At 63.2% G+C, this 110596-nt stretch carries 114 protein-coding genes (2 of these 114 running past the window's edge); 46 read left to right on the forward strand and 68 right to left on the reverse strand.

The genetic code is table 11. The features are described from left to right. From CSQ92_RS20390 to CSQ92_RS20405, 4 genes are all read right to left on the reverse strand, one after another. A protein-coding gene (locus tag CSQ92_RS20390; protein WP_034781958.1) for a UxaA family hydrolase crosses the window boundary here: on the reverse strand, positions 1 to 272 show its 5' portion. The gene continues 64 nt to the left of window position 1, outside the view; the window shows 272 of its 336 coding nt (coding positions 1-272); the start codon lies at positions 270 to 272; its stop codon lies off the left edge, out of view. A 25-nt stretch (positions 273 to 297) separates the two neighbouring features. Beyond that, complete coding sequence (locus CSQ92_RS20395; RefSeq protein ID WP_070257543.1) at positions 298 to 1215, reverse strand: GntR family transcriptional regulator; 918 nt, start codon at positions 1213 to 1215, stop codon at positions 298 to 300. A gap of 114 nt (positions 1216 to 1329) precedes the next feature. Further along, entirely contained in the window at positions 1330 to 2466 is a 1137-nt protein-coding gene (locus tag CSQ92_RS20400) for a D-mannonate oxidoreductase (protein WP_099395216.1), read from the reverse strand. 1 nt (position 2467) lies between these two features. Then, positions 2468 to 3478: a zinc-binding alcohol dehydrogenase family protein gene (locus CSQ92_RS20405; protein WP_099395391.1), complete on the reverse strand. Its 1011-nt coding sequence runs from the start codon at positions 3476 to 3478 to the stop codon at positions 2468 to 2470. 339 nt (positions 3479 to 3817) lie between these two features. On the opposite strand from CSQ92_RS20405, the gene CSQ92_RS20410 reads away from it, so the two are divergent. After that, entirely contained in the window at positions 3818 to 4852 is a 1035-nt protein-coding gene (locus CSQ92_RS20410) for a MerR family transcriptional regulator (protein WP_099395217.1), read from the forward strand. Between the two features lie 67 nt (positions 4853 to 4919). Then, positions 4920 to 5999 (forward strand): hypothetical protein, encoded by a 1080-nt coding sequence (locus CSQ92_RS20415; RefSeq protein WP_099395218.1) that lies wholly within the window; start codon positions 4920 to 4922, stop codon positions 5997 to 5999. On the opposite strand, the gene CSQ92_RS20420 is transcribed toward CSQ92_RS20415, so the two are convergent. From CSQ92_RS20420 to CSQ92_RS20435, 4 genes are all read right to left on the reverse strand, one after another. Then, complete coding sequence (locus tag CSQ92_RS20420; RefSeq protein WP_099395219.1) at positions 5996 to 6685, reverse strand: M24 family metallopeptidase; 690 nt, start codon at positions 6683 to 6685, stop codon at positions 5996 to 5998. The genes CSQ92_RS20415 and CSQ92_RS20420 overlap by 4 nt on opposite strands. Positions 6686 to 6818: 133 nt before the next feature. Then, positions 6819 to 7796, reverse strand: coding sequence for a GlxA family transcriptional regulator (locus tag CSQ92_RS20425; RefSeq protein WP_099395220.1), 978 nt, complete (start codon positions 7794 to 7796; stop codon positions 6819 to 6821). Between the two features lie 3 nt (positions 7797 to 7799). Next, entirely contained in the window at positions 7800 to 9023 is a 1224-nt protein-coding gene (locus tag CSQ92_RS20430) for a D-amino acid dehydrogenase (protein WP_099395221.1), read from the reverse strand. Next, the gene (locus CSQ92_RS20435) at positions 9020 to 9472 is read right to left on the reverse strand and encodes a winged helix-turn-helix transcriptional regulator (protein WP_099395392.1); all 453 of its coding nucleotides are present in this window, start codon (positions 9470 to 9472) and stop codon (positions 9020 to 9022) included. Before CSQ92_RS20435 ends, CSQ92_RS20430 begins: the two co-directional genes overlap by 4 nt. A 91-nt stretch (positions 9473 to 9563) precedes the next feature. Here CSQ92_RS20435 and CSQ92_RS20440 point away from each other — a divergent pair, with 91 nt between their 5' ends. Further along, positions 9564 to 10754 (forward strand): MFS transporter, encoded by a 1191-nt coding sequence (locus CSQ92_RS20440; RefSeq protein ID WP_099395222.1) that lies wholly within the window; start codon positions 9564 to 9566, stop codon positions 10752 to 10754. A 4-nt stretch (positions 10755 to 10758) separates the two neighbouring features. On the opposite strand, the gene CSQ92_RS20445 is transcribed toward CSQ92_RS20440, so the two are convergent. From CSQ92_RS20445 to CSQ92_RS20460, 4 genes are all read right to left on the reverse strand, one after another. Continuing rightward, a complete protein-coding gene (locus tag CSQ92_RS20445) occupies positions 10759 to 11454 on the reverse strand; it encodes a Crp/Fnr family transcriptional regulator (protein WP_034781930.1) in 696 nt (231 codons plus the stop codon). 155 nt (positions 11455 to 11609) lie between these two features. Beyond that, on the reverse strand, positions 11610 to 12287 hold the full coding sequence (locus CSQ92_RS20450) for a response regulator (protein ID WP_180277074.1): 678 nt from the start codon (positions 12285 to 12287) through the stop codon (positions 11610 to 11612). A gap of 3 nt (positions 12288 to 12290) precedes the next feature. Further along, positions 12291 to 13523 carry a GAF domain-containing sensor histidine kinase gene (locus CSQ92_RS20455; protein ID WP_099395223.1) on the reverse strand — a complete coding sequence of 411 codons (1233 nt, stop codon included), beginning with the start codon at positions 13521 to 13523 and terminating at the stop codon, positions 12291 to 12293. Between the two features lie 64 nt (positions 13524 to 13587). Then, positions 13588 to 14169, reverse strand: a complete 582-nt coding sequence (locus tag CSQ92_RS20460) for a DJ-1/PfpI family protein (RefSeq protein WP_034781925.1) — start codon at positions 14167 to 14169, stop codon at positions 13588 to 13590. A 195-nt stretch (positions 14170 to 14364) separates the two neighbouring features. On the opposite strand from CSQ92_RS20460, the gene CSQ92_RS20465 reads away from it, so the two are divergent. Both CSQ92_RS20465 and CSQ92_RS20470 read left to right on the forward strand, forming a co-directional pair. After that, the gene (locus CSQ92_RS20465; protein ID WP_099395224.1) at positions 14365 to 14703 is read left to right on the forward strand and encodes a hypothetical protein; all 339 of its coding nucleotides are present in this window, start codon (positions 14365 to 14367) and stop codon (positions 14701 to 14703) included. 67 nt (positions 14704 to 14770) lie between these two features. After that, the gene (locus CSQ92_RS20470) at positions 14771 to 15070 is read left to right on the forward strand and encodes an antibiotic biosynthesis monooxygenase family protein (RefSeq protein WP_034781921.1); all 300 of its coding nucleotides are present in this window, start codon (positions 14771 to 14773) and stop codon (positions 15068 to 15070) included. Positions 15071 to 15078: 8 nt separating this feature from the next. Here the strand turns inward: CSQ92_RS20470 and pncB are convergent, their stop codons facing one another. The 3 genes from pncB to CSQ92_RS20485 form a co-directional block, all read right to left on the reverse strand. Continuing rightward, the gene (gene pncB, locus CSQ92_RS20475) at positions 15079 to 16269 is read right to left on the reverse strand and encodes a nicotinate phosphoribosyltransferase (RefSeq protein WP_034781917.1); all 1191 of its coding nucleotides are present in this window, start codon (positions 16267 to 16269) and stop codon (positions 15079 to 15081) included. A gap of 77 nt (positions 16270 to 16346) precedes the next feature. Beyond that, positions 16347 to 17210, reverse strand: coding sequence for a cysteine hydrolase (locus tag CSQ92_RS20480; protein ID WP_099395225.1), 864 nt, complete (start codon positions 17208 to 17210; stop codon positions 16347 to 16349). Positions 17211 to 17333: 123 nt separating this feature from the next. Further along, positions 17334 to 17558, reverse strand: coding sequence for a hypothetical protein (locus CSQ92_RS20485; RefSeq protein ID WP_240317608.1), 225 nt, complete (start codon positions 17556 to 17558; stop codon positions 17334 to 17336). 166 nt (positions 17559 to 17724) lie between these two features. Here CSQ92_RS20485 and CSQ92_RS20490 point away from each other — a divergent pair, with 166 nt between their 5' ends. Then, complete coding sequence (locus CSQ92_RS20490; protein ID WP_092611522.1) at positions 17725 to 18024, forward strand: hypothetical protein; 300 nt, start codon at positions 17725 to 17727, stop codon at positions 18022 to 18024. A 17-nt stretch (positions 18025 to 18041) separates the two neighbouring features. On the opposite strand, the gene CSQ92_RS20495 is transcribed toward CSQ92_RS20490, so the two are convergent. Together CSQ92_RS20495 and CSQ92_RS20500 are read right to left on the reverse strand one after the other, a co-directional pair. After that, positions 18042 to 18548 (reverse strand): nuclear transport factor 2 family protein, encoded by a 507-nt coding sequence (locus tag CSQ92_RS20495; protein ID WP_180277075.1) that lies wholly within the window; start codon positions 18546 to 18548, stop codon positions 18042 to 18044. Between the two features lie 147 nt (positions 18549 to 18695). After that, complete coding sequence (locus CSQ92_RS20500) at positions 18696 to 19301, reverse strand: FMN-dependent NADH-azoreductase (RefSeq protein WP_034781902.1); 606 nt, start codon at positions 19299 to 19301, stop codon at positions 18696 to 18698. A 133-nt stretch (positions 19302 to 19434) separates the two neighbouring features. Here CSQ92_RS20500 and CSQ92_RS20505 point away from each other — a divergent pair, with 133 nt between their 5' ends. Together CSQ92_RS20505 and CSQ92_RS20510 are read left to right on the forward strand one after the other, a co-directional pair. Beyond that, positions 19435 to 20349: a LysR family transcriptional regulator gene (locus tag CSQ92_RS20505; RefSeq protein ID WP_034781899.1), complete on the forward strand. Its 915-nt coding sequence runs from the start codon at positions 19435 to 19437 to the stop codon at positions 20347 to 20349. A 174-nt stretch (positions 20350 to 20523) separates the two neighbouring features. Then, complete coding sequence (locus tag CSQ92_RS20510; protein ID WP_034781896.1) at positions 20524 to 20751, forward strand: hypothetical protein; 228 nt, start codon at positions 20524 to 20526, stop codon at positions 20749 to 20751. 3 nt (positions 20752 to 20754) lie between these two features. Here the strand turns inward: CSQ92_RS20510 and CSQ92_RS20515 are convergent, their stop codons facing one another. From CSQ92_RS20515 to CSQ92_RS20540, 6 genes are all read right to left on the reverse strand, one after another. Beyond that, the gene (locus CSQ92_RS20515; RefSeq protein WP_046685292.1) at positions 20755 to 21066 is read right to left on the reverse strand and encodes a MerR family transcriptional regulator; all 312 of its coding nucleotides are present in this window, start codon (positions 21064 to 21066) and stop codon (positions 20755 to 20757) included. A gap of 3 nt (positions 21067 to 21069) precedes the next feature. Next, positions 21070 to 21996 (reverse strand): DnaJ C-terminal domain-containing protein, encoded by a 927-nt coding sequence (locus CSQ92_RS20520; RefSeq protein WP_099395227.1) that lies wholly within the window; start codon positions 21994 to 21996, stop codon positions 21070 to 21072. Positions 21997 to 22128: 132 nt separating this feature from the next. Beyond that, the gene (locus CSQ92_RS20525) at positions 22129 to 22818 is read right to left on the reverse strand and encodes a beta/gamma crystallin-related protein (protein ID WP_099395228.1); all 690 of its coding nucleotides are present in this window, start codon (positions 22816 to 22818) and stop codon (positions 22129 to 22131) included. A 159-nt stretch (positions 22819 to 22977) separates the two neighbouring features. Beyond that, entirely contained in the window at positions 22978 to 23946 is a 969-nt protein-coding gene (locus tag CSQ92_RS20530; protein WP_099395229.1) for a beta/gamma crystallin-related protein, read from the reverse strand. 50 nt (positions 23947 to 23996) lie between these two features. Next, on the reverse strand, positions 23997 to 24947 hold the full coding sequence (locus tag CSQ92_RS20535; protein WP_099395230.1) for a beta/gamma crystallin-related protein: 951 nt from the start codon (positions 24945 to 24947) through the stop codon (positions 23997 to 23999). A 173-nt stretch (positions 24948 to 25120) separates the two neighbouring features. Beyond that, positions 25121 to 25804, reverse strand: coding sequence for a beta/gamma crystallin family protein (locus CSQ92_RS20540; protein WP_070282562.1), 684 nt, complete (start codon positions 25802 to 25804; stop codon positions 25121 to 25123). A 202-nt stretch (positions 25805 to 26006) separates the two neighbouring features. On the opposite strand from CSQ92_RS20540, the gene CSQ92_RS20545 reads away from it, so the two are divergent. The 3 genes from CSQ92_RS20545 (at position 26007) to CSQ92_RS20555 (ending at position 30658) form a co-directional block, all read left to right on the forward strand. Then, a complete protein-coding gene (locus tag CSQ92_RS20545; RefSeq protein ID WP_099395231.1) occupies positions 26007 to 27401 on the forward strand; it encodes an MATE family efflux transporter in 1395 nt (464 codons plus the stop codon). Between the two features lie 18 nt (positions 27402 to 27419). Next, complete coding sequence (locus tag CSQ92_RS20550; RefSeq protein ID WP_099395232.1) at positions 27420 to 28259, forward strand: PhzF family phenazine biosynthesis protein; 840 nt, start codon at positions 27420 to 27422, stop codon at positions 28257 to 28259. 191 nt (positions 28260 to 28450) lie between these two features. Then, a complete protein-coding gene (locus CSQ92_RS20555; RefSeq protein ID WP_099395233.1) occupies positions 28451 to 30658 on the forward strand; it encodes a S9 family peptidase in 2208 nt (735 codons plus the stop codon). Positions 30659 to 30730: 72 nt separating this feature from the next. Here CSQ92_RS20555 and CSQ92_RS20560 read toward each other — a convergent pair whose 3' ends face one another. The 3 genes from CSQ92_RS20560 to CSQ92_RS20570 all read right to left on the reverse strand — a co-directional run bounded on the left by CSQ92_RS20560 (position 30731) and on the right by CSQ92_RS20570 (position 33879). Continuing rightward, positions 30731 to 30916 carry a CsbD family protein gene (locus tag CSQ92_RS20560; RefSeq protein WP_034759763.1) on the reverse strand — a complete coding sequence of 62 codons (186 nt, stop codon included), beginning with the start codon at positions 30914 to 30916 and terminating at the stop codon, positions 30731 to 30733. A gap of 174 nt (positions 30917 to 31090) precedes the next feature. Beyond that, positions 31091 to 31726, reverse strand: a complete 636-nt coding sequence (locus tag CSQ92_RS20565; RefSeq protein ID WP_099395394.1) for a class I SAM-dependent methyltransferase — start codon at positions 31724 to 31726, stop codon at positions 31091 to 31093. 68 nt (positions 31727 to 31794) lie between these two features. Next, complete coding sequence (locus CSQ92_RS20570; protein ID WP_257219305.1) at positions 31795 to 33879, reverse strand: M13 family metallopeptidase; 2085 nt, start codon at positions 33877 to 33879, stop codon at positions 31795 to 31797. Positions 33880 to 34167: 288 nt separating this feature from the next. On the opposite strand from CSQ92_RS20570, the gene CSQ92_RS20575 reads away from it, so the two are divergent. Beyond that, positions 34168 to 34419, forward strand: coding sequence for a flagellar protein FliT (locus CSQ92_RS20575; RefSeq protein WP_306532433.1), 252 nt, complete (start codon positions 34168 to 34170; stop codon positions 34417 to 34419). 413 nt (positions 34420 to 34832) lie between these two features. Here CSQ92_RS20575 and CSQ92_RS20580 read toward each other — a convergent pair whose 3' ends face one another. Next, positions 34833 to 35963 carry a type IV pilus assembly protein FimV gene (locus tag CSQ92_RS20580; protein WP_099395235.1) on the reverse strand — a complete coding sequence of 377 codons (1131 nt, stop codon included), beginning with the start codon at positions 35961 to 35963 and terminating at the stop codon, positions 34833 to 34835. A 172-nt stretch (positions 35964 to 36135) separates the two neighbouring features. Here CSQ92_RS20580 and fumC point away from each other — a divergent pair, with 172 nt between their 5' ends. The 3 genes from fumC to CSQ92_RS20595 all read left to right on the forward strand — a co-directional run bounded on the left by fumC (position 36136) and on the right by CSQ92_RS20595 (position 38257). Then, entirely contained in the window at positions 36136 to 37530 is a 1395-nt protein-coding gene (fumC, locus tag CSQ92_RS20585; protein ID WP_099395236.1) for a class II fumarate hydratase, read from the forward strand. Positions 37531 to 37626: 96 nt separating this feature from the next. Next, entirely contained in the window at positions 37627 to 37848 is a 222-nt protein-coding gene (locus CSQ92_RS20590) for an RNA-binding S4 domain-containing protein (protein ID WP_034781865.1), read from the forward strand. Positions 37849 to 37972: 124 nt separating this feature from the next. Then, on the forward strand, positions 37973 to 38257 hold the full coding sequence (locus tag CSQ92_RS20595) for a hypothetical protein (RefSeq protein ID WP_034781863.1): 285 nt from the start codon (positions 37973 to 37975) through the stop codon (positions 38255 to 38257). 129 nt (positions 38258 to 38386) lie between these two features. On the opposite strand, the gene bufB is transcribed toward CSQ92_RS20595, so the two are convergent. From bufB to CSQ92_RS20635, 8 genes are all read right to left on the reverse strand, one after another. Beyond that, positions 38387 to 40009, reverse strand: a complete 1623-nt coding sequence (gene bufB / locus CSQ92_RS20600) for an MNIO family bufferin maturase (RefSeq protein WP_099395237.1) — start codon at positions 40007 to 40009, stop codon at positions 38387 to 38389. 17 nt (positions 40010 to 40026) lie between these two features. Further along, a complete protein-coding gene (locus CSQ92_RS20605) occupies positions 40027 to 40329 on the reverse strand; it encodes a BufA1 family periplasmic bufferin-type metallophore (protein ID WP_099395238.1) in 303 nt (100 codons plus the stop codon). Positions 40330 to 40570: 241 nt separating this feature from the next. Beyond that, entirely contained in the window at positions 40571 to 40771 is a 201-nt protein-coding gene (locus CSQ92_RS20610; RefSeq protein WP_034781856.1) for a YjfB family protein, read from the reverse strand. A gap of 57 nt (positions 40772 to 40828) precedes the next feature. Then, on the reverse strand, positions 40829 to 41353 hold the full coding sequence (gene mobB, locus CSQ92_RS20615) for a molybdopterin-guanine dinucleotide biosynthesis protein B (RefSeq protein ID WP_070282542.1): 525 nt from the start codon (positions 41351 to 41353) through the stop codon (positions 40829 to 40831). A gap of 95 nt (positions 41354 to 41448) precedes the next feature. Continuing rightward, complete coding sequence (locus CSQ92_RS20620; protein ID WP_099395239.1) at positions 41449 to 42909, reverse strand: alkaline phosphatase family protein; 1461 nt, start codon at positions 42907 to 42909, stop codon at positions 41449 to 41451. Positions 42910 to 43010: 101 nt separating this feature from the next. Continuing rightward, a complete protein-coding gene (locus CSQ92_RS20625) occupies positions 43011 to 43718 on the reverse strand; it encodes a general secretion pathway protein GspB (RefSeq protein ID WP_099395240.1) in 708 nt (235 codons plus the stop codon). A 1-nt stretch (position 43719) separates the two neighbouring features. Continuing rightward, positions 43720 to 45360, reverse strand: a complete 1641-nt coding sequence (locus CSQ92_RS20630) for an ExeA family protein (RefSeq protein WP_099395241.1) — start codon at positions 45358 to 45360, stop codon at positions 43720 to 43722. Positions 45361 to 45411: 51 nt separating this feature from the next. Next, on the reverse strand, positions 45412 to 45936 hold the full coding sequence (locus CSQ92_RS20635) for a hypothetical protein (RefSeq protein WP_099395242.1): 525 nt from the start codon (positions 45934 to 45936) through the stop codon (positions 45412 to 45414). A gap of 413 nt (positions 45937 to 46349) precedes the next feature. Between CSQ92_RS20635 and CSQ92_RS20640 the strand changes: the two genes are divergently transcribed. Then, a complete protein-coding gene (locus CSQ92_RS20640; protein ID WP_139144179.1) occupies positions 46350 to 46622 on the forward strand; it encodes a hypothetical protein in 273 nt (90 codons plus the stop codon). A 51-nt stretch (positions 46623 to 46673) separates the two neighbouring features. Here CSQ92_RS20640 and CSQ92_RS20645 read toward each other — a convergent pair whose 3' ends face one another. Further along, entirely contained in the window at positions 46674 to 46961 is a 288-nt protein-coding gene (locus tag CSQ92_RS20645; RefSeq protein WP_034759823.1) for a hypothetical protein, read from the reverse strand. Positions 46962 to 47297: 336 nt separating this feature from the next. On the opposite strand from CSQ92_RS20645, the gene CSQ92_RS20650 reads away from it, so the two are divergent. The 11 genes from CSQ92_RS20650 to CSQ92_RS20700 all read left to right on the forward strand — a co-directional run bounded on the left by CSQ92_RS20650 (position 47298) and on the right by CSQ92_RS20700 (position 59391). Next, entirely contained in the window at positions 47298 to 48170 is an 873-nt protein-coding gene (locus tag CSQ92_RS20650) for a BadF/BadG/BcrA/BcrD ATPase family protein (protein WP_099395243.1), read from the forward strand. A gap of 2 nt (positions 48171 to 48172) precedes the next feature. After that, positions 48173 to 48907, forward strand: coding sequence for a GntR family transcriptional regulator (locus CSQ92_RS20655; protein WP_052140116.1), 735 nt, complete (start codon positions 48173 to 48175; stop codon positions 48905 to 48907). Beyond that, the gene (nagA, locus tag CSQ92_RS20660) at positions 48904 to 50016 is read left to right on the forward strand and encodes an N-acetylglucosamine-6-phosphate deacetylase (protein WP_034781839.1); all 1113 of its coding nucleotides are present in this window, start codon (positions 48904 to 48906) and stop codon (positions 50014 to 50016) included. Before CSQ92_RS20655 ends, nagA begins: the two co-directional genes overlap by 4 nt. Next, on the forward strand, positions 50006 to 51019 hold the full coding sequence (locus CSQ92_RS20665) for an SIS domain-containing protein (protein ID WP_034781837.1): 1014 nt from the start codon (positions 50006 to 50008) through the stop codon (positions 51017 to 51019). The genes nagA and CSQ92_RS20665 overlap by 11 nt, the downstream gene beginning before the upstream one ends. Positions 51020 to 51150: 131 nt before the next feature. Continuing rightward, complete coding sequence (locus CSQ92_RS20670; RefSeq protein WP_099395244.1) at positions 51151 to 52410, forward strand: ABC transporter substrate-binding protein; 1260 nt, start codon at positions 51151 to 51153, stop codon at positions 52408 to 52410. A 7-nt stretch (positions 52411 to 52417) separates the two neighbouring features. Then, positions 52418 to 53287: a carbohydrate ABC transporter permease gene (locus CSQ92_RS20675; RefSeq protein WP_034781832.1), complete on the forward strand. Its 870-nt coding sequence runs from the start codon at positions 52418 to 52420 to the stop codon at positions 53285 to 53287. Between the two features lie 13 nt (positions 53288 to 53300). Further along, the gene (locus CSQ92_RS20680) at positions 53301 to 54137 is read left to right on the forward strand and encodes a carbohydrate ABC transporter permease (protein ID WP_080753349.1); all 837 of its coding nucleotides are present in this window, start codon (positions 53301 to 53303) and stop codon (positions 54135 to 54137) included. 26 nt (positions 54138 to 54163) lie between these two features. Further along, the gene (locus CSQ92_RS20685) at positions 54164 to 55492 is read left to right on the forward strand and encodes an MFS transporter (protein WP_099395245.1); all 1329 of its coding nucleotides are present in this window, start codon (positions 54164 to 54166) and stop codon (positions 55490 to 55492) included. Between the two features lie 14 nt (positions 55493 to 55506). Then, positions 55507 to 56640 (forward strand): ABC transporter ATP-binding protein, encoded by a 1134-nt coding sequence (locus CSQ92_RS20690; RefSeq protein WP_099395246.1) that lies wholly within the window; start codon positions 55507 to 55509, stop codon positions 56638 to 56640. A 159-nt stretch (positions 56641 to 56799) separates the two neighbouring features. Next, positions 56800 to 58107, forward strand: a complete 1308-nt coding sequence (locus CSQ92_RS20695; RefSeq protein WP_070257505.1) for a tetratricopeptide repeat protein — start codon at positions 56800 to 56802, stop codon at positions 58105 to 58107. Positions 58108 to 58188: 81 nt separating this feature from the next. Further along, positions 58189 to 59391, forward strand: coding sequence for a DUF5009 domain-containing protein (locus CSQ92_RS20700; protein WP_099395247.1), 1203 nt, complete (start codon positions 58189 to 58191; stop codon positions 59389 to 59391). Between the two features lie 2 nt (positions 59392 to 59393). On the opposite strand, the gene CSQ92_RS20705 is transcribed toward CSQ92_RS20700, so the two are convergent. The 3 genes from CSQ92_RS20705 to CSQ92_RS20715 all read right to left on the reverse strand — a co-directional run bounded on the left by CSQ92_RS20705 (position 59394) and on the right by CSQ92_RS20715 (position 64591). Beyond that, positions 59394 to 60506: an acyltransferase family protein gene (locus CSQ92_RS20705; RefSeq protein WP_099395248.1), complete on the reverse strand. Its 1113-nt coding sequence runs from the start codon at positions 60504 to 60506 to the stop codon at positions 59394 to 59396. Continuing rightward, positions 60503 to 61816 carry a glycoside hydrolase family 18 protein gene (locus tag CSQ92_RS20710; protein ID WP_099395249.1) on the reverse strand — a complete coding sequence of 438 codons (1314 nt, stop codon included), beginning with the start codon at positions 61814 to 61816 and terminating at the stop codon, positions 60503 to 60505. The genes CSQ92_RS20705 and CSQ92_RS20710 overlap by 4 nt, the downstream gene beginning before the upstream one ends. A gap of 123 nt (positions 61817 to 61939) precedes the next feature. Next, complete coding sequence (locus tag CSQ92_RS20715; RefSeq protein ID WP_167468636.1) at positions 61940 to 64591, reverse strand: TonB-dependent receptor; 2652 nt, start codon at positions 64589 to 64591, stop codon at positions 61940 to 61942. 459 nt (positions 64592 to 65050) lie between these two features. On the opposite strand from CSQ92_RS20715, the gene CSQ92_RS20720 reads away from it, so the two are divergent. Next, complete coding sequence (locus CSQ92_RS20720; protein ID WP_034781815.1) at positions 65051 to 65791, forward strand: GntR family transcriptional regulator; 741 nt, start codon at positions 65051 to 65053, stop codon at positions 65789 to 65791. A 192-nt stretch (positions 65792 to 65983) separates the two neighbouring features. On the opposite strand, the gene CSQ92_RS20725 is transcribed toward CSQ92_RS20720, so the two are convergent. The 10 genes from CSQ92_RS20725 to rpsP all read right to left on the reverse strand — a co-directional run bounded on the left by CSQ92_RS20725 (position 65984) and on the right by rpsP (position 73501). Next, the gene (locus CSQ92_RS20725; protein WP_099395250.1) at positions 65984 to 67453 is read right to left on the reverse strand and encodes a carbon-nitrogen hydrolase family protein; all 1470 of its coding nucleotides are present in this window, start codon (positions 67451 to 67453) and stop codon (positions 65984 to 65986) included. Next, complete coding sequence (locus CSQ92_RS20730; RefSeq protein WP_099395251.1) at positions 67450 to 68268, reverse strand: AraC family transcriptional regulator; 819 nt, start codon at positions 68266 to 68268, stop codon at positions 67450 to 67452. The genes CSQ92_RS20725 and CSQ92_RS20730 overlap by 4 nt, the downstream gene beginning before the upstream one ends. Before the next feature lie 206 nt (positions 68269 to 68474). Then, positions 68475 to 68924 (reverse strand): CBS domain-containing protein, encoded by a 450-nt coding sequence (locus CSQ92_RS20735; RefSeq protein WP_035825422.1) that lies wholly within the window; start codon positions 68922 to 68924, stop codon positions 68475 to 68477. An 81-nt stretch (positions 68925 to 69005) separates the two neighbouring features. Further along, a complete protein-coding gene (locus CSQ92_RS20740) occupies positions 69006 to 69341 on the reverse strand; it encodes a DUF3579 domain-containing protein (protein ID WP_029496213.1) in 336 nt (111 codons plus the stop codon). A gap of 225 nt (positions 69342 to 69566) precedes the next feature. Further along, positions 69567 to 70526, reverse strand: coding sequence for a CobD/CbiB family protein (locus tag CSQ92_RS20745; protein WP_034759859.1), 960 nt, complete (start codon positions 70524 to 70526; stop codon positions 69567 to 69569). A 97-nt stretch (positions 70527 to 70623) separates the two neighbouring features. Beyond that, a complete protein-coding gene (locus CSQ92_RS20750; protein WP_034781809.1) occupies positions 70624 to 71283 on the reverse strand; it encodes a CoA pyrophosphatase in 660 nt (219 codons plus the stop codon). 81 nt (positions 71284 to 71364) lie between these two features. Next, entirely contained in the window at positions 71365 to 71748 is a 384-nt protein-coding gene (gene rplS / locus CSQ92_RS20755) for a 50S ribosomal protein L19 (RefSeq protein ID WP_010395528.1), read from the reverse strand. Between the two features lie 133 nt (positions 71749 to 71881). Next, positions 71882 to 72628, reverse strand: a complete 747-nt coding sequence (gene trmD / locus CSQ92_RS20760; protein ID WP_070282502.1) for a tRNA (guanosine(37)-N1)-methyltransferase TrmD — start codon at positions 72626 to 72628, stop codon at positions 71882 to 71884. A gap of 50 nt (positions 72629 to 72678) precedes the next feature. After that, entirely contained in the window at positions 72679 to 73236 is a 558-nt protein-coding gene (gene rimM, locus CSQ92_RS20765) for a ribosome maturation factor RimM (protein WP_070282501.1), read from the reverse strand. A gap of 13 nt (positions 73237 to 73249) precedes the next feature. Beyond that, positions 73250 to 73501 carry a 30S ribosomal protein S16 gene (gene rpsP, locus CSQ92_RS20770; RefSeq protein ID WP_010395524.1) on the reverse strand — a complete coding sequence of 84 codons (252 nt, stop codon included), beginning with the start codon at positions 73499 to 73501 and terminating at the stop codon, positions 73250 to 73252. A 288-nt stretch (positions 73502 to 73789) separates the two neighbouring features. Between rpsP and CSQ92_RS20775 the strand changes: the two genes are divergently transcribed. Beyond that, the gene (locus CSQ92_RS20775) at positions 73790 to 74224 is read left to right on the forward strand and encodes an NINE protein (RefSeq protein ID WP_034781788.1); all 435 of its coding nucleotides are present in this window, start codon (positions 73790 to 73792) and stop codon (positions 74222 to 74224) included. Positions 74225 to 74361: 137 nt separating this feature from the next. Then, positions 74362 to 74988, forward strand: coding sequence for a glycine zipper 2TM domain-containing protein (locus CSQ92_RS20780; RefSeq protein WP_070282499.1), 627 nt, complete (start codon positions 74362 to 74364; stop codon positions 74986 to 74988). Positions 74989 to 75127: 139 nt separating this feature from the next. Here CSQ92_RS20780 and CSQ92_RS20785 read toward each other — a convergent pair whose 3' ends face one another. The 6 genes from CSQ92_RS20785 to CSQ92_RS20810 form a co-directional block, all read right to left on the reverse strand. Further along, positions 75128 to 76918 carry an acyl-CoA dehydrogenase gene (locus CSQ92_RS20785; RefSeq protein ID WP_099395252.1) on the reverse strand — a complete coding sequence of 597 codons (1791 nt, stop codon included), beginning with the start codon at positions 76916 to 76918 and terminating at the stop codon, positions 75128 to 75130. 92 nt (positions 76919 to 77010) lie between these two features. Further along, positions 77011 to 77943 carry an electron transfer flavoprotein subunit alpha/FixB family protein gene (locus tag CSQ92_RS20790; RefSeq protein WP_034781780.1) on the reverse strand — a complete coding sequence of 311 codons (933 nt, stop codon included), beginning with the start codon at positions 77941 to 77943 and terminating at the stop codon, positions 77011 to 77013. Between the two features lie 42 nt (positions 77944 to 77985). Beyond that, complete coding sequence (locus tag CSQ92_RS20795) at positions 77986 to 78735, reverse strand: electron transfer flavoprotein subunit beta/FixA family protein (RefSeq protein WP_034759884.1); 750 nt, start codon at positions 78733 to 78735, stop codon at positions 77986 to 77988. 256 nt (positions 78736 to 78991) lie between these two features. Then, the gene (locus CSQ92_RS20800) at positions 78992 to 79249 is read right to left on the reverse strand and encodes a sulfurtransferase TusA family protein (protein ID WP_225317265.1); all 258 of its coding nucleotides are present in this window, start codon (positions 79247 to 79249) and stop codon (positions 78992 to 78994) included. 207 nt (positions 79250 to 79456) lie between these two features. Continuing rightward, complete coding sequence (gene alaS, locus CSQ92_RS20805) at positions 79457 to 82069, reverse strand: alanine--tRNA ligase (protein WP_034781778.1); 2613 nt, start codon at positions 82067 to 82069, stop codon at positions 79457 to 79459. Positions 82070 to 82188: 119 nt separating this feature from the next. Then, positions 82189 to 82662, reverse strand: a complete 474-nt coding sequence (locus CSQ92_RS20810; protein ID WP_034781775.1) for a Fur family transcriptional regulator — start codon at positions 82660 to 82662, stop codon at positions 82189 to 82191. A 157-nt stretch (positions 82663 to 82819) separates the two neighbouring features. On the opposite strand from CSQ92_RS20810, the gene CSQ92_RS20815 reads away from it, so the two are divergent. Further along, on the forward strand, positions 82820 to 84877 hold the full coding sequence (locus CSQ92_RS20815; protein ID WP_180277076.1) for a TonB-dependent receptor domain-containing protein: 2058 nt from the start codon (positions 82820 to 82822) through the stop codon (positions 84875 to 84877). Positions 84878 to 84966: 89 nt separating this feature from the next. Here CSQ92_RS20815 and ugpQ read toward each other — a convergent pair whose 3' ends face one another. Then, a complete protein-coding gene (ugpQ, locus tag CSQ92_RS20820; RefSeq protein WP_099395253.1) occupies positions 84967 to 85704 on the reverse strand; it encodes a glycerophosphodiester phosphodiesterase in 738 nt (245 codons plus the stop codon). A 197-nt stretch (positions 85705 to 85901) separates the two neighbouring features. Between ugpQ and CSQ92_RS20825 the strand changes: the two genes are divergently transcribed. Both CSQ92_RS20825 and CSQ92_RS20830 read left to right on the forward strand, forming a co-directional pair. Then, on the forward strand, positions 85902 to 87020 hold the full coding sequence (locus tag CSQ92_RS20825) for a sensor histidine kinase (protein WP_099395254.1): 1119 nt from the start codon (positions 85902 to 85904) through the stop codon (positions 87018 to 87020). Next, entirely contained in the window at positions 87017 to 87883 is an 867-nt protein-coding gene (locus CSQ92_RS20830) for a LytR/AlgR family response regulator transcription factor (protein WP_099395255.1), read from the forward strand. Before CSQ92_RS20825 ends, CSQ92_RS20830 begins: the two co-directional genes overlap by 4 nt. 19 nt (positions 87884 to 87902) lie before the next feature. Here CSQ92_RS20830 and CSQ92_RS20835 read toward each other — a convergent pair whose 3' ends face one another. Next, complete coding sequence (locus CSQ92_RS20835; RefSeq protein ID WP_099395256.1) at positions 87903 to 88229, reverse strand: hypothetical protein; 327 nt, start codon at positions 88227 to 88229, stop codon at positions 87903 to 87905. 166 nt (positions 88230 to 88395) lie between these two features. Here CSQ92_RS20835 and CSQ92_RS20840 point away from each other — a divergent pair, with 166 nt between their 5' ends. Continuing rightward, positions 88396 to 89049, forward strand: a complete 654-nt coding sequence (locus CSQ92_RS20840; RefSeq protein WP_099395257.1) for a hypothetical protein — start codon at positions 88396 to 88398, stop codon at positions 89047 to 89049. 5 nt (positions 89050 to 89054) lie between these two features. Here CSQ92_RS20840 and CSQ92_RS20845 read toward each other — a convergent pair whose 3' ends face one another. Continuing rightward, the gene (locus CSQ92_RS20845; protein ID WP_249153968.1) at positions 89055 to 90332 is read right to left on the reverse strand and encodes an MFS transporter; all 1278 of its coding nucleotides are present in this window, start codon (positions 90330 to 90332) and stop codon (positions 89055 to 89057) included. A gap of 108 nt (positions 90333 to 90440) precedes the next feature. On the opposite strand from CSQ92_RS20845, the gene CSQ92_RS20850 reads away from it, so the two are divergent. Then, entirely contained in the window at positions 90441 to 91343 is a 903-nt protein-coding gene (locus tag CSQ92_RS20850) for a LysR substrate-binding domain-containing protein (RefSeq protein ID WP_070282479.1), read from the forward strand. Between the two features lie 31 nt (positions 91344 to 91374). On the opposite strand, the gene CSQ92_RS20855 is transcribed toward CSQ92_RS20850, so the two are convergent. The 4 genes from CSQ92_RS20855 to CSQ92_RS20870 form a co-directional block, all read right to left on the reverse strand. Then, entirely contained in the window at positions 91375 to 92247 is an 873-nt protein-coding gene (locus CSQ92_RS20855; protein WP_034781756.1) for a hypothetical protein, read from the reverse strand. Positions 92248 to 92266: 19 nt separating this feature from the next. Next, positions 92267 to 93067, reverse strand: a complete 801-nt coding sequence (locus tag CSQ92_RS20860; RefSeq protein WP_034781755.1) for a hypothetical protein — start codon at positions 93065 to 93067, stop codon at positions 92267 to 92269. Beyond that, the gene (locus CSQ92_RS20865) at positions 93057 to 93569 is read right to left on the reverse strand and encodes a hypothetical protein (RefSeq protein WP_035828715.1); all 513 of its coding nucleotides are present in this window, start codon (positions 93567 to 93569) and stop codon (positions 93057 to 93059) included. Before CSQ92_RS20865 ends, CSQ92_RS20860 begins: the two co-directional genes overlap by 11 nt. A 105-nt stretch (positions 93570 to 93674) precedes the next feature. Further along, positions 93675 to 93968 (reverse strand): DnaJ domain-containing protein, encoded by a 294-nt coding sequence (locus tag CSQ92_RS20870; RefSeq protein ID WP_010395442.1) that lies wholly within the window; start codon positions 93966 to 93968, stop codon positions 93675 to 93677. Positions 93969 to 94129: 161 nt separating this feature from the next. Here CSQ92_RS20870 and CSQ92_RS20875 point away from each other — a divergent pair, with 161 nt between their 5' ends. The 3 genes from CSQ92_RS20875 (at position 94130) to CSQ92_RS20885 (ending at position 98893) form a co-directional block, all read left to right on the forward strand. Continuing rightward, a complete protein-coding gene (locus CSQ92_RS20875) occupies positions 94130 to 95896 on the forward strand; it encodes a glutamine--tRNA ligase/YqeY domain fusion protein (protein ID WP_099395258.1) in 1767 nt (588 codons plus the stop codon). Between the two features lie 201 nt (positions 95897 to 96097). Next, positions 96098 to 97957, forward strand: coding sequence for a CHASE domain-containing protein (locus tag CSQ92_RS20880; RefSeq protein ID WP_257219307.1), 1860 nt, complete (start codon positions 96098 to 96100; stop codon positions 97955 to 97957). A 189-nt stretch (positions 97958 to 98146) separates the two neighbouring features. Continuing rightward, positions 98147 to 98893, forward strand: coding sequence for a glycine-rich domain-containing protein (locus CSQ92_RS20885; protein WP_099395259.1), 747 nt, complete (start codon positions 98147 to 98149; stop codon positions 98891 to 98893). Between the two features lie 87 nt (positions 98894 to 98980). Here the strand turns inward: CSQ92_RS20885 and CSQ92_RS20890 are convergent, their stop codons facing one another. From CSQ92_RS20890 to CSQ92_RS20905, 4 genes are all read right to left on the reverse strand, one after another. Beyond that, on the reverse strand, positions 98981 to 99220 hold the full coding sequence (locus CSQ92_RS20890; RefSeq protein ID WP_029496207.1) for a hypothetical protein: 240 nt from the start codon (positions 99218 to 99220) through the stop codon (positions 98981 to 98983). A gap of 242 nt (positions 99221 to 99462) precedes the next feature. Then, positions 99463 to 99732, reverse strand: coding sequence for a hypothetical protein (locus tag CSQ92_RS20895; protein ID WP_139179352.1), 270 nt, complete (start codon positions 99730 to 99732; stop codon positions 99463 to 99465). Between the two features lie 205 nt (positions 99733 to 99937). Next, positions 99938 to 100198 (reverse strand): hypothetical protein, encoded by a 261-nt coding sequence (locus CSQ92_RS20900; RefSeq protein WP_034781738.1) that lies wholly within the window; start codon positions 100196 to 100198, stop codon positions 99938 to 99940. An 84-nt stretch (positions 100199 to 100282) separates the two neighbouring features. Further along, positions 100283 to 101200 carry an SDR family oxidoreductase gene (locus CSQ92_RS20905; RefSeq protein WP_099395260.1) on the reverse strand — a complete coding sequence of 306 codons (918 nt, stop codon included), beginning with the start codon at positions 101198 to 101200 and terminating at the stop codon, positions 100283 to 100285. Between the two features lie 12 nt (positions 101201 to 101212). On the opposite strand from CSQ92_RS20905, the gene CSQ92_RS20910 reads away from it, so the two are divergent. The 5 genes from CSQ92_RS20910 to CSQ92_RS20930 all read left to right on the forward strand — a co-directional run bounded on the left by CSQ92_RS20910 (position 101213) and on the right by CSQ92_RS20930 (position 106086). After that, positions 101213 to 102238, forward strand: coding sequence for a CDP-6-deoxy-delta-3,4-glucoseen reductase (locus tag CSQ92_RS20910; RefSeq protein ID WP_099395261.1), 1026 nt, complete (start codon positions 101213 to 101215; stop codon positions 102236 to 102238). 80 nt (positions 102239 to 102318) lie between these two features. Beyond that, a complete protein-coding gene (locus CSQ92_RS20915) occupies positions 102319 to 103590 on the forward strand; it encodes an MFS transporter (protein WP_099395262.1) in 1272 nt (423 codons plus the stop codon). A 38-nt stretch (positions 103591 to 103628) separates the two neighbouring features. Then, positions 103629 to 104294, forward strand: a complete 666-nt coding sequence (locus CSQ92_RS20920) for a DUF1345 domain-containing protein (RefSeq protein WP_034781730.1) — start codon at positions 103629 to 103631, stop codon at positions 104292 to 104294. A 189-nt stretch (positions 104295 to 104483) separates the two neighbouring features. Beyond that, on the forward strand, positions 104484 to 104861 hold the full coding sequence (locus CSQ92_RS20925) for an HPF/RaiA family ribosome-associated protein (RefSeq protein ID WP_034781728.1): 378 nt from the start codon (positions 104484 to 104486) through the stop codon (positions 104859 to 104861). Between the two features lie 259 nt (positions 104862 to 105120). Then, a complete protein-coding gene (locus CSQ92_RS20930) occupies positions 105121 to 106086 on the forward strand; it encodes a GGDEF domain-containing protein (protein WP_070257586.1) in 966 nt (321 codons plus the stop codon). A gap of 1 nt (position 106087) precedes the next feature. Here CSQ92_RS20930 and CSQ92_RS20935 read toward each other — a convergent pair whose 3' ends face one another. Beyond that, the gene (locus CSQ92_RS20935) at positions 106088 to 106702 is read right to left on the reverse strand and encodes a DUF5610 domain-containing protein (RefSeq protein WP_257219308.1); all 615 of its coding nucleotides are present in this window, start codon (positions 106700 to 106702) and stop codon (positions 106088 to 106090) included. 146 nt (positions 106703 to 106848) lie between these two features. Between CSQ92_RS20935 and sbcB the strand changes: the two genes are divergently transcribed. Beyond that, the gene (gene sbcB, locus CSQ92_RS20940) at positions 106849 to 108297 is read left to right on the forward strand and encodes an exodeoxyribonuclease I (RefSeq protein ID WP_099395263.1); all 1449 of its coding nucleotides are present in this window, start codon (positions 106849 to 106851) and stop codon (positions 108295 to 108297) included. A gap of 135 nt (positions 108298 to 108432) precedes the next feature. Here the strand turns inward: sbcB and pyrF are convergent, their stop codons facing one another. Then, positions 108433 to 109257 carry an orotidine-5'-phosphate decarboxylase gene (gene pyrF / locus CSQ92_RS20945; RefSeq protein ID WP_099395264.1) on the reverse strand — a complete coding sequence of 275 codons (825 nt, stop codon included), beginning with the start codon at positions 109255 to 109257 and terminating at the stop codon, positions 108433 to 108435. A gap of 167 nt (positions 109258 to 109424) precedes the next feature. Between pyrF and CSQ92_RS20950 the strand changes: the two genes are divergently transcribed. After that, positions 109425 to 110039, forward strand: coding sequence for a LemA family protein (locus tag CSQ92_RS20950; RefSeq protein ID WP_034781723.1), 615 nt, complete (start codon positions 109425 to 109427; stop codon positions 110037 to 110039). Between the two features lies 1 nt (position 110040). Next, positions 110041 to 110596 carry the 5' portion of a TPM domain-containing protein gene (locus CSQ92_RS20955; RefSeq protein ID WP_099395265.1) on the forward strand. 281 nt of this gene lie beyond the right edge of the window, so only the first 556 of its 837 coding nucleotides appear in the window; it begins with the start codon at positions 110041 to 110043; its stop codon lies off the right edge, out of view.

A 110596-nucleotide genomic window follows, 5' to 3' on the forward strand; every position in this document is an offset into this window, starting at 1 on the left:
TAATCGCTTGCCAGGTTGTGGGTGTGGATATGCTCACCGATGGCGACGGGGGCCGTGATGCTGCCGATCAGGGCGCCGTAGCGCAGCACCTTGTCGCCCACGGCCAGCGCGCGGCGCGCCACCTTGTGGCCGATGTGGATGTTTTGCGCCAGGGTGACGGGCAAGCCATCGATGGCGACGACGTCGCCGCAGGCCAATGCCGTCCTGGCGATCAGGCAGTTATCCTCGGGCGACATCAGCAGCAGGCTGGCAGGCTGGGAAGCAAGGCTCATGGCGCCCCCTCCCCGGCAAGGATGGCTAGGCGTCCGGCTGGCTCAGTTTTTCGCGCGTGCCGATCGAGGACAGCATGGTGCGGCGCGAGGAATCCAGGTGCGAGCGCATGCCCTCGAGCGCCTTCGGTATGTCGTGCTCCGCCAACGCGCGCAGGATCGCCAGGTGCTCCTGCACCGCGTACTGGTTGCGGCCTTTTTCCTCGCCCTTGTCCCACTGGTAGTGGTAGTGGAAGACAAACGAGACGATATCGTAGAAGCCCTGCGCGAAGCGGTTGTTCAGCAAGCCGATCAGAAAGGTGTGGAACTCGCGGTCCAGCGCCGGAAACGCGTTGTGGCGCGTGTCGATCCTGGCCGCCAGCTTCTCGTGCTGCTTGATCAGCCGCGCCAGTTCCGCATACGCCGGATCGCCGTGCGGCAGGTGCGCAAACTGCTCCACGGCCGCCATCTCGAACATGCGCCGCATGTCCGCCAGTTCGGTGGCGAACGAGCGGTCGAACGCGCACAGGCGCCAGCCGCCGCGCGGTTTCTTTTCGATCAGGCCGAAGCGCGAAAAGCCGATCAGGAATTCGCGCACGCTGACGGTACTGGCGCCCGCCTCGCGCGCCAGCTCCGCTTCCGAGAATTCCGCGCCGGGCGGCATGTCGCGCTGGTACACGCGCTCCATCAGCACTTGCTGGATGCGCTCCGCCCCCGACTGCAATTCGGAGATATCGAAGTAGTCGCCCGGTATGGGCTTCCTCAGCAAGCGCCGGTCCGCCGGGCTGGCGATCAGCCGCCGCGTCGACAGGTAGGCGATCGCGCTGCGGATCGCCGTGCGGCTGCCCTGGCAGATGGTGGTCAGGAACTGCTCCGTCGGCAGCATCTCGCCCACTGCGGCATTCTCGGCGAGAAATTGCAACAGCAGATTGGTACTGCGCTTGAAGACGGTGGCGGGTTTGGACATGGATGAATGAACGCGCTATGCCAGCGAAGGGGAAAGTGGATGAGTGGGCCATTTTAGTCGATATCGGATTGGATCGGCATGCCGAAAAAGAAACAACTGCGTTGACCGGGGCGCTCATGGCAGCGCTCCCGGCGCCAGCATGGCGCGCAGGCGCGGCTGCGCCAGGGAGGGACAGAGCTGCCGCGCCAGCGATGCCACGGGCGCCATGCGGCGCGCGATCTTGCCGGCGTGGTGCTGGGCGATGTCGGCCAGGCGGTGTGCGAGGAAGGGATTGCCGAAGCGCTCCCTGACCTGCGCCACGTAGGCCAGCGCGGCGTCACCGTGCTGTGCCCCCATGGCGGCAAACACGGGCAGCACTTCCTCGTGCCATACCGCTTCCAGCGCGGCGCGCATGGCGCCGTCGTCCATCGCCTCGCGCACCGTCATGCCGGCCGGGCTGCCCCGCTCCATCCACAGCTGCGCCAGATAGGTGTGGCCCAGGTTGAGCAAAAACAGCTTGCGCTGTTCATATTCGCGCAGGCTGCCCGTCACCACCACTTGCGGGTGGCTGCACGGCAGCAGCATGCCTTCCTGCGCCTCGATGGCCCACAGGGCATAGGGCTCGGCCACCGCGCCTATCGGTTCGATCGGTTCGGAAACGATGCGGTCGACCAGGGAATTGATCCACAGGCAGCCCGTTTCCAGGTAGCCGATGAACGCGGCAGCGCAACCCCACTGCCGCGCCAATGTCACGATCACCTGGCGCAGTACATGGCCGTTGTCGGCCACCAGTTCGCACGGAAAAATCGAGATGGGCGCGGCGCCGGCCAGGAAGCGCCCGTGCAGCAGCACCAGCAGCTTGGCGGGAAAGCTGGCGGGAACGGCCGCGCCGTCGAGCATGCCCGCGTGGTCGGCGTCATCGAGCTGATAGCCCGTGTCGCCCGTATTCGAGATAATCACGCGCGCGGCCACGGCCGCATCGCGCACCTGCCGCCAGTCGCTGCCGGCTTGCCACGCCTGCGTGACGGCGTCGGCACGGCGCTCTTCATCGACTTGCGCGCCGTCCTGCCAGCCGCGGATGCGCACGGGGTAGCCGTCGCTGCGGCGAAACGCCGCCACCCTCGCCGCGCCCTGCGCGCTGTGCGTGGTCTGTACGATGGTGATATTGCCCAGCGCCTCGCCTGTCTTGGCCGCTTCGCTGACGAACAGGTCGGCGTGCGCCTGCAGGAAGCGGCTGGTGCCAAATTGAAGTATCGGGTTGATGTCGCTCATCTCAGACCTCGACGATGGCCTTGATGACGCCCGCTTCCGGCTGCATCCAGCGATCGAGCACGCCGGTAAATTCGTCGAGCGTGGTGCGGTGGGTATTGAGCAGCGCGGTGGGTACCTTCCCCGCCTTCATGGCCGCCACCACTTCCTCGAAATCGTCGACGGTGGCGTTGCGGCTGCCCAGCAAGGTCGTTTCGCGCTTGTGGAATTCAGGGTCGGAAAAGGACAGGCGGTCGCGCACGATGGACACCAGCACATAGGACCCGCCATGGGCGACAAAGTCCAGGCCCCGCTCCATGGCGGCGATATTGCCGGTGGCGTCAAACACCACGTCGAAGAATTCGCCGCCGGTGGCGTCCAGCAGCTGCTCCTTGTCGCCCTCGCCCAGCGCCACCGTGCGGGCGATGCCCAGCGCGTCGCGGCAGAACTGCAGACGGTCGGTGCGGCCATCGAGCACCGTCACGTCGGCGCCCTTCAACGATGCGAACAGCATCACGGCCATGCCGATCGGGCCGGCGCCCACTACCAGCACGCGCTTGCCGGCATCGATCGCGCCGCGCTTGACGGCGTGCGCGCCGATGGCGAGAAATTCGATCATGGCCGCGTCGTCGAGCGAGATGCCCTCCGTCTTGAAGACAAAGCGCTCTGGCAGCGCCAGGTATTCGGTCATGCCGCCGTCGCGGTGCACGCCCAGCACTTCGATGCGGGTGCAGCAGTTAGTCTTGCCCTGGCGGCAGGCCACGCAGCTGCCGCACGACAGATAGGGCATCACGTAGACCTGATCGCCCACGGCCAGGCGCGAGCCGGCTGGCGCGCTGTCGATATGGCCGGACAGTTCATGCCCCATCACGCGCGGGTAGCTGAGGAAAGGCTGGGTGCCGCGGAAGATATGCATGTCGGTGCCGCAGATGCCGACGCGGCGTATGCGCAGCAGCACTTCGCCCTCGCCGGGCACGGGCACGGGGCGCTGCTCCATGCGCAAACTGCCGGGCGTATAGCAAACGATACTTTTCATCATGGTCGTCCCTCTCGCCGCCCGGATCTTGCCGGTGGCATATTATATTTAACGTACAAACCAACTGTGAAAAAAATCCGTCTGTGCGGATTGTCTTTCCAGTCCTGCCAAGGGCGCTTCTTGCTGCGCCGCACAACGATCCATTCGTCATTCCATGTGGCTCGAACGCGCCGTTCATGCTGCAGTCGTCGTTCGGTTTTATAAATATACCGTACAAAAAAATGAAGGTCAACGGATTCTTTTATCGGCTTTTTCAGTTCCTCTGCTACATTTCTGCTTGACCCTGACGTTACGTCAGGCGCCATCGTGGTTGCACGCACTGGAGACAAGGAGAAGGCGATGCTGTTGAAAATCGGGGAACTGGCCAGGCTCACGGGCCTGACTATCCGCACCCTGCACCACTACGACAGCATCGGCCTGCTCTCGCCTTCGGCGCGCACGCAAGCTGGCTACCGCCTGTACCAGCACGGCGACATGGACCGGCTGCACCGGATCATGGCGCTGCGCAAGTTCGGGCTGTCGCTGGCCGATATCGCCAACGCCCTCGCCGGCCCGGATCTTCCTTTGCATACCATCGTGGCGCAGCAGATCGCCATGCTGGAACACCAGATCGCGCAGGCTTCCACCTTGCGCGAACGCCTGTGCAGCTTGCAGGCGCAACTGGCGCAGGGACAGGCGCCGGAACTGGCCGAGTGGCTCACCACTATGGAGTTGATGACCATGTACGACAAATACTTTAGTCACGAAGAACTGCAACAACTGCCGCTGCTGTCCGATGCGGCCGTGGAAGAGGAATGGAAAGTACTGGTGGCGCGGGTGCGCGCCGCCATGGAGGCAGGCGCCAGCCCCGGCGATGCGCCGGCGCAGGCGCTGGCCACGGAATGGATGGTCAAGCTGGTGCGCGACACGGGCGCCCATCCGGGCCTGTTCGCGCGCCTGAACGACATGCACGCGCAGGAGCCCATCATGCAGGCCACGACCAGCATCGATGCGCAACTGATGCAGTTCATCCTCGCCGCCTTCAATGCCTCGCGCATGGCGCTGTACCGGCCTTTCCTCGACGAGCAGGAATACGCACACCTGGTGGCCAACTACGGCAAGCGCTCGGGCGAGTGGCCGGCCCTGATCGCCGCCGTGCGCGCCGCCATGGATGAGCGCACGCCGCCCACCGACCCGGCCGTGCTGCAGCTGGCGCGGCAGTGGCTGGACCTGTTCCGCTCGTACGCAGGCACGAACCCGGCCACGCAGCTGAAATTCCGCCAGGCGCACCAGCAGGAACCGCGTCTGATGGAAGGCAGCTTTGTCGACGGGGCCATGCTGCAATATCTGGGCGCGGCGATGGCCGTGGTGGCGCAGGAGCGCCCGGGCGCTTAAGTTGACGTGTGGCATCTCGTGGGCGGGGCCATGTAGAATCGGCCTTCGCCCACGAGAGGAAAAACCGATGCGCCGCTTTCTGTTTGCTTGCCTGACCCTGCCCGCCCTGCATGCCGCCATGGCTGCCGAGCCGCCCGTGCAAGGGGTGTGGCAGGGCACTGTGGGCAAGGCCAGTATCGTGGCCTGCTTCAACCAGCCCAGCCCCACGCAAGGGTCTGATCGCAGCGGCAACTATTACTACACGCGCTACAAGACGCCGATCATGCTGTCCAAGCCGAACGGCAAGGCGCTGTGGCAGGAACTCAACGCCAAGGGCGACACGACGGGCACGTGGAGCCTGGACGCGCCGCAAGACGGCAAGGTTACCGGCACATGGACGGAGCCGCAAAGCGGCAAGACCCTGCCCCTGGCCTTGACCCTGCTGGAAGCGGCGGGCGACCGCGAACACCCATCCTGCGCCAGCGATGCCTACAACCTGGCGCTGGAAGCGTTTCCCGGCACCAAGGTGAGCAAACCGATCGCCTTCGAAGGCAAGCAATACCGCAACCTGCAAATCGGCGACACCATCACTGTGGAATTGATCGCGCCCGGCGATGGCGTGGCGAAAATCAATACGCAGCTGCGCGCCGTGCTGGCAAAAAACAAGAAAGACCTGGCCGACTTCTATGCCACGCGCCGCGAATACCTGGGCCGCAACGGTTTCACGACGGAAGACGAAGTGTATGCGGAACCCACCTACTGGTCGCCGCGCTGGGTGACGGTCAAGTTCTACCGCTGGCCGGCCGGCTATGGCGCCAGCGGCATCTCCATCAGGTTCCGTACCTGGGACGTGAAAACGGGCCAGGAAACGGACGTGTGGAACTGGTTTGGCGCCAGCGCCAGCGATGGCGACGACAAGGCCGAATTGCCCGACCGCCTGCGCCAGGCCCTCTTCAAGAATGTGACGATCGACGCCGAGTGCAAGGGCACGGATTACGACGGCCGTGGCCGCTTCCACCTGTCATTGAAACCCGAAGGTGTGTCCTTCTGGGAAGACTCAAATGGCAGCGGCTGTGAAAACGATTTTTTACTTCCCTACGGCAAGGTCGGCCCCTTCCTCACCGTCAAGGGCCGCGCCGCGCTCAGCGATCTGCTGCCGAAGAACTAAGCATAGTAGCTGTCGTCGAGCAGCATGTCCTCGAAGAAAGCGCCATACGGCAAGGTCGGATGGCGCAGATGGATTTCCAGGATCCAGCGCATCGGTGACGGCGAAAAATCCGCGTCGGCCAACGCGCCCGCGTAGATCGTCGCGTGCGGGAAGTCGGACACGCGGTGGCCGCCCAGGTCAAAGTTCAATTCCCAGCCCAGCTTGCGCGCTTCCTCTTCTGCGTAGGCATACAGGGCTTGCCCCGTCAGCCTGTCGCGCTGCCACACGGCGCGCACCTGGTGGAACAGGCATTCCGCATCGCGCGCGCAGCGGGCATAGTCCGCCTGCTGTTCGCTGGCGCCCACCGTAAACGTGGCGCCGCCATCGCCTTCCCACGCCTGCACACGCGGTGCGATATCGAGGAAGAAAATGTCGCTCTCTTGCAGGATCACGCCGGGCTCGGAGGCGCGTTTCATCGGTTTCGTGGTATTGCGCCCGAAGCGCACGCGCGTGGGATGCCAGCTCAGCGCAAGCCCCATGTCCGGCAGCACCTGCTTCGCCATGGCGACGGCGTCTTCTTCCAGCATGCCGGGGCGGATCCGCGCGGCGATGGCGGCAATCGCCTCGCGCGTCTTGCGGCGCGCCAGCAGCATGCCGTCCTCGGTATAGGCGGGGCCGACCCGCTCGGCGTCCAGTGTCGTGTGCATGTTTGACTTTCCTCAAGGGCGCGGCCGAAGTGGCGCGCCAGCAGGAAAAGTATAGGTTTGCGCCCGGCGCAGCGGGGGTGCCGGCTGCCGCGCTTTCCGGACAGCATGGCGGGGATTCCTGCCATGCGCGATGTCATCCTTGCCGGTAACTGGAAAAATGTTGCCGGTATTGCTTGGCCGATACGCCCAGGCGCCGCAGGAACACCGTGCGCAACTGATCGGCCGTGCCGAAGCCGCAGCGCCAGGCGACGGTTTTCAGCGGATCGCTACTCGCTTCGAGCAGGGCGCGCGCCGCATCGAGCCGGGCGCTTTCGATGAACTGGGCTGGCGTCACACCCAGCTCGCGCACGAAGACGCGGGCAAAGTTGCGGGGACTCATGGCCACCAGCCGCGCCAGGGTGTCCACGTCGAGCGCTTCGCCCAAGTGCGCCAGCACGTATTGCTGCGCCTGCGCCACGGGAGAAGCCGCATCCACCACGGGCGTCAGATACGGACTGAACTGCGACTGCCCGCCCTGGCGCTGCGTGTACACCACCAGGCGGCGCGCCACCTGCAGCGCAAGCTGCGCCCCGCCCACCCCGCCTGCTTCGGCCAGCAAGGAGAGCGACAGGTCGATGCCGGCCGTTACGCCCGCCGAGCTGACCAGATTGCCGTCATGCACATAGATGCTGTCCGCATCGACCTGCGCCAGCGGAAAACGCGCGGCCAGCGCGGCCGCATCGTTCCAGTGCGTGGCCACTTTTTTACCATCGAGCAAGCCCGCATGGCCCAGCAAAAACGCGCCATTGCAGATGGAACCGTGGCGGCGCGCCTTGCCGGCGGCACTGGCCAGCCAGGCGCTCAGGTCCGCGTCAACCGGTTGCGCCGGCAAGCCGGGGCCGCCCGCCACCAGCAACAGGTCATAGGCGTCGTGCGCCTGCGCATAATGCCGGTGCGCGGCCAGGCACAGCCCGTTGGAGCAGCGCAGCAAGCCTTCCTGCGTGCCCAGCACCTCGATCCGGTATTGCCGTTCTGGCGGCAGAAAGCTGTTCGCCTCGGCAAACACGTCCATGGGCCCGCTGACGTCGAGCGCCTGCACGCCGGGAAAGATCAGGATGGCGATCGTTGGCATGGCTCAATCCCGCGCCACGGCAGCCACTTGCTGCGCCACCATCTCCGCCGTGGCCGCCGCCAGGGTCCAGCCCAGGTGGCCGTGGCCCGTGTTGTAGTACACGCCCGGCGCCTTGCCCGGCCCCACTTTCGGCAGCATGTCCGGCAGCATGGGACGCAAGCCCGCCCACGGGATCACCTTGCGCGTATTGATGCCCGGAAAGCACTGCTCCACCCACTGCAGCAGTGGCCGGATGCGGTCGGCGCGGATATCGTGGTTGATGCCGTTGAATTCGGCCGTGCCCGCCACTCTGAGCCGGTCTTCGCCGAGGCGGCTGCTGACCAGCTTGGTGGCATCATCGAGCAGGCTGACCTTGGGCGCCGCCGCGCGGCTGGCAAGGTCATCGAGCTGCACGGTAATCGAGTACCCTTTCACGGGATACACATTCACATGGTCGCCCAGCGATGCGGCCAGGGTGCGGCTGGCCGTGCCCGCGCAGATCACGACGGCGTCGAACAGGGTGCTGTCCTCGCCCGCGCCGTCTCCCACGCTAATGCGCACCTTGCCGTGTTCGCGCGCCAGCGCCGTGACCTGTGCACCGTAGCGGCAAGCCACGCCACGGCGCACGCAGGCGTCGGCCAGGCCGCTGGTGAACTTGTGGATGTCGCCCGTGGAATCGCTGTCCGTGTAATAGCCGCCGTAAAACTCGCCCTGCAAGGTCGGCTCGATGGCGCGCATTTCCTGCCGCGTGACGGCGCGCCGCTCCAGTCCGCCCTGTGCCAGCAGGCGCGACACGCCTGCCGCCCGCTCGAAGCCGGCACGCTCCCGGTACACATGCAGGATGCCGGCGCGGCGGTGATCGAAAGCTATATTTTCCTCTTTCGCCCACGCAAACAAATGTTCGCGCGCGGCGATCGCCATGCGCGCCGTGGCGATGGTGTTGCGCTCGTAGGCGGGCATGGCGGCAAGAAACTCCGCAAACCAGCTCAGCTTGTGCCAGCTGGGCCATGGATGCAGCAGCAGCGGCGCATCGCGCCGCGCCATCCATTTCAAGGCGTTGAGTATCGTTGCCTTGTGGTTCCACACTTCCGCATGCGAGGCCGACAATTGCCCGCCGTTCGCGTATGACGTTTCCATGGCGGCATAGCGGTGGCGCTCGATCAGGGTCACGTCCACGCCCCGTTTCGCCAGCGCATACGCCGTCGTCACGCCCGTGATCCCCCCGCCCAGCACGGCCACGCGCGTCATTGCGGCAACACCTTGTGCACGACCGTGTCGCCCGCCTGCAACACGTGCCCATCCGCTGCCAGCACATCCATGCGGCGCACGGGCAAGCCTGAACCGCGTTGCAGCAAGGTGGAATGCGCCTCGCCCGCCTCGAACAAGTGCGCCTCGCTCCACTGGCGCAAGCCGACGACGACGGGAAACAGCGCCAGCCCCTTGGCCGTCAGCACGTATTCCTGGTACGCCGTGCCGTCCGAGGCGGGGGCGACCGTAAAGATACCCTCTTCCACCAGGGTATGCAGGCGGTCGGCCAGGATGTTCTTTGCCACGCCCAGGCTTTTCTGGAATTCGCCAAAGCGGCGCATGCCGTCGAAGGCGTCGCGCACGATCAGCAGCGACCAGCGCTCGCCGATCGCGTCAAGCGCGCGCGCCACGGGACAGGGGTCGGTTTTCAGGCTCTTGCGCTTGGCCACGGGCATTCTCCAGGATTGACTGGTTGCATTTTAAAACTTCTCGGCGTAGACTCCAACTAGTTTTAATTTGAAACCACTTACATACAAGCCCATGCGCGATACCACCCCACCCATCACGACAGCACTTCCCCCTTCCCTCGTCTGGCTATTTGCCACGGCGGCCGGCCTCAGCGTGGCTAATGTGTATTACGCCCAGCCTTTACTCGCCACGCTGGCGCACGAATTCGGCATGACGGACGCTGCCAGCGGCATGGTCGTCACGGCCACGCAGCTCGGCTGCGCGCTGGCCCTGCTCTTGCTGGTGCCGCTGGGCGACATGCTGAACCGGCGCCGCCTGACCCTGTTCCAGCTGGGTTTGCTGGCCATGACCTTGGCGGCGCTGGGCTGCGCCCGTTCTACGGCCGGTTTGCTGGGCGGCATGCTGCTGGTGGGTCTGCTGGGCACGGCCATGACGCAGGGCTTGATCGCCTATGCGGCCAGCGCGGCAGCCAGCCATGAGCGGGGCAGAGTCGTCGGCATGGCGCAGGGCGGCGTGGTGATCGGCTTGCTGCTGGCGCGCACCCTGTCCGGCGTGGTGGCCGATCTCGCCGACTGGCGCGCCGTGTATTTTGTTTCGGCGGCCATCGCTTGCGCCCTGCTGTTGCTGCTGTGGCGCAAGCTGCCGCCGGCGCAGCCGGCCAATCGACGGCTGGGCTACGGTGCCCTGCTCGCCTCGATGCTGGACATGCTGCTGCACCACAAGGTGCTGCGCGTAAGGGGCATGCTGGCCCTGCTGATGTTTGCCGTTTTCAATATTTTCTGGAGCGCCCTGGTGCTGCCGTTGACGGCGCAAGGCTATTCGCATGCGGCCATCGGCGCGTTTGGCCTGGTGGGCGTGATCGGCGCGCTGGGCGCGGCGCGCGCCGGGGCGCTGGCCGACGGTGGACGCGCGCAGTGGACGACGGGTGCGGCCCTGTTGCTGCTGCTGGCCGCGTGGCTGCCGCTGAGCTTTGCGGGCGCAGCCCTATGGCCCTTGATCGTTGGCGTCATCGCGCTGGACCTGGCGGGCCAGGCCATCCACGTGACGAACCAGAGCCTGATTTTCAGGCAGGACAGCGACGCGCACAGCCGCCTGGTGGCGTGCTACATGCTGTTTTATGCGGTGGGAAGCGGAGTCGGTGCGATTGCCGCCACCAGCGTGTATGCGCTGGCGGGCTGGCATGGGGTATGCGCGCTGGGCGCGGCGGTCAGCTTGCTCGCCCTGCTGTTCTGGCGACTGACCTTGCCTGCTGAAAAAGCTTAGATGCTTAATTCAGCATGGCCGCGGTAGAACCATGGCGGTAGGTTTTCAAGGCGTCCGGCTGGATCTGGATCAGCGAACCGCTGACTTTAATCAGGTGCAAGTCCGTCAACTGGTGCAGCACGCGCGACAGGGTGGCGGGCGCCAGGTTCAGGAACGATGCCAGTAAACTTTTCTTCAGGTCCAGCTTGACCTCGTTCGAACGCTGCTGGTCCGACGCTTGCAGCAGGTACTCGACCACGCGCTGGGTGGCGTTCTGCACGGAGCAGCGCTCCACGTTGCGGATAAAACCCATCAGGTGGTGCGACAGGCTGTTCATCATCTGGCGCGCGATGCGTGGCGACTGGTCCAGCAGGCGCAGCAGCGCGTGCGGCGGGATGCGCAACAGCAGGCAGTGCTCGAGCGCTTCGGCGCAGAATGGGTACGGTTCATCGAGGAAAATCATAGCTTCGCCGAAACTCTGGCCTGGACGGATCAATTCCAGTACCTTGTCCGTGCCTTCCATGGAAAACACGCTCAGCTTGACGAGGCCGAAGACCACCACATAGGCGCCTTCCGCCACTTCACCCTTGCGGAACAGCACTTTGCCTTTTTCCACTTCGACGCGCACGACATCCTGGCGCAATTGCTCTAATTGCGAAGGGGAAATATGGCGGAACAGAGCCTGGCTCGATAGCAAGCCATCGACGTTGACCTTATGCATGACACTCTCTTATTAGATTAGCGAATGACTAAGAGTGTAATGCGCAGGCACGGTCAAGACCATACGTCAAAGGAACTAGGGTTGTCTAGGCCAGAACGCCATGCAGATCAAACAATCGCGGATTCCTTGCGCACTATTTGCGCGTTGTTTGATCTTTATTTACTCAATTCGCGCTCGACGGCGTAGACGGCGATCTGCACGCGGCTGCTGAGCTTAAGCTTTTTGAGGATGTTTTGCACGTGGATTTTCACCGTGCTTTCGGCCACGTCCAGCTGGCGCGCGATTTCCTTGTTGCTCAGTCCTTGCGCCAGGCAGGCCATGGCTTCCCGTTCGCGCGGCGTCAGTTTGTCATAGTCGGCCTGGGGCGCATTCTGTCCCGCGCGGAACTGCGACACGAGCTTGGCCGTCATGGCGTCGGCAATCACGGATTCGCCGGCGGCGGCGCGGCAAATGGCCTGGCCCAGCTGCTCGGCTTCGATATTTTTCAGCAAGTAGCCGCGTGCGCCAGCGCGCAGGGCCGCGCCCAGGTCGGCCGCGTTTTCCGACACGGTCAGCATCAGCACGATCATCTGCGGCAGGTCCTGCAAGATCAGCTCCAGCGCCTCGACGCCGGACACGCCGGGCATGTTCAAGTCCATCAGCACCACGTCGGGCCGCAGTTCGGCCGTCAGGCGCACGCCGTCCAGCCCGTTCGAAGCCTCGCCCACCACCTGGAATTGAGGATTGCGCTGCAACAGCAGCTTGACGCCGCTGCGCAGCAAGGTGTGGTCATCGACCAGCAGGATTTTGATTGGTGCGTTCACTATGTTTGTTGCCTGATAGGGATAAGTCATCTGTTACGCGGCCTGGCGCCGGGCTGCCGGCAAGGCCAGCGAGATCGTCGTGCCAGCGCCGGGCCGGCTGTCGATGGCAAAGTGCGCACCGAGCCGCTCGGCCCGTTCCTGCATGATACGCAAACCGATCTGCAATTCCGTTTTCTTGTCGCGCAGGTTGGCGGCAAAGCCTTCGCCATCGTCGCGCACCTGCAGCGCAAAATCGCGCCCGTTTTCCACGCGCAGCGTCACGCTGCCCGCTTGCGCGTGCTTGCGGATATTCGACAGCGCTTCCTGCACGATGAACAGGATCTGCAACTGCTGTTCCGGCGCCAGCGGCGCGCCATTGCCGCTCATCTCCAGGGTTCCCGTGACGCCCGTCTGCAGCTCGAACTTGGCCAGCACTTCCGTGAGCTTGCTTTCGAGGTCGCTGCCATGCCAGCGCGTGCGGAAATTGACCAGCAATTCGCGCACGTCCTGGTAGCTTTGCTCGACGCCCATGCGCATCAGCGGCAACACTTCGGCCGCTTCGTCGAGCTGGCCCCGGCGCACGGAATCGTCAAGCATCTGCACTTGCAGGCTGATGAAATTGAGGCTTTGCGCGATGCTGTCATGCAAGCCTTCGGCCAGCAGGCTGCGTTCGCGCGCCACGGCAAATTCCTTTTCGCGCGCAATCAGGCGCTGGTTTTCAATGGCGATGCCCAGGCTCTGGCCCAGGGTTTCCAGCCAGCCCTGCTGCTGCGCCTGCACGGCTTGCGGCTGCGCAAAGTGCAGCGAAAAACTGCCCACCACCTGCTCGCGCGCGAGGATGGGAAAGACGGCGATGGCGATAAAGCCTTCGTCCTGGCAACGGTAGCGCTGCAGCGCATCGACCTGGCGGAAGTCGCGGATCTGGATCACGCCCTGCGCCACGGCCGCGCCGCACAGGCAATCGTTGTTGCGAATGCAGTGTTCCTCTTCCACCATGGCATCGGAAATGCCCTCGTGCACGATGATATGCACGGTATCGTGCTGCGGGTCGAGGATGCGCACGGTGCCCCCTTCGGCCTGCGCGAACTGCATCACGTGGCGCAAGAAGCCACGGCACAGCGCATCGATGGCGTGCTGCCCCGCCAGCAAGGTGGAAATCTCGTGCAGGGTGGCCAGCTGGCGTTCCTGCGCGGCGCTCAGGCCCGATGCGGCTTGCGCCAGGCGGCGCTGGCGCCAGCGCGAGGCTGGAAGTTTTTTGCGGGAAGATTGACTGCGCAGCGCATGCATGAAGAACTCGAATCTGAAAAGTGGTGCGCCCGGCAAGCGCTGCGGCCTGCCGGGCTGGTAAAGGTTACAAACGGATCTCGGTACCGAGCAGCTTGACGAACTGCGCCAGCCAGGCCGGATGCGCAGGCCAGGCGGGGGCCGTGACGAACTGGCCATCCGTGACGGCGTCCGTGACGGCGATGTCGGCATACGTGCCGCCCGCCAGTTTCACTTCCGGCGCGCAGGCGGGATAGGCGGAAATGCGCTTGCCGCGGATGACGTCGGCGGCGGCCAGCAATTGCGCGCCGTGGCACACGGCCGCGACAGGCTTGCCCGCTTCGGCGAAATGGCGCACGGCGGCGATGACTTTCTCGTTCAGGCGCAGATATTCGGGGGCGCGGCCGCCGGCGATCATCACGGCGTCATAGTGGGCCGGGTCGATCTCGTCGAAGCTGGCGTTCAGGGTGAACAAATGGCCCGGCTTTTCTGTATATGTCTGGTCGCCCTCGAAATCGTGGATGGCCGTCTTGATCGTCTCGCCGCTTTTCTTGCCGGGACAGACGGCATGCACGGTATGGCCGAGCATCAGCAGGGCCTGGAAGGGCACCATCGTTTCATAATCTTCTGCAAAATCGCCGGTCAAAAACAGAATTTTCTTCGCTGCCATTTGGTTCTCCTATGAAAGATTGATCCCGCATCCCTGCCTGCAGGACGCACCGCAAGGCGTATCTTAGCGCGACTTGGCAGCCATACTGGATATTTATCAAACTTTTGCGCCTTGATGGAGGATTTTACAGGCTGAGGCAGAATTTTTTACAGGCTCGCCGGTCAAATTCAAACGACACCTTCCGGGAGCCAGACCATGAGCACCGCCACGCACTCCCTTGCCCCATCTGCCCTGATCCGTATCTTCGACCATTTTGCCGATGCGCAGCAGGCCCGCAGCGCCCTGCTCGGCGACGGGTTCCCCGCATACGCCGTGCAGCTCGACACGGTCGACGACGAGGCCGTCCCCACCGTCCCCATACAGGGCAAGGCCGCATGGCGCGGCATGTTCCGCCTCGTCGTGGCCATCGGCACCCCGCAGGAACGGGAACGGGCGCACGCCATCGTGCAGGCGCATCACGGCTGCGATATCGACCAGCGCACGGCCAGCCACGCGGGCGGCCAGCGCGCAAGCGCACAGGCGCTTGCAGGCTGACGTCCTCCCCCTGCGCGGCGAAATTATGGCAAGATCAGCATTCCTTCATTCCTCAGTGGAACTTGCCATGATTTTTGAAATTGCCCACATCCAGATCAAATCGGCCACGCATGCTGCCTTCGAAGCGGCCGTGACGAAAGCCATCCCCCTGTTCCAGCGCGCACGCGGCTGCGAATCGATGCGCCTGGAGCGCTCGATCGAAAACGGCGATGCCTACCGCCTGGTGGTGGGCTGGACGACCCTGGAAGACCATACCGTGCATTTCCGCGGCAGCGACGACTTCCAGGCATGGCGCGGCCTGGTCGGTGAATTCTTTGCCGCCCCGCCCCAGGTCGAGCACATGAACACGGTAGTGACGGGCTTCTAGCCAGGCACCTACACTGCCGGGTGGTGAAACACTTGCCGTAAATACGCGAGGAAGGTTTCATCCTTGCACAGGGTCTTGCCCGGCGAATCCGACAGTTTCGCCACGGACTGGCCATTGCAGCGCACCAGTTTCATGACGATGTTGAGCGGCGTCAAACCGACATCGTTGGTGAGATTGGTGCCGATGCCAAAGCCCGTCATGATGCGGTCGGCGAAGTGCTGGTACAGCGCAAACGCCTTGTCCAGGTCCAGGCCGTCGGAAAACACGAGGCGCTTGGTATTGGCGTCGATGCGCAGGGCCGCGTAATGGGCCAGCGCCTTCTCGCCCCACTCGACGGGGTCGCCCGAATCGTGGCGCAAGCCGTCGAACAGCTTGGCGAAATACAGGTCGAAGTCAGCCAAAAAGGCATCCATGCCGACCACGTCCGTCAGGGCGATGCCCAGGTCGCCCCGGTATTCCTGTACCCAGTCTTCCAGTGCCGCCTTCTGGAAGTCGCGCAGGCGCACGCCGAAGGACTGGAACGATTGCATGTATTCATGCGCCATGGTGCCGATCGGCACGATGCCCAGCTTTTTCGCCAGGTAGACATTCGACGTGCCCTTGAAATATTCGGGCACCTCGCGCGCCAGCCGTTGCACCACCTCGTCATGCCAGGCGCCGGAAAAGCGCCGGCGCACGCCGAAGTCGGAAAACTCGAACGGATGCTTGCGCCGCGGCAGCTTGCCGAACTCCTTGACGGCCGCCACTTTCAAGCCCAGGCGGTGGCGCCCTTCGCGCATGGCCGCATCGAGGTCGAAGCGGCGGAAATACAGTTCGTTGATGATGTACAGCACGAAAATCTCGAAGCCCATCACGTGCACCTGCGGCCCGGCCGCATGCACGAGCAGGGTGTCGCCATCCGTGCTGACGTCGATGAATTTGCGCTGGAAGCGGAACACCGTCAGGAAGTCGACGAAATCGCTCTTCATGAAGCGCAGGGTGCGCAGATAGGCCAGCTCGTCGTCGGCAAACGACATCGAGCATAAATGGTCGAGCTGTTCCTCCAGTTCGCCCTTCAGTTCGGCCAGGGGAAAAGCGGTGGCGTTGCGGCAGACAAATTCGTATTCGGTATGGGTATTCGGATGACCGTGCAGCAATGCTTGCCACATTGTAAATTTATACAGATCGGTTTCCAGCAAACTGCGCACTATCGGGGTCATGTGTGTTTTCTCCAACTTCCTGAAGCCAGAATAGTACGCCACCGCAAGCATTTCAGCAGGGCACGATTAATAATGGCTCAGGCAGCCGCGTTGGCCAACAATTCGGGCAAGACGTCGGCGGAGGTGGCCAGCCGCGCGCCGCGCGCATGCATGGCGGCAAGGAAGTCGCGCTGCTGCGATGCAAAACCCGTGACGGGGCTCATGCAGTCCGTCAGCAATACCAGGCGCGACAGGGCCGGCTTGCCTTGCTGCGCTTCCAGGTAATCGGCGATGTGCTCGGTGCTGGCTTTCACGCAATGGCTGCCCGCCTCGCCGGTGACATAAATCTGCTGCGCCGGCAACAAGGTTGCAAGGAAATCCAGGTTCAGCTGGGTAGCCGCATCCTGAGGATCAGGCACTTCCGCCATGACGGCCGAGTAATGCTCGGTCCATGGGTTGGAACCCTTGCTCAGCTTGGCCACCACTCGCAGGTGATCCACTTCCCAGGCGTTGTAGGCGGCGCGCACGGCCGCATGGATATTCTGGCCCCAGCTGCCGATCTCGCAATGCACGGGCCACACCATCAATTGATAGCGTCCCGCTTGCTGCAAGGCATCGAGGTAAGCCAGCGCGCGCGGCAAGGTGCCGCTGGCGGCGGGCAGGAACAGGCGGTCGCGCACCTGCTGCGCGCTGATCTGCGTAAACGGCGGCACGGCGCCGCCATCGCCCGTGCGCCAGAAGGCGGGGTGGGCAATGTCGTAGCGATGGTGCGCATCGAGGGTCACGCTGATCTGCGTCAGGCCGCTGCCCCCTTCGCGGATCAGTTGCGCCACGCGCAGCATGTCGGCGTGGGCGCCGGGCACGGCCAGCGCCGGTGCCGTATCTGGCGGCAGCCAGGCGGCGGGCAAGTCGCAAAAATCGTTTTGCGGATCAATGACAAGCAGGTGCAACTGGCGTTTCATGGCGGTCCTCTGGCGTGGCAATAGTTCGCATGATACGGGCAACTTCGCCGGCGCGCCTGCACCGGCTACGCCAGGACTGTGCTCACTCGCAATAACTTGCGCCGAAACAAGCCACGCGACGATTCAGGGATGGAAGACGTAACGGCGCTGGCGCCGCTCGACCAGCTTGACGGCCACCTCGCCCGCTTCGGCCATGGCGTCCGCTTCCGTTGTAAACTGGTGGTCGGCCGACACCCGGCGTTTGCGAACCAGATTCATCCGGTGCATGGGATTGGGCGAAGGGGCATAGATGGCGACGTAGGCGCCCCATAGCTTGCAGCCCGGCAAGCGCTCTGCCGTGTAATTCACCTCATAAAAATCAACATACTTTATCGGCACGATGTTCGCTCCAAAAATGACATGGCCGGACAGCTTGTCTCTACGGACTGACGCGGTGAGGGTAAAACCATGCGCTCGCGATTGCTCAGGATACTCAATTCAGCTCTCTTTTTATAACGCGGCACAGGAGAAAAAGATGAATGACTACATTATCTTCATGCACGACGACACGGAAACACCGGTGGACGTCGCCACCTCAGCCTGGGAAGACTACTTCGCCATGCTCAGGGCCAGTGGCCGCTTCTGCGGTGGCAGCTCCATCGGACCCGGTATCTGCGTGCACCAGTCCGGCCAAGCCAGGCCGGTCACGCCACACTTGTCAGGCTATCTACGTGTGCAAGCTGAAAGTATAGACGATGCAAAAAAATTGTTAATCGGAAACCCCGTACTGAACGCAGGGGGAACGGTGGAAATTCGCGAACTGCCGCGCGACTGACGCGGCCTGTCTGGCGCCTATTTTCCCGCCTCGGCCGCGGGATGCATGGACCAGACGACGCTGAGGATTTTCCATTCGCCATCGCGCTTGACCATCTGCCACGCTTCCACGCCATAGTTGGACAATTTGTCGCCGACGAGGAATTCGTAGTCGAAGTTGACCCACGCCACATGGCGGTCCTGGGTGATCTTGACGTTGTAGAATTTTTCTTCCGTGCGCTGCGGTTCGCGCTTGATGAAGTTGGCGAATGCAACATAGCCGGCCGCCCCGACGCCGTCGAAGTGGACGTCCGTCGTGTCGCGCATTTTCTTGATGAAACCGTCGTCGGCCGGCGAGGCGAACAGGATGTTGGTATGCAGCAGCAGCGACGACAGCAGCTTGACATCCTTGGCGATCAAGGCCGCCTGGAAGTCGGCGACGACTTTTTCGATGGCGCGTATATCCTCGGGCGTGGAGGCGTGGCGCCCCGCGTGAGGCGGCGCAGGGGGCGCGGTCTGCGCCAGCGCCATGCCTGCTGAAAACAAGGAACATCCGAACAATACCGCGCTTGCCAACTTGTGCATGAGGGACTTTCATGGCGAACGGCTCGCCAGGCTGGCACGGGGCGTGCCGCTGGCAAGCTTATGTCAACCATGGCAGATTGGCAATCCCTCTTTGGAACTAGAGCGAACTCAGGCAGCCAGCGCCTCGATCGAGGCACGGCCCTTGGCGATCGCGCTGCTGACGGCTTCCTCGCCCATGGCCACGCCTTCGGCTTGCACGAACTCGATATCCGTGATGCCGATGAAGCCCAGCGCCGTGCGCAGATAGGTGCTCAGGTAGTCATACGCGGCGCCCGGGCCTTCGCTGTAGACGCCGCCGCTGGCCGTGAAAATCACCGCTTTCTTGCCCGTGGCCAGGCCGACCGGGCCCGTCGCCGTGTACTGGAACGTGCGTCCCGCGCGCGCCACGTGGTCGATCCACGCCTTCAGGGTCGACGGCACGGAAAAGTTGTACATGGGCGCGGCCAGTACCAGCACGTCGGCGGCCAGCAATTCATCGACCAGGATATCGGACAATTGCACGGCCGCTGCCGCCTGCGCGCTGCGCTGGTCGGCTGGCGTGAAGAAGGCGCCCATCACCTCTTCCGTCAGGTGCGGCACGGGCTGCGCCGCCAGGTCGCGTTCAACGACGCTGGCGCCTTGCGCGGCCAGTTTGGCGACGAATTCGCCGGACAATTGACGCGACAGGGAACCGCTGTTGCGCACGCTGCTATTGATGTACAAGACTTTGCTCATGAAATGCTCCTTCGAAAACGGTAGACTGGAATGCCGCATCGCGGCCCTTGCACACAGCATAGTTCGGGTCTACCATCGATGAAACCGTATAAATATAAATGATTAGCATCGAATTTTTAGATATGGAGTCACCATGAGAGAACCGGGCCAGCCTTCGCTCGACCAGTTGCGCGTGTTTGTCGCCGTCATCGACGCGGGCGGCTTCGCCCACGCGGCGCGCCAGCTGCATCGCACGCAATCGGTGATCAGCTACACCATCGCCAACCTGGAAGAACAGCTGAATGTGGTGCTGCTCGACCGCGGCAAGCGCAAACCCACCCTGACTGACGCGGGCAAGGCCCTGCTGGCCGACGCGCGCGCCGTGGCCCTGAAGGTCGACGGCATGCGCGCGCGCGCCAAGGCGCTGGCGGGCGGGCTGGAAGCGGAAGTATCGGTCGTGGTGGACGTGATGTTTCCCACCTGCGTGCTGGTGCGCGTCCTGGAAGCGTTCCAGGCGCAGTTCCCCACCGTCGCCCTGCGCCTGCGCATCGAAGCCATGGGCGCCGTGGCGCAGCTGGTGATGGATGGCAGCTGCCACATCGGCCTCGGTGGCTGGATGACGGCCACGGCCAGTGTCTTCGAGCGCCTCGCCGTCGGCCACGTGCGCCTGATTCCCGTGGCCGCCCCCAGCCACGCGCTGGCGCAGCAGGCAGGGCCGATTGCCTCCAGCGTGGCGCGCGAACACGTGCAACTGGTGCTCAGCGACCGCAGCGTGCTGACGGAGGGCCAGGATTTTGGCGTACTGGGATTGCGCAACTGGCGCCTGGGCGACCTCGGTTCCAAGCACGCGCTGCTGCGCGCTGGCCTGGGCTGGGGCAACATGCCCGAAGCGATGGTGCGGGAAGACCTGGCCGAAGGCCGCCTGGTGCACCTGCCGCTGGCCGTCGACAATGGCGAGAATTACCCGATCTACCTGATCCAGCGCGCCGACACGCCGCCGGGCCAGGCGGGCAAGTGGCTGACGGAGCGGTTTGCGGAGCAGTTGCCGCTGCTGGCCCAAGGGTTTTAAACGCCAAACAAAACCTACTGCGCGTCGCGCTTTGCGGCCTGCGATGCTCACCGTACTAAAGTACGGTTGCGCTTCTTAGCCACAAATCGCTGCCGCTCGCTACGGTTTTGTTAGGCGTTGTGAGTTCACAATTGACACAGGTATGATGCGGGTAACACTTTAATAAGGAACCACATGGCCGGCATCGACGACTTCGTCAACAAACAAAAACCTGGCGCGCGCTTCGTCATCACGGCGCAGATGCTGCGCATGACGCCGCAGCAGTTCGACTCGCTGGCGCAGGAATGGATGGAAGACGGCGGCCCCGGCTTCGACGTGGCCGGCATCCCGCACCGGGTCGTCGTCAATGGGCAATTCTATATCGGCAGGCTCACCGTGCAGCGGCACGGCGAGCCTGCATAAGGACTACTCCACGCCCAGCACGTGCAGGCGGCGGCGCAAACGCGCCACTTCTTCCGACAGGTCGACCACCAGCGCGGCCAGTTCGGCGTTCGCGTCGAACACGGATTCGATTTCGTGCAGGCGGCGCGCGCGCACCAAGTCCAGGCTGGTGAAGCGCCAGGCCGTCAGCTGCCCCGCCGGCGGGCCATTTTGTAGCAGCACGCCCGTCTGCACGTGCTGCACCACCCAGTCCGGTTCCACGGCGCAGGCGCGCGCCAGTTCTTCCAGGCTCAGGGCACGGTCTTCGAGCAATTCGCCAATTACCTTGTTTGTCATGATTTACCCTCCCAGCTTCTGGCGCGGATTGAAAGCCATCTCGCGCGCCATGGTTGCATACAGTTCCCGCGCCTTGTCGTCGTTCGCCGGCGGCAGCACCACTTCCAGCAGCAGATACAGGTCGCCCGGCTGGGCGGCGGGAATGCCGCGCCCTTTCAGGCGCAGCTTGCGCCCCGTCTGCGAATTGGGCGGCACGCTGACGGACACCGTGCCAGATGGCGTGGGCACGTCGATCTCGCCGCCCAGCGCCGCTTCCCATGGCGTGACGGGCACCGTCTCGAACACGTCGCGTCCTTCCACCTTGTAGCGCGCATCGGGCCGGAAGCGGATCTCCAGGTACCAATCACCGGCGGGAGCGCCGCCACTGCCGGGATTGCCCTGCCCTTTCATGCGCAGCTGCTGTCCTTCCGTGACGCCTTTCGGTATCGTCACTTCCAGGGTACGCTCGCGCGTTACCACGTGGCCTTGCGCATCCGCTTCGGGCACGCGCATGACGATGTGGCGCTTGGCGCCCTGGTAGCTGTCCTGCAGGTCGATGGTGATGGCCGCGTGGCTGTCCTCGCCCTGCATCTGGAAGGTGCTGTTGGCGCGGCGCCGTCCGCCCACGTGGGCGAACAGGTCGGCAAAGAAATCGCTGTCGTCGGCGCCCGACGATTCGTAGCCCGAACCCCAGTCCGGCGGCGGCCGGAACGGCTCTCCCTTGGGATGGCCCTGCGCGCTGCGGCCCAGTTCATCGTAGGCGGCGCGCTTTTCCGCGTCGCCCAGCACGCCGTAGGCCTCGTTCAGGGCCTTGGTGCGCTTGTCGGCGTCCGGTTCCTTGCTCACGTCGGGATGGTATTTGCGCACCAGCTTGCGGTACGCCTTCTTGATCTCGGCCTCGGTCGCCGTCTTCTCGACGCCCAGCTCCTTGTAGTAGTCCTTGTATTCCACCGTGCTTGCTCCCCATGGTTGAACTGCCTATGGGAAGAGTACACGAATTGGCGCCGACAGCGCGTGCGCACAATACAACACCGCCCGCGGGGCACGGGGCGCGCGGGCGGTGAAAATGGCAGCGGAAAATGCCTAGCGCACGCGGCGCACCGAGGAAATGCGGCGGTCCAGGCCTCCATGCAGGCGGCCATAGCTGCCTGGCCCCATCACCACGCAGCGGCCACGGAAATTGGCATCGACGCAGAACTCCCACCGGCCGTAATTGACGACGATCGATTCGGCGCGGTCGTTGAAGCCATAGCGGTTCAAGTCATGCACTTCGCGGTCCAGGCGCACGGGCCGTCCGCGCATGCCGGCGTCAGGGAACATCAGCACGGCGCCATTCATGTCGGGACGGTGGCCGCCGCCGTGGCCGGGATAACCTGGATGGCCGGGATAAGGGCGCTCCGGCTCCGGACGCGGAGGGCGCGGCGGGTAGGGACGGTGGTCACCGCCGCCATGGCCCGGGCGGCCCGCTTCGCGCACCGAAGAGATGGCGTCGTTCATGCCCGGCATGCTGCTGTAGCGGCCCGGCCCCAGGGTGCGGCAGCTGCCCCGGTAATTGGCGTCCTTGCACACTTCCCAGGTGCCCGAGCGCACGATCACGCTGGAGGTCTTGTCGTTAAAGCCCATGCGCGACAAATCTCCCGCATCGGAACGCAGGGTGACGGGACGGCCGCGGAAACCGGCGTCCTCGAACAGGGTGATTTCGCCCGCGGATGCGGCAAGGGGGGCGAGGAAGGTGGCGGCGCACAACAGCGCGGGGCGGAAAGATCGAACCATGACAACTCCAATACTGAGGCATTTTCGCCAGTGTAGTCCAGGCGGCAGGCGGCGAGTGTAACAAAGGGCAAGCAAATGTCAGCACACGGCTGGGAATGTAAAAGCCGCCTGGCGGGGCATTCCCGGCAGGCGGCCTGTCAGCACGGCGTCAGGAAGCGATCAGCGCACGCGGCGCAGCGAGGAAATCTGGTTTTCCATGGCGTTCAGGCGTCCATATTCGCCCGGCCCGATCACTTCGCAGCGGCCACGGAAATTCGAATCGCTGCACACTTCCCACTGGCCCTCATTGACGACGATGGACGAGGCGCGGTCATTGAAATTGAAGCGCACCAGATCTTCCGCATTGCGGTCCAGCGCCAGCGGTTCGCCGCGCATGCCCACCTCGGGGAACAGCAGGACGGCGCCGCGCTGCTGGTACTGCGGCTGCTGGTATTGCGGATACTGCTGCTCGTACTGCGGCCGCTCATACTGCTGCTGGCGGCGCGCTTCGCGCTCGTCGACCATGCGCGCCGAGGAGACGCGCCCCTCAAGGCCGCGCCCCAGGTCGTCGTGACGGCCGGGGCCGAAAATGCGGCAAGTGCCCTGGTAGTTCGAGTCGCTGCACAGCTGCCAGTAGCCGTTATAGATGACGATGCTGGTGGTGCGGTCGTTGAAACCGATGCTGACGAAATCGTCCGTATCGCGGTTCAGGCGCGCCGAGCCGCCATTCTGGCCGGCGCCCGAATACACTTCCAGGCTGCCGCCACGGCCATAGCCGCCATGGCCACGGTCTGGGTCGCGGCCCGGGCGTCCCGGATTGTAGCCATCGCCGCGCCCCGTTTCGCGCACCGAGGTGATGGCGTCGTTCATGCCTGGCAATGAGCGGTATTCGCCTGGCCCCAGGCTGCGGCAATTGCCGCGAAAGCCGGAGTCCGTGCACACATCCCAGGTACCCGAACGCACCATGATGCTGGACGCCTTGTCGTTGAAGCCCTGGGGCGACAGGTTATCCGTCGTTTCGCGCAGGGTCACCGCGCGGCCACGGAAATTGTCGTCCTCGAACAGGGTGATCTCGCCCGCATGGGCGCCCAGGTGGGTGAACAGGACGGCGCTGGAAAACAGCGCCAGTTTCAGGCTAGGGGATATCATTCTCAACTCCAGTTAATTAATCGTTATTCTTCATGCATTGCGGTGCCGTGTCAACGCAGGCGGCGCAGCGAGGAAATGCGGCCGTCGAGTGCATCGAGCGTATTGTAGATACCGGGCTCGAGGATCTCGCAGCGGCCACCGTAATGCGCATCGGCGCACACTTCCCAGTCGCCGGCATTGATCACGATGGAATTGGTCTGGTCGTTGAAGTTCATGCGTACCAGATCGCTCACATCGCGATTCACCGGCAGGCCGCGTCCCCCCATATGAGAGCGCGGGTACAGCAGCAGCATCGGGTCTTCGCTGGCCGGCTGGTTTTCCTCGCGCGGGTCAACCAGGCGTGCCGATGACGTCTTGCCTTGCAGATTGCGTGGCAACTCGTAGCTGCCCGGGGCATACACTCGGCAGCTGCCATGGAAATTGGAGTCACTGCACAGTTGCCAGTAACCGTGGCGCACGCGAATGCTGGCGGAGCGGTCATTGAAGCCGATATCGACAAAGTCGTCGCGGTCGCTATTGATGTCGACCGAGGCACCGCGCTGCGCCGAGGTATCAAACACTTGCAGCGCCGCACCGCGCTCGCGTTCTCGCTCTGGCGGTGGCCGCGACGTTTCTGGCGACGGCGACACTTCTGGCGAGGATGGCGACGGCGCGGATGGCGTTTCGGGCCGGCTGCCGCCGCCGCTGCCGTCCGCCAGGCGCACCGAGGAAATCTTGTCGTTCATGCCGGGCATGGAAGGGTAATCGCCGCGCTCGAACGTCTTGCATGCGCCCTTGAAGTTGGCATGCGCGCACACCTCCCAGCGGCCCGAAGCAACCTTGATGCTCGACACCTTGTCATTGAAATTCATGCGCGACAAATCGTCCGTCGTGTCGCGCAAGACCACCATGCGGCCCTTGAAATTATCATCGGTGTACAAGCTGATTTCAGCGGCGTGCGCCGACACATGGGCTAACAGCGCACTGGCACACAGCAGCGCAAGACTCAGCGGACGATTCATCGGGTGGTCTCCAGTACCGGTAAAGGTCAATCAGTGATCGACATGACAACTGATGCCAGTGTAACCATCCGCAGAAAAAAACGGTGTAACAAAGTATGGGAAAAGCACAATAAATTGTTACCAAAAGCAATAACCGGCCCCGGCAGGGACCGGCCGTTCCTGCCCGCTTGGCGTCAGCGCACTTCGCGCACGGACGAGATGCGGTTGCTCATGCGCTCCAGGCTCGCGTATTCACCGGGGACCAGTGTCCGGCAACGGCCGCGGAAATCCACGTCCTCGCACACTTCCCAATAGCCGGAGCGCACGCGCACGCTTTGCACCGTATCGTTGAAATCGCGCTCGCGCAAATCGGCCGAGGCGTTGCGCACGGTCAAACTGCGGCCGGCGAAATCGTCGCGCGTATAGAAGGTCAGTTCGCCGCCCAGCGAGCGCCCTGGCAAATGGCCGTGCTCACGGTCGCGGTCCCGGCGGCCGTCCCAGTCGCGCCCACGGTCACGGTCACGATCACCGTCGCGATCGCGGCCCGGATGACCACCCCAGCCGCCGCGCACTTCGCGCAGCGAGGTGATTTTGTTGGCGCGGCCATCGAGCGAGGGATACTCGCCCGCCTCCAGCAGGAAGCAGGCGCCGCGGAAATCGGCTTCCTCGCATGCTTCCCAGCGGCCCGAGCGCACGCGGATGCTTTGCGTCGTGTCGTTGAAACGCACATCTTCCAGGTCGGCGACGGCGTCGCGCACGGTCTGCGAGCGGCCGTGATAATCGTCGCGCGAATACAGAGTCAGTTCGCCGGCGCCGGCCAGTTCGGCCGTCATGGCGGCGCCCAGCAACAGGGCGCAATTCAAGGCTTTCTTCAACATGGTCTTACTCCATAGTCAGGGTACTGCGGTTGACTATTTGGTCATTTTGCCAAATAGAGCACGCAGTCTATCCGCGACCGGCCCACTTAGCTGTAACAAATGATTACCGCGCCCGGCGCCCCTCCGGGCATCTCCCGGGAGCGGCGGCGGACAAGCACGGCGAATGCCGGTAGAATCTTGTGTTTAGTCAAGCTTGCCGCCCATGCCACACACTACCTCGTTCACCCTGCCCGCCATCCGCACTGAAGTCTCGTCTCTGTGGAAGCTGGCCTGGCCCATCCTGATCGGCCAGCTGGCCACCGTCGGCATGGGCGCGGCCGACGTGGCGATGACGGGCCATACGAATCCCGAGGAACTGGCCGCCGTGTCGCTGGGCGCGGCCATCTGGTCCATCGTGCTCGTCACCGTGAGCGGCATCATGATGGCGATCAATACCCTGGTGGCGCATGAAATCGGCGCCGCGCGGCACGACCGGGTGCCGCACATCGTGCGCCAGTCGCTGTGGAAGGCGCTGCTCGTGGGCCTCGTGGCTTGTTTGCTGACGAACATGGCGGCGCTGGTATTCGACCACCTGATGCTGGAACCCGCCGTCGCGGCCAAGGCCAAGCTGTTCGTGCATATCATCAGCTGCGCGCTGCCGCCGTTCGCCGCCTACCGCGCCCTGTACGGCTACAGCACCAGCATCAACCAGACCAAGCCCGTGATGGTCATCGCGCTGGCCGCACTGGGCCTCAATATCCTCGTCAACTACCTGCTGATCTACGGCCACTGGGGCATGCCGAAGATGGGCGGCGTGGGCTGCGCCGTGGCCACCACCTGCTGCGTATGGATGATGCTGCTGGCCATGCTGGCCTGGATCAGGATCGCGCCCGCCTACCGCGCCACGTATCCGTTCACGCACTGGGAATGGCCGCAGCTGTCGTCCATCGGCCCCATGCTGCGCCTGGGCCTGCCCATCGGCGTGACCTACTTTGCCGAGGTCAGCGCCTTTGGCGTCATCAGCCTGCTGGTGGCGCGCTTCGGCGTGATCCAGGTGTCGGCGCACCAAATCGCCCTGAATTTCTCGTCCGTCGTCTTCATGGTGCCGCTCACGTTCGGCATCGCGCTGGTCACGCGCGTGGGCCACGCCGTGGGCGAAGCCAATCTGCGCCGCGCGCGCTTCATTTCGTGGGTGGGCGTGGCCATGTCGCTGACGGCGGCCATCGTTTCGGCTGCCGTCATCACCATCTTCCGCCACCAGATCGCGCAAGCCTACACGTCCGACCCGCAGGTGCAGGCCCTGTGCGCGCAGCTGCTGCTGTTCGCCGCCCTGTTCCAGCTGTCCGACGCGACGCAGGTGGCCACTTCCTGCGCCATCCGCGGCTACAAGGTGACGCGCCAGCCGATGCTGATCCAGTTGCTGGCGTTCTGGGGCTTCTCGCTGCCGATCGGCTACGTGCTGGGCCTCGCGCCGTCCGGCTTCATCTGGTCGCCGGCCGAGCCGATGGGCGCCGCCGGTTTCTGGATCGGCCTCGTCACGGGCCTGACGGTGGCGGCCGTGCTGCTGACCTGGTATTTGAACCGCTTGTCGCTGCAGCGCCTGCGCGCCGCCCGATAAGCCAGCGAGGAAGCCACCATGCCGCAACAACGCCCCTTCAGGCAAGTCGATGTCTTCAGCGCGGTGCCCTTCCTGGGCAATCCGCTGGCCGTGGTGCTCGACGCGAATGGCCTCGATGACGCGCAGATGCAGGCGATCGCGCGCTGGACGGGCCTGTCGGAAACCACCTTCGTGCTGGCGCCGCGCGATCCCGCCGCCGATTACCGCGTGCGGATCTTTTCGCCCGAGATGGAATTCCCGTTCGCCGGCCACCCGACCCTGGGCACGGCGCATGCCCTGCTCGATGCGGGCATGCAGCCCAAGGGCGCGCGCATCGTGCAGGAATGCGGCGTCGGCCTGGTGCAGATAGAACGCGGCGCCGGCGGCATGCTGGCGTTCCAGGCGCCGCCCTGCACCGCGCGCGCGCTCGCCCCCGCGCTGCTGCCGCTGCTGCAGACGGCGCTGGGCGATGCGGCGGCCGCTGGCGGCACCATCGTCGACATGGGCATCCGCTGGCTGTGCGTGCCGCTGCCGGAAGCCGCGGCCTGCCTGGCCGTCCATGCCGACATCGCGGCACTGACGGCATTGCTGGCCGCGTCAAGCGCTGACGGACTAGCCCTCTACGGCGCGCACGGCGCCGGCGGGCCGGCCGATTACGAAGTGCGCGCTCTGCTCAGCGAGCACGGCGCACTGGTCGAGGATCCCGTCACGGGCAGCGCCAACGCCTGCATCGCGCACCTGCTGGCGGGCGCCGACTACCGCGTGCGCCAGGGTACCTGCCTTCAGCGCGACGGCCGCGTGTCCGTCAATTTCCGCGATGGCCACGCCTGGATAGGCGGCGCATGCCTGACTGTGGTCGCAGGGTCGATATTGGCCTGACCAGGCAAAGCGCCATGGAATGAGTGGCGATCGGATATTTCCATCGAAGGAAATACGGCCAGGAACGCCTTATTCCGTGGCCGGAGCTATCGCATAAACAGGCACGCTCTGGTATCGTCTTACGCTTAGGCAACGCTCAAGCGCGCCTTTTGCATGCAGAGCCATTCATTCCTCCAACTACCGAGACATCCATGCGTTTTATTCTTTGTTTTCTGGCCGCGATGGCCAGCGTTCCCGCATCGGCTGAAAAGCTGACCCTGGAACGCATCCACGCCGATCCGGCGCTGGCCGGCCCCGGCGTGCGCTACCTGAAGGTCTCGCCCGATGGCGAGCGCGTCACGTTCCTGCGCGGCCGCGCCGACAACCAGTTCCAGCTCGACCTGTGGGAATTCAAGCTGAAGGACAAGAGCACGCACCGCCTGGTCGACTCCAAGGCGCTGGTGCCGAATGAAACGATTTCGCCCGAAGAGCAGGCGCGCCGCGAACGCGAGCGCACGGCCAGCCTGAACGGCATTCTCAGCTACAGCTGGTCGCCCGATGGCAAGCAGCTGCTGGTGCCGCTGGCCGGCAATCTGTACCTGGTCGATGCGGCCCATCCGGACAAGGCGCGCCTGGTCGCCAAGGGCAATGTGCTCGATCCGAAAATCTCGCCGAAAGGCCGCTATGTGTCGTTCGTGCGCGACCAGAACATCTATGTCATCGACCTCAAGACAAACAAGGAACGCCAGCTGACGACGGACGGCAAGGGCACTATCCGCAACGGCGAGGCCGAATTCGTGGCGCAGGAAGAAATGGGCCAGCGTACCGGCTACTACTGGGCCCCCGACGATTCCGCCATCGCGTATAAGCGCTATGACGAAGCCCCGGTGCCCGTCGTGCGCCGCTTCGAAATCTTCGCCGACCGCACCGACGTCGTCGAGCAGCGCTACCCGGCTGCCGGCGACCCGAACGTGCTGGTGCAACTGCTGATCGTCTCGCCGGAAACGGGCGCGCAGCGCCAGGTGGACCTGGGCACGAACCCGGACATCTACCTGGTGCGCGCCGACTGGAGCGCGGACAGCAAGTCGCTCGTGTACCAGCGCCAGTCGCGCGACCAGAAGACCCTCGACCTGGTGGCAGTTGATGCAGCCACGTTGGCGCAGCGCACCCTGCTGACGGAAACGTCGAAGACCTGGGTCAGCATCCATGACGACCTGCGCTTCCTGTCGAACGGCACCTTCCTCTGGTCGTCCGAACGCACGGGCCGCAACCATCTGTATTTGTACGACATGGGCGGCAAGCTGCTGCACCCGGTCACTTCCGGCGCATGGGGCATCGACAGCGTGCTGGCCGTGAACCAGAAGACGGGCAAGGTGTTCGTCTCGTCGAACCGCGACGCGGTGATCGACAAGCAGACCTACGCGCTGGCCCTGGATGGCAGCACGGCCGACAAGCCGCAGCGCGTGACGAAAGCCGATGGCTGGCACGACACGACGTTCTCGCGCAATGGCGAAGTGTTTGTCGACACGTATTCCGACCCGGCCACGCCGCCGCAAGTGAGCATCCGCCGCCCGGACGGCGCCATGGTGGGCTGGCTGGAAGAAAACGCGCTGAACGCCAGCCACCCATACGCGAAATACAAGGCGGATCACCTGCCGACGGAGTACGGCACCCTGAAAGCCAACGATGGCCAGACGCTGTATTACTCCATCGTCAAGCCGTCGAACTTCGACGCAAGCAAACGCTACCCCGTCTACCTGTCGACGTATGGCGGCCCGCACTCGCAGCACGTGGCTCGCCGCTGGGGCAACAACTTCGACCAGTACATGGCGCAGCAGGGCTTTGTCGTCTTCCGCCTCGATAACCGCGGTTCGTCGCGCCGCGAGCGCGCGTTCACGGACGCCATCTATCACAACCTGGGCGCAGCGGAAGTGGCGGACCAGCTGGTCGGCATCGACTGGCTGGGCAAGCAAAGCTTCGTGGACGCGAAACGCATCGGCGTGTTCGGCTGGAGCTATGGCGGCTTCATGACCCTGCGCTTGCTGTCGGCCGCGTCCGACAAGATCGCCATGGGCGTATCGGTGGCGCCCGTCACCGACTGGTCGCTGTACGACACCCACTACACGGAGCAATTCCTCGGCATGCCGAAGGAAAACGTCGATGGCTACAAGGCCAGTACCGTGTTCGCCCACCTCGACGGCCTGAAGTCGCCGCTGCTGCTGGTGCACGGCATGGCCGACGACAACGTCCTGTTCAGCAACAGCACGCGATTGATCGACGCGCTGGTGAACCGCGGCGTGCAGTTCGACCTGATGACGTATCCGGGCGCCAAGCACGGCATCTCGTCGCGCGCGGGCCAGCGCCACGTGTACAAGAAAATCGAGATGTTCTTCAAGCAGAACCTGGGCGTAGCGAAGTAAAACGTGCCCACAAATAAAAACCGCCGCCTGTCTCGCGACAGGCGGCGGTTTTTTTATTGAGCGTGCGTCAGCTTAAGGTTTGCGCGTAACGGTTTCCACCGCGTCTTTCACATCGCCAACCTTCTTCTGCACTTTGCCTTCGACCTGGTTTGCCAGGCCCTTGGCTTGCTGTTCTTCGCTGCCGACGACTTTGCCAGCGGCTTCCTGGATTTTACCGCCGACTTCCTTCAGTTTACCTTCGACTTGATCTTTGTTCATGATGGATCCTCACTGTAGTTGGTACATCTGTTGTCCGGCCCCGAAGGGCCGGTACTGCGGCTCACACGCTGTTGCAAACTGCTTGCTGCGTGTCGATGTATCCATAGTACGCAAGGGGGATCAAAGGCTCTGTACGGTTCCTAACACATGCTCAATTTGCGCCAATATCGGCGATCACACAGGCTTGCGCCAGACGGTAGCCAGCCACGGCTGCTGGTCGCGCGGCAAGCCGGGCGGGCGGTAGTACTGCTCGACCAAGGTAAAACCGGCCGCCTGCACGTAGGTGGCCCACGTCGCTTCGTCGTGATAGCTGCCATAGCGCGCGCCATTCCAGCCTTCCTGGTTCTGCCCGCGCGGGTTCGAGCTGAACAGCACGCCACCGTGCTTCAGGCACGCGTACAAAGCGCGCAGCACGCCGGGCAAGGCGGCGCTGGGCACGTGGAACAGCACGGCATTCGCGAACACGCCGTCGAAGTGCGCGGCGGGCAGATCGAGGTCGATGAAATCCTGCTGCCAGACAGTGCAGCCGCTGTAGACGCGCGCCATCTCGACGAAGCGGGGACAGCCATCGACGCCGGTGGCATGGTGGCCCATGGCCGTGAACGCTTTCAGATCGCGGCCAGGGCCGCAGCCCAGGTCGAGAATATCCAGCGGTGCCGGCTTGCCGATGGCCCCCAGCAGCGCGGCGATGTTCTGGCTGACGTCGTGGTCGCGCGTGCCTTCGAAAAACTGCTCGGCGCTGGCGTCGTAATGAGCCAGGGTGCGCCCGGTGATGGCGTGGATGGGGTCTTGCGGTGGGGTTGGCTTCATGGCGGTCCTGTCGATATGTGCCGCCATTTTACGGTGCCAGGGCACTGCGCGCTGGCACCGCTTTATAACTACCAGACGCGCACGCGCTGTTCCGGCGCCAGATACAGCTGCTGCCCCGGCTGGACGTCGAAGGCCGGGTACCAGGCGTCGAGGTTGCGCACGGTGGCGGCCCGGTATTGCGCCGGCGCATGGCCATCCGTGAGGATCTGCTGGCGCGCCGCCGCTTCGCGCGCCTTGCTGCGCCAGCTGACGCCATAACCCGTGAAGAAATCGCGGTCCGCATCCGCCTGCGCCGGCTTGCCCTGCTGCGACAAGCTGAACGCGTCATGCGCGGCCGCCACGCCGGCCAGGTCGGCCAGGTTTTCGCTCAGGGTCAGCTGGCCATTCACGGCCAGGTCGGGAAACGGCTTGTAGGCCGCGAACTGCGCCACCAATTGCTTGGATGCGGTCTGGAAATGCGCCAGGTCGGCTGGCGTCCACCAGTCGCGCAACTTGCCCTGGGCGTCGAACTGGGCGCCCTGGTCATCGAAGCTGTGGCTGATCTCGTGGCCGATGGTGGCGCCGATGCCGCCATAGTTGGCCGCATCGGATGCCTGGGGGTCGAAGAATGGCGGCTGCAGGATGGCGGCCGGAAAGTTCAGCGCATTTTGCAGCGGCAGGTTGACGGCATTGACCAGCTGTGCCGGCATGGCCCAGGCCTTGCGGTCAGGCGACTGGCCCAGCTTGGCCAGCTCCTGCCGGTAGTGGAACTGTTCCGCCCGCTGCACATTACCCAGCGCATCGCCGCGCACCACGCGCAAGCCCGCATAGTTGTCCCAGCGTTCCGGATAGCCGACGCCCACGTACAGGGTCTTGAGTTTTTCCTGCGCCTGCGCCTTGGTGGCCGGCGCCATCCAGTCCAGCTTGTCGATGCGACGCGAGAAGGCGGCGACGATATTCGTCACCATGTCTTGCACGCGGGCTTTCGATTCAGGCGGGAAATAGCGCTCCACGTACAGCTTGCCGACGGCGTCGCTGAGGGCCGCGTTGGTTGCCGCCAGCGCGCGCTTGCTGCGCGGCGACTGCTGCGGCGTGCCGCTCAGGGCGCTGCCGTAGAAGGCAAAGCGCTGGTCGGCGGCGGCCTTCGGCAAGGTCGTGCTGAAATGGTTGATCGCGTGGAAGGCGAGGAAATCCTTCCATGTGGCCAACGGCACGCTCGCCACCAGCGCCGCGCTGCCCGTCATGGCCGTCGGGTGCCAAACGATGAAATCCGTCTGCTTGCCCAGGCCCGCCGCCTGGAAGAAGGCCTTCCAGTCCAGGCCCGGCGCCTTGCTGGCGAAGTCGGCTGCACGCCACGCGTTATTGCCCTTGGCGACATCGGCCGAATCTTCGCGGCTGGCGTGGCTGGCGGCAATTTGCTGCTCCAGCGCAAACACGCGCGCGGCACGGGCCGGCGCATCGCGGTAGCCGGCCTGCTTGAGCATGGCGGCAATATGCGCCTGGTAGCCCGCGCGCAAGCCCTGCATGCGGGCGCTTTCCCCCTGGTAGAACGCGCGGTCGGGCAAGCCCAGTCCACCTTGCAGCAGATAGGCCACGTTGCGCGTGGTGTCGTTCAAATCTTGCGCCACCCACAGGCCGAACAGGTTTTCCGTATAAAAATTGGTGGCATTGAGCGGGTCAACATCGGCGCGCAAGCTCTCGCCCAGCGCGCGGGCCAGCCCTGCCTGGTCGCGTATGCCATCGATCTTCTTCAGCAGCGGCTTGATCGGCGCCCAGCCTTTCGCTTCGATAGCTGACTCATCCATCCAGGAACGGTAGAAATCGCTGACCTGGCGCGCCGATGCATCCGCCTGCGGCGCCGCCGCCAGGCCTTCGACGAGGGCGATGATGCGCTCGTTGGTCGCATTGGCGAGGATGGCGAACGAGCCCCAGCTGCTGCGGTCGGCGGGAATCTCCGTGCCGCGCAGCCAGTCGCCATTCACGTAATCGTAGAAATCGTCGCCGGGCAAGACAGCCGTGGGTGCCGCCATCGCGGCGGCAGGACTGGCGGCCGCCTCCTGGCCATGCGCGTGGACGACACCCCCGGCCAGGGCGATGCCGGACAGGGCCAGCGCCATGGCGCGCTTGCGCCAGGAAGCAGGGAAAGAGGAAGCGGCAGCAGTGACAACGCGCATGGTGATCCTTTCAGGCAAAGTAACGACAGTAGTATGCAAAATCATAACGCGTTTTGAAGCGCCGCAACACATTCCCCGGTCACCACGACGCCAGCAGGCATGCGGCTTGGGAGGCGATTCCGGCGGCAGGCAAGCAATCATCTAAATTATTTTCATTTTTTTTCAAAAACACCCTCAAGTTCCCGTTGCAGCTGCCGTTAATCTAGACAAGCGGTAATCCATTCACTAGTTACGGGTGTGCTCATGACCTCCAACGACGTTCTCTCGATGTATGAAAATATTGCAGGAATGACCAATAAAATGGTCGTGGCCGCACGTTCGAGCGACTGGGATGGCTTGGATACCCTGGAAAACCAGTGCGCCAGCGCCGCCAGCGCGACCATGACAGGCAAGGTACCCGCCCTGGCCGGCGCCTCGCGCCTGCGCAAGATCGACTTGCTCAAGCAAATCCTGGCAAATGACCGCGAAATCCGCAGCATCACGGAACCGTGGATGACGCAGCTGCCGAGCGCCATGCAAGGTTCGCGCGCCCACATGTAAGAAACTTGCCGCGCCAGAAACGACAAAAGCACCTGCGGGTGCTTTTTTTGCGTCTGCCTCCGTGCCAGGGAGCGCGCCATCTGCGGCACCAGGCAAGGCGGGGGGATTTGGAAGGCGAGCCCCAGGTATCTCCTGGCGTCGCCTCGCTGCCGGTTGCATCCGGCGTTCGCGAGCACATCGTCGGCATCGCAAACCGCTTCCAGACCCAGGCGTTTATGCAACGCTACACCTGTTTGCCGCGCCACACTATCGTTGGTGACTGCGCCAGGCTGGGGCTGTTTTATCGTAGAGCAAGTCCACTGAATTAATCATATCACCATCTTTAAGAAATAAGCAACGCGATTGGCAAGCGTTTCCATGTATTTTTTCAATATCTTTTTTTATATCAAATTGTCGTGCCGCCTTGCATCGCGTTAACGCGAAAACGGCTCCGGTTCCGGCTCGGCCCCTACCCCGCCTTCCACCGCTTCCGTCAGCACGGGCACATCCTTCTTCTTGCGGCTGAAGGGCTTGCGCAGCAAGACCCAGTATTTCGACGGCGCGCCCGGCCCGGCCGCCTGCTTGCGCTTGCGCGCGACATACACGATGACCGCCGTCAGCAACAGGAAGACCAGAGTGCCGATGCCGAGCCACAGCAAGCCATTGCCACCCGCCGCCTTCTCGCCCGCTGGCGGCACCAGGGGCTTGGGCTTGGCATGCGGCACCCGTGCCTCGGCCGGCGCGGCAGCAGGCGCAGCGACGGCGGCAGCGGCAGCGGTGGCAGGCTGAGCCAGCGCCTTTTGCAAGGCGCCGAGCTTGCCTTCCAATTCGCCGAGCTTCTCATTCAAAGCCGCGTTTTTCTCATCCAGCGCCACGCACGCCTGCGCCTGCTCCACATTGGCCTGCGGCGCGCAGGCGGCGACGGGCGCCGTCGCGCGGCGCAACGGCGCCGGACGCAGCGCGGGTACAGCCGGCGCGGGCGCAGCCGGCGGCGGCACGAACACGCGCGCCGGGCGCACGAGGCCCTCGGCGCGCGCGCGGGCCGCCAGCGCGGCGGCATCGGGCGACGGCGCGCCGGCCGCAGCCCGTGGCAATGGTGCGGATACGGGCGCAGGCAACGGAATCGCGGGCCGGACTGGCGCACTGACGGCAGCGGCAGCAGGCGGGGCCGCCGTCAGCCACACGGTGCCCAGGCGCACGACGGCGCCATTGCCACTGCCCAGCAACAAATACAGATGCACATGGCCCGCCTGGATCGCTTGCCGGGTACTCACGCGCACATAGTGGCGCCCGCCGCGTTCCAGCGGACTGATCGTCAATGTTTGCAGGGCCGGATCCATGCCGATGCCGCCGCCGCGGTACACATCGGGCGAAGCCAGGCGCACGGCCACGCCATTGGCTTCCTCGGGTGCCAGGGCCGTCAGTTCGATTTCGGCCAGCAGAGGCTGGCCCACATGCGACAGCACCGCCATCTCGCCCAGTTCGGCCGCCATGACGGGCGGCAAGGCCAGGCTGGCGGCGGCGCACGCGATCAGGGACCAACGGGGAAGGCTGCTGCTCTGCATGGACTGATCACTTTGATAACAGGATAAATAAGGGGAACTCGCCTGTCTTTAACGGCAGGAAAACGCAAAAATATAGATAGGCCAGGGTAAAAATGATGCATTACAGCATCATCCTGTGCCTTTTTTGCGCCTGGAGTACACTCGATCCACCTCTATCGATGAAAGGGATGTCATGAGTAGCAGAATCGAACGCGACAGTTTCGGCCCGATCGACGTACCCGCCGACCGGCTGTGGGGAGCGCAAACGCAGCGCTCGCTCGAGCACTTCCACATTTCCACGGAAAAGATGCCGCCCGAACTGATCGCCGCCCTGGCCACCGTCAAGCGCGCGGCCGCCCACGTCAACCTGGACTTGGGATTACTAGATGGCAAGAAAGCCGTGGCCATCACGCAAGCGGCCGACGAAGTGCTGGCCGGCAAGCACGACGCAGAATTCCCGCTGGCCGTCTGGCAGACGGGTTCTGGCACGCAAAGCAATATGAACATGAACGAAGTGCTGGCCAACCGCGGTTCCGAGCTGATCGGCGGCTTGCGGGGCGCCGAGCGTCTGCTGCACCCGAACGACGACGTCAACCTGGGCCAGTCCTCGAACGATATCTTTCCGACCGCCATCCACGTGGCCGCCGCCCTGGCCGTTGCCAACACGGTCTTGCCGCCGCTGCGCCAGCTGCGCGCCACCCTGGATGCGAAAGCCACAGAATTTACCGACATCGTCAAGATCGGCCGCACCCATTTGCAGGATGCGACGCCGTTGACCCTGGGCCAGGAATTTTCCGGCTACGTGGCACAGCTGGACTTTGCCGAGCACATCATCACGGCATCGTTGCCACCGCTGCTGCAACTGGCCGCCGGCGGCACGGCCGTGGGCACGGGCTTGAATGCCCACGTGGAATTTGCCGGCCGCATCGCGGCCGAGCTGGCGCGCCTGACGGGCCAGCCGTTCGAGACGGCCAGCAACAAGTTCGCCGCCCTGGCCGCCCACGATGCCCTCGTCGCCGCCCATGGCGCACTGAAAACCCTGGCCACGGCCCTGATGAAAATCGCCAACGACGTGCGCTGGATGGCCTCCGGTCCCCGTTCCGGCCTGGGCGAAATCACCATCCCCGAAAATGAGCCGGGCAGCTCCATCATGCCGGGCAAGGTCAACCCTACCCAGTGCGAAGCGCTGACCATGCTGTGCTGCCAGGTCTTCGGCAACGACGTCGCCATCACGGTGGGTGGCGCCTCGGGCAATTTCGAGCTGAATGTCTTCAAACCCTTGATTGCGCACAACTTTCTGCAAAGCGCGCGCCTGCTGGGCGACGGCATGCGCAGCTTCGACGAGCATTGCGCCCACGGCATCGCGCCGAACCGCGAACGCATCGCCGAACTGATGGAGCGTTCCTTGATGCTGGTCACGGCGCTGGCGCCGCACATCGGCTACGACAAGGCGGCGCAAATCGCCAAGCAGGCCCAGCATGAAGGCACGACCCTGAAGGAAGCGGCGCTGGCCCTGGGCTTTGTGACGGAAGAGCAATTCAGTGCCTGGATCGTGCCCCTGGAGATGACGCGTCCCAACAAAAGCTGAGGCTGCACCCTGCATTGCTGGCGGCTTCAGGTAAACTAGGGATTAGTTGAGGTCGTCATCAAGTGTTTAAAACACATCATTGCAATAAGGGATACAATGCAAAAAGTAAGCTTTGATTTAACATCCGAGTTCGTCGAGCTGAACCAGCTGTTGAAGCTGGTCGGCCTGTGCGACAGCGGTGGCGCAGGCAAGGTCATGGTCGATAGCGGCGTGGTGAAGGTCGATGGCAAGAAGGAATTGCGCAAGACCGCCAAGATCCGCGCCGGCCAAGTCGTCAGCGTGGGCGATATCCGTATCACGGTCGTCGGCCCTGCTTGATGCCGGCATGGGGCGCGAAAGCAGCCCCATGCTTCCAGCCATCACCGCTGCCAGCCGGCTGCCTGGATCAAGCTGCAACATGTCGTTATTGCCAGATAAATATCGATTGCAGAAGGGAAGCGCCATGGACCATCCCGAACAAGGTACGCGCAGCCAGGAACGCCTGATCGGCGACTTGCGCCAGGTAATAGAAAACGCGGAAGAATTGCTGCGTAACACAGACAAATACACCAGCAGCCTGTACCAGGGGGCGCGCGCCAGGCTGGAACTGGCCCTCGTCGCGGCCACAGCCGAGCTGGCCCGCTTTGAAGAAGAGCAAGTGACGCGCATGATGGACGCCACTCTGGCCGCGAATACCCTGTACCGCGATCAGACGGGCGAAGCGCGCGTGCTGCGGGCCTTCGAATAACAACGCCTGACAAAACCGTAGCGAGCGGAAGGAAGTTGTGGTTGAGAAGCGCAACTGTACGAAGGTACAGTGAGCATCGCAGACCGCAAATTACGACGCGTAGTAGGTTTTGATAGGCGCACTAAACCGTCAGGTCGTCAATACCGCATTCGCCAGCCACTGGCGCAAGTATGCGGCCAGGTCAAATGCCGGATCCAGCTCGAACGCTGCATCGAGCGCAGCACCAAAGGTCTGCCCCTGCTGCAAGGCCAGCAATGCCGCATGCGCGGCTGCATCCAGTACCAGCACTTGCGCCTTCCAGCGCGTCCGGCATACCAGCGCGTAGCTGGCCACCTGCATCTCTTGCGGAAACATCCCCTGCCCTTCACCATCCTGATGCGCCTGCCATAGGGCCGCCACCTGCCAGCCGGACGCCAGCAAAACGCAAGCGGGATGCAAGGTAAAACAGTGCGCTTCCAGTTGATCGGGATGCAGGGCGGCCAGCGCCTCTGGCGCCAGGCCCTGCGCATCGGCTGCGTAATGTGCCAGGTGCAAGGCCCATTCCAGGCGCGCCATGTCCGGCAGATAGGGCAACTCCGCCACGGGCGGGAACACAGCGAGAAAATCGGCGAAACGGGCGCCAAACTGATTCAAATCAGCGCTATCGGATGGCATCTTCCGGCCATACGCGTGCGCCAGGCCACCAAAGAATTCCTCCCCCACCAGCGCCAGCACGACGGGGTAGACCTGGCTCAGGGTGCGGCGCCAGTTGGCGCCCAAGCTGCCGCGGTACAGTGAAAAACGCTGTGGCACCGCGTCTCCCGCGAACGGCGGCAAGGCTGCCGCCGTATCCAGCAAGGCTGCGGAAAACGCTTGCTGGCCAGCCGCCAGCGCGTCAAGCGGCACTGGCGCTGGCGAGGACGGCAGCGCCGCTCCCTGCCATGGCGTCTGCGGCACATGCCGCGCCAGCATGGCCTGCGCCTTGTCCGCCTCGCCCAGCAGGATATCCAGCGGCGGTAGATCCGTATCCCATTCGACCAGGGTAGGCACGGCGCCAAAGCGCAGCAAGGCGGCCGCATACAAGCCCCAGACGGGATCGGCCACGGCGGCGCCATGGTGATCGACCACGGCGTGCGGCGTCAGCAGGTGGCCGCCCAGGTGCAGCTCACCCACGCTGCCCGGCGCAATGGACTGCATGGCCGTCAAGGCGTCTTCGCCGTGGTTGCACTGGTTCACATACAAGTTATTGATATCGAGCAGCAGCCCGCAGCCGCTGCGGCGCGCCAGTTCCGCCAGGAATTGCGCCTCGCTCATGGCATCGTCGGCAAAACGCAGGTAAGTGGAGACATTCTCCAGCAAGATCGGCCTTTTCAGCACATCCTGCACCCGCCCCACTCTGGCGCACAGCAAATCGAGGGCGGCGCCATTCAAGGCCAGCGGCAACAGATCGTTGAGTTGCCGCTGCGCCACGGCGCCCCAGCACAGGTGTTCCGACACGAGGGCGGGCTCGATGCGCTCGGCCACGGCGCGCACGCGCTGCAGGTGCGCCTCGGAAAAACCGCGCGCGGAACCCAGGCCCAGGCCCACGCCATGCAGGCTGATCGGGTAATCCTGGCGCAGGGTCTGCAGCACATGATGATCCCAGCCCGACGGCTGCAGATAATTTTCAGTGTGTACTTCCAGCCAGCCCACCTTGGGCCGGCGCGCCAGGAAGTCGCGGTAGTGCACGGCGCGCAGGCCGACGCCGGCAAGGGCCTGGATGGTCGGCGGCATGGGCAGGCGGCGGACGCTTACGGTTGCGTGGCCGGCTTGGCAGCCTTGCCGGCCTTGATGGGCTTGACGGAACCGCCCGCCTGTTCGCACGTGCCCTTGGCAACATACGTCCATTCCGTGGGCAGGTTGTCCGCTTCCGCCTGGCCGGCGCAGGAATGCGCGCCATCGGACGAGGCGCAATCGTTCTGCCCCGCCTTGGCCACGCCATAGCATTTTTCCTTGTCGCCAGGGGCGGGACTATCGTGTGCGGCCGCGTTGATGGTGGTGCCGACGCAGATGCCCGCGAGGGCGGCAGCGATGAGAGCTTGACGTTTGTTCATGGTGATTCCTCTTGCATGGGTCAAAGTGATGGCGCGCCCCGGGCTGCGCCATGGGCAACGCGAGGTGGTGGACATCATTTTACTGAATCGGCCGCGCCATGGCGAACCATGGTCAATTAGTCAATTTTACAGGAAGGAAGGGAAGGCAGGAAGACAGACAAAAACGCCCACTCGCCACCGTCAATGACGGTGGTGTGGGCATAGCGATGGCGAGCGCCAGACTGGCGCCGCGGGACTGCGCTCAGGCTGTCGTGTTGATGCGGTTACCGAGGTGGGCCGGCAGGCTCGGCGCCGACTGTACCGGTGGCAGCGCTGCCAGCAAGGCCGTGGCGGTCGAGCTTTGGATATCCTGGGCTTTTTTGAGGACAGTCAAGCCGACGGCTTGCCGCGTGCCTGTCTCCGCCATCGTGGTTGACAGTTGAGCAATGCTTCCGACGTCCATACGTTTCTCCAATGAGGTTCTACCCTTGTTAACGGATGCCGCCGGCAAACCTTTAGCTTATTTTTCCAGTCTGTGCAGCAGCCAGGCCAGCACGTGCTCGCGCGCATTCAAGTCCAGCCATGCTACGCCCTCGCGCAAATCGGCCGGCGCCGGGCTGTCGGACGCGACGGCGACCACATGCGGATCGTGCGGATACAGGGGCGCTTGCCCCACTTCCGGGCGGAACACTTCCAGCTTGGGGATGGGGTCCGTCTTGAAACCTTCGACCAGGGTCAGATCTGCCGGCCCCATGCGGGACAATTGCTGCGCCAGGCTCGGTTCCGGCGCGCCGCGCAGCTCATGCACGATGGCAAAGCGGTACGGCGACGCCACCAGCACTTCCGCCGCACCGGCCAGGCGCAGGCGGGCGCTGTCCTTTTGCGGCGGCTCCAGCGCCAGGTCATGGTGGCTGTGCTTGACCAGGTTGACGCGCAAGCCGCGCGCCGCCAGTTCCTTCACCACAAATTCCAGCAGGGTCGTCTTGCCGCTACCGGAACGGCCGATCACACCAAGTACCGGGTGTGCGGGCATCGCATCGTGCATGGTCACTCCTTGATTGAGAAGGAATGATTATACGCAGCCCCACGGGCGCCACCGCCTGGCGCAGGCGCCGCGCATTGCCCGCCTCATCGCCCAGGTCAAGCGCCTGTGGATTTCCCGCCATTCCCGGCGCCGGCGGACGCCGGCTTGCCGCCCTGCCGCCGGCGCCTGTCCGCCGTCCTGCCCGCCGTTTTATTCGCCGTTTGATTTTTCACCGCCTGCGCATTCCTGGCCATGCGCGCCAATTGCCGGTGGGCGGCGATCGCGCCCGCCTCGGCATCGGATTGAGACGGGGCAGCGGCAGCGGCGGCCACCTCGCCATCAGACGGGCAGGCGGGCGCCAGCGGCATGAAATCCTGCGCCCGCACATCCGCCTCCCATGCGGCGCGCTGCGCCAGCACGACGGCGGGCACGGCAGGCGCCGTGCGCGGCTGCGCCAGGGTCAGCACGTTCCCCAGACCACTGGCGGCCGCCACGCGCGCGCCCATCTGGGGCAAGGAGCCATCGGCGGCGCGGCAAAAGCGCTGCAGGATGGTCTTGACGATCGACGTGTGGTCGACCACTTCGTGGCTGACGCTGCCCGGCGCGATCAGCGGCGACACCAGCAGCATGGGCACGCGCACACCGTAGCGGCGAAACGCGGGGTCGTCGTCGATGGCGGGGCCAGGCGGCACATGGTCGAAAAAGCCGCCGTGTTCGTCATAGCTGAGGATCAGCAAGGTGCGCGCCCAGTCGGGACCGCGCGACAGGGCCTGGTAGACCTGCGCCACGAGCGCCTGGCCGGCGCGGATATCGGCCGGCGGATGGTCGTCATTCTCAAAGAAATGCGGATCGATCCAGCTGACCGAGGGCAAGGCACCCGCCAGCGCATCGCCGATGAAGCCATAGCGGCGCGCGCTGGAGCCGAACGGTTCGTACCATTCGGACGAGCGGTAATGGTCGTCCGTCAGCGCCAGGCTCCAGGGCTTCCAGGCAGAATAAAATTTCCAGCTGACCTGGGCACGCTCGAGGTGGCGCACGAAGGACTTGTTCGCATACAGGGGCACGCGCTTGCTGTCCTTGCTGCCGGCCGCCTTGCCGCTGAGCGCATACAGGCGGTTGGGCCAGGTAGCCCCCGGCACGGAACTGTAGCAGCGGTCGCAGACGCAGAACTGCTGCGCCAGGAAATCGTACATGGGCAAGTCGGCCGCATTGTAATAACCCATCACCAGGTCGATATCGGGGTCGCCCGGATGCGTTTGCGCATAGTCGTCGACAAAGCCGCCGTTATTGTTTTGCAATTGCTGCGCCACCGACAGGCCCGTATGCGACGGATCTTGCTGCGGCCCGAAGGCCGTGCGCCGCAAATGGTGCACGGGGTAGGTCACGCCCGCATGCACGTTGGCATGGCTGGCCTGCAAGCCATCGATATCGGTGCGCCCGCCTTCCAGGCTCAGGTAGCCGACCATGTGGTCAAACGAGCGGTTTTCCATCATCAGCACGACGATATGGTCGATGCGCGCCAGGTTTCCAGGCACACCCACATCAAGGACACCCTCACCAGCTGCGGCAGCAATCATCGGAACTCCCCCGGCCGCGCACACGGTCGCAGCGACCCTGGTTCGACCAGGCCTGGCCAGTATGGTTCAGCGTTGGCGGTCCGGTCTTGATGCGCAACAGCTCAATACGGCACGCGGTAGCGGTAGCCCTTGAAACTGAAGATGGCTGCCTTCGGCTGCAACTTTTCCAGCACCAGGCCGGGCGCCAGCTCCTCGCCTTCGTGGCGCAGTACCTTGTCGATCAACAACAGGCGGTCGGCCGGATTCTTCGAGTAGATATAGCCGCCGATGGCGACCGGGGGGATTTGCCGCTGTATCGGCTCTGGCAAGTCGCGCATGCCGGGTACGGTCTCTTCGGCTGAAGGCGCGGGCGCGGGCATGGCCGGCGCCGCAGCGGGAGCGGAGACAGGCGGAGCCGCCTCCCCTGGCGACTCTTGTTTCGGCTCCGGCACAGGTCTGGCATGGTGCACGGGGGCGGCGGTGACCGCCGCCGGCACGGGGGGGACTTGCGCGACGGGAACTGGCGCAAGCGCGGGAGCCGCTGGTGGCGGCGCTGCCGGCACCGGCGCGGGCACGGACTGGGCCAGCACGGCTGGAACGACAGGAATCGCCGCAGGCACGTTGGCCGCTGCCTGCCAAGGCTGCCACAGCAGCAGTGCGGCAGCCACGGCCACCGTCACGCCGCCCAGCGCCAGCCAGACGGGCGCGCGCCGCGCCACGCCGGACGCAGCGGTGTCGTGCAGCTGCACCTGCGGTGCGTGGATCGACGGCAACTCGCCCAGCTGGCGCTCGGCTTGCGATTTTTTCAGTGCTTCAAGTATGTAGGACATCTTATTTCCCCGCCACCAGCGCCGTCGCAGCGGGCGCCGCCACGGCAGGAGCTGCGCTGCTCAGGCGCGGCTCCGAATTGTCACCCAGCTGCATCAGGCGTATGAATGTTTTCGGGCCTGCCAGGCCATCGGCCCGCAGGTTCTGGCGCTGCTGGAAGGCACGCAACAGGCCTTGCATCTCGGCATCAAGCGGCAGATTGGCGGCCGGCGCCGGCAAGCCCTGCTGTTGCGCCAGGCGCTGCGCCAGCCAGTCCACGTCGGCGCCGCGGGCGCCCAGCGGCACTTCGTCGCGCCAGTTGCGCGGGGCGCGCCAGAAGGTCGTGAAACTGCCATCGCTGCGCTGCGCCAACTGGGCCAGCGGCAGGCTTTGCTGTTTGCCATCGAGCATCAGTGTGGCGGTCTCGTCCTGCAAGCGCGTCAGCAGCGCCAGCTGTTCCACACCCTCCGCACCGCGCAAGGCCAGCATGGCGGGACGGTCCAGCACGCGCAGTTCGGCGATGCCGCCCCGGCTGTGCAGGCAGCGCAGGCCGGCGCGGGCGCCCGCCTGGCAAGCGTCGCCGACCGGTAACTGCTCGCCCCACAGGCTGGCCAGCTGGCGCAGCACGGCGTTGCGGTCCGGCACGCTGACGGGCGCGGGCGCGGATGCGGATGCTGCGGCAACCACCACGCTGGATGCGGCCGGCGCAGAGGCTGCCACGGCAGGTACAGCGGGCACAGCGGACGGGCGCGGCATGAAATGCCAGGCCAGCGCGGCCGTGACCACGGCGCCGACCAGCACGCCGCCCGTCACGTGGACCCAGCGCAGGCCCCGTCCGGCAGCCGGCTTGCCCTCTTCCGCAAACACTTCCTCGGCGGCACGGCGCAGGATCTGGCGCGTCACCTGCGGCTGGTTTTCCACGTAGGCGCCCAGCAACGCGCGGTCGCACAGCAGGTTGATGCGGCGCGGCACGCCGTGACTCATGGCATGGATGGGCGCCATCAGGCGTGGCGCGAACGGCGTCTGCGCCGTGCTACCCGCCACGGCCAGGCGGTGGCGGATATAATTGGCCGTCTCGTCCGCCGTCAGCGACCCCAGGTGATAGCGGGCGATCACGCGCTGCGCCAGCTGCTCCAGTTCCGGCCGGGCCAGCATGGCGCGCAATTCCGGCTGGCCGATGAGGATGATCTGCAGCAGCTTGCGCTCGCTCGTCTCCAGGTTGGTCAGCAAACGCAACTGCTCCAGCACGGCGGCGGACAGGTTTTGCGCCTCGTCGATGATCAGCACATTGTTCTTGCCCTGCGCATGGCTGGCCAGCAGGTGCGCATTGATGGCGTCAACATAGCCTTTCACGCTGGCCACGCCGGGCGCCACGGCGATGCGGAATTCCTCGCAGATCGACAGCAGCAATTCCTCGACGGACAGTTTCGGATTGAAGATATACGCGAGCTGGCAGTTTTCCGGAATCTGCTCCATGAAGCAACGGCACACGGTGGTCTTGCCGGCGCCGATTTCTCCCGTCAGCAGCACGAAGCCGCCGCCGCTGCCCACGCCATACAGCAGGTGCGCCAGCGCTTCGCGGTGGCGTTCGCTCATGAACAGGTAGCGCGGATCGGGGGCGATCGAGAACGGCGATTGCTTGAGCTGGAAATAATGCGTGTACATGGAGACCCTGCGGATGAAACGATCAAAATGCGCGGCGCCAAGCCGAATCCCTCATCGGGTGCGGGCGGGCGGCAACGGCTTGTATTTGGCGCAATACACTTTCGCCTTGCTACGGAAGTAGACGATTTTACTGCCAGGCACGGAACCACGGACAGGAAAGGCGGAATTGTCGAGTTTATTGAAACGCAGGCCCGAGGCGCCGCGGATGGCGGGTTCCAGCTTTTCCGGCGTCGAGTCCGCCACAACGCCCATGAAGACGAGGGGGCTGGTGTCGTCGCTGACGATCACGTCGGTAATCGGCGCGCCCCACAAGGTGGCGTCCGTGCGGAACCAGTAGGCGCCCCCTTCATGCTTGTAGGCCGGGCCGAAGGCCGTCAGCAAATAGGCATAGAAGGCCTTGTTGTCGATCTGGTCGATGCACAGCACGGCATTGCCCACCACTTGCCCGAACGTGGACGGCGGCGGCTTTTGCTGCGCCAGCACGCCGGACACGGGCACGCCAATGGCCAGCAAGGCGAACGCCGCCAGCAGGGCCGGCGCACGCCACGGGCGCATCAATGCACGGTGCACGCGCATGATCAGTGCTTGCGCTCTTCTTTCTTGACCTTCTTGGCTTCCTTCTTTTCCTTCATGGTCTTGGCCGGTTCCTTCTTGGCTTCCTTCTTGCTGTCCTGTGCCTTGCTCATCATCTACTCCATGCCTGGGCGGAAATGCCTGGGCCATTATGACACTCCCCCATGAAAATGCCACGTCATTTCCCCCATGCAATGAATCCCGCCCGGCAAGCACAGGCAGCGCATGCACTTATTTGCAAAAAGACGTTTGCATTTCTATTTTATTATGTTTTAATACACGAAATTTATAAATAGATATCATTTCGGTGCGGCATGAGCAGCGCCGGAAAGCATACCAACTGGGGACAGGACATGGGCCGGCATACGGCGGGACCATGTGTCATCGACTTACAGCCCTCGGCGGAAACAGACAATATGATGAGAAAGATGATCTTGCTGGGCGCGGCCCTGTCACTCTGGGCCGCTGGCAACATGCATGCGGCAGACACGCCGCCGATTCAAGTGGCCGCCTACCAGGCAGCGCCCGCCACCCTGGCCATGCAGTTGGCCAGCTTCCAGTCACCGAACGCCAGCCGGCACGCCTCTGGCCCGCATGAACCGGGCACCCATTCGCTGCTGCTGGTCGCCATCTTGCTGCTGAGCCTGCGCATGCGCGCGCGCCCCAGCAGCGAAAAATTCAGTACCTGACGTGAAAACGGCCGCGCAAGGCGGCCGTTCCATTCACACGTCAGCGCACTATCAGTGCAGGCACAGGCGGCGGCGCGTCTTTTCGATCAGCGCCGCATCGTAGGGATACAGGTTCTCGATAAAGAACAATTCCGTTTCCGCCTCGTCTTCCAGGCACATTTCGATCATGACCGGGCCATCGCTTTCGCGGCCCAGGAAATCCTTCGGCCAGCGATTCTTGCGGTGCGTGCGCATCATTTCCATGCCCAGCGCGGCCAGCGGCGCCGACACGCCGGCGGCCAGCGCCTCTTGCTGCCAGTCGTCCCAGTACTCGCTCTTTGCTGCCTTGTCGTTCATCATGCTCTTCCAACTCAGGTGTAAAAGGCGGACTTTACTCTTCATGGCGTCCCTTGCCAAGCAATACTGCAGCGCGCGGCACAGACCAGTCTGAAAAAATTGGCATTAAACAAGGCCAATTTCAATACCATTCACGACGCACAAAAACTCCTTTATTAACAATCACTTGCAATAACACCCTCGGGCATGGCGCGCCATCGCGCAACGCATTTGTTAATACCACTTAAATACCTGTTGACAAGCCATCTGGGCGACAATATAGTGCCTTCAGCTTTTTCGCCGCCCGACAAATAAAAGAACCGAGACAGGCGCATTCAACCAAACGCGGGACTGCACAACATGATCGAATACATAATCGGCGTCGACGGCGGGGGCAGCGGAACCCGCGTACGCCTGGCGCGCCTCGACGGCCAGGAACTGGCGCAGGGACAAAGCGGCCCTTCCGGCCTGGGACTGGGCATCGAACGGGCCTGGACTTCCGTGGCGCATGCCGTCACCCTGGCCTTCCGCGCCGCCGGCCTGGAACAGCCGCCGCTGCAGCGCATGGCCATCGGCCTGGGCCTGGCCGGCGTGCACAACAAGCAGTGGGCCGCCAGCTTCGTCGAACACAATCCCGGCTATGACTTTGTGGCACTCGAATCCGATGCCCTGACCACCCTGCTGGGCGCGCACGCGGGCCAGCCGGGCGCCATCGTTGCCATCGGCACGGGCAGCGTGGGCGAAGTGCTGCACGCGGACGGCAGCCGCCATGAAGTGGGCGGCTGGGGCTTCCCCTCGGGCGACGAGGCGGGCGGCGCCTGGATCGGCATGCGCGCCATCAACCACGCGCAGCAGGTGGTCGACGGGCGCGTGCCCGGCAGCGCCTTCGCCACGGCCATCATCGATGCCTGCGGCGGCCAGCGCGATGCCATGCAGGTGTGGCTGGCCGCCGCCAGCCAGACCAATTTCGCGCAACTGGCGCGGCTGGTGCTCGAACACGCGGCCAGCAATGCGGTGGCGCGCACCATCCTGACGGATGCGGGGCAGCAGATCGCCCTCATCGCCAGGGCGCTCGATCCGGCTGGCACCTTGCCCGTGGCCCTGTGCGGCGGCCTGGCGGCGCCCTTGTCGAGCTACCTGCCGGCGGACTTATTGCAACTGGTCGTGCCGGCACAGGGCGACTCGGCCGCAGGCGGCCTGCGCCTGATACGCAAGTACTTGCAGGAGCAATGACCATGCTGGCCAAACTGTCCGCCTTCAAACCCAATCCGGCCAGCGACACGCCGCTCTACATGCAACTGGCGAACATGCTGTCGGACGGCATCGCCAGCGGCGACTGGCGCGCCAACCAGGCCTTGCCTTCCGAGCGCGTGCTGTCGGACATCCTGGAAATTTCGCGCGTCACGGCGCGCAAGGCCATCGACATGCTGTGCGACCGGGGCATGCTGACGCGCAAGCGCGGCTCGGGCACCTACATCACGCCCAAGCTGGAACAGCCGCTGTCGCGCCTGACGAGCTTTTCGGAAGAGTTGCGCCAACGGGGATTTACCGCCGGCTCGCGCTGGCTGCAGCGCGATATCGGCTCGGCCGCGCCGCTGGAGCTGCTGTCGCTGGGATTGTCGCCGCACATGCCGGTGGCGCGCTTGCGCCGCCTGCGCACGGCCGACGAAGTGGTGATGGCGATCGAAACGACCACCATCCCCGCGCTCTACATGCCGGACCCGCAGCAGGTGACCGATTCGCTGTACGGCTACCTGGAGTCGCGCGGCACCATCCCGATGCGCGCGCTGCAGCATATCCGCGCCGTCAACGCCACGGCGGAACAGGCCAAGCTGGCCAACATCAAGACGGGTGAAGCCATGCTGCACATCACCCGTGTCAGTTATCTCGACAACGGCGCAGCGGTGGAACTGACCCACTCGTATTGCCGCAGTGATTATTATGAATTCGTAGCGGAGTCGCGCAGATGAGCAGCACTATCAAAGGCAATATCCTTACCCCCGGCGGCTGGATCCACGGCGCCATCGCCTTCGGCGAGCGCGTCGACAGCATCACGGGCGAATCCCTTCACCCGTCGGGCAACAGCGACGACTATATTTTGCCGGGCTTTATCGACCTGCACGTGCACGGCGGCGCCGGCAAGGACATCATGGAAGGCGGCGAAGCCGTCTACACCATCGCGGCCATCCATGCGCGCCACGGCACCACCAGCCTGCTGGCCACCACCATGACGGCGCCGCCGGAAGATATCGACATGGCCCTGACGGCCATCGGCATCGCCGCCAACCACCGCCGCCCGAACACGGCGCGCGTGCTGGGCGCCCACCTGGAAGGTCCGTACATCAATTCCGGCAAGCTGGGGGCGCAGCCGAACTATGCGCGCGCCGCCAACCTGGCCGAAATCGAACGCCTGCAAACCCTGGCCAAGCTGCGCGTCATTACCGTCGCGCCGGAAATCGCCGGCCACCTGGACCTGGTGCGCGCCCTGGCCGATGCCGGCGTGCGCGTGCAGATCGGCCACACGCTCGGTTCCTATGAAGACGGCGTGGCCGCGCTGGAACACGGCGCCATGGGTTTCACGCATCTGTTCAACGCCATGAGCGGCCTGCACCACCGCGAGCCTGGCATGGTCGGCGCCGCCCTGGCGCACGCCGAATACGCCGAACTGATCCCCGACCTGCTGCATGTGCATCCGGGCGCCATCAAGGTGGCCCTGCGCGCCATCCCGCGCCTGTACTGCGTCACCGATTCGACCGCAGCCACCGGCATGCCGGACGGCGAATACATGCTGGGCCGCCACGCCGTGCAGAAATGCATGGGCGGCGTGCGTCTGCCCGACGGCACGCTGGCGGGCAGCACCCTGACCCTGGACCAGGCGCTGCGCAACTTGGTGGGACTGGGACTGGACCTGGCCGACGCGTCCAAGCGCGTGTCGACCAACGCCGCCGATTACCTGGGCCTGGAAGAACGCGGCCGGCTGGCCCCCGGTACTTACGCCGATCTGGTGGTACTCGATCGCGATCTCAAACTCAAAGCTGTGTATATAGAAGGAGAAATCTGTGACCTCAATGATGCTTAAAGAAGCCATTTCCGCCGCCGAATGCGTCGCCCTGCAACTGGCCAGCGACACGGAACGCTACGCGGAACTGGGCCGCAAATTGAGGAGCACCTCGTTCTCGACCGCGCTGACCATCGCGCGCGGCAGCTCGGACCACGCCTGCAACTACGTCGCCTACCTGATCATGGCGCGCCTGGGCCGTGTCGTCGCATCCCTGCCGATGTCGCTGGTGACCCTGAACAAGTCGCCGCTGGTGACGCGCGACACGCTGGCCATCTCGATCTCGCAATCGGGCCAGAGCCCTGACGTGGTCGAGCCGATCCGCTACTTCCGCGACGGCGGCGCCACCACCGTGGCCCTGGTCAACGATATCGAGTCGCCGCTGGCGCACGCCGCCGAATGGGCCATGCCCCTGCGCGCCGGCAAGGAACAAAGCGTCGCCGCGACGAAGAGCTTCATCACCAGCCTGGTCGCCGGCGCGCGCATGGTGGCCCAGTGGCAGAACGACCCTGAACTGCAGGCCGGCCTGGAAGCGCTGCCTGAAGCGCTGCTCGAAGCGACCCGCGTCGACTGGTCGCCCGCCATCGACGTGCTGGCTCCGGCCCGCAACATCATGGTAGTGGGACGCGGCATCAGCTTCCCCGTGGCGCTGGAAGCGGCGCTGAAATTCAAGGAAACCTCGGCCCTGCAGGCGGAAGCCTTCAGCGGCGCCGAAATCAAGCACGGCCCGATGGCCCTGATCGAAGACGGTTACCCGCTGCTGATTTTCGCCACGCGCGGCCCGACGCAAGCCGGCCTGCTGCAGCTGGCAACGGAGATGCGCGGCCGTGGCGCCAAGGTCTTGCTGGCGGCGCCAAGCGATGTGGCCGAGCGCGACCTGACCCTGCCCGTGGCGGCCACGCCGGATCTCGATCCGATCGTCGCCATCCAGTCCTTCTACGTGATGGCGGCGAAACTGTCGGCCGCGCGCGGCATGGACCCGGATGCACCGCGTCACCTGAGCAAGGTCACGAAAACCAATTAAGCAGTACCCGGCAACCCGCCCCCGGCACGGGGCGGGGCTGCCGGCAGAAGCACCCGAATATAAGCGACGGCAAGGGCATGTACCCGCGCCGCGGACTCATGGACATTGGAGCGCCACGCTCCAGGATAAAAATGACGATCAAGAGACTGTTGGCGGTTGTTGCCTGCGCGGGCCTGCTCGCGCCGCAGGCATGGGCTGCCGAGAAAATCGAATTCTGGACCTTCAGCATGAAGCCCAAGTTCACGCCGTATTTCAATGCGGTGGTGGCGCGCTATGAGGCGCAGAATCCCGACGTCAAGATCGAATGGATCGACTTCCCGTGGGACGTCATCCAGACCAAGCTGGTCACGCGCATCGTGGCCGGCACGCCGCCCGCGCTGGTCAGCCTGAACGTGCCCTGGGCCGACGAATTTGCGCGCGACGGCTTGCTCACGCCCGTCGATGGCCTGATCAAGGAAGCGCGCGCCAGCTACATTCCCAGCGCCCTGGACGACTTGCGCTTCAAGGGCCGCACCTACGGCTTCCCCATGTACAGCAATGTCGCGGTGATCGCCTTCAATACCGCCATTTTCAGGCAGGCGGGACTCACGCGCGGCCCCGCCAGCCTCGATGAACAACTGGCGTACGCGCGGCAGATCGCGCAACGCACGGGCAAGGCCGGCATCGCCCCCGCCCTGTCGAAGATCGATGGCCTGTTCATGCAGCAGGGCCTGGCCGTGATTAGCGACAACCGCGCCGTCTTCAATTCGCCGCAGCACGTGGCGCTGGTGCAGAAACTGGCCGACACCTATAAAGTGGGCGGCCTGCTGAAGGAAAGCCTGTTCGCCGAAGACAATTTCCCCGCCGTGATCGACGCCTACAAGGGCGGCCGCCTGGGCATGCTGCTGGCGCCGCCCACGGCCATGCAGCGCATCCGCGGCGATGCGAAAGACATCTACGCCATCACCGACGTGGCGCCCGCGCCGCTGGGCCCGACCGGCATCGCCGACGGCGGCTGGCTGGTGCACTTCGCCATTCCGAAAGGCGTGCCGGCGCGCCAGCTGCCATCGGTCGGCAAGTTCGCGCGCTTCCTGACGAACGACGAGAACCAGCTGGCCTTCGCCAAGCAGGCCAGCGTCTTCCCCACCACGGTGAAAGCGGCGGCCGACCCGTTCTTCCTCGCCACGCCGCAGAACGCGGGTGCGGCCGAAAAGGCGGTGGCCGCCGGCGCCCTGTCGATGGGCCACTCGCGCACCCTGTACGTGGCCGGCATCGACGACTACGACGAGTTGCGCCGTTCGCTGGTGAAAGCCGTCGAGGCGGGCGTGACGGGCAAGCAGGATGTGAAGCAGGCGCTGGACCAGGCCGTCGCCATCTGGAACCGCAAGCTGGCCACCCTGCCGCGCCACTGAGGACGCCATGAAACTTACCCACCGCCATACCGTGCAAGCCTGGCTTTTTCTCACCCCCGCCCTGCTGCTGCTGGCCGCCTTTTCCTTCTGGCCCGTCGGCTACGGCTCCGTGCTGGCCTTCACCGATTACAGCCTGATACGCGAGACGCGCTTCGTCGGCCTCGATAACTTCCGCTACATCTTCAACAACGAGATGTTCGTCTCGGGCCTGAAAAACTCGCTGATGTTTTTGCTGATGGTGCCCTTCGTACAGGTGGGCGCCATCGTGCTGGCCGTGCTGGTCAACAACCGCCTGCCCGGCATCCGCCTGTTCCGCGCCGCCTTCTACGTGCCCGTGGTGACCACCGTTTCCGTAGTCGGCATCATGTGGGGCTTCATGTTCCACGAACAGGGCGCACTGAACTACGTGATGATGACCTTGAAGCTGGTGAACGCGCCCGTGGGCTGGCTGTCGAACGACAGCCTGGCCCTGTTTGCCGTGATGTTCGTCACCCTGTGGCGCGGCCTGGGCTGGTACATGGTGATGTATCTGGCGGCCCTGCAATCGATCCCGTCGGACATGCAGGAAGCGGCCATGCTCGATGGCGCCAACCGCTGGCAGCGTTTCTGGAAGATCACCGTGCCGATGCTGCGCCCCACCATCATGCTGTGCTCCATCCTGTCCGTGCTGGCGGCCCTGAAGGCTTACCAGGAAGTCGATGTGCTGACCCAGGGCGGCCCGATGAATTCCACCTTCACGGCGCTGTACTACGCGTATGACCAGGGCCTCAAGCACTTGAAACTGCCGCGCGCGCTGGCGGCCAGCTTCGTCGTTTCGCTGTTCTGCATCGGCATCGCCCTGCTGTGTCTGCGCTACCTCAAACCCAAGCACCGCTGACAGGGGAATGACCATGACAACCCGTTCCCGCTCCCTGAAAACGCGCCTGCACATACTGGGCCACTATGCCGTGCTGTGCGCGATCGCCGTCGTCTGCGTCTTCCCCTTCTGGTGGACCCTGGTGACGGCCATTTCCACGGAAGGCAATATCTTCGCCTTCCCGCCCACCTTCTGGCCGAAGGCGCCGTCCTTCGACAACTTCATCGAAGTGTTCAATGCGATCCCGATCTGGTCGTTCTTCAAGAACTCCGTGCTGATCGCCGTGTTTACCGTGTTCTGGAAACTGCTGCTGTGTTCACTGGCCGCGTATCCGCTGGCGCGCCTGAAATTCCGTGGCCGCAAGCTCGTGTTCGGCCTGATCCTCGCCACCCTGGTGCTGCCATCGGAAGTGAACTTCCTCGTCAACTTCATCACCATCACGCAAATGAGCCTGGTCGATACCTACACAGGCGTGATCCTGCCCAACGTGGTGACGGCCGTGGCCATCTTGCTGCTCAAGCAGGCGTTCGAGGAAGTGCCGCAAGACCTGATCGACGCGGCGCGTGTCGATGGCGCTACCGAGTGGGTCATCTTCAGCCGCATCATGCTGCCGCTGATTACGCCATGGCTGGCCACCGTCGGCATCCTGACGGCCGTCGAATCGTGGAATGAATACATCTGGCCCTCCATCGTCATGAGCAAACCCGATGAATTCCCCCTGTCGGTGGGCGTGCTGTACTTGCGCGGCACCTTCGGCAGCAGCACGCGCGTGATTGCCGCCGGCACCCTGATCACCATCGTGCCGACCCTGCTCGCCTTCCTGTTTACCCAACGCTTCTTCATGCGCGGCATGGACGGCGCAGTCAAATGAAAACGTCTCTCGATAAGGAAGCCCCCATGCACGACCAGCGCATCAGCATCAGCAAAAAAGTCCGCAGCCCGATTTCCTGGGTGCCCACCTTGTACTTCGCCCAGGGCTTGCCGTTCTACGCCGTGGCCCTGGTGGCCGGCCTGATGTTCAAGAGCATGGGCGTGCCGAACGACCAGATCGCCCGCTGGACGGGCCTGATCGGCTTTGCCTGGGTCTTCAAGTCGCTGTGGAGCCCCTTCCTGGAACTGGCGTCGAGCAAGAAGACCATGGTGGTGCTGTTCCAGTTCGCCGGTGGCCTGAGCCTGGGCCTGATCGCGCTGGCCCTGCAAACGCCGCTGTGGTTCGCCGCCTGCATCGCCGTGCTGTTCGTCGCCGCGCTGGCCTCGTCCACGCACGACATCGTCTGCGACGGCCTGTATATCGCCAGCCTGTCGGACAAGCAGCAGGCGGCCTACGCCGGCTGGCAAGGCGCCTTTTTCAATGCGGGCAAGTTCATCTCGCTGGGCGGCCTGGTGATCCTGGCTGGCTACCTGGAGAAAAAAATCGGCATCAAGCCCGCCTGGTCGGTGATCTTCCTGATCATCGGCGCCATGATGCTGTCGCTGGCCGCGTACCACCTGTGGGCGCTGCCGCAGGTGCGCAATGCGGCCGTGGCCGACAAGAGCGTGGCCGGCATCAGCCGCACCCTGTGGGACGTGCTGGTGGACTTCCTGAAAAAGCCCGGCATTTGGGGCATGATCGCCTTCATCATCCTGTTCCGCGCCGGCGAGGCGCAAGTGCAGACCATCGGCCCGCTGTTCCTGCGCGAAGCGCGCGAACTGGGCGGCCTGGGCCTGTCGACGACGGAAGTGGGCGCCGTGTACGGCACGGCCGGCACCGTGGCATTCCTGCTGGGCAGCATCGGCGGCGGCTACTTCACTTCGTGGCTGGGCCTGAAGCGCGCCATGTTCTTCCTGATCCTGGCCATGAACTTGCCGAATCTGGTGTTCTATTACCTGAGCCACAGCATGCCGACCGACCTGACCCTGATCACGGCCGCGCTCAGCGTGGAGATGTTCGGCTATGGCTTCGGCTTCGTCGGCCTGATCCTGTTCATGATGCAGGTGGTCTCCGTCGGCAAGTACCAGACGGCCCACTATGCGTTCGCTACCGGCGTGATGCAGCTGGGCTTCGTGCTGTTCAAGATGATCAGCGGCGACATCCAGACGGCGCTCGGCTACAAGACGTTTTTCCTGTGGGTGCTGGTGTCGGCCGTGCCCGTATTGATCCTGTCGCGCTTCATGCGCATCGGCCCGAAGGATGCCTCCGACCAGTCTGACGCCGGCGCCACGTCCGCGCCGGCCAGCGCAAGCTAGGAATCGCACAGCCCATGGCACACATCGCATTAAAGAATATCGTCAAGCTGTATGACGACAAGCACCCGGTCATCCACGGCATCGACCTCGATATCCGCGACGGCGAATTCGTCGTCTTCGTGGGACCGTCCGGCTGCGGCAAATCGACCCTGCTGCGCATGATCGCCGGGCTGGAAGACATTACCGATGGCGAGCTGCATATCGGCGGCAAGCTGGCCAACGATATCGCGCCGGCCGAGCGGGGCCTGGCCATGGTCTTCCAGAGCTACGCCCTGTATCCGCACATGACGGTGTACGAAAACATGGCCTTCGCCCTCTCCCTGGCCGGACACAAGAAGGCCGAGGTGCGCGCCGCCGTCGAGCGCGCGGCCGACATCCTGCAGATCACGCCACTGTTGAAACGCAAGCCGAAGGACCTGTCGGGCGGCCAGCGCCAGCGCGTGGCCATCGGCCGCGCCATCGTGCGCAAGCCACAGGTTTTCCTGTTCGACGAACCGCTGTCGAACCTCGACGCGTCGCTGCGCGTGCAGATGCGCGTGGAAATCTCGCGCCTGCACCAGGAACTGAAAACCACCATGATCTACGTCACGCACGACCAGGTCGAGGCGATGACCCTGGGCGAGCGCATCGTCGTCTTCAATGGCGGGCGCATCGAGCAGGTGGGCAGTCCGCACGCGCTGTATAACAATCCCGGCAACCTGTTCGTGGCCGGCTTCCTCGGCGCGCCGAAGATGAACTTCATCGCTTGCACGGCCGTTGCCAGCGGCCCCGGCTCGGTGGCCGTGCGCCTGCCCGGCGGCACCGTCATCGACGTCGAGGCGCAGGGCGGGAGCGTGGCGCCGGGCGACGGGCTGACCCTGGGCGTGCGCGCCGAGCATGTCAGCCTGCAGCACGGGGACAATGCGGACGGCAACGTGATCGACGCGGCCGTCAGCCATGTCGAATACCTGGGCGACGTGGCCATCGTCTACGCCAGCATGCCGGGCGTGGCCGAGATGCTGGCCGTCAAGCTGCCGGCCGAGGAAAGCTTGCGCCACGCGGGCGACGCCATGCGCCTGCACCTGCCAGCGCAGCGCTGCCTGCTGTTCGATGCCGCAGGGCAAGCCCTGGCACGCACGTTTGCCGCACCCGCTCAGCCGTTTATGTGACAATAGCCGTTTTGTATCATGCCGCTTCTGTTTGACCTATGCAGGCAGAACGGCAGAAATGTGTTTTTCGAGCTTCCTTGCCCCTCTGGCAATGCCACTGCACGATGTTGCGGTTGCCAGTGCAGGTGCGTATTTTTGTTATTGATTGAAGGATTGACCATGTCCCAATTCCGTCTTGCCCGTCTTAGCCTGCTCCTGGCCGCCATCGGCCTGAATGTCCTGCCATCCCTGTCGCACGCGCAGGATGCCAAGCCAGCCGCCGCCGCGGCTGCCGCTCCGGCCGAATCGGTGCGCCCTGAAGTGTTCAAGCTGCTCGATCCGACCGCCGTGAAGGCATCGATGGATGCCAAGAACTACGCCGACGTGCAAAGCCGCATCGACCAGGCTGCCGCCATTCCGGCCCTGACGCCGTATGAAACGTTCGTGCTGAACCGCCTGCGCGTGGCATTGGCATCGGCCACCAACAATGCGCCCATGGCCATGACGGCACTGGAAGCGGTGATCGAATCGGGCAAGCTGGAAAAGAACGTCAAGGGCGATTTCATCCAGGCGCTGGCCAACTACCACTACAACGCCAAGGATTACCCGAACGCCATCAAATGGTTCACCCGCTACCAGACGGAAACGGGCGATGTCGCCAGCGTACGCAAGTACATCGTGCGCGCCTATTACCTGGGCAATGACTTTGCGCGCGCAAAACAGGAATTGCTGGCCGATATCACGGCACAACAGCAAGCGGGCAAGACACCTAGCCTGGAAGAATTGCAATTGCTGGCCAACACGGGCTCGAAAAGCAAGGATCCGGCCACCTACCTGATCGCCATGGAAAACCTGGTGCGCTACTACCCGTCGGACGACTACTGGACCGACCTGCTGGGCCGTTTGCAGGGCAAGGCCGGCTATTCCGACCGCTTCGCGCTGGACGTGCTGCGCCTGCAATTCCAGGCCGTCGGCACCATGTCGCCGCAGGATTACAGCGACATGGCTGAAATCGCCTTGCAAAACGCCTTCCCGACGGAAGCGAAAAAAGTCCTCGACGCCGGCTTTGCCAAAGGCGTGCTGGGCACGGGCGCGAATGCGGCCAAGCACAAGAAACTGCGCGACCAGGCCAACAAGGCTGCCGCCGACGATGCGAAAAACATCGCCAGCGGCGAAGCGTCGGCCATGAAGAGCAAGGATGGCACGGGCTTGATCAATCTGGGCTACGCCTTCGTGACGATGGACCAGTTCGACAAAGGTATCGACCTGATCCAGAAAGGCATCGCCAAGGGCGGCCTGAAACGTGCTGAAGACGCCAAGCTGCGCCTCGGTTACTCCTACGCCATGGCTGGCAAGAAAGATGACGCCATCAAGGTCCTGGAAACGGTCAAGGGCGGCGACGGCGTGGGCGACCTGGCCCGCTACTGGATCCTGTGGCTGAACCGCCCTGCCACGGCAGCGGCGGCACCGGCAGCAGCGGCACAGTAATTCCCGCTCCGTCCAGCATGCGCAAGGCAGTTCCCGGCTCAGGCCGGGGCTGCTTTTTTTTCGACCTTTTTTCATCCTTCCATGCCGCCAGCCACTATCGCCACCGCCACCGCCGCCGAACGATTGACCAGCCTGGACGCCTTTCGCGGCTTCGTGATCGTCACCATGATCTGGGTCAACTACCTGGCCGGCATGCCCGGCATTGCCTGGTGGCTCGAACATGCGGGGCCGCGCGCCGACGGCATCACCGCGCCGGACCTGGTCTTTCCCGGCTTTCTGTTCATGGTCGGCATGGCCATTCCGCTGGCCTTGCAGCGCCATTGCGGCCACGTCACGCCAGCCCTGCTGGGACGCCTGCTGTGGCGCTCCGCCAGCCTGATGCTGGCCGGCGTGGTGCTGGCGAACGCCTACCGCTACGATGCGCAGGCGGCGCTGCTGCCGCACGCCGTGTATTTCCTGCTGTTTTACGTGGCCATGATCCTGCTGTGGCGCCAGGGTGCGGGCAAGCTTGAGCTGGCCGCAGGCGGCGCCCTGATGCTGTTCCTGCTGGCGACGTTCCGCGGTGAATTGAATGCGGAATTTTCCAGCACCTGGCTGCAACCGTCCTGGTGGGGCATCCTCGGCATGATCGGCTGGTCTTACCTGCTGTGCAGCCTGCTGTACCTGGCATGCCAGGGCAGCGGCACGGCGCTGATGGGCGTGCTTTCCCTGCTGATCGCGCTGTACATGGGCGGCACGGCGGGCAGCCTGGATTTCCTGCCGGCGGGTATCAACGGGTTTGTCAACGTGCCGCAAGTGCTCGGTTCGACGGCGGCCAATGTGCTGGCCGGCACCCTGGTGGGCCGGCTGTTCCTGCGCGGCGCGGCATTGAACCATGCCCAGAGGATACGTTTCATGGCGTGGTTCGCGCTGGGCCTGCTGGTGGCCGGCCTGCTGCTGCGGCCGTATCACCACATCAACAAGATCGCGGCAACGGAATCCTACACGCTCGTGTGCAGCGCCATCATCCTGGCCCTGTTCCTCGTGTTTTATGTCGTCATCGACGTGTGGCGCTGGCGCGCCTGGGCGGTGGTGCTATTGCCCGCCGGCACCAATGCCCTGTTCGCCTACATCGTACCCGACCTGTGGCAGCAACTGGCAACCGTGCTGCACCTGCCGCACTTCTGGTGGCCGTATCTTGAAACGGGCGGCGCGGCCGGCCTGTGGAATGCCGCCGCCGTCACCGCCCTGATGCTGCTCTTCACGGCCCTGGCCACACGCTATGGCCTGAAGCTGAAGTTCTAGCGCTAGACCTTGATATAGATCTTGCGCTTGTCCATGCCGTAGGCGATCAGCCAGCACAGCAGCATGAAGCTGACGGCAAACAGCAAGGAGCCCACGCGCGCCGGCGCCCAGCCCGTAAACCACTGCTGATACAGCCACTGGTACAGGTTGCCGCCACCGATGCGCACGGTAAACGCAATGATCACCAGCACTTCCGACACCAAGTAGATGAACAGGGTGTTCTTGCCGAAGACTTCAAAAAAATACGTCCAGCCCGTGATCTTGCGCACGTCGATGATGAACATCAGCAACGCCAGCAGCAGCAAGTCCAGGCCGATACCCAGCATCACGTAAGAGCTGGTCCACAGCTTCTTGTTGATCGGAAACACTTCATTCCAGCACAGGGCCACCGCCACGCAAATGGCGCCGGCCACGGCCAGCTGATACAGGCTCGAGCGCAATTGCATCGGCGCCGCCTGGCGCAGGAAGCTGCCCGCCAGGTAGCCGGCGATCACATTGACAATCGAGGGCAAGGTACCGAGGATGCCTTCCGGATCGAAGGCGATGCCTTCGCCGTGGTACAAATGGCTGTCGCCCAGCAGGATCAGATCCAGCTTGGCCGGCGCGTTGCCGTGCAAGCTGTAGTCGCCAAAGCATGCCAGGATGGCCCAGTAGCCAAGCAAGGCGCAGGCGCTAAAGAGCAGCGCGCCCCGCGTCTTCCAGTAATGCAGGATCAGCGCGGCGGCCAGGTAGCACACGGCGATGCGCTGCAGCACGCCGGGGATGCGCGTGTGCGACAGGGGCGACCAGGCGAACTGGCCCGCATCGTCGAGCTTGAAGAAGGGGAACCAATACAGCAGGAAGCCCAGTAAAAAGATCAGCGCGCTGCGCTTGCACAACTTGGCCAGCACGGCGCCATGGCCCAGGTTTTCATACTTGCCCAGCGCAAAGGCCAGCGCATTGCCGACGACAAACAAAAAGCTGGGAAAGACCAGGTCCGTCACGGTAAAACCATGCCATTCGGCATGCAGGAACGGCGCATACACGCTGCCCCAGTCGCCCGGCGTATTGACGACGATCATCAGGGCCACGGTCAGGCCGCGCAGGACGTCGAGGGCGAGGTAACGCTGGTTCATGGCTGCACCCCCGTCAGAATAGGCGCCAGGGCCGTGCCCAGCACCTGCTGCGCATCGCCGCTCAATTCCCAGAACATGCCACCGCGCAAGCCCTTGTCGCGGATATAGCGCACTTTACGGGCCACCGATTGCGCATCTTCATAGCTGATGAAAACGCCGCTGTCGCGGTTATACAGATACGGCACTTGCGATGCAGCATTCCAATGGCGCTGGAAACCGCGCGCGCCCTTGCCATCGACCAGATAGCCCTGCTCGAGCAGATGCCGGTACGTGAATGTCGGCGTACCGTCATTGCCGCTGGCCGCGCCCTGGCAAGGCTGGTACAGGCCGTCACCGCGGGGACCGGCGGCGCACTGCTTCCAGCCATAGCCATAGAAGGGCACGCCCAGCACCAGCTTGGCGGCAGGCACGCCGGCGCGCAGGAAGCGCGTCACGGTGGCGTCCGCGTGCAGCCCCTTGTCGCGCTGCGGGTCGGCGGGATCCGCATACAGGGGCGCCAGCTGGCCATTCTCGGCATCCCACACGCCACGGTAGTCATACGTCATCAGGTTGATCCAGTCCAGCTGCGCCGCCAGGCGGACGATCCAGCCGGGCGCGGCGTCGCTGTCATCGGTCAGGCTGGCATGCGCGCCAGCGGCGATGGTGATCAGGTAATGGCGGCCGGCCGCCTGCTTGCCAGCCTGGTCGAAGGCGCTGCGCAATTCGGCAACCAGGCGCACATAGTTTTCCTTGTCGTCGCCGCGATGGCAGACCTTGCCTTCGATGCAGGGAATCCCCCCCGTGGCCGGATGTTCCCAGTCGATATCGACGCCATCGAGGCCATGCCGGTGCACCAGCTCCAGCGCGGAGGCGATGAATGCCCGGCGCGCGGCAGGCGTGGCGGCCACGTCTGAAAAGCGGTTCGACCAGATCCAGCCGCCCACCGACAGCAGGACGCGCAGCTGTGGATTGCTGTGCTTGAGAGCATTGAGTTTGCGCAAGTTGTCGGCATCGGCTTGCGGTGCCGGCAGCACGATGCTGCCATTGGCCGGTCGCGACGGCTTGCCGTCCGCATCCAGGCAGGCGCTCACGCCGCCGCCATCGGGCGCGGGATTGCCGTGTTCGCCATCCCAGCAGATGTCGGCGAACGCGTACTGGATCAGGCTGACATTGCCAGCGCGAATATTGTGCTCGTTAACGGGAAAATCGGCCGATTTCCAGCCGGGATAATAAGCCACCACTTCCGGCGCAAAGGCCGGAGCGGCAGGCGCAGCAGAGGCGGCCAGCGGCAGCGCGCAGGCGAAGCAAGCCAGCATTGCGTGTAATGTCATCGGATGTATCCCACCATGTAAAGAAAACCATCTTGCAATAAAAAAATGGCGGAGCCAGCTGCGCTCCGCCATTGTCATGCCATACCGGGTGTCCGCCGGGAGGCATCAACTACATAAAACGTCTTACATCTTGCCTTGCAGTGCCAGGTAGATCTGACGGCCGTTCTTGTAGAACGCGCCTGGCATGTCATCCGAACCTGGGGTCTTGATGGTCGAACGCGACAGTGGATTGTTCAAGTCCTTGCCGTCCAGGGTGATGGCCAGGTTTTCCGTCAACTGGTAGGCGATCGATGCGGACAGGCCGCCGATGCCAGCCTGGTAGGCGGCGCTGCGACGCGAGGTGCCGTTCAGGAATTCCGAACGGTAGCTGTACGTCAGGCGTGCGCTGAACTTGTCGTTTTCAAAGAACGCGCCAATGTTATACGCATTTTTCGAGGTGCCGATCATGGTGCATTCGCCGAAATCACCGCATGGCGAACCCTTGACGTTGCCCGTTTCCTTGCCATCGGTATAGGTGTAGTTGGCGTTCACACCGAAGCCTGCTGGCAACGCTTGCACATACGACAGTTCCAGGCCTTTGACTTCCGCCGTGGTATTGGTTGGCGTGCCAACTTCATACTGGGTGAACTTGTTCTGCAACTGGTTGTAGAACGTCGTCACACCTTTGCCGTAGGTCACATAACCATCAAGCGACGAGTAGAAGATACCAGCCGAGACCATCGATTTTGGCGCGAAGTACCATTCCACGCCGATGTCGGCGTTGTTCGAACGAATAGGACGCAGGTTAGGATTGCCGGCGTTGCCGTCGAGCTGGTTGTCGCGCAGATCCAGGCCAGCCATCATGCCCAGTTCAGGACGGGCCATGGTGCGGCTGATGCCGAAACGGCCGATGATATCCTTCGTCACATCCAGGCGGAAGTTGGCGCTAGGCAAGAAATCGTTATACGTGTTGGTGTAGTTCTTGATTTCGTACTGGGCAGCCGGGTTCAGCTCGTAGCGGTTGACGTCTTCCTTGGTATGCACATAGCGCACGCCAAAGTTACCCGACAGGCCTTCCGTGCTGAAGTTCGCCATCGCGTAGACCGACTGGGTCGGTTCCTTGATGTTGAACTCGGACTGGCGCAGGTTGCCTTCATACGTGGCGTTATCCTTGAGCCACTTGTTGACGCTCGCTTGCGAGAACGTCCAGTAGCCGGCGCCGTTCACGCCCAGGTCCTTGAAGTTGCTCGGGAACGAGGTCAGGCCATCCATCGGCAGGTTGGCGGTGACGCCCAGCGATGGCTTGGCGACGATGCCGATGGCGGTCAGGTCACGCTTGTGTTCCGCGACGCGGGCACCGAATTCCACCGACGAGATCGCTGGCAAGTCCAGTTTCAGGATACCGTCGATCTGGCCATAGGTTTCCTTGTCGTTCGCGGTGACGTGCGAACCGTAGGTGTAAGGCGTTGCCTGACGGCCGCCGATCGAGAACTTGTTCGCGCCCGGGGTATCGTAGATCACGCCATGGCTGGCGCCGTTCTGGGTGTAGCCGCCGCCCGTCCAAGGCATCCAAACGCCCAGCGCGCCGCTTTCCGTGTTGCCCACGCCCTTGGTCGTGCCGACTTTGCCCGAGAAGGTCAGGCGGTCATTGACGCGGTATTTGGCATCGACGTTGAAGAAGTCGGACTTGCTTTCCGCCACAGGACGGCTGAACTCTTCCTGCACTGCGCTGGAATAGCCGGCGCAGATGGCGCCGCAATTGGCTGGCACGGTGGTGTGCAGGCCGGTAACGATACCGCCCTTGTAGGTGCCGCTGACGTTGCCGACAGGATAACCGCCCTTGCTGCCCGTTTCCAGGCCTACGGTCTGGATGAAGTTATGGTTGATGTTAGGCGCGTCGAGTTCGGAGTGGAACAGCGTGAAGTCCAGCGTCAGCGCGCTGCTCGGCTTGATCTGCACGTCGATCAGGCCGCCTTTGCGGGTGCGTTCCTGTTCGAACCAGGCGGTGCCGCCCATGTAGTTGACGCGGCCACCGGCCGAACCTGGCAAGGCGCCAGCGACTGCCGAATCCGCGGCAACGCCGTCATACCAGACGCCATTTTCCTGGCCAACACGGCTTAGTTTGCGCTTCTGATAGAAGCCCTGCAGCATCACACCCATGGTGTTGTTATCGTTCTTCCAGTTCAGCATGCCGCTCACTTGCGGATCTTTCTTGCCCGAGTTGGACGAGTACACGGCGCCCAGGCTGACCTGGCCCGTAATTTGTTTCTTGAAGTCCAGCGGTTTGCGCGATTCGATATCGATCACGCCCTGTGCGCCGCCTTCCAACAGGTTCGCTTGCGAACCTTTGTGCACGGTGACGCGGCCGATCAGTTCGGAGGGGAACAGCGAGAAGCTGACGCTGCGGCCACCGCCGATGATGTTGTCGGCAAACCAGTCGCCGCTGCTGACCGAGTGGCCATTGAAGGTGGTCAGGGTCAGGCCGAACGGTGTGCCGCGCAGTGCCACGCGGTCATTTTCGCCAAAGCTGCCTTCGTTGCCGCCCGCAGCGGCGACGCTGACGCCGGGCACGCGTTGCAGCGAGTCGGCGATGTTTTTATCAGGCATCTTGCCCACGTCTTCAGCCGTGATCACTTCGACCAGGCTGTCGGAATTGCGTTTTTGGTTCAAGGATTGTTGCAGCGATGCACGGATACCCGTCACGACGACGGTCTGGCCTTCGTCAACTTCGGCCGCCGCTGCCGGCTTGGCTGCCACGGCTTCCTGCGCATGCGCCGAGAAACTCGCACCTGCCATCAACATAGCCACAGCAGCGGCGATAGGCGTCAAATTGCGTGCTGCAGAGCTAGCTGTCAAATTGCGTTTCATGTACTCCCCCTTGATTTAGGCTCCAGGATTGGATCCTTTTCATTTTTAATGTAGGTCTTCTTTCCAGCCGCCCACTCTCGCCGGCATGCTGCAGACCCTTCGGCACAACCACTTACAAAACCAATTCAACGCCAATATACTACTATCCAATACCAGAACACTACCAGTTGCAACTTTTTTTTTATAACGTTGCTTGAATCACACAGACCACTTTATCTAAATCAATCCGTAGCCCGTATGAGCAGGCTAAATCCCGGCGAAGCCAGGCATAAATTGCTGGCATGACAATTCAAATTGGTTTTATAACGGCCTTTTTTGGTATTATCCAGCGACACAAAACAGATACAGAGCGCGTCTGCAACGCGCCGTAACGGAGACCCTCAGCGTATGACAACCCTGGCTCACATCATGCAAGGCCTGGGGCAGACGAGTAGCCTGCCCCTGTACCAGCAACTGCAGCGCGCGCTGCGCGAAGCGATCGACAAGCGCATCCTCGGCCCCGAAGAAGCCCTGCCGGCCGAGCGCCAGCTGGCCAGCGACCTGTCCGTCTCGCGCATCACCGTGCGCAAGGCGATCGATGGCCTCGTCAACGAGGGCTTGCTGGTGCGGCGCCCCGGCTCGGGTAATTTCATCAATACGCGCATCGAGAAAAATTTCGCCAAGCTGACCTCGTTTTCCGAGGATATGCGGGCACGCGGACGCACGCCGCGCAGCGTGTGGCTCAAGCGCGCGGAGGGCACCGTCACGCCGGAAGAGGCCTTGCGCCTGCGGCTGTCGCCGGGCGCGCCCGTGTACCGCTTCCACCGCATCCGCTATGCGGACGAGGTGCCGATGTGCCTGGAATACGCGACCATCGTCGCCAGCTGCCTGCCGAACCTCGACGCTGTCGACATCTCCATGTATGACGCGCTGGAACAGGCGGGCAACCGGCCCGTGCGCGCCTTGCAACGGCTCAGCGCCTTGTTGTTGACGGGGGAGCAGGCCAGCCTGTTGCAGGCGGAGGAAGGCGACGCGGGATTATCGGTGGAAAGACTGGGCTTTTTGCGCGATGGCCGCGCCGTGGAATTTTGCCGTTCCTACTTCCGCGGCGATATGTATGACTTCGTGGCTGAATTAAGTACCAATTAATACCAGCTGCCCGAATTTCTGAATACCAGATAAAACCACTTATTGCAGTGCAATATATATGCCGGCATCGCGGCTATATATGCACGGCAATGGTGCAATCATCGGCGGCGATTATGTGGCTGCCTGCGCGGAATATAAAATAAGAGCGTGCAATACGCTTTTTGCGCATTGCAGCAAAACGGAGATTACCCGTCAGGAAGCGGGCGCGGCGCGGCGGCCCACGCCCAGCAAAATCACGCCCAGCACCACGCACAGCCAGCCGAATAGCGGCCCCAGCCATCCTGCCCAGGTAGCAACGCTCGGGTGCGCCGGCAGCGGCGCCAGCAAGGTACTGCCCGGCATGGCGCTGCTGGCCCGCTCCGCCAGCACGCGTCCATACGCATCACTGACCGTCAGCACACCCTCGCGCGCCGCGCGCAGCACGGCATAACCGTTTTCCACGCCGCGCACCACCGTCATGCGCGCCCCCATCCAGGCGTCCAGCTGGAAATCCCAGGCCGGCACCAGCATCGCCTGCGCCCCGGCCGCGCCATACGCCTGTCCCAGGGGTGCGAAATGCATGTCCTTGCAGATGGCCAGTCCCATGGCCATCCCCGCTACCGGCTGCACGGCATAGGCGCTGCCGGCAAGAAACTCGCGCTCGGGCGGCGCCAGATGATGTTTTTGATAGCTGACAGGCGCAGCGCCATCGGGCGCGAACAGCCACGCCAGGTTGCGCCGGCCGGCAGCGTCCTGCACGCCGAGCCCCAGGGTGATCCACGCGCCCGTGCTGCGCGCCAGCGCCTGGAAGCGCTGCCGCACGGCGTCCGCCTGCGCTGGGGCCAGCACGGCTATCTTTTCCGGCAACAGCACCAGCCTGGCGCCCTGCCCGGCCAGTTCTTCGACATGGCGCGCGTACTGGTCCCAGATGGCTTGTGCGCGCGCTGGCGGCGTGGCCGGGCCGATAAAGTCATCGATAGCCACCAGCCCCGCCAGCGGCCCTGCCGGCGCCAGTGCCGGCGCGCCCTGCACGCGCCAGGCGCCGCCTGCCCAGGCGGCCGCCAGCAGCAGCGCGGCGGCACCGGCCGCTGGCGCATACGCGCGGCCGCCTGCCAGCAGCAAGGCCAGCGCGGATGGCGCCAGGCACAGCAAAAACAGCAGGCCAGGCACGCCCGCCAGGGCCGCCACCTGCAGGACGGCAAGGTTATCCGCTTGCGAATACGCGAGGCTGCCCCAGTTACCGTCCGGCAGCAAGGCCGCCATCAGCGTATCGATGGCCACCCACAGCACGGGATACGCCAACACCGTCCAGGGCGCCCGGTAGCGCAGCACGAGGCGCCGCGCGGCCAGCACCACCAGCAGCCACAACAGTGCCTTGACGGTGATCACGGCCAGCACGGCCGGCAAGGGCATGAGCAGGCGGAAATAGGCAAAGTTCGATGACAGGCCCAGCACAGCGGCCAGGACCGTCATCCAGGCCGCATCGCGGCGCGACGAGCGCAGGGCCAGCCACAGCACGGGCAGCGGCGCGCACCAGGCCAACCAGCCCAGCGGCTGCGGTCCCAGCACCCAGTACAGGGGCAGGCCCGCCGCCAGCGCGGCGGCGGTTTGGAACAGGCGCTGGCGTAGCGCGGTGCCGCCGGCAAACGCAGCCGATGTAGTCAAGCTTGGGAACATGCTCATGCTTTCAAGGGGAGCCAGATTTCCACGCCGCCGATGCCGCTGGCGGGATTGAAATGCTGGTCGTAGCGTTCAAAATCGGGCGCGTCGGCCACTTCCAGCCCGGACTGGGGCAGCCATTCGTTCCACACCGTGTGCCAGGTGGCGCGGATGGTGGAAATATGCCCGCGGTGATGAAACACGGCGTAGCGCTGCGGCGCGATGCGCAGGCGCGTCCAGCCCTCGGGGGCCTGGGAAAAGTCGCTTACCGGCATGGCGCACAGGTAATCGAAATTGCCCGCGTCGTCATTGTTGCAGCACACGCCGTACACCAGCTGGCCGGGCGCCACATGGGGCAGGAAGCGCTGCCACAGGGCGGGGATGCCGGCAGCCGTTTCCGCGCGATAACGTTCGACGAAGCCCGCCACCAGCAAGGCGGGGCCCTGCTCGAAACGGGGCGCGTCCAGGGGCACGCCCGGCGCCACATCCATTTTGATGGCCTCCACCAGCGCGAGGTTGCCGACATGGCGCTGGGCCCGTACCCGCTCCGGCGTGATCTGGAACTGCTCGCGGAAGGCCCGCGTAAATGCCTCGTGGGAACTGTAGCCCGCTTCCAGCGCGACGGCGAGGATGTCTTGCGCGCCCTGCGCCAGCGCGCGCGCCGCCTCGCTGAGCCGGCGCGCCCGCACATAGCGCATCACGGAATGGCCCGTGGCCAGGCCAAACGCACGCGTCAAGTGACATGGCGAGGCGCCGCCCACGTGGGCGATGTCGCCGAGCGAGATATTCTCCGCATAGTGCGATTCGATATACCAGAGTGCCTTGGCCAGATAGTGCATGAACGCTTCCCGTTGAACGAGCAGCGACTGTAGCATTTTCGGGAAGCCATGACTTGACCGGAATTGCGCAATAACCGGCGCGCTGAACACCTGACAAAACCGTAGCGAGCGGCAGTGATTTGTGGTTGAGAAGCGCAGGCGTACTGTAGTACGGTGAGCATCGCCGACCGCAAAGCGCGATGCGCAGTAGGTTTTGACAGGTGTTCCTACTTCCGGGTGCGCTTTTCGTACACCAGCTGGCCGCTGCTGATGCGCGCCAGCTCGGCCATTTCCTGGGCCAGGAAGGCGAGCAGGTCGTCGATGCTGACGACGCCGGAGAGCGCGCCCAGGCTGTTGACCACGGGCAGGCGGCGGATGCCGTTGACGCGCATGCGTTCGATGATGTCGTAGACATCCTCGTCTTCGCTGGCGGTCAGCAGCTGCGCGCTCATGATGTCGCCCACCAGCAGGCTGGCGGGGTCGAGGCCCAGGGCAATGACGGAAATGACGATGTCGCGGTCGGTGAGGATGCCGATGGGGACGCGCTCGCCGTTCGGCTGCTCGGCCACGATCAGGTCACCCACGTGGTGCTGGCGCATGAGCAGCGCCGCGTCTTGCACGCTGGTGTCACGCTGGCAATGGATGGTGTGCAGGGTACAGATGTCGCCGATGCGCATGTCGCCACTCCGTTTGAGGCCGAGTGTCCACGCTACGCCAGCCCGCCGTGGCGGGTTTGAGGCACATCAATGAAACGGGTCTTACTTTTCTTCGGGGGGCGGCAGGAAACAGGCTTCGACGATTTGCAGGTCATTATCCTTGGCAAATTCGCGCACGAAGTGAAACGCCATCGGTTCGATCTCGCGCAACTTGGTGTTGACCACCACCGACTTGACGCCATTGACGACGGTCGGGCGCACGTAGGGCGAATACTGGAGGTGCGCATTGCGCCCGCCACCTTCGGGATTGAAACAGGACATCACTCCGCAAAGGCGCTCGGCCCAATCGCTGGGTCGGAATTGCTTGCCATTGCTGGTGAGACCAAGGATGAAGAACTCGTCTGAGAGTTCCCCTGTTTTTTGAGATAACTCGGCCATGTGGCTTGTCGGGACTGGATTGCGTGAATGGCCCCGGCGGGTAAGCCGGGCTGGTAATTCAACTACGTTTGCTGCGGTAAGCCAGTATTATATCTTATAGAAGACTTGGGTTCTACCTCGATCTGCCCTGACTATGCAAACAGGGGCCGGCACGCCTTGCGCGCCAGCCCCTATTTTAACCTTGTTCCACGCGCAAGGCGCATGGATGGCGCATGTGCGCCCGCGTCAGCCGAGGAAAACGGCGCCCGACATCAACAGCAGCAGCAGCATCCACAGCAGCAGGGCGCGCCACACGAGGCCCACCGTACTCTGCAAGGCGCGCGCGCCCGGCTCTTCGCCTGGCAGGATATCGCTTTCGCTGTCGCTGTCATCGACGGCCATGTCCGGCGTGACGAGCACGCGGGCCGCCGTTTCCGCTGGCGTGCCCAGGCGTACGCCCATGGCGCCGCCGCCGGCCGTCAAAATGATGCCGATGGCCTCGTCCTGCCAGCGCTGGGCGAAGTTGCGCCAGGCGTAGATGGCATCCTCGAAATTGCCGACCACGGCAAACGCCACGGCCGTCAGGCGCACGGGAATCCAGTCGATCCAGTAAAAGGCGCGCGCGGCGAACTGGCCGAACGCTTCATTGCGCATGTGCTCGGGCTCGTTCCAGGCACGCGCCAGGTATTCGGCCACGCGGTACATCACGGCGCAAGCAGGGCCCAGCGGCATGAGGAACCAGAAGAACACGCCAAATACATTGCGGTGCGTGGTGACCAGGGCTTTTTCCACGGCGATGCGGGCGATTTCGCTCGCTTCCATGCCCACCGTGTCGAGCTTGGTCCACTCGGCCAGCAAGGTACGCGCGGTCGCTTCGTCGCCGGCGCTCAGGGCCAGCTGGATCGACGTGAAGTAATGACTGTAGTGGCGGAAGCCCAGGGTCAGGTAGACGATGAGGACGTTCCAGGCAAAGGCCAGCAGGGTCAGCTGATAATGCTGCAAGAGCCAGTAAATGCCGGCCGTCGGCACCATCAGCACGCCGATCATGAGGAACCAGCCCATGCGGCCATGGTTGGCGTGGCCGGCATTGAACCAGGTCTCCATGCGCATTGCCAGGCTCTTGATTTCGGCGTAGATCGGATTGTCCGCGCGCAAAGGTTTGAGCTGCTCGATCAGCAATGCGCAAAGTATGGAGAGAAATGTCATCAAACGTCCTTTTTGTCTTTTTCAGCAATACCGCAATGCCCGCTACGATAGCGCAGTGCAGTGCTGGAATCAAACTTATTACGTGCGGGGCGCCATTTTACGCGCGCAAGAGGTGAAACAGATTGCGCAGCATGCCGGCGGTGGCGCCCCAGATGTAGAAGCGCTCGTACGGCATGGCGTAGAACGAGCGCCGTCCGCCGGGCAACTCCACCGACAGGCGCTGATGGTTGAGGCCATCCATGAGGAAGACCAGCGGCACTTCGAAGATTTCCGCCACTTCGGACGGGTCGGCGCGCAGCTCGAACGGCGGCGTCACCAGGCCCACCACAGGCGTGACCTGATAGCCGGTACCCGTCAGGTAATCGGGCAGGCAGCCCAGCACTTCGATATGTTCGCGCGCCAGGCCCACTTCTTCTTCCGTTTCGCGCAAGGCCGTGGCGATGGGCGACGCATCGAAGGCTTCGCTGCGCCCGCCTGGAAAGCTGACCTGGCCCGCATGGCTGCTCAGGTGGTCCGTGCGCATGGTCAGCAAGATGGTCAAGCCCTGTGGCCGTTGCACCAGGGGAATAAGCACGGCGGCGCGCACGGGCACGGCACGGGCGGAAAGAAAATCCTGGGTAATCTCGGGCTGCCAGTCAGGCTGTTCGGCCAGGCGCTGGCGCAGCCAGGCGGGCGTCAGGCGCACGGCGTCCAGCGCCGCCTCGCCGGCGATCGAATCGATGGCGAGTTGTTTTGGATCAAATGCGATAGTGGCCATGGCAGCTTGCCTCAATAGCAATTCAGAATAAAAAAAGGGGCACCATAACAGGCACCCCTTTTCCCAACGCAGACGCTGATATTACGCGCTTGCTTTCGCCACAACGCGGCGATTTGGCAATTTTTCTTTGATACGCGCCGATTTACCCGAACGCTCACGCAGATAGTACAGCTTGGCGCGGCGAACGTCACCACGGCGTTTCACTTCGATCGAAGCGATCAGCGGCGAGTACAGTTGGAACGTACGCTCAACGCCTTCGCCGGACGAGATCTTGCGAACGATGAAGTTCGAGTTCAGGCCACGGTTACGACGGGAGATAACGACGCCTTCGTAAGCCTGGGCGCGCTTGCGCGTACCTTCGACTACGTTGACGCTGACGATAACGGTATCGCCTGGTGCGAATTCAGGAATGGTTTTACCCAGACGAGCAATTTCTTCCTGCTCTAATTGTTGAATCAAGTCCATTTTTATAACTCCGAAAACCATCATGCCGGCGCACTGTGGATAGCAAGTATCCGCCCGGTAGAGGATGGGTATTACCAATTTGGGCAACATGCCCGGCACTGCAAGGCCACCCTGCTTGCCGTCCGAAAACGGCTTACAGGCTGGCCAGGAATTTTTCGTCGGTCTTGCTGAGCAAGCCGGCGGCACGCGCGCTAACCAGCAGGTCAGGCCGCTTTGTCGCGGTCGCTTCCAGCATGCGCTGGCGGCGCCACTTGACGATCTCGGCATGATTGCCACCCATCAAGACGGGCGGCACGGCCATGCCTTCATATGTTTCCGGCCGCGTGTAGTGCGGCGAATCGAGCAAGCCATTGACGAAGCTGTCCTCGATGGCCGATGCCTCGGTGTTCAAGACACCCGGCAACAGGCGGATCACCGCATCCATCAGCGCCATGGCAGGCAATTCACCGCCCGACAGGACAAAGTCGCCGACGCTGATTTCTTCGTCGACGCAACGGTCCAGCAAACGCTGGTCCACGGCTTCATAGCGGCCACACAGGATAACCAAACCAGGTTCGGCTTTCAGTTGCGTAACGCGCTCGTGCGTCAACGGACGGCCTTGCGGCGACATGAACACCACGCGGGGCGCCGCCAGACCGAGATCGGTCTGGCGTTGCTTCGCAGCATGAATTGTCGCTTCGAGGGGACGGGCCATCATCACCATGCCGGGGCCGCCGCCATACGGGCGGTCATCCACGGTACGGTGATTGTCGGTCGTGAAATCACGGGGATTCCACAGCGACAAGCCACATTTCCCCTGCTCGAAGGCGCGCCGGGTCACACCCGACTGCGTCAGCGCGGCAAACATTTCCGGGAACAGGGTCACGACATCAAATTGCATCGTTCACCATCCTGCAAAGTTTGCCCGGCGCAAAGTTAAGCGCAGGCGGTTTAATAATCGAGGCCCCAGTCGACCGTGATCTTGCTGGCAGCCTTGTCAACGTTAATGACAAACTGGCCAACAAACGGGATCAGGCGCTCAGGCGCCTTTTCAACGGTCTCATCGGCAGTGGCGACGGGCGTAACGCGCAAGATCGACTGCGGACCATTGCTCATCATGTCGTGCACTGTGCCGAGGCACTCGCCTTGCAAATTCTCGACTGTCAGTCCGATCAGATCGGACCAATAAAATTCATCGGCCGTCAGCGTCGGGAAATGGCTACGCGGAATTTGCACAGAGACGCCTTTCAGCGCTTCTGCGGCATCCCGCCCGACCACACCCACCAGCTGGGCCACGACGTCGCCGCCGTGTAACTTCGCTTGCCTGACTTGAACATCATGCAAGGTCGGTTTATCAAACCACCAAGTTTTGACGCTTAATAATGCATCCGCATCTTCGGAGAAAGGAGTGATCCTGACTCCGCCAGCAATGCCATAAGCACCGGAGACATAGCCTACCTGTACCAGGTCATCGGGGACTTTCACCCCGGATGCAGTCTTGACCGTCAAACCAGTGATCTAATTAAGCTGCTGCTTTGTTGTTGCTGGCTACCAGGCGAGCAACGGTTGGCGACAATTGTGCGCCAACGCCTTGCCAGTAGGCCAGACGGTCTGCGGTGATACGCAGTGGAACTTCGCCACCTTGCGCCATCGGGTTGTAAAAACCGATACGCTCAATGAAGCGACCATCGCGGCGATTGCGCGAATCAGTAGCGACGATGTTGAAGAACGGGCGCTTCTTGGCGCCTCCACGAGCTAAACGAATAACGACCATAATATTTCCAAAAAGTGTGCTGAGGCGGAAAAAGCCGCAAATTATAGCGCGCTTTACCGCCAGGCAGCAAGCGTTATGATGACGGGCGTGTAATTTGGGCTAATCAAACATTATGACCAGTCATGGCCGAAGACGCAATAGGCGCGTGCGTCTATCGTGCCTGCCATGCCACGTCCAAGCGGTGATCTTGCACAACAGCATCGCCTGAACGCCGTCTGAAAGTGCTATCGTTGCGGCAAGCAATGACCGATACTGGCAATCTTTACCGATGAGCAACTCTGGAGTCCCATGACCACCGCTACCATTTTGCAGCAGTCGCACAAGAACAAGGCATTCACGACACTACTGGCCTTCCTGCTGGGCATGCTGGGCGCCCATCGCTTCTACCTGCATGGCAGCAAAGACCGCTGGGGCTGGCTACACCTGGCCGCCCTGCCCGCCTCCTTGCTGCTGCGCCAGCTGTTTCCCGAGGCGGACTGGTTTTACCAGATTTTGCCGCTGACCCTGTCCGCCCTGGGCGGCTTCCTGGAAGCGCTGGTGCTGGGCCTGATGCCGGACGACAAGTGGGATGCGCGCTACAACGCCGCCTCCGGCCGCCTGTCGGACACGGGCTGGCCCCTGGCCGTGGTGCTGGTCGCTACCTTGATGCTAGGCGCAGGCGTGCTGATCGCCACCATGGCGCGCCTGTTCGACTTGCTGTATACAGGCGGTGCCTACGGTTAATTTCCATACGGAAAATGACTTCAGATATGGCGCGCCACACGCACATGTAAGTGTTGGTAAGCAATCATGATTTTCCTCTATACTGCATTCACAATGCCGACATTACTGGCACATTTAACACCCCCTAGGAGAAGATCATGATTCGTCGCCCACTCATCCTCGCAGTCGCCGTCACGGCCCTGTTCAGCACCTCCGCCTTCGCGCAAAACCTGTCGCCGAAGGCGCAATACGCCTACGACACCAAGCAAGCCAGCACGCGCTATGCGGATGACAAGAAACTGTGCGCAGAAGAAAGCAGCTCGAAAGCCCGCATGCAATGCCTGCGCGACGCCAAGGGCGAATACGACCAGGCCATCATCAACGCCAAGGCCGCGCAAAAGGCCGGCAATTCGTACGCAGGCCAGAACAACAAGCCAGCCCAACAGCAGATCTGCGCCGAGTGCGGCAAGGTGCTGGCAGTCAACGTCGCTGAAAAAGCGGGCGAAGGCGGCGCGCTGGGCATGATCGGCGGCGGCGTGGCCGGCGCCCTGCTGGGCCGCCAGGTCGGCGGCGGACGCGGCAAGGACCTGGCCACCCTGGCCGGCGCCGCCGGCGGCGCTTTCGCAGGCAAGCAAGTCGAAGGCCACATGAAAAACAGCAAGGTGTGGACTGTCACCGTGCAATACGAAACAGGCGCCAAGGCTGATTTCGCGTTTGACCAGGATCCAGGCCTGGCCGCTGGCGACCTCGTGCGCAATTCCGGTAATGGTATTGCCAGAAGATAAGCCCAACCCAAGAAAGACCGGGGTCGTACCCTGAGGGTACGACCCCGGAATTTGCTTTGGGGCTAAAAAAGAAAAAGCGCTGGAGAGTGATCTCCAGCGCTTTTTGCATTCAACCAGCTTGCACTGGCCAAGCTTCCACTTAAAACTGCTCTTCCGACAAGGCCATCACGCCGGCGCTGCCATCGATGATGGTGGCGCGCAGTCCTGGCGCTTGCGACAGGATGTGGTCGGCAAAGAAGCGCGCCGTGGCGATTTTTGCCTTGTAGAATGAAGCGTCGCCGCTGCCTTCGCCCAGCTTTTGCTGCGCCACCACGGCCGCGCGCGCCATTTGCCAGCCACCCAGCACGATCCCGGCCAGTTTCAAATAGGGCACGCTGCCCGCGAACACGGCCTTGATGTCCGTCTTCATGTTCGCCACCACGTACTCGACCACGGCTTCCAGCGCGGCGCTGCCTTCGGCCAGGTGGCGCTGCATGGCCTGGAAGTCGGCGCCGGACAGTTCGCCCAACTGGGCTTCCGTGGCGCGCACCTGGGCGATGATGGCTTTCGCCACGGCGCCGCCGTCGCGCACCGTCTTGCGGCCCACGAGGTCGTTCGCCTGGATGGCTGTGGTGCCCTCATAGATGGTGAGGATCTTGGCGTCGCAGTAATGCTGGGCGGCGCCCGTCTCTTCGATGAAACCCATGCCGCCATGCACTTGCACGCCATCGCGCGTGACGTCCTGCGACATTTCCGTGGCCCAGCCCTTGATCACGGGCACCAGGTATTCATACGTCGCCAGGCTTTCCGCGCGCACTTCCGCCTCCGGATGGTGGTGCGCCACGTCGCTGATGGCCGCGCCCACGTAGGCCAGCGCGCGCGCCGCCTCCGTCTGCGAGCGCATGGACATCAGCATGCGGCGCACGTCCGGGTGGTGGATGATGGACACCGGGCCGGGCGAGCCCGCCAGGTCGCGCGACTGCACGCGGTCCTTGGCGAACGCCACGGCCTGCTGGTAGGCGCGCTCGGCCAGGCCGATGCCTTGCAAGCCCACGCCGAAGCGGGCCGCGTTCATCATGATGAACATGTATTCGAGGCCGCGGTTTTCCTCGCCCACCAGGGTGCCGATGGCACCGCCGTGGTCGCCAAACTGCAATACCGCCGTCGGACTGGCCTTGATGCCCAGTTTATGCTCGATGGAAACACAGTGGGCGTCGTTGCGCGCGCCCAGGCTGCCATCGGCATTGACGAGGAATTTCGGCACGATGAACAGCGAGATGCCTTTCACGCCGGCGGGGGCGTCCGGCGTACGGGCCAGCACCAGGTGGACGATATTTTCCGCCATGTCGTGTTCGCCGTACGTGATGAAAATCTTCGTGCCGAACACTTTATACGTGCCGTCGTCCTGCGGCACGGCGCGCGTGCGCACGGCGGCCAGGTCGGAACCGGCCTGCGGCTCCGTCAGATTCATGGTACCCGTCCACTTGCCGGATACCAGGTTTTCCAGGTAAACCGCCTTTTGCTCATCGCTGCCGGCCGTCAGCAGCGCTTCGATGGCGCCGTCCGACAGCAGAGCGACCAAAGCGAACGAGATGCTGGCCGAGTTGAGCATTTCGATGCACGGCGTGGCCAAGAGCTTGGGCAAGCCCTGGCCGCCAAATTCCGTCGGGTGCTGCACGCCCTGCCAGCCCGCTTCGCCATACGCCTTGAACGCTTCCTTGAAGCCTTTCGAGGTGGTGACTTGGCCGTCGTGCCAGAAGCTCGGCTCCTTGTCGCTGGGGCCGTTCAAGGGGGCCACCACGCCGCCGCAGAACTTGGCGTTCTCTTCCAGCACGGCTTCGGCCGTGTCGGGCGTGGCGTCTTCGCAGCCGGGCAAGGTGTGGATTTCGGCCAGGCCGGCCAGTTCGTTCATCACGAACAACATGTCTTTCAGCGGGGCTTGATAGCTCATCTTCTTTTCTCCAAGAAAAAAGCCACGCGCGGCTCGCCGTGTGGGGCGGGCCGGCGTGGCTTTGTCAGTAACAAAACCGGAAGGGGTGTGACTTAACCCAGTTCTTTGACCAGTTGCGGCACGATCTCGAACAGATCGCCCACGATGCCGTAGTCGGCCACGGCAAAGATCGGCGCTTCAGGATCCTTGTTGATGGCGACGATGGTTTTCGAGTCTTTCATGCCGGCCAGATGCTGGATCGCGCCCGAGATACCGACGGCGATGTACAGCGATGGCGCGACGATCTTGCCCGTCTGGCCCACTTGCCAGTCGTTCGGCACGAAGCCGGCGTCGACGGCGGCGCGCGAAGCACCCATGGCGGCGCCCAGCTTGTCGGCCAGCGGCTCGAGGATATGGAAGTTCTCGGCCGAACCCATGCCACGGCCGCCCGACACGATGATTTTCGCGGCGGTCAGTTCAGGGCGGTCAGACTTGGCCAGCTCGCGGCCCACGAAGGCCGATTTGCCATTGTCGGCAACGGCGGCGACGGTTTCCGTGGCAGCCGAACCGCCGGTGGCGGCAGCCGCGTCGAAACCGGTGGTGCGCACGGTGATGACCTTGATCTTGTCGCCAGATTGCACGGTAGCAATCGCGTTACCGGCGTAGATCGGACGCTCGAAGGTGTCAGGGGAATCGACCTTGGTGATTTCCGAGATTTGCGCGACGTCCAGCTTGGCGGCCACGCGTGGCAGGATGTTCTTGCCGTAGGCGGTGGCTGGCGCCAGGATATGGCTGTAGTTGCCGGCGATGGCCAGCACTTGCTCGGCCACGTTTTCGGCCAGGCCGTCGGCAAAATACGGCGCGTCGGCCACGATGACTTTCGTCACGCCGGCGATTTGCGCGGCGGCAGCGGCAGCGGCCGATGCGTTCGAACCTGCGACCAGTACGTGCACGTCGCCGCCGCACTGGGCGGCCGCGGTCACGGTGTGGTGGGTGCTGCCCTTTAAGGTAGCGTTGTCGTGTTCAGCAATAACTAATGCGACCATGATGTGTCCTGTAATTGTTCTGGATAAACGGCGGGGCCGCGCTTAGATGACTTTGGCTTCGGTACGCAGCTTGGCGACCAGGGTAGCGACGTCAGGCACCTTGATACCGGCCGAGCGCTTGGCTGGCTCGACGACTTTCAGGGTCTTCAGGCGTGGCGCAACGTCGACGCCCAGGTCTTCCGGCTTGACGGTCTCGAGCGGCTTTTTCTTCGCCTTCATGATGTTCGGCAAGGTCACATAGCGTGGCTCGTTCAAACGCAGGTCGGTGGTGATAATCGCTGGCAAGGTCAATGCCAGGGTTTCCAGGCCGCCGTCAACTTCGCGGGTAACGGTGACTTTACCGTCTTCCAGCACGACTTTCGAAGCGAACGTGGCTTGCGGCCAACCCAGCAGGGCTGCCAGCATCTGGCCGGTCTGGTTGCTGTCGTCATCGATGGCTTGCTTGCCCAGGATGATCAGTTGCGGCTGCTCTTTCTCGGCCAGGGATTTCACCAGCTTGGCGACAGCCAGCGGTTCCAGTTCAGTCGTCGTTTCCACCAGGATGCCGCGGTCGGCGCCGATGGCCATGGCCGTGCGCAGGGTTTCCTGGCACTGCGTCACGCCGCAGGAGATGGCGACCACTTCAGTGACCTTGCCAGCTTCTTTCAGGCGCATCGCTTCTTCCAGTGCGATCTCATCGAAAGGGTTCATCGACATTTTGACGTTGGCGGTATCGACGCCAGTGCCGTCACTCTTGACGCGGACTTTGACGTTGTAGTCGACCACGCGTTTGACGGGTACCAAGACTTTCATAGCTATGCCTTTGGGAAATTATAAAAATGACGGATCAAGTGCTGATTGTGCGTTCGATTATAAGAGAAATTTGAATCCTGAACCGAATTTAAGCACGATCGTGCGATTTTTTGTTAGAGCAATCCATCTAAACTGTCCAGCTTTGAGGATTTCAGGGGGCTCGGCCGCTACGCTGCAGGGCAGCAAAAGGGCCTGAAAGTGACGCGGCACGGCAAGGAGAAACCAGGCCGCACCACGGGGGCCCCGGCTGGCAGAATTATTTGCGTTGCATCAGGAAGACGAACTCGGTGCCCGTCTGCACATGCGACAGCAGGGCATTGCCCGTTTGCTTGGCGAAAGCCTGGAAGTCGCGCACGGAACCGGGATCGGTTGCCATGATGCGCAGCACTTCCCCGCTCTGCAGCTCTGACAAAGCCTTTTTCGCCTTCAGAATCGGCAACGGGCAATTCAAGCCCCGCGCGTCGAGTTCTTTGTGAAATTCCATAATCTCGGTATCAAGTAGTGTGTCGCTCATCATCAATATCCCACCATTGTTTTGTTGTACTGATTTTCGACATACTACTCTAAATCAGGGGCATTGACGCGCTGCACCAAAATAGTTCATCGGCTGTTGTGGTGTCACAACGAGATTCCACACGGCAAAACGGCCCACAAACAGTGTCTGCGGGCCGTTTTCAAGGGGCTGTGGGACGAAAACCCCGCATGCCCTCTAGCTTACGCCTTATTTTGCGCGTTCGCCGACCCAGGCCGGCACGCCAGCCAGGGCATTCGCCAGGCCGCTCGGATCGGTGCCGCCAGCTTGCGCCATATCGGGGCGTCCGCCGCCTTTTCCGCCCACTTGCTGTGCAACGAAGTTCACCAGCTCGCCCGCTTTGACCTTGGAAGTCGCATCCGCCGTCACGCCGGCGATCAGGCTGACCTTGCCGTCCGCCACGCTGGCCAGCACGATGGCGGCCGTTTTCAGCTTGTCCTTCAGCTTGTCCATGGTTTCGCGCAAGCGGGCCACGTCGGCGCCGTCCAGCACGGCTGCGAGCACCTTGATGCCGTTGACATCGACGGCTTGCGTGACCAGTTCATCGCCCTGGCCCGAGGCCAGTTTCGATTTCAGCGCGGCCAGTTCCTTCTCCAGCGCCTTCACATGGTCCTGCACCTGGCCGATGCGGGCAGTCAGCTCTTCCGGCTGCGCCTTCAGTGCGTTAGCCGCTTCGACCAGGCGGCGGTTGATGGTTTGCACCAGCGCCAGCGCGCCCTCGCCCGTCACGGCTTCCACGCGGCGGATGCCGGCGGCAACACCGCTTTCGCCGATGATCTTGAACAGGCCGATATCGCCCGTGCGCTGCACGTGGACGCCGCCGCACAGCTCTTTCGAGCTGCCGATGTCGAGCACGCGCACTTCGTCGCCGTATTTCTCGCCGAACAGGGCCATCGCGCCATGCTTGACGGCATCGTCAAACGACATCAGGTGCGCTTGCGTGGCACGGTTTTCCAGGATCTCTTTGTTGACGATGGTTTCCACGGCGGCAATCTGCTCGGCCGTCATCGGCGCATTGTGGCTGAAGTCGAAACGGGTCTTGTCCGGGTCGACCAGCGAACCCTTTTGCGCCACGTGGCTGCCCAGCACTTCGCGCAAGGCCTTGTGCATCAAGTGCGTGGCCGAGTGGTTGCGGATGGTGCGCGCGCGCTTGGCCGTATCGACTTGCGCCGAGACGGCGTCGCCTACCTTCAGCACGCCCGACTCCAGCACGCCGTGGTGGCCAAACACGTCGGCCTGGATTTTCAGCGTGTCGCTGACGGCAAAGCTGCCTGCGCCCGAGGAAATCACGCCCTGGTCGCCCACCTGGCCGCCCGATTCCGCATAGAACGGCGTGGTGTCGAGCACGACGATGCCATCCTGGCCCGCCTTCAGTTCCGTGACCTGCGTGCCGGCCGCGTACAGCGCCACGACCTTGCTGCTGAACGTCAATTGATCGTAGCCGACGAAGGTGTTTTTCTCGCCCGTGTACTCGACCTTGCTGTCCTTGTGCGTCTTGCCGCCCTTGCGCGACAATTCCTGGCTTTCCTTCAGGGCCGCGTCGTAGCCGGCCTGATCGAAGGTGATATTGCGCTCGCGGCAGATATCGGCCGTCAAGTCTGGCGGAAAGCCATACGTTTCATACAGCGTGAAGGCAGTGGCGCCGTCGATGCCGGTGGCATCCTTGGCCAACTGCGCTTCCAGCACTTTCATGCCCGTTTCCAGGGTTTCGCCGAAACGCTCTTCCTCGGCTTTCAGCATGCTGGCGACGTTGTCTTTCGCTTCTTCCAGCTCGGGATAGGCGCCGCCCATCTCGATGGCCAGGTCGGCCACCAGCTTGTAGAAGAACGGTTTCGTCTGGCCCAGCTTGTGGCCATGGCGCAAGGCGCGGCGGATGATGCGGCGCAGGACATACGCGCGGCCTTCGCTGCCCGGAATGATGCCGTCGACGATCATGAAGGCGGCGGCGCGGATGTGGTCGGCGATCACGCGCAGCGACTTGTTTTCCAGGTCCGTGGCGCCCGTTTCGCGCGCGGCAGCCTTGATCAGGTGCTGGAACAGGTCGATCTCATAGTTCGAATGCACGTGCTGCAGCACGGCGGCCAGGCGCTCCATGCCCATGCCCGTGTCGACGCACGGCTTCGGCAGCTTGTGCATGACACCGGCTTCGTCGCGGTTGAACTGCATGAACACCAGGTTCCAGATTTCAATGAAGCGGTCGCCATCTTCGTCAGGCGAGCCCGGCGGGCCGCCAGGAATGTCGGCGCCATGGTCGTAGAAGATTTCCGTGCATGGACCGCATGGGCCCGTGTCCGCCATCTGCCAGAAATTGTCCGACGCGTAGCGCGCACCCTTGTTGTCGCCGATGCGGATGATGCGCTCGGTCGGCACGCCGATTTCTTTCGCCCAGATATCGTACGCTTCGTCATCTTCGATGTAGACGGTGACCGTCAGCTTGTCAGCCGGCAAGCCGTACACCTTGGTCAGCAATTCCCACGCGTATTGAATCGCATCGCGCTTGAAATAATCGCCGAAGCTGAAGTTGCCCAGCATTTCAAAGAAAGTATGGTGGCGCGCCGTGTAGCCGACGTTTTCCAGGTCGTTGTGCTTGCCGCCAGCGCGCACGCAGCGCTGCACCGAGGTGGCGCGCGTGTACGGACGGCTGTCCGTGCCCGTAAACACATCCTTGAATTGCACCATGCCGCTGTTCGTCAACAGCAAGGTCGGATCGTTGCCTGGCACCAGGGAGCTGGAACGGACGATGGAATGGCCCTTGGACTCGAAAAATTTGAGGAACTTGTCGCGGATTTCAGTTGATTTCATGTTTTTTTGGCAAAGAGTGGCGGCAGCTTTAAAGGGAAGATTATACGTGATATGGAGTGCGGCAATGACGGCTGGCCAGGGCATTGTTGCGCCCGTGCCAACATCGACGACCTGCCCGCTCAGGCCGGGTCGTGGTGGCTGGCGCAGGCGTGCGGTGCAGGCGCGGCCTTGGCTCCGGCAGCGGCGCCTTTGGCCGCAGAGCCTGTGGCGCCGGCGGCGGCATTGCAGTCGGCGCAGCGGCCGTACAGGGTCAGCTCGTGGCGCTCGACAACAAAGCCTTGGGGCGCCATGCGCTTCAAGTCGCCCGGGCAATCATGCACGTCGAACACGCGCTGGCATGTGGTGCACTGGAAATGGTGGTGGTGGTGATTCGCGACCGTGTTCGACTCGTAGCGCGGGTTTTCACCCGGCAAGGTCACCACGTGCACTTTTTCTTCCAGTACCAGGGACTTCAAATTGCGGTAGACGGTGGCGATGCCCAGCTGCGTCACTTGCAAGCTGGCCTGTTCGAGGATTTCCTGCGCCGACAGGGGGCGCTGGGCCGACTCGATGGCGGCTTGAATAGCGGTTTTTTGACGTGTTGTGCGTTCCATAGCCGACAGAATACACCATCCGACTATATCTACCGTCCGGAAAAACTGTCACACAGTAATGATAATGGGTTATCATTATCATCTTAGGGCAGGCTATTTCCTTTTCACGCGCTGCCCCAACCCTGCCAACACTGATAGCCGATAAGGAACCTTGCCCATGTCCGTCCGTCCTCACCAACCCACTCCCCTCGCGCTGGCCATCATGCTGGCCTTTGCCGCTCCCGCCAGCGCCCTGGCGCAGCAGGCCGCCACCTTGCCTGCTGTCACCGTCTCGGCCAGTGCGCTGGCCCTGGGCAGCGACGACATGAGCACGCCCGTGACCGTACTCGAAGGCGAGGCACTGGTGCGCGCCCGCGAAGCGACGCTCGGTGAAACCCTGGCCGGCCAGCCCGGCATCACGTCCAGCCATTTCGGCGCCGGCGCCAGCCGCCCCATCATCCGCGGCATGGATGGCCCGCGCGTCAAGGTGCTCTCCGATGGCGCCGAAGTGCAGGATGCATCGACCATCAGCCCCGACCATGCTGTCGCAGCCGAACCGATGCTGTCGGAACAGATTGAAGTCTTGCGCGGCCCGTCCGCGCTGGCCTACGGCGGCGGCGCCGTCGGTGGCGTGGTCAATGTGATCGACAAGAAAATCCCCACGCGCGTGCCGGCAAAAGGCTTTGAAGGCAGCGCGGAAGTGCGCGCCAACTCGGCCGCGCGCGAAAAGGCGGGCGCCTTTGAAGTGACTGGCGGCTCCGGCAACATCGCCTTCCACGCGGAAGGCGTCAAGCGCGACGCGAAAGAATACAAGGTCGGCAGCGGCTGGGAAGGCGGCTCGAAAGTGGCCGGCAGCTACAACAAGACGGACACGGGCAGCGTGGGCGTGTCGTGGGTGGGATCGCGCGGCTTCCTGGGCCTGGCCTTCACCAGCCAGCACGCGGAATACGGCTTGCCTGGCCACAACCATGAATTCGAGAGCTGCCACCCGCACGGCACGCACCTGCATTGCGGCGGCCACGAAGGCCACGACCATGGCGATGAAGAGGAACATGACCACGATCACGGGCATGAAAGCGTGCCGTACGTGAAGCTGAAGAGCGAACGCTGGGATGTACGCGGCGAGTTGCGCGACCCCGTGCCCGGCTTCGCCAAGCTGCGCCTGCGCGCCGCGTTCACCGACTACAAGCACGACGAAATCGAAGGCACGGAAATCGCCACCACCTTCAAGAACAAGGGCCACGATGCGCGCCTGGAAATGGAACACCATCCCGTCTTCGGCTGGCGCGGCGTGGTCGGCCTGCAAACGTCGAAACGCGATTTCTCCGCTCTCGGTGAAGAAGCGTACGTGGCGCCGACGGTAACGAAGAAACACGCGGCTTTCCTGGTGGAAGAATACAAGCTCGACCAATGGCGCTTCGAAGCGGGCTTGCGCCACGAATGGCAGGACATCACCGTCGACAGCGCCACCTTGCAAGACCGCAGCGCCAAGGGCACGTCCGTGTCTCTGGGCGCCGTGTGGAAATTCGCGCCCCAGTATTCGCTCGGATCGACCATCTCGCGCACGCACCGCCTGCCCAGCGCCGAGGAACTGTATGCGCACGGCGTGCACATGGCCACGGCCACGTATGAGCTGGGCAATGAAAACCTGGGCAAGGAAACGTCGAACAATATCGACTTGACCTTGCGCAAATATGCGGGCGCCACGACCTTCTCGGCCAGTGCCTACCGCAACAAGGTCGACAACTACATCTTCGGCTCCACCCTGGACAACCACGAAGGCTTCCAGCTGATCCAGTACGCCCAGCGCGACGCCACGTTTACGGGCGTGGAAGGCCAGATCCGCCAGCAATTGAACCCCATGTTCGGCGCCAGCGTGTTCGGCGACTACGTGCGGGCCAAGCTGGCCAACGATGGTGGCAACTTGCCGCGCATCCCGGCCCAGCGCGTCGGCGTGAAGTTCGATGCCAACTGGCAGGCATGGAGCGGCGTGGCCGAGTTCTATCGCGTGGGCAAGCAGGATAAAGTGGCAGCGTTCGAAACGGCAACCCCGGGCTACAACATGCTGAACCTCTCCGCCAACTACGACACGCGCATCGGCACGACGCCGGCCCAGTTCTACATCAAGGCGAATAACTTGACGAATGAACTGGCGTACAGCCACACCTCGTTCATCAAGAATGCGGCGCCATTGATGGGGCGTAACTTGACGGTTGGTATGCGCGTGACGTTCTAAGGATGGAAGCGTAGGTCGGCTTAGCGCGTGGCGCCTAAGCAGACGTTGCCACGGCACCATGAAGTCGGATTACGCTACGCTAATCCGACCTACGCCTTGATCAGATCGATCCTGTCCGTGCAAAAACCGTCCACGCCCCAGGCCAGCAGCTCGCTGGCCCGTTCGGGCGTGTTGACGGTATAGCAGAACAACCCGTATCCCGCCTCCTTTATCTCTCGCGCCAGCTCCGGCGTCATCTGCTGGTGATCGCAATGGAGCGCCACCACGCCCAGTTCGCGCGCCTGTCGTTCCCAGCCATCCGGTATCTGTTCGACCAGCCAGCCGCGCGCCAGTTCCGGCGCCGCCTCGCGCGCCGCTTGCAAGGCTTCGATGCTGAACGATGACAGCAGCGGCAGCAATTCCCCTGCCGCGATTTCCTGCGCAAAGTAACCGCGCGTGGCGCGCGCCACCGCCTCGCCCGTGGGCACGTCGAAGCCGGGCGCCGGCTTGATTTCGATATTCATCCAGATGCGCTGCGTCTTGCAATAGCTGACAACGGCGTCAAACGTGGGCACGCCCTCGCCCGCGAAAGCGGGGCCAAACCAGGCGCCCGCCTCCATCGCTCCCAGCTGCGCGGCCGTGTAATCGCTGACATGCCCGCTGCCGGCCACGGTGCGCCCCAGTTCGGGATCGTGCACGACGACTGGTACGCCGTCGGACGCCAGCATGACGTCGAATTCCACGGCATGGTAGCCGTAGGCGAGGCCGCAGCGCAGGGCGGCCAAGGTATTTTCAGGCGCCAGGATGCCGCCGCCGCGGTGCGCCAGGGTACGTGGATAGGGCCACATGATGCTTCCTTTATCGCAATTTCATGGATACAGACTGTCTTGCCATACTATTGCGTGCCTGTCCTGAAAAGTAAAGCGGCCCCGTTTGGCGACCCGCCGCGGCGACTGGCGGCGCGCCAGCCCCGTTTCGTCGCAGCCCGGTTGCGCCCTGGCTTGCGCTGGCACACAATGCCCCATCGCTACCAGCAGACAACAACATGAAAACCGACGCTCCATCCGCCGTTGCGCCAGCAGCCAAGGCCAGGTCTCCGTACTACCGCATGCTGCACGATGCGCGCTACGCACTGGCGCTGAACGTGATCTGCGCGCTGGTCATTACCTTCATCCTCAACCCGGGCAGCCATTTTGGACAAAACCTGGTCGCCTCGATGTGCATCGGCACGATCGCCTTCCTGCTGATCGACGGCATGCGCCTGACGTTATGGGGCGCTGACCAGCGGCCCAAATTCCTGCCCTTCATGCTCATCATCCTGATTTCCGTGCCCGTGGCGCAAGTGCTGGGCCTGACCCTGTTCAGCTGGCTGACGGGCGTGGACGTGGGCGGCTTCGAAAACCTGCTGCCCACGCAGATGGTCAGCACCCTCGTGTTCACTTTGCTGGCCACGGGCGGCGCCGTGCTGTTTTTCTCCAGCCGCGAAAAGATTACCCGCCTGCAAATGGCGGCAGCCCAGGAAAAGGCCCGCGCCGAATCCGTGGCGCGCCAGGCCATGCAGGCGCAGCTGCAATTGCTGCAAGCGCAGATCGAACCGCACATGCTGTTCAACACCCTGGCCAACCTGCAGGGCCTGATCAGTTTTGATCCAGACCGCGCCCAATTGCTGCTCGACCAGCTGATCCAGTATTTGCGCGCCACCCTCTCTTCCTCGCGCGCCGAATCGACCACTCTCGAGCAGGAGTTTTCCCTGATGCAAGCCTACCTGGGCCTGATGTCCATCCGCATGGGCGCGCGCCTGAGCTTTGCGCTGGACTTGCCCGAGGCTTTGCGCCAGATCAAGGTACCGCCCATGCTGCTGCAGCCGCTGGTGGAAAACGCCATCCAGCATGGCCTGGAACCAAAGATCGAAGGCGGCCATATCCATGTGCAAGCCTCCACTGACGCTGGCGTGCTGATTCTTACCGTCAGCGACGATGGCCTGGGCCTCAACCATCCGGGCCAGACCAAGGGCACGCACCTGGGCGTGGAAAATATCCGCGAACGCCTGCGCGGCATGCACGGCGATGCCGCCAGCCTGTCGCTGGCCGCCAACCATCCGGCAGGCGCGACCGCCCGCCTGACATTTCCCCTTCCACCCACCATCACGAGTCCCCTCGCATGAGCCAACACACCCCACGCGCGCCACGCGCCCTGATCGCCGAAGACGAACCGATACTCGCCGCCGCCCTCGCGCACGCCTTGCAGCGGCTGTGGCCGGAACTCGACATTGTCGCCACCTGCCCCAACGGCGTGGAAGCCTTGCAGCAAGGCCTGGCGCTGCAGCCCGACATCCTCTTTCTCGACATCAAGATGCCAGGCAAGACGGGCCTGGAAGCGGCCGAGGAGCTGGCAGAGCAATGGCCGGACGGCGTCCCTTTTCCTCACATCGTGTTTGTTACCGCTTACGACGAATACGCGCTGGCCGCCTTCGAGCACGCGGCCGCCGATTACGTCTTAAAACCCGTCAACGATGCGCGCCTGGGCAAGACGGTGGAACGCCTGCAGCAGCGCTTGCGCGACAGCGGCGGTGGCAATGCTGCGGCAGCGCCGGCGAACGCGACAGCGCCCACCACTACGGTGGCACCGGCAGCCGGATCCGCCAGCGACGACAACATGGCCCGCCTGCTGAGCCAGCTACAAGCCATGCTGCCGCCCGCCCCGCGCCTGCAAATGATACGGGCGGCCGTCGGCAACAGCGTGCGCATGATCGCCCTGGCCGACGTCGTGTATTTCGAAGCGCTGGACAAATACATCAACGTCGTGTGCCAAGACAGCGAAGCGCTGATACGCACGAGCCTGAAGGAACTCTTGCCCCAGCTGGACCCGCAACAATTCTGGCAAATTCACCGGGGCACCATCGTCAACGCCAGCGCCATCGCCACGGCCGTGCGCGACGAGGCGGGCAAGCTGTCGCTGACCCTGCGCCAGCACCCGGCGCAGCTGCGCGTCAGCCCTCTATATGCCCATCTGTTCCGCCAGATGTGAAGCGGTCAAAAGGTAGGGCCTAGTGCAACTGGTGCTTCAGGTCCGACAATTCATCATGCACCTTGAGCACGGCGCTCTTCATTTCCGGCGTCACGCTGGCCGCCGCGCCGCACGCCCGCTTGGCGCGGTCGCCCAGTGATTCCATCTGGTCAACGGCTTGCCGGATGCGCGCATCGTCTTGCGTGTCGATGGCTTGCCGCACGGCGTTCTTTTGCTGGTCCAGCTGGTTGATGCAATCCTTCAAGTCCATCGGCATGCCCTGCTGCTTGCCGCACAGCTGGGCCGCCTGGCCGATCGCGTGTTCGATGGCGCCAAAGCGCCGTGCCACTTCCTTTACTTGCATCATGATGATCTCCTGTTCGCGTGGTGTCCGGGTTGGATCACCAGACTGGCGCAGGGTTCCCCGCCAGCCGCCATGGCATCGAAATTTCCATGTGGCACTTTTTTGTAAGCGCTTGTGACATTTTAGATAATTATCAAATCTTCAGATACATTGGCGTACCTGAACCATCATGCCCTCCATGACCTCGCTGACTACCTTGCCCCGCCGCGCTCCCGGCCTGCTGCTGATTGTCCTGCTGCACGTGGGCCTGGCATATAGTGTCTTGCAGTCGCGGCCCCGCGCTATCACGGACGAACACCTGCCGCAGGGCCCGGCCATCGCCTGGCTGCGCTACACGCTCCCGGCGCCGCCCAAGCCTGTCCCCATACCATTGCCCAACGTAAAACCAGCCGCCGCGCGCCTGCCGCGCCTGCCCGTGCCGGCGCCCGTCAGCCGCCCCTTGCCCGTTCCCGCCGCCGAGCAGGCGCCGGCGCCAGCAACGCCGGAAGCGATCACACTCGTCGCGCCACCCAGCGCGGCCGATATCCTGGCGCAAGCCAAGCGCGACGTGGGCAAGATCGACAGGGAGTTGCGCAAGGAATTCCCGCAGCGGGGAGAGCAAAAACTGGACGACACAGCCTTCAAGCGCATGCAGCAAGGCTTTGCCGAGGCCTACGCAGCCGTGCCGCCGAAATGGTATGAAGCGTCAAGAATCGAGGAAATCGGCGCGAATGAGGCCAAAGGCAGCCGCACTTATAAAATCACCAGCGCGCTGGGTAGCTTGTGCGTGACCACGCGCGCGGGCAAGCAGGGGGAAACGATGATCGGCATGTGCCCCAAATAGCTGCCTCAGCCCACCGCTTCGCGCGCCCCCAGCGGCTGCAAATGGCGCAGACGCAAGGCGATCAGCAGGCCGCCGCCCAGGCACAGGCCCAGCATGATGACCACGCCCGTCCAGCCGTCGAAGCCCCACATCATGCCCGAGGCGGAACCGATCAGGCTCGATCCCAGGTAATAGAACAGCAAATAAAAGGCCGAGGCCAGGGCCTGCGGTGCGCGGGCACGGCGGCTGACCCAGCTGCTGGCGATCGAATGCGAGGCAAAGAAGCCGAAGGTGGCCAGCGCCATGCCGATGACGATCAGCGGCAGGGAATCGAACAGGGTCAATAAAATGCCGGACAGCATCACCGACAGCATGATCCACAGCACGCCCCGGCGCCCCAGGCGGTCCACCAGACGGCCTGCCCAAACGGAACTGAAGATGCCGATCAGATACAAGAAGGCCAGCAAGCCGACGGTACTCTGGCGCAAGCCAAATGGCGCGGCCAGCAGGCGGTAGCCGATGTAATTGTACAAGCTGACGAAACACCCCATCAGCACGAACGCCAGGCAGAACAGCCATGGCAAGCCCCGGTCGGAAAAATGCTGCTTGATGGCATGCGGCAAGGCATTCCAGCCTTTGGTGCTGGGCACGAAATTCTTCGACGCGGGCAGGCTGCGCCAGAATTCGGCCGCCGCCAGCACGCCGGCCACGCCCAGCACGCCCAGGGCCCAGCGCCACGACAGGAAATCGCTGAGCATGGACGCCACCAGCCGCCCCGACATGCCGCCAAACGCGCTGCCCGCAATATACAAGCCCATCGACAGGCCCAGCGATGGCCCCTCGATTTCCTCGCCCAGATAAGCCATGGCCACGGCCGGCATGCCACCCAGGGCAATGCCCAGCGCGGCGCGAATCGCCAGCAGCTGCGCATAATCCTGCGCGAAGGCGGACAAGATGGTGAGGATCGCGGCGGAAAACATCGACGCCACCATCAAGGGCTTGCGACCGACCCGGTCCGAGACGGCGCTGAGCAGCACCAGCGAGATGGCCAGCAAGCCGCTCGACACGGACAAGGACCAGCTGCTTTGCGCCGGCGTCAGATGAAACTGGTGCGACAGCAGCGGAAACAGGGGCTGGATGCAATACAGCAGGCTGAAGGTGGAAAAGCCGCCAAAGAACAGGGCGCGGTTGCTGCGCTTGAATTCCGCCGTACCTTTGGCGATGGCCGAACGGGGAGCGGGAGGAGCAACAGGAGCCAGCGCCGGAGTGGCGACGGAGGCAAAAGCAAGCGATGAATCAGACATGGCCGTGTTTCGAAGAGGAAGCGAGTCTTCATCTTAGGATTGCCAACTCATATCGTCCAATATATATTCAAGGCCCAACTCATACTTTAAAACGATTACTGGACAAATATGGAACTGCGCCACCTGCGTTACTTTGTCGCCGTCGCCGAGGAGCTGCACTTCACGCGCGCGGCCGAGCGCCTGCACATCGGCCAGCCGCCGCTGAGCCAGCAAATCCAGGCGCTGGAGGCGGAATTGGGGGCGCAGTTGTTCGAGCGCAACAAGCGCTCCGTGCGGCTGACGCAGGCGGGCACGCTGTTCCTCGACGATGCGCGGCGCATCCTGGCCCTGTCGGAACAGGCGGCCGTCACGGCGCGCCGGGCGCAGCGGGGCGAAGCGGGCGAACTGCGCATCGGTTTTACGTTTTCCACGCCGTTTACGCCGTATTTTGCCACCGTCATCAACCGCTACCGCCAGCAATTCCCGCACGTCACCTTGACCCTGCATGAAATGGCGACCCTGCATCAACTCGAGGCGATCTCGGGCAGGACGATGGACCTGGGCTTCGTGCGCCCGCCGGAAACGACGTACCCCTCCGATATCAAGCTGACGCAATTGCGCCAGGACCCGCTGTTCCTCGTGCTGCCCGTCGCCCACGCGCTGGCGGCCAAGAAGGCGATTGCCATTGCCGACATGGCGGGCGAAGGTTTTGTCATGTACCCCAAGGATGCGGGCACGGGGATTTATCCGCAGATCTTCCGCCTGTGCAAGGCGGCAGGCTTCGTGCCCCAGGTCGCGCAGGAAGCGGGCGAGGCGTCGACCATCATCGGCCTGGTGGCGGCCGGCTGCGGCATTTCCGTGCTGCCCGCCTCGTTCGACCGCATCCGCATGGATGGCGTGTGCTACCGCCCGATCGCCGACCCGCAGGCGACGACCAGCTTATTGCTTGCACAAAGGGAGGAAGAGACATCGCCACTGGTGGCGGCATTCGTGAAACTGGCCGAGGAAGCGGCGCTGGAAGAAAAAGAATAGGCCGGCAAGTGCCGGCCCACGTTGACATGCGTCAGGAGTAATCCGCGTCCAGCTCGGAACCCGCGTAGTTTTCCAGGTCCTCGAACAGGCTCTTCATGCTGGCCCGCGTAAGGATTTTATGCACGACGGTGCAGCTGCGGCGGTACGAGTCTATGCGGTCGAGCAACACGGGATGGTGCTGCACAGGCACCTTGGCCACCAGGGCGGCCCAGCCTTCCTCGAAGTCGGGCTTGTTCTTGCGCACGGAACGCACAAAGCGTTCAAACTCCTTCTGCCCCGTGCGCGCGATGATGCGCCCGCCGCCTTCGATGGCGAAGATGATGGCCAGGGCGATGACGCCCTCGGCATTCAAGTCGCTGTCGCTGACGGGGCCGTTGTCATGGTGGCGGCGCAGCCAGCCGGCCAGGCGCACGACGGCTTGCACTTCCTTGCGCTGTTGCAACTGCAGCGCATACTTTTCATAGCCGGCCCAGTTCTGGTTCGGGTCGGCCTGGCAAATATCGATGAACAGCTCGCGCAAACGGCGCTGCAGGTAGACGGGGTCCTGGTCGTACTCGCCGACGAGGGCGTCTTCCGGCAACTGCGACAGGTCCTTGATCAGGCGAAAGCCCACCTGGAACGCGTGCTCGGCGCCGTGCTCGACGAGGAAATCGAGCGCGGCCTGGTCGCCTTCATGCGTGACGGCCTGCTCCAGGCCCAGCGACACGCCGCCCACCGTCAGGTACAGCGCTTTCTGGATGCCATCGGCCGTGCGTTCATTCGTGAACTTCTCGGCCACCATGGCCGTGATGCCCGTCAATTCGTCGGCCAGGTTCAGCGCCGCGTCCTCGCGCGGGTCGCGCGGCAACAGTTTGATGGCGCGCACCAGGCGCGGAAGATTCTCTACAACAATTGCTGGCAGCATTAGACGTTCCCTGCTTTCATTACGAGAAAATGCCGGTGCCCAGGCTGCGGCGCGTGCTGGAGCGTGGCGCGCTGCGCGTGCTCGGCACTTGCTTGCGCAGGCGATACAGCAATTCCTTGGTACTACGCTGCAACATGGTCGGCTCTTCGTCCGGGTCGTCCGAGTATTCCGCGTCGGCCAGGTCGGCGCTGTGGCGGAAGTCGGGGAACAGTTCGAACAACGAGCGGTCCCAGCCGTCTTCATTCGCTTGCGCCAGTTCGATGGCCAGCGGCACGACGTCGTTGTCGGACGAGGTCACGCCCGTCACATACGGTCCCTTGATGACGATCTCGCCCGCCACTTCGAGGATTTCCTTCGGCGCCATCGAGAACAGGATCGCAAACGCCGTAGCGCCCCAGTCGGTGGCCGATGCTTCCAGCAGCAGCTCGCGGCGGCGCTCGGCGTCGTCGGTGGAAAACACCACGCCGTGGATGTGCGCGAACAGGGCTTCGGCGATGCGTTCAGGATCGTCCTCGATCTGGTCGTCGCTCCAGGTGGCGGCGATGAAGGCCAGGCTGTCGGCCCAGGCTTTCGGCGGCACCAGCAAGGTCGCCAGCGACATCTTGCCGCCATCGAAACCGGCCAAATGCAGGGCCGTCACCTGGGGCGGGATGGCATTCAATACTTCCACCACGGCCAGGTCGCCGTACTGGTCGGCCGCATCGGCAAACGCCTGCTCGGCGTGGCCCAGCGAACCGGACAGCACCAATTCCGTGACCTGTTTCGTCAGCGCGGGAAGATTGCTCTTTTGATCCGCATTTTGCTTGTCATTATCTGCCATGGTCATCTCCATCCTGGTCAAACATCTGGGCGAAATCGTCGGTGGCTTCGTCTTCGTCGTGATCGTCGTCTCCGTCGTCATTGGCGGCCAGCTGGTCGAGCGACTGGTCGTCGTCGTCCCACAGGCGCGGATTCTTGTGCAGGAAGGCCGTGATGATGGCCTGGCGCGCCAGGTCGGGGAAGCTCTCTTCGATGGCGGCGTACATCTTTGCCGCTTCCGGCGCGGCGCACGCGGCCATGGAAAACACGCGGGCCGTATCGCCGAATTCGTAGTCTTCGCTTTCGGCCAGCAAGCCCTTCGGATCGCTGAAGGTGATGTGGTCGACCAGCGCGAAGGCCAGCATGTTCACGTCTTCGATGCCGCCGCCGCTCGCGTATTCACCGACCAGGGCGTCGACCATGCTTTTGTAGTTCTTGCGGTTCGGCGGGTCGCCGAGGATGCCTTCGATCTGGCCTTCCAGCTCGCGCGACTGGTACGCGAATTCAGGGTGTACTCTTCTCATGCTGTGCTTTCCAATGTGGTGCGCGGCACTTTTACTTAAAAGCAAAAGCACCATTGTTTGTTGTTTTTCAAATCATTCAGGCTGGCCGGACAGCCGCCAGCAGGCTTAATCTGCCGGTAGGACGGTGCCATGCAGGCGGAACACGCCGCACCACAGGGCATAGGCTTCCGCTTCCGGGTCGATGATGATGCGGTGGTTCACGCTCTGGTCGTACTCGGCGCGCTTGGCCGGGTCGGCCAGGATTTCATACGCCTTGGTCACGCTCTTGAAGCGCGCCTCGGCGCCGGGGGCCTGGTTGCGGTCGGGGTGGAAGCGCATGGCCAGCGAACGGTAAACCTTCTTGATTTCATCGTCGCTGGCATTGGGCGCGACACCGAGGACGTTATATAAATTTTCCATAAAAGGCTCCGGGGTCACGTTTTTCTACTAATTAAAGGCGAATTATCCTATAGAACGGCGCCCGCGTCGCTTGCATGCTGGGATATGGGGGCAAATACGTGCTTATAAAGCGCTTGCGGTACGGTAAAATGCTTTTTACTGTCACTCTTCCGCATTGATCAATGAGCAACGATAAACCGAATACCGCCGCGCCAGCGCTGGCGCCCAATTTCTTGCGTAACATCATCGAAGCCGACCTGGCTGCCGGCGCCCACGTGCGTCCCGGCCTGCCCCAGGTGATCACGCGTTTCCCGCCGGAGCCGAACGGCTACCTGCACGTGGGCCACGCCAAGTCGATCTGCGTCAACTTCGGCCTGGCGCGCGATTACGCCGGCCAGTGCAACCTGCGCTTCGACGACACCAATCCGGCGAAGGAAGAGCAGGAATACGTCGACACCATCATGGACAGCGTGAAATGGCTGGGCTTTGACTGGGAGCCGAAGCATGCCGATGGCCAGAGCCATCTGCACTACGCGAGCGACTATTTCGACCAGCTGTACGCGATGGCCGAATACCTGATCACGGCCGGCTTTGCCTATGTGGACAGCCAGAGCGCCGAAGACATGGCCGCCAACCGGGGCAATTTCGGCCAGGCCGGCAAGAATTCTCCGTTCCGCGACCGTCCGCGCGACGAATCGCTGGCCCTGTTCCGCGCCATGAAGGCGGGCCAGTTCAAGGATGGCGAGCACATCCTGCGCGCAAAGATGAGCGAAGATGCCATGAGTTCGCCGAACATGAACTTGCGCGATCCGGCCATCTACCGCATCCGCCATGCGCACCATCACCGCACGGGCGACGCCTGGTGCATCTATCCGATGTACGACTACACGCACCCGATCTCGGACGCGCTGGAAAACATCACGCATTCGATCTGCACGCTGGAATTCCAGGACCACCGCCCATTCTACGACTGGCTGCTGGAAACCCTGTCGGCCGGCGGCTTCTTCGCCAAGCCGGTGCCGCACCAGTTCGAATTCTCGCGCCTGAACCTGACCTACATCGTCACCAGCAAGCGCAAGCTGCGCCAGCTGGTGGAAGAAAAAATCGTCGACGGCTGGGACGATCCGCGCATGCCGACCCTGGTGGGCATGCGCCGCCGCGGCTACACGCCGGAAGCGATCCAGCTGATGTGCGAACGCACGGGCGTGACGAAATCCGACGGCTGGATCGACTACAGCGTGCTGGAAGGCTGTTTGCGCGAAGACCTGGATCCGAAGGCACCGCGTACGGTGGCCGTGCTGCGTCCGTTGAAACTGATCATCGACAATTTCCCTGAAAACGAAAGCGTGGAATGCACGGCGCCCGTGCACCCGCACTTCCCGGAACGCGGCTTGCGCACCTTCCCCATCTCGCGCGAGCTGTGGATCGAGGAAGACGACTTCATGGAAGTGCCGAACAAAGGCTATTTCCGCCTGTATCCGCCGATCGACGACAAGCCGGGCAGCAAGGTACGCTTGCGCTACGGCTACGTGATCGAGTGCACGGGCTTTGACAAGGATGCGGACGGCAAGGTCATCGCCGTGCATTGCACCTATTTCCCGGACAGCAAGTCGGGCACGGAAGGCAGCGCCAACTACAAGGTCAAGGGCAATATGCACTGGGTCAGCGCGCCGACGGCCATTCCCGCCGAAGTGCGCCTGTACGACCGCCTGTTTACGGACCCGCAGCCGGACGCGGGCGGCAAGGACTTCAAGCTGGCCTTGAATCCGCTGGCCAAGGAAGTGGTGCAAGCGTGGCTGGAACCTGGCGCGGAACTGGCCCAGCCGGAACAGCGCTTCCAGTTCGAGCGCCACGGCTACTTTGCGGCCGACCGGGTCGACAGCCAGCCTGGCAAGCCCGTCTTCAACCGCATCGTCACCCTGAAAGACAGCTGGCAGCCCGCCAAGTAAGGCACCGGGACGACCCACAAAAAAACCGCTGCGGCGGTTTTTTTTCGTTTCAACGGGAAATATTGCCTGTTGACTATAATAACGATAATTTTGTATATTAGGCAGCTATTGAGCAATTTGCAATTTTAATAGTGCTTGTACAACCTAGCCTAGCCTCCGCCACCAGGCGGCACCCGATTCCTCTTCCTGATGCGGATGGCAATGCCTTCTACTGCCGGCGAACACCCCTTAGCTGCTGAAAAAAGACCGCTGTGGCTGTTCGGCTTTGTCGTGTCGACGATGGTGGGCCTGCTGTTCTACATGGCCGCTTCGCTGTCGATCGAAAGCGATGCCAGCGAAGAATTCAACAATCTGGCGCACAACACCCAGAAAAACATCGAATCGCGCACCAAGTCGTATGCCAACCTGCTGCGCGGCACGGCCAGCCTGTTCCAGGCCAACAAACACGTGAGCCGCGAGCAATTCCACCGCTACGTGGCAAACATCGCCCTGCAACAGAACTACCCGGGCGTGATGAACCTCAATTACAGCCAGGAACTCGACGAGACGCAGCGCGCCGCCTACGAAGCGACCATGCGACGCGACTATCCGCCCGGGCGCGACGGCTATCCGGCGTTTGCCATCCACCCGCCCGGGCCGCGCGCCCAGTATTCCGTGCTCGTATACATCGAGCCGATCGCCAGCGCCCCGGAAAAGTATGGCCATGACATCGCCTCGCGCCCGCAGATCGCGGAAGCGCTGGCGGAGTCGCGCGATTCCGGCCGCATCAGCAATTCCGGCGTGCCCGTGCCGATGGACGGCCGTCCCCAGCTGACGGGCATGGCCATGCGCCTGCCCGTGTACCGCTTCGGCATGCCGGTCGATACGGTGGAACAGCGGCGCGCGGCTTACCAGGGTTCCGTCGGCATCGGCTACGACCTGGTGACGATGATGCGCAGCGCGCTGGCCGACATGCCGGTACGCAACGTCCGCCTGACCCTGTTCGATATCGGCCCGCAGGCGCTGCAACAGCGGGAGGTGCCGCTGCAGTTGCCGCACGACATGCGCCCCATCTTCGACAGCACGGCGGCAGGCATGCATGCACCATGGTGGCAGCCCGGCAGTTCGGGCCGCTACCTGAGCAGCACGCTGCTGATCGAGCACAATGGCCGCGCCTGGCAAGCGCTGTTCAGCGTGCGCAAGAGCGACCTGTATTCGCGCTTCGACGCCTTCCTGCCGTGGCTGGCCCTGCTGATCGGCTTTGCCAGCACCATGCTGCTGTATGTGCTGTTCCACACCCTGGCGTCGTCGCGCCGGCGCGCCATCCAGATGGCGACAGGCATGACGGAGGAATTGCGCGCCAGCCAGATCCGCCTGCAGCTGTCGCACCAGAAACTGCGCCGCCTGGCGGCCCACGCCGACCAGATCAAGGAAGAAGAGCGCAAGCGCATCGCGCGCGAAATCCACGACGACCTGGGGCAGAACCTGCTGGTGCTGCGCATCGACGCCGACATGCTGGCCTCGCGCACGCAGCGCCGCCACCCGCGCCTGAACGCCCGCGCCCGCTCAACCCTGGAGCAGATCGACGCCACCATCAAGAGCGTGCGGCAGATCATCAACGACTTGCGCCCTACCGTGCTGGACCTGGGCGTGAATGCGGCCGTCGAATGGCAGGTGGCGCAATTTCGCCAGCGCACGGGCATCGCCTGCGAAGTGAGCGAAAGCCATGACGACATTTGCCTCAGCGACCAATGCGCGACGGCCCTGTTCCGCATCCTGCAAGAGTCGCTCAGCAATATTTCCCAGCATGCGAATGCCAGCCGCGTCCAAGTCAAATTGGAAAAGTGCCGCGATACGGTGTCGATGAGCATCAGCGACAACGGCGTGGGCGCGGCCATCGACGGGCGCAACAAGTTGGGCTCGTTTGGCCTGGTGGGCATCGAAGAACGTATAAAGTTGCTGGGCGGTACTTTTTACATTGAAAGCAGCCCCGGCGCCGGCATGAGCGTGCATGTCAGCGTACCGCTGGGCGCGGACGCCACCGCGTTTCCCTACCAGGAAGAAAGCCGGGCCAGCAGCTGAGCGGCGCGCGTTCCGCATGAAACAAGCTCAGCTTGCGTATTTTGTAATTAGATGCAATATTGATGTAGAACAACTTAGCGCCTGCCCGCCATCGGCCAGGCATTCCCCGACTACTTGCCAGGAGTACACAGCCACCGCTTTCCCTTGTTTTACCGCAGTTCCCACAACGCTCTTTACCAAAGGACATTCATGGATACGAACGACAGTTTCAAGGCAATTGCCGATTTGAATTTGGACGCGATCAAGGTCAAGCTGATGCACCGGGAGTCAGGCGAAGGATGGAGCCTCGAGAAGGCCAATGCGGTGGAATTCGAATACCGCCGCTTCCTGATCCTGATGAAACAGTTTCCGCAGGAAGAAACGGCGCCGCTGATGGACGTCGATACCTTCTGGCACTACCACATCCTCGATACCCTCAAATATGCGGCGGATTGCGAACAGGTGTTCGGCTATTTCCTGCATCACTTCCCGTACATCGGTTTGCGCGGCGAAGACGACGAAGCGGCGCACCACCGCGTGGGCGAACGCATGAAGCAGTTGTACGAGCAGACATTCGGGGAAGATTATCTCCGCGCGGAGACGGCATATTCGGGACGCGCCGTGCAGGCGGCATTCTCCAGTGCGGCAGTACAGGCGACGGCATTTTCCAGCGCGGCCGTGCAGGCGACGGCGTATTCGGGGCGCGCCGTACAAACGGCGTTTTCCAGTGCCGCGGGACAGGCAACGGCGTATTCTGGCCGGGCCGTGCAGACGGCGTTTTCCAGTGCTGCGGTGCAAGCGACCGCGTATTCGGGCCGCGCCACCGGTGCTGCCCAGACCGCATTTTCCAGCGCGCCCGGCAAAGTGGCCGCAGCGCTGGTCGAGTCATCCCCGACTGGTCTGGAAACAGGGCGCTTCTATACGGATCGTCCGACGCTGAGCCCGGACACGCAATAGAAAACGGGAAGGCAGGTATGGCTGCCGCACGCGGCAAGCTTGACTAACGCAGACGGCACCTCTCAGTTTGCCGTCTGTCAGGCGCTCTTAGGCAGCCATCAACTCGCGCAGTTCACGGATGCTGAAATCGCTGATTTCATGCATGCGGATGAGGATCGTGGCGCCGATCGGCAAGGTGTTGTGACGAATCTTGCTGATGACCGGTGGCGCCACTTCCAGTGCTCGCGACAGGGCGGCATCGTTCTTCAGTTGCAGCTTGTCGATGATCGCATCGAGGACGCGATTCGGGTTGTAGGTAGGCAAAGAGGTAATTTGTTTGAGAGACATGATCGAAAATCCGTACTTGTTGTATTAAGGCAAAAAGAAACCGAATGTCTCTTCTGCAATAATTCAGGGTAAACACACTAAAAAGCGCCATCACTTATGCGGCTTTTACGCCGCAAACAATATAATACACGCTATTGTTGATTTTTGCGTAACTTAAAGCAAAATTGTGATAATTGAAGAGAATTGACGCACTTGGAATGTGCTAGAGGATAACTCAAATTGGAAAAATTTGCTGCACGTCATCAATTTTTACGATGAGCAACACCGCTATGCATGAGCCAGGCTATGGCCATGAGGGTGCTCAGGCGGGCCATTTCCGCTGATAAATGCCAGCCTTGCGCAGCCACGCCGGCCGGGGTGGCAAGCGGGCAAGTGCCCGGAATGGCATCCACGCGGCACCAGGCCAGTTGCCGGCGGATTTCATCGGGTGGCGGCGGCGGCTGCAGCGCGCGTTCGCGCCGGCGCATATAGGCGCGTACCTGTTCCTTGCTGGGGTGACTCGTAGCTCGCATGGCTCGCTCCTGCTGACGGGAAACAACGTCACGCTCATTGTGGATGCCGAGCCCGCCACAAGAGCCCGGACGCGTGACGACATTGCTCACCATATCGCCAGCGTGCCATGGCACGTTTGCGCTGCATCAAATGGCCGGGCCCCGGCATTGCGCCGAAGCCCATGTTGCCTCACGGCCTGGCGGCCAGAGGCCCGGTGATCCGTTCTTATTTCTTTTGCTGGCGCACGCGCTGCTGCTGTTTTTCCTGCGTTTGCTGGCGATTCTGCTTGCGCTCGAACAAGGTGACCGCATCCTTCTTGGCTTGTTCGACGGTACGCATTTCTTCATGGGCATCGTGCGGGACAAAAAACTCGGCGTCCTGCGCCGCCACGACCAGCTTGATGGCGGCGTCGTCGTCGAGGTCATACAGTTCCGTCAGGACGGTGGTGACCTCGTCCAGGTATTCTTCGTAAGTGAGGGTGCTCATGCGATATTCCTTAAGTGAATGGCGCACCGCCGGAACGGCGCGCTGCGCGCCGGCCCAGGAAAAGTGCGCAGATAACCGGCCATTTTACCCGATGCCGGCCCCGTCGGCAGACAGCGACCGCAAGGCATCGGCCACGCGCGCGTAGCGCAGGCGCACGCCCAGCTCGCGCTTGATGCGCGTATTGTGCAGGCGGCGCGATTCGGACATGAATGACAACAGCATCGGCGTGACCACCTGCTGCAGTTCGGCGCGCGGCAGGCGCGGCGGGCGCGGCAAGCCGAACGTGTCGGCCACAGCATCGAAATACTCCGCCATTTTGAGTTCGCTGTCATCGCTGGCGTGATACACGCGTCCCGGCTTGCCCCGCCACAAGGCCCGTTCGATGATGCGCGCCAGGTCATCGGCATGGATATGATTGGTGTATACATCGTCATCCGCGGCCAGGGCTGGCGTGCCCTCGCGCAGGCGCTTCAGCGGCAGGCGGTCATCCGCATAGATGCCGGGCACGCGCAGGATGGCCACGCTGGCGCGGCGGCGCGCGCCCCAGCCGCGCAAGACCTGCTCGGCATCGACGCGCCGCTTCGCGCGCGCATTCGCCGGCGCCGTCGGCCGCGTCTCATCGACCCAGGCGCCGCCGCAATCGCCATACACGCCGCTGGTACTCACATACACCATGCGTGCGTGCTCGGGTAAAATGGCGGCCAGATTGCGCGTGCGCCGGTCCAGCAAGCCCGACGACCGGGGCGGCGCCAGGTGCACGATCATCGTCGCCAGTCCCGCCAGCCGTTTCAGGCTGGCGCGCTCGTCGAGGTTGGCCACGATGGGCACGGCGCCGGCCGCCCGCAGCTGCGCGCAGCGCGCCGGCTGGCTGGTGACGGCAAAGACGCGAAAGCGCGTACGCAGCAAGGGCAGCAACCGCATGCCGACGTCGCCGCAGCCCAGGATCAGCAGGCGCGGCAAGCCTGACGGCTTGCGCAAAGAGTGCATTAACATATTTTTCATCTCAAGGATTGTATGACTTTTCAAGTTACTGTTCAGCCCAGCGGCCACCAGTTCAGCTGCGAAGCGGACGAAACCGTGCTGGCGGCGGCGATACGCGCCGGCGTCGGCCTGCCGTATGGCTGTAAAAATGGGGCCTGCGGTTCCTGCAAGGGCAAAGTGGTTTCCGGCACCGTCCAGCACAAGGCGCACCAGCAGCGCGCCCTGACGCCGGAAGAGGAAGCGGCCGGCTTTTCCCTGTTCTGCTGCGCCACCACCAACGCCGACCTCGTCATCGAAGCGCGCGAAGTGGCGGGCAGCAGCGACTACCCGATCAAGAAAATGCCGTCGCGCGTGACCACCATCGAGAAAGTCGCGCCCGACGTCGTCGTGCTGACCCTGCAGTTGCCAGCCAGCGAGCGCCTCAACTACCGCGCCGGACAGTATATCGAAATCCTGCTGCGCGACAACAAGCGCCGCAGCTACAGCATGGCCAGCGCGCCCGCCGATGGCGGCCCGATGACCCTGCACATCCGCCACCTGCCGGGCGGCCTGTTCACCGACCAGGTGTTTGGCAGCATGAAGGAGCGCGACATCCTGCGCTTCGAAGGCCCGATGGGCACTTTCTTCCTACGCGAAGATTCCGACAAGCCCGTCGTGCTGCTGGCCTCGGGCACGGGCTTTGCCCCCTTGAAAGCCATCGTCGAGCACATGATCAACGAGCAATCCACGCGCCCGATCACCCTGTACTGGGGCGGCCGCCGTCCGCACGATCTGTACATGGATGCGCTGTGCCGCCAGTGGGCCGCCGACTTGCCGCAGTTCACCTATGTACCCGTCGTTTCGGACGCCTTGCCGGAAGACGCGTGGCAAGGCCGCACCGGCTTCGTACACCAGGCCGTCATCGCCGACTTGCCCGACATGTCCGCGTATCAGGTGTATGCCTGCGGCGCGCCCGTGATGGTCGATGCGGCCCACCGCGACTTCGTGCAACTGTGCCAGCTGCCAGCCGACGAGTTCTACGCGGACGCCTTCACCACGGAAGCCGACCTGGCCAAGTAAGCATCCAGACAGCGGGGTGCTGCTGGCGCGGCATCCGCTGCCGCCACCCGCCTCACCCCGTCATGTCCTGGAAAGTATTCATGTCTCTCGCCTCTGCCGGCAACGGCTTCAGTATCCTGCGTCACCGCAACTTCGCCTTTTACCTGTCCGCCCGCGTGCTGGGCACGGTGGCCGTGCAGATGCAAAGCGTGGCCATCGGCTGGCAGGTGTACCAGATCACGGGCAGCCTGTTCGACCTGGGCTTGATCGGCCTGGCGCAATTCGCCCCTTTCCTGGTATTGATTTTGCCGGCCGGCCACGTGGCCGACCGCTATAACCGCCGCAATATCATCGCCTGGTGCCTGGCGGCGCAGCTGGCTTGCGCGCTGGCCCTGCTGGCGTTCACCCTGAGCGGCCTGTCCATCGTGTGGCCCGTGTTTGCCGTGCTGGTGCTGTTCGGCAGCGCGCGCGCCTTCATGATGCCGGCCACGCAAGCCGTGCTGGTCAACATGGTGCCCACGCAACATTTCAGCCGCGCCGTGGCGCTCAGCTCGTCGAGCTCGCACGTGGCCATCATCCTGGGGCCTACCTTGGGCGGCTTGCTGTACTACTTCGGCCCCAAGGTGGTGTATCTGATCTCGTCCGCACTGCTGGTCGTGTCCGTCCTGCTGATGCGCGCCACCACGCCCGCGCCGCAAGTGGTGAAGCGCGAACCCGTCAGCTGGCATACCCTGCTCGAAGGCTTGCGCTTCGTCTGGTCGAAACCCATCGTACTGGGCGCCATTTCGCTCGACCTGTTTGCCGTGCTGTTCGGCGGCGCCACGGCCCTGCTGCCGGCGCTGGCGCACGACGTGCTGCATATCGGCCCCAGCGGCCTGGGCTTGCTGCGCACGGCGCCGGGGGCCGGCGCGGCCCTGTGCTCGATCGCGCTGGCCATCTTCCCCATCACGCGCCGCGTGGGCGCCTGGATGTTCGGCGGCGTGGCCATCTTCGGCCTGGGTACCCTGGTGCTGGGCAGCACCAGCTATTTCCCGCTGGCGCTGGCGGCGCTGTTCCTGATGGGCGCCGGCGACATGGTCAGCGTCTACATCCGCCACCTGCTGGTGCAGTTCGAGACGCCGGACGAGATCCGCGGCCGGGTCAGCGCCGTGAATGCCGTCTTCATCGGCGCTTCGAACGAACTGGGCGAATTCGAATCGGGCCTGACGGCCGGCTGGTTCGGTCTGGTACGCGCCGTGCTCTTCGGCGGCGCTGCCACCCTGGCCGTGACGGGTATCTGGGCCGTGATGTTCCCCGTGCTGTCGCGCATGGACCGCTTCCCCCACCACGAGAAGGAAGCGGCCGCCAGGACGGCCACCACGGCAAGCCCATAAGGTCTAAGATGCGCTATCGCCACTGACGAACCCGCACCATGAAAATCACGCTTCCGTTCCACAGCTTCATCCGCAGCCGTCCCCACCTGAGCATGGCCACGGCCATCGGCGTGGCGGCCGGCCTGCTGCTGCCCGCATCCTGGCAACAGATGACGCGTTTGCTGACGGCGTGGAACGTGGCCGTCTGGTTCTACCTGGCGACGATGGCCTGGATGATGATGCGCGCCAACCATCACAAGGTGAAAGCCATGGCGGCGCGCCAGGACGAGCGGGCGGCAACCGTCCTGTCGGCCCTGTCCGTCGCATCCGTGATGAGCCTGGTGGCCATCGTCTCGCAGCTGTCCTCGATGAAAGACATGGCGCCGGACGAGCGCGCGCTGCACTACGGCCTGACGATCCTCACCCTGGTCGGTTCCTGGTTCCTCGTCGGCACCCTGTTCTGCTTTCATTACGCCCACCTGTATTACCAGGCCGACCCCGCACTGCGCCCCCTGAAGTTTCCCGACGATGAGCAAGACCCCGATTACTGGGATTTCCTGTATTTCGCCTTCACCATCGCCGTCGCCGTGCAAACGTCGGACGTTTCCGTGCAGACGCGCATGATGCGGCAGATCGTGCTGGGGCAATCCGTGCTGAGCTTTTTCTTCAACTTGGTCGTGCTGGGGCTGTCGATCAATATCGCGGCCGGTCTCATCAATGGCTGAGGGTAAATAATTTCGTAGTGGAAACTTGACCTGGCTGAAGGGTTAAGCCCATCTTAATCGTGCGCACCCTCTTGAAATACTGGAAAGAGGAGTAAGATAAGTTCCATGCACGAGGTCATGTGCATGAGGCAGCAACCAGGCCGCATCACGCCTGAGATGGGTTTTTTTTGAATTGACAGGAGTAAGCATATGCAAATCAATATTCATACCGACAGCACCATCGCCAACACCGCTGGACTGAACGAACATGTGCAATCCGTACTTGAAAGCGCACTGAACCGCTTCCGCGACAACCTGACCCGCATCGAAGTCCACATCAGCGATACGAATGGCCCGAAAGGCGGCGCCGACGATATCCGCTGCGTCATGGAAGCACGCGTTGCTGGCTATCAACCGATTGCCGTGACCGAACAGAACGCCACCGTGCATCAATCCGTTGCCGGCGCCACGGATAAACTGAAACGCGCCATCGATAGCGCCCTGGGCCGCCTGCAAGACAGCAAGCGCCACGCCACCGGCAAGAATGCCGTGATCGATACGGCCGAAGCGGAAGAAACCGCCGAGTAACTCCCCACCCGCAGGATTTCCAGAGACTGAGGCAGCCGTTCAAGGCTGCCTTTGCACATCTGCCCCGCCGTTCACGCGCGGCAACATCCATACTAAAACAGCAAGTGTTCCAGCGTATTAACGCGGCAATGAAATAATTGTCGTATTTCTCACAGTAAGTGACCTCAAGCAAGCCTTTGCCGTTACAGCCAAGGCTGCTTTACGCTATCATGAAGATACCGGCACCCTGCTCGCGCGCCGGCTTTTTGAAAGTGTGATTGTGGAACAGATCGGCAACTTCGGCGCTTCAGGCTGCAACATCGGCGATTTACAGCTATTTCGCGATGGGGCGGATAGCCAGACGGCTGCCATGCTGGCGCCCTGCCCCGTCATGCGCCTCGAAGCGGGCGAAGCCATTGCCGACACGCAAGGCGCCAGCCTGTACATCGTCCTGCGCGGTTCGCTGGCCGTGGCCGCCGACACCCACACGGGCATGGATGACGGCACCGTCAGCAAGGTCTTGCCCGGCGAAAGCGTGGGCGAACAATCGGTGCTCGATGAAGCGAGCAACCTGGCCGCCATTTCCGCCCTGGAAGAAACCGATTTGCTGGTGATCGACGCGGCCATCGTCTGGGAATTGATCGAGCAGTCGAACGGCCTGGCGCGCAACCTGCTGCGCTTGCTGTCCTTCCGCATCCGCGCCGCCAATGCCCTGCTGCGCCGCCGTCAGAAACTGGGCGAATTCTACCGCCAGCTGTCGATGGTCGACAGCCTGACGGGCTTGTACAACCGCGCCTGGCTGACGGATTTACTGCCGAACATGATCGTCACGGCCCACGCCAGCGGCTCGCCCCTGTCGCTGGTGATGATCGACCTCGACCATTTCAAGCGTTTCAACGACACGCACGGCCACCAGGCTGGCGACCAGGCATTGCGCATCGCCGCGCAAGTGCTGGGCGCGGCCCTGCGGCCCACGGATTTTGCCGTGCGCTACGGAGGCGAGGAAATGATGGTGATCTTGCCCGATACCAACGAACACGTGGCCCTGCGGGTCGCCGAGCGCCTGTGCGAACGCATGCAGCTCGCCGTCATCTTCGCCGACATGCGCAGCGCGTTGCCGCACATCACGGGTTCCTTCGGCGTAGCCAGCCTGGCGGCCGAACAGGACGACCATGCGCTGATCGCCGCCGCCGACGCGGCGCTTTACCGCGCGAAAGCCGGCGGCCGCAATAGGGTCATGCTGTAGTTCAGGCAGCCTTGCTGTCGGCCGGCTTGGCGGCATCATCCTTCTTGCTGCTGTGCGCGGCGATGAAGTCCGCATAGCCTTTCTGCACCAGTTCATACGTCTTGTCGATATTGCCGGCGATGTCACCATTCAGGACTTTCAAGCCACCGAGGATGTCGCGCGCTTCCTTGAAGCCTTTTTCCATGCCGCCACTGATGGTGTCCATGAACTTGCTCAGGGCCGTATCGTCGTCCATGCCGGGATTCTGTTTCTTGAACGCATCAAAAAACCCCGTCGACAGCGATACAATGCGGTTCGCCGTCGCTTCGGCGCTGTTATCCTGCGAAGCCGCGTTCTGGATCGCGTCCTCGCCGTACTGGCCCTTCAGCGCTTCATTGATGTTGGTGATGGCCGTCTTGTACAGCAGCGCCAGCGGCTCGTTTTCCGCGCCGATCGACACGCTCAGCGACGCCTGCATGATGGACGCGTTCAATTGCAGCTTGGTACGGTCATTCACGCTCATTTCAGTGTTCACGCCGTCCTTTTGCTGGACTTTATCGTCCTTGCCGGCAACACCCGTACTGACGGAAGTCACGGAAGGGTTGGAATTGCCGCTTGCGGCGATGGGAATTGACACGATAGACCTCCTTGAACGGGCAATGTATGCCACCATGCGGGAAACGCGATGAGGACCATCCTCTCGTGTAGTATCGGCAGGTTTTCAGAAAACTGTAGCAGCGGCCCTTTCACGGGCCCGGATAACCCATCAAGTAACGACCATCAATGACTAACCAGACCTTTCTTTGGCACGACTACGAAACCTTTGGCGCCCAGCCGCGCCGCGACCGACCGGCCCAGTTCGCCGCCATCCGCACGGATGCAGACCTCAACGAGATCGGCGAACCGATCATGCTGTATTGCCAGCCTGCCAATGATTTCCTGCCCGACCCGCAATCGTGCCTGATCACGGGCATCACGCCGCAGCAATGTCTGCAGCTGGGCGTACCCGAACACCAGTTCGCCGCCACCGTCGAAGCGGCCTTTTCGGAACCGGGCACCATCGGCGTGGGCTACAACACCATCCGTTTCGACGATGAAGTCACGCGTTTCCTGTTCTGGCGCAACCTGATCGATCCATATGCGCGCGAATGGAAAAACCATTGCGGCCGCTGGGACATCCTCGACGTCGTGCGCATGACGCATGCGCTGCGCCCGGAAGGCATCGAATGGCCGAAGCGCGACGATGGCCAGACCAGTTTCAAGCTGGAACACTTGAGCAAGGCCAATGGCCTGGTCCACGAAGCGGCGCACGATGCGCTGTCCGACGTGCGCGCCACCATCGCCCTGGCACGCCTGATCAAGGAAAAACAGCCGAAACTGTTCGAATTCTGCCTGGCACTGCACAAAAAGGACAGGGTCGCCAGCGAAATGGGCATGCACCTGGCCGCCAGCGAGCGCCAGCCTTTCCTGCACGTGTCCGGCATGTTCCCCGCCGAACGGGGCTGCCTGGGCGTCGTCTGGCCGCTGGCCACGCATCCGAGCAATAAAAATGAAATCCTCGTCTGGGATTGCGCCTACGATCCGCGCGAACTGTTCCAGCTGGACGCCGACACCATCCGCACGCGTTTGTTTACGCGCAAGGACGCCATGCCCGAAGGCATGACGCGCCTGCCCGTGAAAAGCGTGCACCTGAACAAGTCGCCCATGTTGGTTGGCAACTTAAAGACCCTGTCGCCGGCCATGGCCGCGCAGTGGGGCATCGACCTGGACGCGGCGAAGGTCAACGCGCAATTGGCCGCCACGGTGCCGAACATGGATGCCATCTGGGCCGAAGTGTTCCAGCGCCCGGGCGCGAATGCCGCGCTGGACGTGGATGAAGATTTGTACAATGGTTTCGTCAGCAACGACGACCGCCGCCTGCTAGAATCCCTGCGCCGCGACACGCCGGCCAAGCTGGCCACGGCCCGCCCTTCGTTTGCCGACGAACGCCTGCAGGAACTGCTGTTCCGCTACCGCGCCCGCAATTTCCCGCAAACCCTGAGCGAAGCGGAAAGCCTGCGCTGGGAGCAGCACCGCGCCGCCCGCCTGTTCGACGGCGACGGCGGCGCCCGCACCATCGAAATGCTGTTTACGGAAATCGACGTGCTGTCGGAATCCGTGGATGAGCGTGGCGAGGAAATTCTGGGTGAGTTGTACGATTACGTGGAAATGGTGGCGCCCATGCGCGACTGAAAGTCGGGTAGGTCGGATTAGCGAAGCGTAATCCGACAAGTGCCGACGACGACTCATGTCGGCTTACGCCATGCGGCCAAGCCGACCTACCAATGCAAAATGCCGGGCTAGCCCGGCATTTTTTATGCATGCAACTTAAACCGAACGATGCGCATTGATCGCATCGCGCGTTTCGATGGCCACGCGGCGTGCCGCGTCGGCGTAGTCTTCGCCCGCCTGCGGCGTGGCATAGATGATGGCGCGCGAGGAGCTGATCATCATGCCCATGCCGTTGGCCGTCTGGCCCGCGCCGACCGTGGCGGCAATGTCTCCGCCCTGGGCGCCGATGCCGGGCACCAGCAGCGGCATGTCGCCGACGATGGCGCGCACCTGCGCCAGTTCTTCAGGGAAGGTGGCGCCGACGACGAGCGCGCACTGGCCGTTTTTATTCCACTTCTCGGCCACCAGGCGCGCCACGCGCTGGTACAAGGGCACGCCATCCGTGTCGAGGAATTGCAGGTCCGAGCCGCCCGGGTTCGAGGTGCGGCACAGGATGATCACGCCGCGGTCTTGCCACGCCAGATAGGGATCGAGCGAATCCTCGCCCATGTACGGGTTCACGGTGACGGCGTCGGCGCCGTAGCGCTCGAACGCTTCGCGCGCGTACTGCGTGGCCGTCGCGCCGATGTCGCCCCGTTTCGCGTCGAGGATCAGCGGGATGTGCGGATAGTTTTCGCGCACATAGCGGCAGATGTCTTCCAGCTGCTTTTCCGCGCCCAGCGCGCCAAAATACGCGATCTGCGGCTTGAAGGCGCAGGCCAGGTCGGCCGTGGCATCGATGATGCGCGTGCAAAAGGTGGTGATTCCATCAGGCAGATCGCGCAGTTCGGCCGGCAGTTTCGCCAGGTCGGGGTCCAGGCCCACGCACAGCAGGGAATTATTGGCCGTCCACGCGGCGGATAATTTATTGATGAAATTCACGGCACACCTTCTCTATATTCAGTTGCAAACCCCGTATTGTAACGCGGCGCGGCGTTGCCACGGCGTGGCAACGCGGTCAGACGCGGCGGCCAGCGCTTATTAAACCGACATTACGGGCCGTTTCAGGTATATTTGCCTCACCTCCCTTACTCTGCACGGAACCCATCATGCAAATCACCAATCAATTCACCAAATGGCTGCGCCTGGCACTGAGCGTCACCGTCCTGGCCGGCGTCCTGACGGGCTGCGGCTACAACGACTTCCAGAGCAAGGATGAAGCCACCAAGGCAGCCTGGGGCGAAGTGGTCAACCAGTACCAGCGCCGCGCCGACCTGATCCCCAACCTGGTCAACACCGTCAAGGGCTATGCGACGCACGAGCGCGAAACCCTGGAAGCGGTGACCAAGGCGCGCGCCGCCGCCACCAGTTTCCAGATCACGCCCGAAGTGCTGAACGACCCGGCCGCGTTCGAGAAATTCCAGCAAGTGCAGGGCCAGCTGTCGTCGGCCCTGTCGCGCCTGATGGTGGTGTCCGAGAAATACCCGGACTTGAAGGCCGACACCAGCTTCCGCGACTTGCAGTCGCAGCTGGAAGGCACGGAAAACCGCATCACCGTGGCGCGCCAGCGCTACATCGTTGCCGTGCAGGATTACAACGTGCATGCGCGCAGCTTCCCGAACAACCTGACGGCCATGGTCTTCGGCTACAAGGTCAAGCCATCGTTCACGGTGGAAAATGAAAAAGCCATCTCGACCGCACCGACCGTCAACTTCGGCAAATAAGATGAAAGCCTGGTCTTATCTGGCGGTGCTGGCGACGGCGCTGCTGCTGTGGACGATGCCGCCAGCCGGCGCACAGGGCTTGCAGCCCGTGCCGCCGCTGGCCGCGCGCGTGACGGATGACGCCGGCATGCTGGACGCCAAGCAAAAGGCGGCGCTGGAAGGCGTGCTGGCCGATTACGAAGCCAAGACGGGCAGCCAGATCGCCGTGCTGCTGGTCAAGAGCACGGAGCCGGAAGCGATCGAGCAATACAGCATCCGCGTGACGGATGCCTGGAAGCTGGGCCGCAAGGGCGTCGATGACGGCGTGCTGCTGATGGTGGCAAAGGACAACCCATCGTCGCTGCGCCGCCTGCGCATCGAGGCGGGCCGCGGCGTGCAGGGCGTGCTGACGGATGCGCAATCGAAACGCATCCTGCAAGACGTGATCGCGCCGCATTTCAAGCAGAATGATTATTACGGCGGCCTGGTGGCCGGCGTGGGGTCGATTGCCACCCTGCTGAACCAGGAGCAATTCCCCGCCCCGGCCCAGCAGAAAGCGCCGGCGACCGTGGAAGCGG

This window comes from Janthinobacterium sp. BJB446 (genome assembly GCF_002735655.1).
GTDB classification, from domain to species: Bacteria; Pseudomonadota; Gammaproteobacteria; order Burkholderiales; family Burkholderiaceae_D; genus Janthinobacterium; species Janthinobacterium lividum.

Coding starts and splice junctions, on each gene's coding strand:
- CSQ92_RS20395 (WP_070257543.1), bottom strand. CDS start 1,215: ATGTCCAAACCCGCCACCGTCTTCAAGCGCAGTACCAATCTGCTGTTG.
- CSQ92_RS20400 (WP_099395216.1), bottom strand. CDS start 2,466: ATGAGCGACATCAACCCGATACTTCAATTTGGCACCAGCCGCTTCCTG.
- CSQ92_RS20405 (WP_099395391.1), bottom strand. CDS start 3,478: ATGAAAAGTATCGTTTGCTATACGCCCGGCAGTTTGCGCATGGAGCAG.
- CSQ92_RS20410 (WP_099395217.1), top strand. CDS start 3,818: ATGCTGTTGAAAATCGGGGAACTGGCCAGGCTCACGGGCCTGACTATC.
- CSQ92_RS20415 (WP_099395218.1), top strand. CDS start 4,920: ATGCGCCGCTTTCTGTTTGCTTGCCTGACCCTGCCCGCCCTGCATGCC.
- CSQ92_RS20420 (WP_099395219.1), bottom strand. CDS start 6,685: ATGCACACGACACTGGACGCCGAGCGGGTCGGCCCCGCCTATACCGAG.
- CSQ92_RS20425 (WP_099395220.1), bottom strand. CDS start 7,796: ATGCCAACGATCGCCATCCTGATCTTTCCCGGCGTGCAGGCGCTCGAC.
- CSQ92_RS20430 (WP_099395221.1), bottom strand. CDS start 9,023: ATGACGCGCGTGGCCGTGCTGGGCGGGGGGATCACGGGCGTGACGACG.
- CSQ92_RS20440 (WP_099395222.1), top strand. CDS start 9,564: ATGCGCGATACCACCCCACCCATCACGACAGCACTTCCCCCTTCCCTC.
- CSQ92_RS20445 (WP_034781930.1), bottom strand. CDS start 11,454: ATGCATAAGGTCAACGTCGATGGCTTGCTATCGAGCCAGGCTCTGTTC.
- CSQ92_RS20450 (WP_180277074.1), bottom strand. CDS start 12,287: ATGACTTATCCCTATCAGGCAACAAACATAGTGAACGCACCAATCAAA.
- CSQ92_RS20455 (WP_099395223.1), bottom strand. CDS start 13,523: ATGCATGCGCTGCGCAGTCAATCTTCCCGCAAAAAACTTCCAGCCTCG.
- CSQ92_RS20460 (WP_034781925.1), bottom strand. CDS start 14,169: ATGGCAGCGAAGAAAATTCTGTTTTTGACCGGCGATTTTGCAGAAGAT.
- CSQ92_RS20465 (WP_099395224.1), top strand. CDS start 14,365: ATGAGCACCGCCACGCACTCCCTTGCCCCATCTGCCCTGATCCGTATC.
- CSQ92_RS20470 (WP_034781921.1), top strand. CDS start 14,771: ATGATTTTTGAAATTGCCCACATCCAGATCAAATCGGCCACGCATGCT.
- pncB (WP_034781917.1), bottom strand. CDS start 16,269: ATGACCCCGATAGTGCGCAGTTTGCTGGAAACCGATCTGTATAAATTT.
- CSQ92_RS20480 (WP_099395225.1), bottom strand. CDS start 17,210: ATGAAACGCCAGTTGCACCTGCTTGTCATTGATCCGCAAAACGATTTT.
- CSQ92_RS20490 (WP_092611522.1), top strand. CDS start 17,725: ATGAATGACTACATTATCTTCATGCACGACGACACGGAAACACCGGTG.
- CSQ92_RS20500 (WP_034781902.1), bottom strand. CDS start 19,301: ATGAGCAAAGTCTTGTACATCAATAGCAGCGTGCGCAACAGCGGTTCC.
- CSQ92_RS20505 (WP_034781899.1), top strand. CDS start 19,435: ATGAGAGAACCGGGCCAGCCTTCGCTCGACCAGTTGCGCGTGTTTGTC.
- CSQ92_RS20510 (WP_034781896.1), top strand. CDS start 20,524: ATGGCCGGCATCGACGACTTCGTCAACAAACAAAAACCTGGCGCGCGC.
- CSQ92_RS20515 (WP_046685292.1), bottom strand. CDS start 21,066: ATGACAAACAAGGTAATTGGCGAATTGCTCGAAGACCGTGCCCTGAGC.
- CSQ92_RS20525 (WP_099395228.1), bottom strand. CDS start 22,818: ATGGTTCGATCTTTCCGCCCCGCGCTGTTGTGCGCCGCCACCTTCCTC.
- CSQ92_RS20530 (WP_099395229.1), bottom strand. CDS start 23,946: ATGATATCCCCTAGCCTGAAACTGGCGCTGTTTTCCAGCGCCGTCCTG.
- CSQ92_RS20535 (WP_099395230.1), bottom strand. CDS start 24,947: ATGAATCGTCCGCTGAGTCTTGCGCTGCTGTGTGCCAGTGCGCTGTTA.
- CSQ92_RS20540 (WP_070282562.1), bottom strand. CDS start 25,804: ATGTTGAAGAAAGCCTTGAATTGCGCCCTGTTGCTGGGCGCCGCCATG.
- CSQ92_RS20545 (WP_099395231.1), top strand. CDS start 26,007: ATGCCACACACTACCTCGTTCACCCTGCCCGCCATCCGCACTGAAGTC.
- CSQ92_RS20550 (WP_099395232.1), top strand. CDS start 27,420: ATGCCGCAACAACGCCCCTTCAGGCAAGTCGATGTCTTCAGCGCGGTG.
- CSQ92_RS20555 (WP_099395233.1), top strand. CDS start 28,451: ATGCGTTTTATTCTTTGTTTTCTGGCCGCGATGGCCAGCGTTCCCGCA.
- CSQ92_RS20560 (WP_034759763.1), bottom strand. CDS start 30,916: ATGAACAAAGATCAAGTCGAAGGTAAACTGAAGGAAGTCGGCGGTAAA.
- CSQ92_RS20565 (WP_099395394.1), bottom strand. CDS start 31,726: ATGAAGCCAACCCCACCGCAAGACCCCATCCACGCCATCACCGGGCGC.
- CSQ92_RS20570 (WP_257219305.1), bottom strand. CDS start 33,879: ATGCGCGTTGTCACTGCTGCCGCTTCCTCTTTCCCTGCTTCCTGGCGC.
- CSQ92_RS20575 (WP_306532433.1), top strand. CDS start 34,168: ATGACCAATAAAATGGTCGTGGCCGCACGTTCGAGCGACTGGGATGGC.
- CSQ92_RS20580 (WP_099395235.1), bottom strand. CDS start 35,963: ATGCAGAGCAGCAGCCTTCCCCGTTGGTCCCTGATCGCGTGCGCCGCC.
- fumC (WP_099395236.1), top strand. CDS start 36,136: ATGAGTAGCAGAATCGAACGCGACAGTTTCGGCCCGATCGACGTACCC.
- CSQ92_RS20590 (WP_034781865.1), top strand. CDS start 37,627: ATGCAAAAAGTAAGCTTTGATTTAACATCCGAGTTCGTCGAGCTGAAC.
- CSQ92_RS20595 (WP_034781863.1), top strand. CDS start 37,973: ATGGACCATCCCGAACAAGGTACGCGCAGCCAGGAACGCCTGATCGGC.
- bufB (WP_099395237.1), bottom strand. CDS start 40,009: ATGCCGCCGACCATCCAGGCCCTTGCCGGCGTCGGCCTGCGCGCCGTG.
- CSQ92_RS20605 (WP_099395238.1), bottom strand. CDS start 40,329: ATGAACAAACGTCAAGCTCTCATCGCTGCCGCCCTCGCGGGCATCTGC.
- CSQ92_RS20610 (WP_034781856.1), bottom strand. CDS start 40,771: ATGGACGTCGGAAGCATTGCTCAACTGTCAACCACGATGGCGGAGACA.
- mobB (WP_070282542.1), bottom strand. CDS start 41,353: ATGCACGATGCGATGCCCGCACACCCGGTACTTGGTGTGATCGGCCGT.
- CSQ92_RS20620 (WP_099395239.1), bottom strand. CDS start 42,909: ATGATTGCTGCCGCAGCTGGTGAGGGTGTCCTTGATGTGGGTGTGCCT.
- CSQ92_RS20625 (WP_099395240.1), bottom strand. CDS start 43,718: ATGTCCTACATACTTGAAGCACTGAAAAAATCGCAAGCCGAGCGCCAG.
- CSQ92_RS20630 (WP_099395241.1), bottom strand. CDS start 45,360: ATGTACACGCATTATTTCCAGCTCAAGCAATCGCCGTTCTCGATCGCC.
- CSQ92_RS20635 (WP_099395242.1), bottom strand. CDS start 45,936: ATGCGCGTGCACCGTGCATTGATGCGCCCGTGGCGTGCGCCGGCCCTG.
- CSQ92_RS20640 (WP_139144179.1), top strand. CDS start 46,350: ATGATGAGAAAGATGATCTTGCTGGGCGCGGCCCTGTCACTCTGGGCC.
- CSQ92_RS20645 (WP_034759823.1), bottom strand. CDS start 46,961: ATGATGAACGACAAGGCAGCAAAGAGCGAGTACTGGGACGACTGGCAG.
- CSQ92_RS20650 (WP_099395243.1), top strand. CDS start 47,298: ATGATCGAATACATAATCGGCGTCGACGGCGGGGGCAGCGGAACCCGC.
- CSQ92_RS20655 (WP_052140116.1), top strand. CDS start 48,173: ATGCTGGCCAAACTGTCCGCCTTCAAACCCAATCCGGCCAGCGACACG.
- nagA (WP_034781839.1), top strand. CDS start 48,904: ATGAGCAGCACTATCAAAGGCAATATCCTTACCCCCGGCGGCTGGATC.
- CSQ92_RS20665 (WP_034781837.1), top strand. CDS start 50,006: ATGATGCTTAAAGAAGCCATTTCCGCCGCCGAATGCGTCGCCCTGCAA.
- CSQ92_RS20670 (WP_099395244.1), top strand. CDS start 51,151: ATGACGATCAAGAGACTGTTGGCGGTTGTTGCCTGCGCGGGCCTGCTC.
- CSQ92_RS20675 (WP_034781832.1), top strand. CDS start 52,418: ATGAAACTTACCCACCGCCATACCGTGCAAGCCTGGCTTTTTCTCACC.
- CSQ92_RS20680 (WP_080753349.1), top strand. CDS start 53,301: ATGACAACCCGTTCCCGCTCCCTGAAAACGCGCCTGCACATACTGGGC.
- CSQ92_RS20685 (WP_099395245.1), top strand. CDS start 54,164: ATGCACGACCAGCGCATCAGCATCAGCAAAAAAGTCCGCAGCCCGATT.
- CSQ92_RS20690 (WP_099395246.1), top strand. CDS start 55,507: ATGGCACACATCGCATTAAAGAATATCGTCAAGCTGTATGACGACAAG.
- CSQ92_RS20695 (WP_070257505.1), top strand. CDS start 56,800: ATGTCCCAATTCCGTCTTGCCCGTCTTAGCCTGCTCCTGGCCGCCATC.
- CSQ92_RS20700 (WP_099395247.1), top strand. CDS start 58,189: ATGCCGCCAGCCACTATCGCCACCGCCACCGCCGCCGAACGATTGACC.
- CSQ92_RS20705 (WP_099395248.1), bottom strand. CDS start 60,506: ATGAACCAGCGTTACCTCGCCCTCGACGTCCTGCGCGGCCTGACCGTG.
- CSQ92_RS20710 (WP_099395249.1), bottom strand. CDS start 61,816: ATGACATTACACGCAATGCTGGCTTGCTTCGCCTGCGCGCTGCCGCTG.
- CSQ92_RS20715 (WP_167468636.1), bottom strand. CDS start 64,591: ATGGCAGGTGCGAGTTTCTCGGCGCATGCGCAGGAAGCCGTGGCAGCC.
- CSQ92_RS20720 (WP_034781815.1), top strand. CDS start 65,051: ATGACAACCCTGGCTCACATCATGCAAGGCCTGGGGCAGACGAGTAGC.
- CSQ92_RS20725 (WP_099395250.1), bottom strand. CDS start 67,453: ATGAGCATGTTCCCAAGCTTGACTACATCGGCTGCGTTTGCCGGCGGC.
- CSQ92_RS20730 (WP_099395251.1), bottom strand. CDS start 68,268: ATGCACTATCTGGCCAAGGCACTCTGGTATATCGAATCGCACTATGCG.
- CSQ92_RS20735 (WP_035825422.1), bottom strand. CDS start 68,924: ATGCGCATCGGCGACATCTGTACCCTGCACACCATCCATTGCCAGCGT.
- CSQ92_RS20740 (WP_029496213.1), bottom strand. CDS start 69,341: ATGGCCGAGTTATCTCAAAAAACAGGGGAACTCTCAGACGAGTTCTTC.
- CSQ92_RS20745 (WP_034759859.1), bottom strand. CDS start 70,526: ATGACATTTCTCTCCATACTTTGCGCATTGCTGATCGAGCAGCTCAAA.
- CSQ92_RS20750 (WP_034781809.1), bottom strand. CDS start 71,283: ATGGCCACTATCGCATTTGATCCAAAACAACTCGCCATCGATTCGATC.
- rplS (WP_010395528.1), bottom strand. CDS start 71,748: ATGGACTTGATTCAACAATTAGAGCAGGAAGAAATTGCTCGTCTGGGT.
- trmD (WP_070282502.1), bottom strand. CDS start 72,628: ATGCAATTTGATGTCGTGACCCTGTTCCCGGAAATGTTTGCCGCGCTG.
- rpsP (WP_010395524.1), bottom strand. CDS start 73,501: ATGGTCGTTATTCGTTTAGCTCGTGGAGGCGCCAAGAAGCGCCCGTTC.
- CSQ92_RS20775 (WP_034781788.1), top strand. CDS start 73,790: ATGACCACCGCTACCATTTTGCAGCAGTCGCACAAGAACAAGGCATTC.
- CSQ92_RS20780 (WP_070282499.1), top strand. CDS start 74,362: ATGATTCGTCGCCCACTCATCCTCGCAGTCGCCGTCACGGCCCTGTTC.
- CSQ92_RS20785 (WP_099395252.1), bottom strand. CDS start 76,918: ATGAGCTATCAAGCCCCGCTGAAAGACATGTTGTTCGTGATGAACGAA.
- CSQ92_RS20790 (WP_034781780.1), bottom strand. CDS start 77,943: ATGGTCGCATTAGTTATTGCTGAACACGACAACGCTACCTTAAAGGGC.
- CSQ92_RS20795 (WP_034759884.1), bottom strand. CDS start 78,735: ATGAAAGTCTTGGTACCCGTCAAACGCGTGGTCGACTACAACGTCAAA.
- CSQ92_RS20800 (WP_225317265.1), bottom strand. CDS start 79,249: ATGAGCGACACACTACTTGATACCGAGATTATGGAATTTCACAAAGAA.
- alaS (WP_034781778.1), bottom strand. CDS start 82,069: ATGAAATCAACTGAAATCCGCGACAAGTTCCTCAAATTTTTCGAGTCC.
- CSQ92_RS20810 (WP_034781775.1), bottom strand. CDS start 82,662: ATGGAACGCACAACACGTCAAAAAACCGCTATTCAAGCCGCCATCGAG.
- CSQ92_RS20815 (WP_180277076.1), top strand. CDS start 82,820: ATGTCCGTCCGTCCTCACCAACCCACTCCCCTCGCGCTGGCCATCATG.
- ugpQ (WP_099395253.1), bottom strand. CDS start 85,704: ATGTGGCCCTATCCACGTACCCTGGCGCACCGCGGCGGCGGCATCCTG.
- CSQ92_RS20825 (WP_099395254.1), top strand. CDS start 85,902: ATGAAAACCGACGCTCCATCCGCCGTTGCGCCAGCAGCCAAGGCCAGG.
- CSQ92_RS20830 (WP_099395255.1), top strand. CDS start 87,017: ATGAGCCAACACACCCCACGCGCGCCACGCGCCCTGATCGCCGAAGAC.
- CSQ92_RS20835 (WP_099395256.1), bottom strand. CDS start 88,229: ATGATGCAAGTAAAGGAAGTGGCACGGCGCTTTGGCGCCATCGAACAC.
- CSQ92_RS20840 (WP_099395257.1), top strand. CDS start 88,396: ATGCCCTCCATGACCTCGCTGACTACCTTGCCCCGCCGCGCTCCCGGC.
- CSQ92_RS20845 (WP_249153968.1), bottom strand. CDS start 90,332: ATGTCTGATTCATCGCTTGCTTTTGCCTCCGTCGCCACTCCGGCGCTG.
- CSQ92_RS20850 (WP_070282479.1), top strand. CDS start 90,441: ATGGAACTGCGCCACCTGCGTTACTTTGTCGCCGTCGCCGAGGAGCTG.
- CSQ92_RS20855 (WP_034781756.1), bottom strand. CDS start 92,247: ATGCTGCCAGCAATTGTTGTAGAGAATCTTCCGCGCCTGGTGCGCGCC.
- CSQ92_RS20860 (WP_034781755.1), bottom strand. CDS start 93,067: ATGGCAGATAATGACAAGCAAAATGCGGATCAAAAGAGCAATCTTCCC.
- CSQ92_RS20865 (WP_035828715.1), bottom strand. CDS start 93,569: ATGAGAAGAGTACACCCTGAATTCGCGTACCAGTCGCGCGAGCTGGAA.
- CSQ92_RS20870 (WP_010395442.1), bottom strand. CDS start 93,968: ATGGAAAATTTATATAACGTCCTCGGTGTCGCGCCCAATGCCAGCGAC.
- CSQ92_RS20875 (WP_099395258.1), top strand. CDS start 94,130: ATGAGCAACGATAAACCGAATACCGCCGCGCCAGCGCTGGCGCCCAAT.
- CSQ92_RS20880 (WP_257219307.1), top strand. CDS start 96,098: ATGCCTTCTACTGCCGGCGAACACCCCTTAGCTGCTGAAAAAAGACCG.
- CSQ92_RS20885 (WP_099395259.1), top strand. CDS start 98,147: ATGGATACGAACGACAGTTTCAAGGCAATTGCCGATTTGAATTTGGAC.
- CSQ92_RS20890 (WP_029496207.1), bottom strand. CDS start 99,220: ATGTCTCTCAAACAAATTACCTCTTTGCCTACCTACAACCCGAATCGC.
- CSQ92_RS20895 (WP_139179352.1), bottom strand. CDS start 99,732: ATGCGAGCTACGAGTCACCCCAGCAAGGAACAGGTACGCGCCTATATG.
- CSQ92_RS20900 (WP_034781738.1), bottom strand. CDS start 100,198: ATGAGCACCCTCACTTACGAAGAATACCTGGACGAGGTCACCACCGTC.
- CSQ92_RS20905 (WP_099395260.1), bottom strand. CDS start 101,200: ATGAAAAATATGTTAATGCACTCTTTGCGCAAGCCGTCAGGCTTGCCG.
- CSQ92_RS20910 (WP_099395261.1), top strand. CDS start 101,213: ATGACTTTTCAAGTTACTGTTCAGCCCAGCGGCCACCAGTTCAGCTGC.
- CSQ92_RS20915 (WP_099395262.1), top strand. CDS start 102,319: ATGTCTCTCGCCTCTGCCGGCAACGGCTTCAGTATCCTGCGTCACCGC.
- CSQ92_RS20920 (WP_034781730.1), top strand. CDS start 103,629: ATGAAAATCACGCTTCCGTTCCACAGCTTCATCCGCAGCCGTCCCCAC.
- CSQ92_RS20925 (WP_034781728.1), top strand. CDS start 104,484: ATGCAAATCAATATTCATACCGACAGCACCATCGCCAACACCGCTGGA.
- sbcB (WP_099395263.1), top strand. CDS start 106,849: ATGACTAACCAGACCTTTCTTTGGCACGACTACGAAACCTTTGGCGCC.
- CSQ92_RS20950 (WP_034781723.1), top strand. CDS start 109,425: ATGCAAATCACCAATCAATTCACCAAATGGCTGCGCCTGGCACTGAGC.